This window comes from Amycolatopsis acidicola, assembly GCF_007713735.2.
Taxonomy (GTDB): Bacteria; Actinomycetota; Actinomycetes; order Mycobacteriales; family Pseudonocardiaceae; genus Amycolatopsis_E; species Amycolatopsis_E acidicola.
On record NZ_VMNW02000008.1, the window covers coordinates 1 to 115,343 of the forward strand.

The following is a 115,343-nucleotide window of genomic DNA, read 5'->3' on the forward strand; positions in this document are numbered from 1 at the left end:
CCCCTGCCTACCGGCCCACCCCGCACACAGCACGTCTTGCAGACCTTCTGAACCAGGTGGGCAGTGCCTGATCTTCGGCGTAGTCTGGTGTGGACGTGATGGGCTTGCGCAAGCTGAGCCCTGGTGGTCACGAGTACCTCACCAACACGGTCGCGTGCGGGGATCGCGACCGGCGGCTCGAACCCGGCGAGCTGTTGAGTGACTACTACCTCTCCCGTGGTTACCCGGCAGGCCAATGGTTCGGCGCCGGAGCGGAAGCCTTGGGGCTCTCCGGCGCAGTCACTCCTGCACAAATGAATGCCTTGTACGGCGAAGGCCGGCATCCGAACGCGGACGCCATCGAAGCGGAAATGATCGCCGACGGCGCGACCGCGCTCGAGGCGCTGAACGCGACCAAGCTCGGTCGGCGGTTCCCGCGGTATTCGGCGCTGGATCATATGCGCAGCACGGTTTCCCAAGCCTACAAGGACTACAACCGCGAACGTGGGCGCCCGGTCGGCGCACCGATATCCGCCACCGTGCGCGCGCAGTTACGGCGGGCAGTGCAGGTCCGGGCCTTCACCGACGCGCACAAAGGCAAGCCGCCCGGCGACAACGCGGAGTTGCAGAACTGGTTGGCTTCCCAGAAAAGCAGCCTCAAGTCGGCGGTGTCCGGGTTCGAGATGGTGTTCGCACCGGACAAGTCCGTGTCGATCGCGTGGGCGTTCGCGAAGCCGGACGAGCGCGAGCTGATCGCGGGTCTGGTTCGGCAGGCGGCGCGTGACGCGCTCGGGTACCTGGAGCGCAACGCGGCCTTCACCCGGCGAGGGAACATGGGTGAAGCGCAGGTCGACATCAACGGGATCACCGCCGCGCTGTTCGAGCACTGGGATTCGCGGGCGTCGGACCCGCATCTGCACATCCACGCGCTGGTTTCGTCCAAAGCGCAGCGCAGCGATGACGGCCAGTGGACCGCGCTCGACGGCCGCACCATCATGGCGGCCACGGTCACGGCCAGCGAGTACTTCGACAACCGGCTGCGCGATTTGTTCCGCCAGCACGGCGCTTCCTGGGTGCAGCGCGGCGCCCAGGGCGTCGATCTGACACGGCCGATCTGGCAGCTGGCGGGTGTCGATGTCGGGCTTGTCCGGCTCTTCTCGAAGCGTCATCGACAGTTCGAAGCCGCACGCGCGGCCAGGATCGTGGCATTTCGCAAGGAAAACCAGAAAGAGCCCACGCCGAAGGACATCTTCGCCATCGACCGGCTCGCGCAGTACGACAGTCGTCCAGGCAAGCAGCCTCCGAAGACACTGCAGGAACACGTACACGCCTGGCGCGACGCCGCCGCGCAACTTGTTGCACCGGAGGCGCTCGCCGCGATGAGCCGCCGCTTGTTTGCCGGGAGACAGCCGTACGACGAGGTCGATATTGCCTCTCTGGCCCGGGACACGCGCACCACGGTCTCGGAGAACTACGCGCACTTCTCATGGTGGAACCTTGCGGCAGAAGCACATCGTCAGTCAGCCGGCCTTTCCGTCCCCGTGGACAAACGTGAGCAGTTGATCGACGACATCGTGAGCGCTGTTCTCAGCGATCCCAGCACGCTCGCGCTGACCGGGCCGGCCATCGTCGAGGCACGGCGGTCGTTGCGGCGCCGAGACGGGGAGTCGGTCTTCGTCGAACGACGGTCGACCCGCTACACCACGACGGAAACGCTTGCGCATGAAGGTGATCTCGTCGCGTTGGCGCGACGGCGCGGCGGGCACCGGCTCCGCACGAGCACCGTGGACACGGCACTCGAGGGTCGGAAGCTCAACGCGGGACAGGAGCGCATGGTTCGCGAGTTCGCCCAGTCCGGCCGTCGCCTGCAGCTCGCGTTGGCCCCGGCCGGTGCGGGCAAGACGAGTGCGATGAAGGTCCTCGCGACTGCGTGGCGCCGCACGGGCCACCGCGTGTATGCGTTCGGTCCGTCGGCTCGCGCGGCCCAGGAACTGGGGTTGGCGATCGGCGCGAGGCCGCACACGCTGCATCAGTTGACCACGACGTTGCGCCTGGGTTTCGCCGACCGCGCGTTCCCGGTCGAGGCGGGTGATCTGATCATCATCGACGAAGCGGCGATGGCCGGAACCCACACGCTCCACGCCGTTGTGCGCTACGCCATCAACAAAGGCGCCGAGGTGCGGCTGATCGGGGACGACGCGCAGCTGGCCGCCGTTGAGGCAGGTGGCGCGATTCGGCTTATCGCCCACGATGTCGGCGCAGTGCGGTTCCGGGAAATCGTGCGATTCCACGGCCCTGATCGCGCCGCACAGGCCGCGGCGTCGCTGAAGATCCGAGTCGGCGACAAGACCGGACTGAAGTACTACGTCGACAATGACCGCGTTTCCGACGGCTCGTTGGAAACGATGCGCGACAGGGCTCACGCCTGCTGGCGGTCCGATCTCGATGCCGGGGTGCAGTCGCTGCTCATCGTGCCGACGAACGAAGACACCGTCGCCCTGAACGTCGAAGCCCGTCGGCTGCGCATCAGCCGCGGCCAGCTCGAACGCGGCAGGCAGGTCGAGCTCCACGACGCGACCACCGCCAGCGTCGGCGATTGGGTGGTCACCCGCCGCAACCAGCGCCTCCTGTCGCTGTTCGGCGGCCGGGATTTCGTCAAGAACGGCGACGTGTGGACCGTGAAATCAGTACACGGCAACGGAAAACTCACGGTCGAACATCGCCGCCACAAGGGCACCGTGACGCTGCCAGCTGGTTACGTACGGGCACACGTCGAACTCGCCTACGCCGCCACCGTCAACCGGGTGCAGGGCATGACCTCGACCGGGACCGCGCATCTGCTCGTGCCGCCGACCATGACCCGGGAACAGCTCTACCCCGGCGTGACCCGCGCGATGCGCCAGAACTTCATGTACGTGATCACGCACCACCACGTGATCGACCAGCATCAGGAGACACCCGAACCGTCCACCCCGGAGGCCGTCCTCACCGGCGTTCTCAACCACTCGGGCGCGGAGGTCTCGGCGACCGAAACCCTGCGCGACGCCCTCGCCGAAAGCGAATCGCTCGGCACACTGGTCAAGCAGTACAACTACACGGCGACCTACCGCGACGAGGAGCGTTACCTCGCCATCCTCGAGCGCAACGCTCCCAGCACACTCGACTGCGACGGTGAGGCCGCGCTGCTGCAGACCTTGCGCAACGGGCACGACCTCGGTTGGGAAGCAGAGCACCTCATCACCACTGCCCTTGGCCGCAGCGGTGTCGATGGAATGAAGGATCCCGCGGCGGCGCTGCAATCCCGGATCGCGAAGCACCTCGAACGACACGATCCCCCGCCCCGGAAAACGTCCGCGACGCCCCACGACATCGCGCGGTGGCGCGGCATCTTCGACACGATCGCCCCGCACGCCGCCGTCGAAGACCCTGGGTGGGACCGGGTGTGGCGGCGCGCGGCCGGAGCACTCGCCGCGGGCTACAACGTCGACGCCGCATTAACCGTGGTCGCGCACCAGCTCGACGCACGTGTTCGAGGGCCCGACCCGATGACCGACGACCGGTTCGCCGACCTGGCACTGCAGGCCGAGCTCGACCGGCGGAGCGAACTCGGCGAAGCTCATCGGCCGGCGGTGCCGTGGCTGGCCCGGCCCGACTTCACCACCGTTCGCTACTACCCGGGCCACGGCCAGTTCCTGCACGACACGAACACCGCAATCGATCACCGAGTAGACGAGCTCCGCGCCGCGGCAGTCCGCGAGACACCCGGATGGATCACCTCTCTCGGCGCCCGCCCCGACAGCCCCATCATCGCCGCGGAATGGGACGACCTCGTCGGGCTGGTCGCCGGCTACCGCGAGACCTTCAACATCACCAGCGACGATCCCACCGCCCCACTCGGCGAGGAACCCGAAAGCCACGGCGCCCGGGCACACGCGTGGCGCATCCTCACCGAGCGCTGGCAGCAATACGGGTGGACCCCAGCAACAACAGAAGCCGGTCCGCCCGAGCCCGAAGACCACGACCTTGACGAGTCCTTCGACGAGTTCGAACCGATCGACGAGCGACACGTCCTGGAACCCCTGAACGTCCTGGTCACCCGCTACGACCACCTCGCCCGCGACGGGGATGAAGACCGCTTCCTCGACGTCCTCGCCCGCTACGTCCCCGGGGCGATCAACGCCGGCGCCGAACCAGCCGCCCTCGCCGCACTGAGCCGGGCACAGGATGACGGCTGGCAAGCCGCGCGCCTGGTCCGCAAACTCGCCGACGACACCGGCTTCAGCTGGGCAAACGACCCGGCCGCCGTCCTCGCGAACCAGATCACCAACTACACGAACCACCGCCGTCCCCCAGCCCGGATCGCCGAACCTCCCGAAGCCGACGTCGTTCGCTGGCGCACGATCGTCAGCCAACACCTCCCAGACTCATCCGTCGGCGACGATCAGTGGAACATCGTCTGGCGACACGCCGCCGGTGGATCAACAGTCGGCCTCGACGTGGACACGGCGCTGGCAACCGCAGTGCGCAACGTCGCCCATGAGACCGGCGGCGCCGACGACGGCGATCAACGCCGCGTCGGCGAAGCACTCGTCGCCGAACTGAACCGCCAGCACCGAAATGGCGCGGGCCTCCAACCAGTCCTGCCCTGGCAAGCCGTACCTGACTTCGCCCGCCCCGGCGACTACCGCGGCAGCCTCGAACGCCTCGACGCGCTCAACGCCGAGATCGCCGCCCGCGCCGACCAGCTGGCTCACGAAACCGTTCGCCAGCAACCACGATGGCTTTCCGTGCTCGGAGAACGACCGACGGATCCCGCCGACGCCGCACGTTGGGACGAGCTCGTCCGGCTAGCCGCCGCGTACCGCGAAACCTTCGGGGTGACAACGAACAGCGACACCGCTCCACTCGGCACCCGCCCAGCAGCAAACGGACTGAAAGCGAAGGCGTGGAACAACCTGACCGACGAATGGAGGAACCTGATGACAACGCCCGACCGCGAAGCCGCCGAATCCGACGCCATGGCGACTGGCGAGTCGCGACGTGACACTCGTGACGCGCTGGTCGACGAGTTCCAGCAGGGCGTCGACACTGAGGCCAAGCAACTGCGTGAGGACGACGACGGCGCTGAGCGCGAACAAGAAGACTTGCGACGCGCCAACAACGAAGCTTCAGGATTCGGCTACTGAGCACACGGTGCCGTGGTTTCGACGCGAGTCAAAGATGCTGGCTGCGACAGAACGGCAACCATCCCAAATTTCCCGCAAGTCTGCTAAGTCTGAATTACTCAGAGCTTGGGCGCACCGCAGCTGGCGTCACTCGAACGGTGGTGTAGACCTAATGCCCGGCAGGTCTTTAATTCTTCTTCGTGCGCTAGCGCACTTCTGGGGATGAAACTGGGGCAAACAGACTTGTTCGCACGGTGCCTGTTTTGCGCTGCACTCATTCCCGACCTGAAGGAACGCAGTGGAAAGTGGGGTTTTCCGAACATGCGAAGATTTGGGCGAAGATGTCTTGTCGTGGGTGTCCTGACCGTACTTGCGTCATCGGGCTTCGCCATGACAGCTACGGCCGCACCCGCAATTCCCGCAGCCGTTGGTCAGCGTTGCTCGACAGTGACCGTCGACGGCAAAGCTCATCAGCGCTGCACCACGATCAAGTCGACAGGAACCAAGACCGTGCAGAACGCGCGTGCGGCGACAACGGCTCGCGCGAACGCACTCGCAACCACAAACGGGCCACGCACATTGGACGTTTCACCCTTGTGCGCACAGGGATACTACGATCCGGATCGCTTCACGTCCTGCAGCCAGGAAGGCTGGGTGATCACCGAAACCGAGACGGTTGACGGGGTCACGGAGCCGGTCGGCACACTGCCACTCACCATCGACGCATCGGCCCAATTCGGTACCGACGACACGGCGAACTGGACGCTGTCCGTGAGTATCACGGTCGGCGAGGGCCAAGGCACACTCCTCGGAGGCACAGGCGGCTCGATGAGCACCGCCTGCGGGCGGACACCGACCGTGTGCGAGACCAGCACTGGCAGCGAGGGACAACCGATCACACTCGCTTCGAACACGACGCACACCGCCGAATGGGACCAATACGACAACGGGCCCGCCGTCACAACGGCTAACACCGTGGATACCCTGAATGGCTATCTTGGCGTCATTCTCGACCTCGACGAGGGACTGGCGAACCCAGTGGAAATCAACGACGCGGCCAACAACACGCTTTACGGTCGCTGCGACAGCGTGAACCCCGGCCTGGACTGCGTCGACCAGTACGCCCCCATCGCGGTCGCGTTCGACGCCACGTCCAATGCCCAGATCGGCCCGGTGGCCGACCACGTCTACACCGCACAGGCCACCCTGCCGAGTCACTGGGGTAACCCGAATTACGCCGGCAGTGCGCTCACTCGCACGACCGACCAGACGGTGATCGACGCCAACCGCGCCGCGGCGTGCGCGGGTGTGGCGCCGTCGTGCGACGAATACCCCATGGCGACCACATATCAGGGCGCGTCCCGATCGGCGCCGGGCGACTGGTCGGCAGTCACCGTGCCGGATTCGGCGAATGACTCTCAAGGGGGCGTGATGAGCCAGTTCACCCGATTCGACCGCGTTGTCGACGGCGACCCGTATTACGTACTTGCCGTCCGCAGCGATGGATCGCAATCATGGTGACATGACCGCTACCACCATCGAATACGGCGACGACGTGGTGCTGGAAGTTCGGGTTTCGAACCGCCAGTACCACGTCGAAGCCAACGGCGACCGCGAAGATCCCTGGCCCTATCCAGCCGACGCCCTCACTACCGGCGAGGAGAATTGGTTCGGCGTGCTGTGCGGCACTGCACAGGGTCCCGTCAACCTCCGTGTCCAGTTGTTGCGGGAGAAGCCGGCCGACCAGCTCGACGAGCGCTGGGAAATGGTCGGCGAGCGGAGCATCAGCGTCGACGGGAAACACCTGCAGATCATCGAAATCGCCGCACCCGCACCGTTCCACACCCTGAAGACTGGCGCGGGCGAGTACCGCGCACGGATCAGCGTCGCCCATCGCTGGGAGGCTCGTCAGGCAGGAAACGTCACGAAGCCTCTGGAGGAACACTTTCTCCAGATCTGGCCCGCTGATGACCTGTCCGATCCGGTCGTGCTCCGCGGGCCGGACACCTACGCGATCAACTATCAGTGACCTCGGGAGCCGGCTCGAAACGAGACCGCCTCCCCAGCGCGCCAACCGCTTTGTGCCCATCAGCAAGACAATGTGCGTGCACCCACTCCGTGACGAGCCGCTCGGCGAAAGCGGGACGCCAGCGATCGTGCCAATACTGGGCATCGCGCACCGACGCGCCCTTTCCGACATGCGCTGCGCGCCAGGTGTAGGTGAGTGTGGCGAGTTCGGCGACCAGGCCTGGATGTTCGAGCCAGCAGTCCGGAATCGCGACGGCGCGGCTGCCCGGTTGGCCGACGTAGGTTTCGTTGTAGTACTGAACGAAGCACGCGATCGTGACAAGAGGTGTTTCACCGTGACGCCCGTTGTCCTCGGCCGCCGGAGGTGCGGAGTACGGCAGCCATCGCGCCCAACGCGGGTTGTCCTCCTGCTCGTCTTCCAGAGCAGCGATCTGTCGACGCAACCTATCGATCTGTGCCTGCTGAACCTGAGTCCGATCCCACAGGTCTTCGACCATCGCATCCAACTCGGCTCGCGAGCGGCGACGTCGATCTTCTGCCGGAGGCATGATCTCCTCATCAGTCATCCCGACCACCCTGGCGTCGCACCTGGGAGAAGCCGTCGGGCGTGATGGCAACATCGCCACGCCGGATGGCCGCGACATCGGCTCGTAACTGGTGCCAGTCGTCGCGTTTTTCGACGTCGACCGTGCGGCCGAGGATGGGCAGCAGGTTGCCATGGAGGATGAGGACGCGGCCGCGGTCGAGGGTTCGGATGTCGCCGGGACGGTAGGTGGGCACGGTTTCGGTTCCCACGGCGGATCGGCCAGGGCCGAGTATTCCGTCGCTGTGGTGTTGGTAGGTGCGGCGGCGGTGCTGGCCGCACAGGGTCGAGAGCCATTCCAGGGTCTTGTCGTCCTTCAGCCCTGGGAAGACGGTCAGGGTGAGGGTGTTGTCGATCAGCTGCAGGCGGCCCGGTTCTCCGTAGAGTTCGTCGAGCTGGGATCGCGACTGGGCGGACCAGTGGATGAGAACGCCTCGTCCCGCGGAGTCGGCGATCAGTGCTGGTAGCCGTGGAACGGGTGTTGCCGCGTAGAGCTCGTCAAGAATCGCGGTGATCGGCGGTTCCATGCGGCGCCGTGGTTGCTTCAGCGCCGTGTCTTGCGCGGTGGTCAGGATTTGCTCGGCCAGCGCCGTCAGCACCGGGCGTGCTTGGGGTGCTTGGTGTTCGCCCGCGATGACGAACAGGGATCCCTGGTGTGTAAGGAAGTCGTCAATGTCGAGCTCGTCGCCGGGATCAGGCGTCGCGAAGTGCCGGATGGCCGGGTTCATGAACGGTTCGATCGCGCGGCGGACGGACATCCAGACCGCGTCGCTGGTTTCGGCCACCATCCCGATCTCGGAGCGCAGGTTGTGCGCGAGCTCCGGGTGGCTGGGACGCAACAGTTCCACGGGCTCCTGGTCCGGCGGTTTGGTGACCGCCCACGCCACCAGGTCCGTGACCTTCCGCTGGTGCATGGCCGCGGCCAGCAGGTAGGCCTGCAGGACGATCGCGGCGCGCCCGCGGAAGACTTTGTCGTTGCCGCCGATGTCCTCGAGTCCGAGCGCGGAGGCTTCGATCAGGGTTTCGGCCCGGCGCAGCGCGACGGCGGGGTCGTGGCAGCCGGTGACCGGGGACCAACGGGCTTTGGCGGGCCACTCGACGGTGCCGGTCGCGTCGATCAACCAGACCGGTCCGGCGTCGGCGCGGCGTGTGCGCGCGAGCAGTCCCCATTCGGCCAGGTCGTCTTTGGTGGTTGAGGCCAGGAGCGCGCCGGGCGCGGCCAGGACCTTGTGCACGAGGTCGGTTCGGGACTTTCCCGAGCGGGTCGGGGCGATGGTGCCGGTCGGTGTCTCCAGCGAGGTGACCAGGCGTTGCCGGTTGGGGCCTCGATGCAGGGGCGCCGCGATGTCGCTGAGCGGAGCGCGCCGCCGCTGTGCGGGTGGGAGATCACCTCGTGTCCACCGGGCTGTTTTCCGTGCCGCGGCGGGCGTCAAGGTTCGGCGCAGGTCCCGACCTGAGGCGTGTCCTGGCTCGGCGGGTCGAAGCCTCCGCCACGCTGGAACCGCAACGGCCGAGATAACGCCTGCGGCGCCGAAAAACTGGAGCCCAAACACCAGCCAGAAGGCCTCGGTATCACCGGACAGCCCTGTTCGCCATGGTTCGGGCAGGCCCGCCGCGGGGTCGTCCGCATGGCGGACGATCGCTGCCGCGGCGGGCAGCCAGTGTTCGAACGGCGGCCAGGCCCAGGCGCCGCCGTGTGTTCCCGTCGCGATCACCGCAGCGGCGACAAGTGCTACTGCGACGAGGAAGAGCGTCAGCAGGCTGGCGCACAACAGCGCCATGAGCGCCACATCGCGATCCAGTCCCAGGCGGTCGGTACGTTGGCGCGGCATGACGGCCTATTCCCTCCCATGATCAAGCACGCGGGTCTCCGGATCCTTGGGAGGCGCCGACTCTGCGGATCGCGACGATGTCGTTCGCCCACGCGGTCAACGGTTCGAGGATGACGCCGGTGGAGCTGTCGGAGGCGTCGATGATCAGGTCATGACCGAGGTACAGGCCGACGTGTCGGGGGTTTTGTGGTGTGCCAAGGGAACCGGGGATGAACAGCAGGTCGCCTGGCTGCAGCTGGTTCAGGTCGGGCACCGCGTTTCCCGCGTGAACCTGTGCCAGCGTTCCTGCGGGGATGCCGACGCCGGCTGCGGCCCAGGCGGCGAGCACCAGTCCGGAGCAGTCGTAGCTGTCGGGGCCTTTGGCGCCCCACACGTACGGCTTTCCTTGTTGTGCCAGGGCGAAGGAGACCGCGGCGGCCTGCTGCGGGTCGGTGGGAAGGGTGTAGTCCGGCGGAAGCCCGGGGGTTTTCTGCGTCGGGTCGCGGGGGATGTCGGAGCCGCCCATGTCCCCGCATCCTGTTGTGGCGTGCTCGACCGATGCGGCGAGGGTTGCGGTGTCCCCGCCGTTGGTGGGCGGGGGTGGGTTGTCGGGTCCGGTCCAGAACTTGCTCACGATGTCGGCGGCCGCGGTCTCGCGTGGTGCGTAGCGGCCGGGGTATCCGCTGCGCTGCACGGCTTGCTCGGCCTGGCCGGGCGGTAACCGGTCCCAGCCATCGACGGTGAGGAGCCGGTCGAGGAACGCGTTCGTGGCGTAGACGGGGTTGAGGATCTGGGCTGGCGTGCCCCAGCCTTGGGAGGGGCGTTGCTGGAATACGCCGAGCGAGTCCCGGTCGCCGTGGTCGAGGTTGCGGAGCCCGGATTCGACCAGCCCGGTCGTGACGGCCAGGACTGCGGCACGTCGGGGAAGGTGTCGCTGTTGGACGACGTCGACGACCGTGCGGGCGATGTCCATCGCGTCGGCGTCGAGGGTTTGCTGGTCGACGATCACGCTCCCGCCTCCGGGGCCACCGGTGGCACAGTCGCTCAGCTCGACGATCGAGGTCGAGGTGGCCGCGACAACGGCGATCCCGACTGCCGTGATGGGTATGGCGATCATCGCGACGGCCGCCGCTGCCACGGCGGCGAGCGGTCCGGTGCTGGCTGCGGTGGGATCCATCAGAAACCGCCCGCGGGATCGTGCTCCGTCGGCGGGGTGGGGCGGAGTTGCGCGTTGGTGTCAAAGAGTTTTCTCTCGATCGTGCTTCTGACCGTCTGGACCTTGTAGCCGGTGCGGTTCTCCACTTTCCACAGCGCGCGGCCTTGTCTCTCGTTGGCCCAGCCCGTCGTGGCTTCCTGTTCCTTTTCCGACAGCGCGAGGATGTCCGCGAGTTGATCCGCGACACGCGTGGACTGTCCAAACAGGATTCGTGTGGAACACAGGGACAGCAGGTCTTTCGCGATGGACACCTCCTGGGACCCGACGGCCCCGACGGAGAGGAAGTCCGACGGCTTGTGACTGACCAGGACCTGGATCTTTCGCTCGGCTCGGGACAAGCGCAGCTCGCCGTCCACGGCCTGTACCGCCCGCAGCCCCAGGCGCATCTGCCGCCAGAGCTCATCGCGGACCACGATCCGGATGTCGCCGTCCTCCTGCAGATCCGTCATCAGCGAGGACCAGGATCCGAGACAGGTCAACGCCACCGCGATGGCCTGGTCGCCGCGGGTGCGGAGCCGGGAGAGGTCCAGGCTCTGCACGGGCGCGTCCCAGTCCAGGGTGAAATTGGTCGGTGCGTCGAACAGTCCCGCGAGCGGTCCGGAGATCAGGTTCGTCAGCGCGTCGGTGATGGAGCGCAGATGATCCAGGAAGTGTCGGCGGTCGGCGAACCGGGTCTGTGTCCACAGTGCGGGGTCGGGGTCGGCGAGTTCGCGTTGCACGTCGGGGATCGTGATCGGCCGCAGCCGGGTATATCCGTCCGCGACGCCGATCAACTGCCGTAGGACGGTGGAGAGGACGGCTTCGTCGGTGACAGTGGCGGTGTAGCCCTGTGCCTCGGCGAGCGCGACGAGGAGCTGGACCCAGCGGCCCAGGACGCCGTCGAGTTCGTCTCGCTGACGGTCGACCGTCCACGAATCCCACCGGCTCTCCAACGGCCCGAGGTCGAGGGCGTTGAGCCGGGCCCGGCTACCACGTCCGAGCATGATCGGGGTGACGCCCAGCGCGCGCAGCAGCGGAGTGTATTCGCCTTTGACGTCGCCGGAGATGAGGCTGCGGACGCCGAACACCATCATGCGCAACAGGAACGCGACGATGGTGCTGCTCTTGCCTTTGCCGGGTTCGCCGAAGCACACGATGTTCGGATTGGTGCACATCGAGCGCAGGACCCACTCGACGGGATGGCAGTAGAAGGCGCCACCGGAGTGTGCGTCGTAGCCGATCCGCGCCCCCACCGCGGGAATCGGGCTTGCCGCCAACAGCGGGAACAAGCCACCGATCTCGTGCGTGCTCGCCTGGTACACGGTCAGGGGCGCGGGGACCGGGCACCAGCCGTGTCCGACTTTCGCGTGCCCGCGACGAGGTGCGACCTGCCGGTTGATTCGCCGGGGTTGTTCCGGCGCTGGTGCCGGTGTGACCTGTCGCGGCGGGCGCGGGATTCCGAACGTGTGCAGGAGGTCGGCGGCCGAACGTTCGCCGTCGGCGATCTCGCGGTTCACGGCCGGCCTCCGCGCAGGCGCGGGAGCCCGACGCCGACCGGTAGGACCGCGGCGACGAAGCTGGAGTCCTGGGCCAGTTCCATCCGCAGGAGCTGGAATCGCCCGGCGATGTCGTTTTCCATCCGGGCCGCGCTGTCTTCGACGTTCCACGACGCGGGCACCGTGACGGCGGTGGCGACGGCGAACCGGACGATGCCATGCCCGGCCGCGACCGCCCGTTCCTGAGCGCGCGCTCCGCTGGCTTCCCGGGAGTCGGCCGCGCTGTGGTTGAACCCCTTGGAGGACTTCCAATCGCGCACCACACCAGTACGAAACCGGTTGCCGCGCACCGCGCTTCGCGCACGCCGGTGAGACAAGGTTTCGTAGTGGATCGCCACACTGCGCCGCTCGCCCACGGTCCGCACGGCGAGTAGTCCGCCGAGTGATCCGAACACGGTGCCGGATTCGGGCATCAGCACCGAATACGACACGGTCGAGAACCCGTCGTGGTGATACGCGCGACGCGACGGCGCGGGTGTGCGGGTCGGGCCCGCGGTCGCCCACCGGGTTTCCCCTGCGTTGCCGGTGGGGGCGGCGGGATTGAAGCCGGTATGGATCGCCGCCGCGAGTTCCCCGCCGGAGAGCCACTGCACGGTCTTGGCGCCGAGCGCTTTCAGTTTGTCCTCGAGCCCGTCGAGCACGCGATAGAGCACGACGGCACGCCCCTGGACTCCGCCGCCCGCCGCGGTCGCGGGCCTGCGCAGCCCGTCCTCGGTGCCGGACAAGGTCACGAATACTTCGTGGCGGACCGACACGGTCCCGACGATGTGGTCGAGTTCAGCTGTCGCCTCGCGCGCCAGGTGGGGCGCGTCGGCGCTGTCGTGGCGGGCGCGCCATTCCGCGTACTCGGCGCCGTCGTCGGGGACGGTCCGCACGAGCAGCGTCAGCCGGTCGATCACGTCCCTGTTTCCGATGGCCAGCAACAGGTTTCCCAGCCGCTCGGCGAGGCGCTCGCATTCGGCGGCCGACAGCATTCCAACGCCACTGTGGGTCAGACGAGCCGTGGCGCCCCAACGTCCCTCACTGGTGTCGTGGATCAGGCATACGCGCCCGGCATCACGCAGTGGCGGGCCGTCCGGGAAGCGCAGGCGAGCCAGCACGCCGGGAAGATCGGGCTCGGCCGGATCGACGGGATGTCCCGCCGCGCCCCTCGATTGCCAGTGCGACCACCCGAAGACCGAGCCCACCTGGAACAGCAGCGCGTGCCCCAGCCACCGAAACGCGGGCCTGCCCCGCACCGGGATGGTCACCAACCCCGCAACCGGACCGCACACCATCAGCAACAGCAACGCGCCAAGCAGGTCGTTGCCCGCCAGGGCCAAGATCACCGGAATGGCCAGGGCGACACAGGCCATTGCCTGGGCAGGGGTCAGGCCGGCGATCCAGCCTGCGTGCTCACGCCGGGACAGTCCTGAATAGACGCGGTTGGCGTTCACTCCACGACCTCCGGACCTTCGCCGCCCTCGGTGCCGTCGGTTCCCGGCTCCTCTGGAGGTTCTGGAGGCGCACCGCCCTCGGGTAGCGGCGGCTGGCTCCCCTCGCCTTCGCTGGGCTGCGGCGCAGCCTCGGTGTCGTCCGCGGGGTCCCCAGGTTCTGGGTCCGGGTCTTCCTGTTCGCCGTGCCCGTTGTCGGGTCGCGCTGGTGACTCGTCGCCTGTGTCGTCCGCTCCGCCGACGTCGAACCCGCCGTCGTCCCAGTCGTCGTCGCCGTCCTCGTCGTAGGCGTCCGATCCTGCGGTGTCGAATCGATCGGTGTTGGCGGTTTCCTGACCATCGTCGAAGGCATCGTCGCCGCCGGTCGCCGTCTTCCAGCCCGCGCTGGCGGCCTTACCCGACGGGCTGTCCTTGCCGTAGGAATCCGCGCCGGCGCTCTGCAACGTGTCGCGGAAGGTCGCGCCCGCGTCGCTGTTCGGGTCGACGAAGGCGAAGAGCTTGAACAACACGAACGGCACGATCAGCGACACCAGGAGCACCGCGACGCCCACAAGCAGACCCGAGGTTCCTTGGGCGCCGCCTTCGATCGCGACTCCCAGCACGATCGTGAACGCCAGCACGGGCTTCATCGCGATCGCGGCGAGGAGCCAGCGCACGCACGTCCAGAACCAGGACGCCGAGACCCGCGCCAGCAGGCCGGCCGCAGTCACGGGAACCGTAGCGACGAGGATGTAGATCGCCGCTTCGCGGAACAACATCTCGATGACGTAGCCGATCCCGGCCGGGACCAGCCCGAAAATACTGGCCAGCCCGAGAACGACGGCTTTCACGCTGTCGGAGAGCGCGTCGGTCAGCCCGGTCATGTTCAGCGCGTCCTCGAAACGGTGCGCGTGCAGTCCGTAATCCAGGATCGCGTCCGTGAGCGCGTCGGCCGAGGCGAGGAAGGCGCTCGTCATGCCGACCGTCACCGAGAGCGCGACACCGTACTGGAACGGCCCCGAGACCAGGCGGGCGAAGCCACGACCGCCGCGCAGCACCGTGACGATCATGTTCCAGAAGAACAGCCCGAGTGCCAGCACCCCGCTGATCCACAGCACCAGCGGCCACAGAACGGATACCGGTCCCTCGGTGGTGGACACGGTGAAGACCGAGAACTGGTCCGCGAGGTGGAACGCGGTGCGCAAGATCCAGAGCCCGGCGTCCCAGATCCCCAGCATGATGCCCTCGAACACCCCGGTCGCCTGTGCTTTGACCTCCTCGCCGGCGAGGTCACCGAGCTGACCGAACAGCTTGAGCCAGTCCCCGGGGTTCATCGGCCGCCGTCCACGGTCAGGGCGCGATAACCCGCCTTGACGGAGTCAAGGCTCCCCGGCCACGCCGCCGGCGCGTACGCCGCGCGAACACCGTGGCTGATCTTCCAGCCGCTTCCGGTCCAGCGCATGGCCTGGCAGTCACCGACTCCCAGCGTGGTGGAGCGTGTCTGGAACTCGAACGTCAGCTGTCCCAGGGTGCACACGACGGCGAAGTGGTTGTCCTCCACGGAGCCCTTGATCAGCCCGTGGGTGACGTCGTAGTCGACCCTCAGCCCGGCCTCGGCGCTCCCTGCGGAAAGTCCGGCACTGCGCCGAAAATTCGTGAGCAGCGTGTGGAGTCCGCTGTCCTCGGACGAGGGTGCGCCGGGCTCGGCGAGCCGCGCGTACGCGCGGTCGTACGTCGACGGGTCACCGCCTTCGACCGCTGTCTCGTTGAGCGCTTTGAGCTGCCCGAGCGCCCCTTCCGGGGTGTCCGGGAATCCCGTCGGAATCCAGGATCCGACCACAGTGGACGATCCCGGAACGGTGATCGCGGGCCCAGGCTCCTGTGGTGCGAGCCGGGTGGGCAGGGCTGCCTGCACGGGCAACGGCACCATCGCACGAGTCGCGAGTTCCGTCTCAGCCTGATCGTTCGCGGGTACGCGCGGTGCGGTCACGGGAAGCGGTGGCGGAGGTGTGACCGCGCGCGTGGTCCCGCGGTGCGCGATCACTAGTGCGGTGAGGCCCGCTGCGACGGAGGCGGCGATGACGGCAGCGATCACGATCCGGGAACGCAGACGGCGCCGCGCAAGGGTGATCTCCGAGGATGTGAACATGCGCTCACCCGCCGGCGAACGAGCTGATGAGCGTCCAGCCGATGCCGTAGAGGATCGCGCCACCGATCGCGCACAGCATCATGACGATGCCGACTTTCCCCGCACGATGATGATCGACCCACCGGCCTCCGACCCACACGATCAGACCGACGAAAAAGCCCAGCATCAGCGAAACTCCGGCGCCCCACTTCGCGTTGTCGAGCACCCCGAGGATGCGTTCAGAACCGGGTGGCGGTTCAGGATGTGGATTCGGGATCTGGGCGAGCCAGATCCCCAGGGCGTGCGCGAGCACCGCGGCCTCCCGTGAACCGCCCGGCGCGAAGCACCGGGCGGATGTCCTGGGAGGGCGTGTCGTACTGGGAGGGCTGGCTTAGGTCGTGATCAGCCGGACCGGGTAGATGCGCTGCGCCGGCGGTCCACCGGAATTCCCCAGCGGCGCAACATTGTCGCCAGCGGCGCGCGCACCGGTGCCGGCGTCACCGCTGCAGTGACCCCGGTCCGCGCGAGCTGCCGATGCCGGGGCAGGAATACCGAGCCGGGCAACAGAACCGACATCCGTCGCCCGGCCTGAGCGGCGACCGCCGACGGCCACCGCCGGGCACCCGTGACCACGAGCTGCGTCGGCGGTGTCACCAACCCAGAGCGGACCCACGGCTCGAGACGGGCAAGAACCTGCTCGCCGTGGACCACGCCGGGAAAGGTCGGGCGCACGACCAGCACCGGCCGCGGAGACGGACTCCCGGTCCGCAACCACGCCCCCGCACCGATCAGAGGATGGGCCGCCACACGCCACACGTCATGCCCGATGTCGACCACGGTCGCATCAACGCGCCAGTTCGCCGGACGCCAGAACTCCGGCGGCGGCACCATCCCCGGAACCAGCACCGGCGAACTCGACTCGACCCGAGACACCACGCTCCCCCGACGTGCCGAGAATCGGATAGCCACCGTGGGATGCGGCCCCGCGACGAGCGGACCGTCGTCCCGCGTCGCCCGATTCAAACCCGAACGCGACCGATCCGCCGTATCCACCAAAAGGCCTGAACGGGCACCGACCGCCAGCGCATCAGCCAGCGCCGCGGCAACCACGCTCGCACCGGCACCCGGGGACGCCGCCAGAACGGGTATCACACGGCCGAACTCACTCCAGTCGAACGGCGCCTCGGACACCAGCCCTTCGTAGTACTGCGCCATCGCGTCGACTCCCGACGCGAGACTGGCAACAACACGGGCCCCGACCTCTGACACCCGACGCGAGTCGTCCCCAAGTTGTCCACAGTCTTGGGCCGCCGTCGACATGGCCGCGTCCACGATCGCATCGCGATCGCTCGCGGCCAGCCCTCGATTCGCCGCAATCGCTTGCGCGGCCAGGGCATTCGCTAGATTCGCGGCAGCGTGGCCGGTTGCCCCACTCCGGCGATCGGATCGGAACAGCATGGTGGGCAACCTCCCCTCGCGCGGAATCCGCTCGCCCTTGGCAGCGCGGCGGTGCCGACCTCGGATTTGTGCGGTGGCCGACAATCAAAGTAGACTTGAACAACAACCAGGGTAGGCAAACACCCGAGAAAGTCAACTGAAGTAGTCAGTCGCCGCACAGGTGTGTTGGCATCGTCGAGCCGGAAAGGGGCACCGACGTGGCACCGCAGGGCAGCACGTCCGCCGCCGACACGCAGACCGCGGAGTTCGACTCGCCGATCCCTCGCCGGACGCGCGAACAGCAGCGAGCGTTAACTTCCAAGCTCCTGACCCTGGACACGCTGGCCGGGCGAATCCAGTACCTGCTCGAACACGAGTCGTTCTACTACATGCTCCGCGACGAACCCGTCACCGATCCCGCACTCATCGACTCGAACCCGCGCGGCCTCAAGCGCAAGACAGCCCGGGTCCCCTTCATCGCCCACTGGATCGAAGGACGCACCGGACACCGCGTATCGAAGCAGGCCCTCTACAAGATCCGAGACGGCGACACCCTGCAAGTCCGATCGATGATCAGCAACACCCTTGAGGAATTCTGGCGCCTGGAACACCTCCTCCTCGACCTCACCGTGCCGGCCAGCCGCTTCACCGACCTCACCGACGAACAAGACCTCGACGAACTCGAACAGCGAACATACGACCTCATGAGCAAGGTCGGCCTCACCGGCGTCCGCGCCCGCGAAGTCAAGGCATCCCTCAGCCACTCCGGCATCGAAAACCGGTACGCCTTCGTCCAGATCCTCGAGGCTATCGCCAGGGATCAGGGGACGGGCGGCGTCACGGATTAGGGCCCCGCCTCCGGCACACCATCGATGCCTCGATCACGAAGGCGCGGACATGAAAGCCCGCGACACCACCAGACCGGATGACCAGCGGCCCGGCGACGCCTCTCGCGGTCCAGCCTGAGTGGACACTCACCGACGTCGGATCTTTCGATCCGACACCTTTTCCGACATTCTACAACAAATGGATGTCACATTTTGGCAATTCCCGCCGACAACTTCGACATCCGAGGCACTCTTCACCATTTCAGCATGCGGCGCGCGCGATGCCGCGTCGATTGCGAAGCCCAGCGCGCATTTGTTAATCGCCTCAATTCCTCAATATAGAGCCCCACTCCGATTTGTTCCACCCAACCGAGAGCGAGCTTCGCCCAGTAATCACTCTCCATCAAGAACGCCACTTTCGGCAACTGTCGAACAGGAAGTCTGTCATAAAAATAATTCTCATCCCGATTCAAACTGTTAGCCCGGTCGCGCAGCCGACTTCTGACAATCGCAAAATCTACCTCAAGCAGCGGGAGCAGAAATATCGGATTACCTGGCGAAACCTCACGTTCCGCGCTTTGGAACGTGCCAACGTAGACAGACTCGTTGTCTAACAGTCCGACATATTTGTGCTCGTCGACAGGGATGATCGGTTCCCAGTCACCAGGCTTCGTGGGCGATGTCAATGCCATACCTTCCCATGAAGTCTGTGAACTGCCGCCGAAGGTCGGGGGTCCATCGGTCGCCGTAGTGGCCACTATACTCGTTCGTGTTCACCCGCCCGTCACTCCCTCGAGAGAACATGCCACCTAGGACGCGCGTTTCGTCCGCACCAATACTTCTCGCCAACCTCTGATGTGGGCTCCCGTCTATATCAAGGTAGGACAGGGGGCCGCCAACCGCAAAGATATTACGAACAGGATCGAAAACATATTCGATCATGTTTTTTCCGGACGGGGCATAATTCTGGAATGCCTTCACCGACTTGACCCGGCCGCTGACCTCGATGACGCCGGGAACCGGCCCACTACCGTTGAGTTCTCCACATGTCCAGACTTGGCTAGTCCGACTTCCGTCCGATCGAGTCAGGCCACCTTCCGCACAGGCACTTTCAAGCTGGCCGCTTGCTGACGGCAACGCGCCGGGCTGGGAGATCTCGGTGAGCCGTTCGGGGTCGTACGGAACATCTCCACCATTAACCACAGTCGAGTCGAGCACACCGAGATCGATCAACGGCGCACTAAAGGACGAATTGAATGCGTCAACTATAGCCTGCGAAATCGTGGGAGTTGATACCGGCCGTGCATGAGGAGTGAGAGCGTCGCGCATTACTCTCAATTGCCGCAACTGCTCAGGACTTAGCTGATTTTCTTTCGGTTTCGTCGGCGCCGAGGAACGGTTCGAACAGTTTGTGCGGCATCTTGCGGGCGAAGTGGAGCGCTCGGCCTCAATGTACGGACCACCGAGCGGCGATATATATCCACCGGGGAGGCCGATCCGACCATTGAGACTCTTTGGTGACTTATAGTAAGAGCCGACGCTGTTGCCGCCCAGGAGCGACTCGAGGATGGACCCCGCGGCGCGGCGCGCGGCCGATCTCAGGGCCTGTTGGAGCGCAACTGCAAGCGCGTCTTCGCCAGCAATTTCGAGGATTGGAATAACGATAATTGGAGCGATAAATCGACCGCTCGGGTCGGTGTTGGTCAGCGGATCGCCGGCGGCGTAGGTGTAGCGGTTGTTGTTGTTCTGGTCGCGGGGGTCGATGCCGATGGTGTCGCGGCTGGTGAATCCGCCGGTGTCGGGGTCGTACCAGCGGGAACCCATGTTGACGGTGCCGGCACCACTGTCGGTGTATTGGTGCTGGTAGCCGAGAGCGGTTTGGGTTCCGCTGGTGGCAGTGGTGTCGCCAAGAGGGTCGTAGGTGCGGGATCCGGTGACGGCGGCGGTGTAGGGGTTGGCGAGGGTGGTGAGGTCGGTGTGGACGTTGGTGATGGCGAGGGATCCGGCGCCGGGTTGGCCGGTGCCGAGGAGTTCGCCGCCGGGTGTGTAGGTGTAGTCGGCGGCGCCGTCGCTGGTGATGGTCTGGCCGGTGCCGCCGTAGGTGAGAGCCGAGTTGCCGGTGGTGATGAGCCGGTCGAGGGCGTCGTAGGTGTTGGTGGTGGCGCCGTCGCTCGTGAGTTCGTCGTAGGCGTTGAACGCGAGGTTGGTGGCGGCGCCGTTGGTGGTGCGGGTGGCTAGAGTGCCGCGGGCTGTGTAGCTGTAGTTGGTGGCGCCCTTGCTGGTGAGTTGGTTGCGTTCGTTGTAGGTGGCGGTGTCCGGGCCGTCGCGGGTCAGGTTCCCGGCGCCGTCCCAGCCGTAGTCGGTGGTGGTGTTGCCGCTTGTCCAGGAGGCCAGGCGGCCGGCTTGGTCGTAGCCGTAGGTGTTGGCGCCCGCGCCCGCGACGCCGGTGGTGGTCTGGGAGATCAGGTGGTTTTCGGTGTCGTAGCCGTAGGTGGCCGAGGCGGTGGTGGTGCCGGTGGGGCTTTTGAGCGTGTCGCTGGTGAGGCGGCTGAGGGCGTCGTAGCCGAGGCTGCGGGTGGCGTTGCCGGCGCCGTAGCCGATGGTGGTGACGTTGTCGGCGTCGTCGTAGCCGTAGGTGGCGGTGATGCCGGTCAGCGGGTCCGCGGCGGTGGCCAGGCGTCCGGCGGTGTCGTAGCCGTAGGCGGTGGTCCCGGCTGTGGTGTTGGCGCTGGCGAGTCGGTTGTCGTAGTCGTAGGTCGCGCTGCTGTTTCCGGACGGGCCAGTAGCGCTGGTGAGATTTCCGCGGTCGTCGTACGTGTAGGTGTTGGTGCCGCCGGGTGCGGAGGTGCTGGTGAGGTGGCCGACGGCGTCGTAGCCGAAGACGCGGTCCGGGGTCGCGACGGACGCGCCGGTGCCGGTCTGCTTGGTGACGTTGCCGAGGGCGTCGTAGGCGGTCGTGATGGTGACGCCGCCAGGCTTGGTCAGGGTGGCGGTTTCGCCGTCGCGGTCGTAGGTGGTGGTATAGGTGCGATCGGCGGCGTTCGGGGTTTGTGCGGTTGCCGGTTCGATCGTGGATTCGGGCAGGTTCCACGCGTTGCTGGTGTAGACGGTGGTGTGGTTGTTGCCGTCGGTGAAGCGGGTGATGTTGCCGGCGGCGTCGTAGCCGTAGCTGGTGGTGATGGACTCGGTGGCCGAGACCGGGCGGGTTTGCGCGGTCAGGCGGTTCGCCGCGTCGAAGACACTCGTTGTCGTGGCGTGCAGCGCATCGGTGGTACTCGTTTGGTTTCCGGCGCCGTCGTAACCGGCTGCCGCGGTTCGCAGCACTGTTCCGTGCGAGTCCACATCGGACTGACTGGTCGCGCGGCCGGCTTGGTCGTAGCCGGTGTTGGTCGTGGTGCCGAGCGGGTCGGTGACCGCGGTGACGGCGTCGAGCGCGTTGTAGCGCGTGGTGGTCGTCTTGCCCGCGGCGTTGGTGGTGCTGAGCTGGTTGCCGTGGTCGTCGTAGGTGGCTTGGGTGGTGACACCGGTGGGCGTGGTGGTGGAGACGAGGTTGCCGAGGGTGTCGTAGGTGTTGTGGGTGGTGAGGTTCCGCGTCGGTGCGGGGACGCGTTCGACGACGGTGGAGGTGATCTGGTTGCCGAGCTGGTCGTAGGTGGCGAACGTCTGCGCCGCGCTGGGGTCGCTTGTGGACAGTGCTTCGCCGAGGGGGTCGTAGGTGGCGATCCACGTTCCGCCTGCCTGTCCGAGGAGGGCGGGTGGGTCGGTCTTACGGCGGAGGTTGCCGAGTTGGTCGTAGCCGTAGGTGGTGGTGTTGCCGCGTCCGTCGGTGGTGGAGGTGACGCGGCCGGCGAGGTCGTAGCCGGTGACGCGCGTGGCGACGGTCGGCGTCGTCGAACCCGGCGCGGTGTAGGTGGGCAGCGTGATCGTGGTGGCGCGACCGGCGGGGTCGTAATCGGTGTGCGTGACGTTGTTGTTGGGGTCGCGGACGTCGACTGCTTCGCCGAAGGTGTTGTAGCCGGTGGTGGTGGCCGGAGCGACCGTCGTGGCTTGCTGTCCGTTGGTTTCGGCGGCGACCGGCGGCTGCGTCGTGGTGACGGTCTGGCCGAGGGCGTCGTAGGTGTAGCTGGTGGTGAATGCCGCGGGGTCGGAGCCCGCGAGGTTGCCACGCGGGTCCACTGTAGATAGTGGCATTCCCCGTGGGTCGCGCGTGGTGGTGCTCAGCAGCGTGTCGCTGTCGCTGGTGTGGACGGCGGTGGAGATTTCGTTGCCGAGGTCGTCGTAGGCGGTTTCGATGTCGGCGGCGGTCGTGCCGTCGGCGTTGTGGACGGTGACGCGGGTGGCGTTGTCCAGGTCGTCGACGGTCGTATTGGCCGAACGCAGCACGGTGTCACCGTCGCGGTCGGTGCTGCTGATCGCGCGGTCGCCGTTGTCGTAGCCGGTTGTGGTGCTGTAGCGGCCGTCGCCGGTGGTGGTGGTCTCGGCCTTGCCGGTACCGCTGTAGGTGTAGCTGGTCAGGGGCAGGTCGCGGTTCTGGCCGGTAGCCGGGTCGTGGTAGCCGAGCAGGGTGGTGCCGGCGAGGAGGTTGTCGTCGTAATAGGTGTAGGCGGTGGTTCGGCCCATCGCGTCGGTAACCGATGCCAGCCGCCCGGCGGGGTCGTAGGCGCGGGATTCGAGGACGACGTCGCGGGCCGCGCCGCCGTCGCCGGTGAAGCCCTTGATGGTGGTGGTGGCCAGCTGGTGGCGCGCGTCGGTGTAGGTCGCGGTGGTCTCGTTGCCGACCTGGTCGACGGTGCGGGTAACGGCCCCGAAGGCGTCGTAGTCGGTGGTGACGACTCCGCCGGCGGGGTCGGTGGTGGTGTGGACGCGGGCGTGATCGTCGTAGGTATAGCTGGTGGTGCGCGCGGGATCGTTGCCCTGCAGATCGTCCACTGTGGACGAGTCGAGGGTTCCGTCGGGGTTGTAGACCCACGTGGTGCGCCGCTCATGCGCGACGCCGGTGACGGCGTTGGTGGTCGCGGGATCGAGCTGCCCGGTCTGGCGGGAGTTCCCGTCGTAGCTGAAGACCGTGACATCCTCGTCGTCACGATCGGTAGCGGAAACCTTCGTGACGATCTTGCGGCCGATGCCGTCGTATCCGTAGGTGAGCAGCAGGCCGTTGGTGTCGACGCTCTGGGCGAGGTCTCCCGCGGAGTTGTAGCCGTACCAGGTGGTGCCGCCTTCGGGGTTGGTAGTGGAGGCGAGCAGGCCGGCGGGTTCGACACCGCCACCAACGGCATCTCCGGTGCCGTCGGTGTAGGTGTTGCCGGTCCAGCGTTGCGCGCCCCAGGTGGCGCCGGGTGTGCCGACGGATTCGATGTCACCGGTGGCGGTGTAGTTGTAGGTGGTGAGGAAGCGGTCGTCGGTGGCCGATTCCGAGCGGGCGTCGCGGTCTTCGGTGACCTTGTCGTTTCGTGGGTCGAGCGGGTCACTGGCATTGAGGTAATAGCTGCGGTACTGGGTGTAACAGCCGTTCTGCCCGTCGCGGCAGGTCGTGCGGGACAGGGCGTTGCCGCGGCTGTCGTTGGCCAGCACCGTGGTGTGACCGTTTTCGTCGGTGATCCGGTTGACGTAGCCGCCGGTGTCATAGCCCAGGACACGAGTCCCGCCGTTCGGGGCGGTGCTCGAGACGAGCCGTCCGCCGCGGGTGGGGTCGTAGCTGTAGGTCGTGGTCTGGCTGGCGGGGTCGGTCACGTGGACGCCGTAGGCGGCGACCTTGGCGGAGTAGTGGTTGGCGACGCTGGCCGAGTCCAGTGGCCGGTGGTAGATCGCCACCTCGCCGATCGAGCCGCTGAAGTAGCCCCAGCTGTTGCTGGGCTTGGCGGGCCAGGCGAGCGAGGTGACCGAGCCCGCGCCGACGAAGTCGTAGCGGTCTATGGTCTCGATCTGTCCGCTGACAGTGCCGACCAGATTGCCGTCGAGGTACATCGACTGGGTGTCGCCCTCGCCGGACAGGGCCACATGGTGCCAGGCGCCGTCGTTGACGACGGCGGGCGTGACGATGCCGTTGGCGTTCCCGTTCCAGAAGTGCCCGTAGAGCTTGCCGTCAGTGCCGACGTAAAGCACCGGCATCGCGCCGCCCGGGCTGCTGGTGCTGCCGGGCAGATCGTTCCCGGTGGCGTAGAGGACTCCGCCAGTGGTGGCGCTGGTCTGGAACCACATCTCGACCGACACCCGGGTCCGGCCCCGGACTTGCCGCTCGGCCAGGTTCACATACGAACTGCTGCCGTTGAACCCGGCCGCGGCCGCGCCACGCAGCGCCGGGGCCGCAGCGAGGGACACGTTGTTGTATGTGCCGGAGGGCGCATCGTTGACGGCCCACTGGGACGCGTCCGGATCTTCCAGGCCCCACAAGGCATGCGGGCCCGAGGTCTTCACCGCGGCCAGGTACGCGGCACGGGTGTCGGGCGCGTAGTGCGCCGTCACCTCAGCCGCGGACAGGCTCTGCGAGTACAGCGCGACCTGGCTGATCGAGCCGGCGAGGTAGCCCCAGGTGCCAGCTGGCTTGGCCGGCCACGGCTGGTCGTTCACGGCACCGACGCCGACGAACGCGTACGGGTCGGCATTGCTGATGGTGCCTGTGGCGGTGCCGACGGTTCCGCCGTCGAGGTACAGGGTTTGGGTGTCGTTGTTGCCGGTGAGCACGACGTGGTGCCAGGCGCCGTCGTTGACCGGGGAGGCGGTGACGATGCCGTTGGCGTTGCCGTTCCAGAAATGCCCGTACAGTTTGCCGTCGGTGCCGACGTAGAGCACCGGCATCGCGCCACTGGGGTTCGCGTCGCCCGGCAGGTTGTTGCCCGTCGCGAACAGCACGCCACCCGTAGTGGTCTGGGTTTGGAACCACATCTCGACCGACGCCTGGCGGTTGCCGTTGAGCTCGTCGTCCGGCAGCCGGACGTAACTGGTGGTGCCGTCGAACCACTGGCTGTGGCCATCGTCGTACGGGCCGGGCGCGGTGCCGCCCGTGCCACGGACATAGCTCGCCCGCGCGAGCTGGGCTTGTCCGTCCGCGCTCGTGCCGCTGGCTTCGTTCAGGCGGTAGTAGGCGTCGGGGGTCGAATCAGTAACGCTTGTGGCGTAACGGAAACCGTCTCCTTCGACCGCGGGGGCGGTGTAGGAGTAGGTGCCGCCGTCAGCGTCGGTGTACTGGGCGACTCGGTCGGTCGTGGCGTTGTAGCTCACGGTCGCCGCGGTGGTTCCGCCGGGCCGGGTGATCGTCTTCAGGGCGTCGCTCTGGGCACGGGCGGCGTAGTGCTCGGCGACCGTGGTGGGGCCCATCGGCTGGTGGTAGAGCGACACCTCGGCGACCGAACCCGTGAAGTAGCCCCAGTTGTTGGTGGGGCGGGCCGGCCACGCGCGGGTCGAGACGGCGCCCGCGCCAACGAAGTCGTAAGGGTCGATGTTGGCGAGCGTCCCGGACAACGTGCCGACCGACGCGCCATCGAGGTAGAGGGTCTGGGTGTTGAGCGCACCGGAAAGCACGACGTGGTGCCACGCGCCGTCGGTCACGGTGCCGGCCGTGGTGATCCCATCGACCTGCCCGTTCCACAGGTGGCCGTGGAGCTTCCCGTCCGTGCCGACGTACAGCACCGGCATCGAGCCACCGGGATTCGCCGCACCAGGAAGGTCGTTGCCGGTGGAAAACAGCACACCGCCGGCGGTCGAGGTGGTCTGGAACCACAGTTCGATGGCGATGTAGTTCGAGTTGCGGACAAGGTTGTCGGGCATCCGCACGACACTCGAGGCTCCGTTGAACCCCGCGGCAGTGGTCGGGCTGCCAGCCAGCGGGCCGGGCTGACCGTAGGCGAGATTGGTGGCGGTACCGTCGGCGGTGCCCCAGAAACCGGGCACTTCGCTGACCGACTTAGTGCCCGACGCTTCGCTCAAGCGCCAGTACGCGCGCGGGTTCGCATCCAGGGTGACGCTGCGGTAGTGCGAACCGGTGTCGTATTCATAGGTCGTGCACGCCTGTTCGGCGTCACACGCCTCGGCGAGCTTGTCGCCGTCGTAGGTGTAGCTCCACGTGAGTTCCGGATCGGGATGGGTGGTGACGGCGGTGACATGGTTGCCGGTCCAGGTGAACGTCAATGACCGGCCTGAGGTGGTATCCGTTGCCGTCACGAGCTTTCCGCCCGTGTCGTAGCTCAGGCTCTGGGCGCGCCCGACGGCGTCGGTGACCGTGTTCAGTCTTCCGGTCGCGTTGAAGGCGTACCGGGTGCCGTCTTTCAACCGCAAGGTCCAGCCGCCGCCGGAGACCGCCAGGAGCGTGGCGAACTGGCCTGGGGGCGCGGCGAAACTGCCGTCGGGGTTGCGGCCGTAGCGGGACTGGCGTCCGTCGGCCGAGGTGATCACCACGTTGCCCGAGCCATCGTTGTCGGGCACCAGACGGGTGTCCCACACCGTCGACCAGCCCTCGCCGAAAGCGTTGTTACGCCGGGGATCGAGGCTGTTGTACGAACGCACGACCGACAAGGCCGGGCCCGCCGCGGCTATCACGGCGTCCGTCACCGGAGTGGTGTAGTTACCCACCCCCGGGTCGACTCCGCCACCATCCACAGAGGACAGATGGCTGGTGATCGCCGGCTGCGGCACACGGGTCGACAGGTACGAACCGACGCTCCACGGGCTCGGTGCGTTGTGGTCGCCCACAGAGCCGTACCACACGTAGTCCTTGCCCCACTGCATCCAGCCCGCGGGCACCGACCACACCGGTGAGTCGATGAAGTTCGTGTCCTGGCAGTTCGCCGAGTTCGTGACCTCGCAGATGCGGAAGTGGTAGTCCAGGCCCGTGCCCGGATAGGTGTCGAGATCGTGACCGGTCAACGCCAGCGTCGGGGTCAGTGTCGTGGATACGAAGTTGCTCGGTGGGGACATCGAGTCAATGACCGGCACCTGATTGGGTATCTGCATGGTGACGCCCACCGACATCGGCACGTTCTCCCACGAGAACCTGCCGTAGCCGACGTTGTCCATGTCCCAGCGGATGGTGTAACTGCCTGGTGGCAACGCCTTCACCGTCGCGTTGACAGTCACCGTCGCGCCGGGTGGCACGTCATAAGGCATCGGGGTCCAGGCGGTGTAGCTGTCGGGCAGTTCGTTGCCGTTGCCGTCCCAGATCCGGTAGCCCAGCTTGTAGTTGTTGCCCGGCCCCCAGGTGTCCCGGCCACCGTTGGTGACAGTGACGGCCATCTTCCCATCCGTGGAGGAGGTGACGATCGGGTTCATGGCGCCGACGCTGTAGGTAGCCCAGTACGCCGTGAAAGTCACTTCCAGATACGGCGGGTTCGCCGACGCCGCGGAGGCGAACTTCTTCCACGCGTAGGAGTCGGTGTCCGAAGCCCGCACGGTGATGCCGTTGTTCGGCTGACCGTGCGTCCAGCCCTGGACCATGGCCCGGCCGGCCTCGCCCAGATCCGTCCACGTCCAGCGAGAACCGCACGAAGCGTCATGGCCGAACGAGAAATTGCCACGCGCGACCTCACCGCCGTAGCCCGGGCCCGGATAGGTTTTGTTACCCCCGACGGACCAGCCCTGCGTCACCGGGGAAACGATGATCTCGCGGGCATCGCAGCTGTAGGAGTAGGTCTCGTACATCCACAACTTGGCACCCAGGACGTACTCGCCCGCCAGGTCCGCCGAAACCGAGTCGAATTTCAGATAGGCCGCGGCTACGTTTCCGCCACCGTTGTAGGTACCGACGCTCAGGTTCGGGTCACCGGAGTAGTCGGCGTTGTACGGCGACATCACATACGTCGTGCCGTTGGTGTTCTTCTGCACCGTCGGGTCGATCTTGACGGGGAACACCCGCGCCGGATCCGCCAGCCACGCCGGATCCGCGCTCACGCGCAGCACAGGATTCGCCGCATCGCCCACCAGCGCGTAACGGACTGCAGTGGACCGGGCTCCCTCACCAGAAAGCGGGTCGATCGCCGAATCTTCCATGAACCCAGGCGGGATCGAGCTCTGCACCACGCCGGCGCTGTCCTTGAGCTCGACGGCACCCTGGCCCGTCAGGCTCGCGGTCAACCCGTCGAGATGAAGTGGGAACTCCCACACCGTGGGCGAGTCCTTCGACTTCAAGGTGATGGTTTCCTTCGCCCCCAACGGGGTGGCCTGCAACTCCAGGTCCGCACCCGGACGCGCCTCCGGGTACGTCACCGCGTCGCCGGAGACCTGGCCGTTCACCGCAGCCGCGCCGGACATCCCGAACTCGACCGACGTGTCGCCGTCCAGTTGAACCGAGGCGACATCGTCGGCATTCGCCTTGGTAGCGAAGCGTTTCGTGTCCGAGTCCGCGCGGGTGCGCCACGTCCCGCCATCGGCGGTGAGCGTCGAGTCGATCGGCTGCCACGAACCGTCCGGCGCCTGGTAGAACCGGCGGGTCTGGTACTTGCGCAGCGTGCGCGTGCCGTCAGTGTTGACGAACACCTGCTTGTCCGCCGACCGCTGGCTCACATCCTCGGTACTCGTCGCCGGGTCGAACCCATCCGGTTTGCCGGCCTGCTCCGGCGCCCCGACCTCCACCGAGGTGCGGTCCATACCAGACTCGGCCAAGCCCTCGGCTGGGTGTCGTGTGTCCGACGCCAGACCGGACGCCGGTGGTGCGTTGTGGCCGTCGGTCGCCGTCGTGTCCGTCGCTGTGGCCGACGCGTCATGCGACCGGCCGTCGGCGGTCCCCCACTCCTGCTGAGGAATGCCACCCAGCGCGGCTGCCGAGGCGCCCAACGACGGCCACACGGCCAAGCCGCCAGCTGTGAGCGCGACCACCAACACAAACAACAGGCACCGACGCAACCACACGACCCCAGCGCGCACCCTGACCAACCCTTTCCAGGCCAGCACGACCTACCCACCTAGTGGGAGGCCAACAAAAAGAGGGAAACAGCGAACCCACACTCGAAGAAGCCCACGGCCCCCGCCCCAGACACCTCTTCGAACGCCTTGAAACATATACCTCGCAAATCTCGCCATCTGATCATCCGGTAACCAAACCGTGACCCGTCGCCAAACCGGTCAGGCAAGTGGATTCATGGCACCGCAACACCAAAATGCCAGCTCGCGAAGCTTTAACACGCGCCGGTAACGGGATCACGCCTTCACGCCCTGCGACAGAAACCACATTCACGAGGACAGACAGAAACCGACACGGTGAGCACTGCCAATAGGCCATTCGGGCGCATTCTCGGCGATCAGGCGACGACGTGGTTGTTTCTTTCCAACTTGCCCATGAAGCCTGCGACAAGGTGACGTCGACCCTCTCGGACAATCGACACTCTGACACGGAGATTTCCCGAAGGATTAAGCAAAATAAATCGACGTCCACTCACGGGACCGCGCCGAGGCCGTTGTTTTCTCAGAATGACCGATCTGGCGACAAGTCATCCGCTGAGGCGTCAAACAGAAGGAAGGCGACACGACAGCCACGTTGTGCGGTCGAGCGACTACCCATCGCTCCAAGACGTCCCGATCACGAGAATCTGACCACTCTGGTTGACTTTTCGGAGTGGCGGCCCTAGGTTCGGCTCACGACGGTCGATCTAGTTGCCCAGCCTCGGAAGTCCTAATCGGAGGGAGCATGATGAGCCGCTACGCACCGGTTCACCATGACTCCCCGTGCCCACCGCACAACCGCGGACCTCCTGCGATAGCAACCACTTTGCCCTCAGGATGAATGTCCACTCAGCACAGACGTCTCGCACTTCACGAGCCCAGCACGCTTTCGCGCGTCTGCTCGTCTCCTCCCATTGCGCGACTTCATCCGGCGCGGAATTCCCGATCTCGCGCCTGATCATTTTTCGCTGCATACAAGAGGAAACGAGGTATTTCCATGCTCTCGAGAGCTTGGTGGAGCACGGCCGCGGCCGGCTTGGCCGTCGCCGCGGGGTTCGCGGTACCGCCTGCGGCTGCACAGACCGACCTGGATTCCGGCGGCCGCGCGGTCGTCGACGGAAGCGTTCCGGGGTGGGCGACCACGCAGGCCCGAACAGGCTCGGTCGATGAGAACAGTGTCCGGCAGGTTCAGGTCGCTCTTCCGCTTCGAGACCAGGCCGGGGCGGCGAAGCTGGCGGCCGCGGTTTCGACGCCGGGTAGCGCGCAACAGGGGCAGTTCCTGACACAGCAACAGTTCCTGGACCGTTTCGGTCCCACCGAGGACACCGTCAAGACCGTCCAGGACTGGCTGTCGCAACAGGGGATCACGGTCGACCAGGTCAGTGCCAACCGGCATTTCGTGACCGCACACGCAACATCCGGGGTCCTGGAGCACGCCTTCGACACGCAGCTCTCCACCTATCGCCAGGACATCGGCGGTCAGGTCGCGAATCTCGTGGCTCCGTCATCGCCGATCAGCGTCCCCGCCAGCATTCGGAACGCGATCACCGCCGTGCTGGGGCTCGATGACAGCGACAAGACACTTCGTCCCCAGCACACGACCGCTGCGGCGGCGACCACGCAGCATTGTGCTCGGTGGTGGGGCGAGCAGAACAACACCGACGTCCCGCAGCGTTACCCCGATGGCGCCCAGTCGAATTCGCTGTGCGGGTACACCGGTGCGTCGGTGCGCGGCATGTACGGCCTCGGCGCCGGTAACACCGGCTCGGGCACGACCGTCGGCATCGTGGGCGCGTACGATTCGTCCACTTTGGAGTCCGACATCGACCGGGCGGCACCGCAGCTCGGGGTGCCGGGCCTGTCGCCGGGCCAGTACAGCAAAGTGTTGCCTGACGGCGGGTTCACCGATGAGCAGGAGTGCGGCGTCGACGGCTGGCGTGGCGAGCAGACCCTCGACGTTCAGGCGGTGCACACCACCGCGCCGTCGGCGAAGTTGCGGTACTACGCGGCGAAAACCTGCATCGGCGGGCTCTACGACTCCTTCAACCAGGCGGTGCAGGAGAACGCCGTCGATGTGATCAGCGCGTCGTGGGGTGACGCCGACGGTGAGCGCGGGTTGCCTGAGACGACGAAGGATCAGTTCAACTCGATGGCCTTGCAGGCCGCGATTCAGGGCCAGTCGGTGACGGTGTCCACCGGCGACTCGGGCAACAACTCCGGCACCGCGGGCTCGCCGACCGCGAGTTTCCCGGCCACCAGCCCGTATGTGACCGCGGTCGGCGGCACGACGGTCGGCCTCGGCCAGGATGGCTCGACGAAGGTCCTGACCGGTTGGGAGAACTCGGGCAACACGCTCTCAGGCGATAGCTGGGTTCCGCAGTCCGACGCTGACGGGCCGTTCGCCGGTGGCGCCGGCGGTGGCGCGTCGGCCCTCTACGACGAGCCGGACTGGCAGCAGGGGAAAGTGCCGGACGCGGTGGCGCAGAGCCACCGGGCAACGCCGGACATTTCGGCGCTGGCGGACTCGTACACCGGCTTCTTGGTGGGCCGCACGGATTCCACGGGCACCTTCGGGATCGGCTCCTACGGCGGGACCTCGCTCGCCGCTCCCTTGATCGCGGGTCTCGCCGCCGACGCCCAGCAGGCTCGCGCCGATACGGGGCGCGGGGGTTTGCTCAACCCTGCCCTGTACGCGATGCAGGGTTCGCCGTCGATCACGGACGTCACGCCGCAGCACGCCGGCGTGTGGACGCCGTCCATGCATGCCCTTCCAGGGACCGCAGTCCCGAGTGAAGAGGGCAGCTATCTGATCGACTTCGACGCCTCGCCGCAAAACCTGTCCAGCGGCCCGGGGTGGGATCCGGTCACCGGCCTCGGCACTCCGTCGTCGACGTTCGTCACGGGTCTGGCTCAGTAGCGGCTTCGTCGTTGGGACATGGCATCCGACATGTCCCAACGACAAGCCCCTCACCCTCGCGGGAGCGGCACGATGCGCACCATCTCTAGGTCCACCACAGTGGTCGCGACGATCACGGCACTCGTTGCCCTGGTCGGGGTTGTGCTGTGGGCCAGGCACAGCAACGAAACCCCCGGCGGTGGTGCCGAAGTGGCGATCACACAGGGGTCGGTCCTGCCGCCGCGGCCGGTGCCGGACCTCGCCGGATTGCCGATGGCCACCACGTTCGCCACGCTCGAGGGCGCGCCACCGGACCTGGCCCGGGACCAGCCGCTGTCCGGCCAGGTGGTGCATCCCCGGCGGACGGTGGCGATCTACGCCGGCCCCGGCGGTGATCCGCTTGCCGCTCTGCCCACCGAACAGGTCGGTGGTTCGCCGACCTGGCTTCCGGTCATCGCCGAGGAACCGGGGTGGGTGCAGGTGCTGTTGCCGTCCCGGCCGAACGGTTCGACGGGCTGGCTGTCCACACAGGACAACAGCCTTATCCCGACGCAGAGTCCTTTTCGGATCATCGTGAAACGCGATGCGTTCCAGCTGTCGCTGTATCGCGACGACAGCCTGGTCGGGACGTGGGTGGTCGGCGTCGGCAAGGCAGGGGCGCAGACACCCGCGGGGCGGACGTTCATCCTGGCCGCGATCACCGACGCCAAACAGCGGTTCAGCCCGGTGATTCTGCCGCTCGGGACTCATTCGTCGAGTCTGGAAACCTACGGCGGCGGGCCGGGCACCACGGGCATTCACGGGTGGCCCACCGACACCGTGTTCGGCAATCCCTCCAGCGAGGGCTGTGTGCGAGTACCGGCCGACGCGCTGCGGATCCTCAGCGGCGAAGTCCCGCTCGGCACTCCCGTGCTCATCAGTTGATCTCACTCCGAAGGAGAAGCCCCAGCCATGACAACAACTTCCGCGTCACCACTCGGCCCTCGTCTCGCGCTCGCCGGCCTGAGCGCCGGCGCACTCATCGCGGCCGGCGTCGCCTCGTGCACGGTGACCCCGGCGCACGCCGACGCCACGGTGTCGACCGCGTACGGCATTTCCGTGTCCGGTTCGGAAACGCTGAGCCCGCAACCCAGCGTCTCCAGCGAAGGCTCGGTCAAGACCGGTGGCGGCTCTGTCTCGACCAAGAGCGGCGCGGTCACCGCGAGCGGCATCACGATCCGGGCCGGCGCCGGCCTGTCCGAAGCCACCGTGGCCAGCGTCCGCGTCGGCGGCACCACCGTCGGACCGTTCACCGCGACGTGCCGCGACGGCGTGACCACCGTCAAGGCGGCGCGCACCAGCAACGGCACCATGACTGTCACTCCAGGCTCCGCGGGCACCGGCAAGGCCACCGCGGCAACGATCACCGTGAACACCGGTAGTTCCCAGTCCGCGCCCAGCACGACGTCGTCCGGGCGGGCGCGGGAAGCGTTGACCATCACCGTCGCCTCGGTCTCCTGTGGCTCAGGTGGAGCGCCGACCGAGCCGCCCAGCGCCACACCGACCAGGCCCGGTCATCCCACGACGCCGTCCAGGCCCGGCGCTACGAACCCCGCCCGGCCGAGCACGCCGTCCGGCCGGGGTGCCCACCCGTCCCTGCCTGTCGCGCCGTCGCCGCAGGCCAAGCCCGGTCATCTCCCGGTGACCGGCTGACACCACCCAACTGGCGAGCCGTGGTCCGTCCTTTACCGCTCCGAAGGGCGGGCCACGGCCAAGCCCCAGACCTCGCGCCGGCCCGCGTTCCTCCCCCGCCGCCGAGCGCGCGCATCAACCAGCAAAAGGGGAGATCATGAACAACAAAGTCCTGCCACACCCCACGGCCACCCGCCGCGACCCTGCACCGCAGCGGGCGTTGCACTTCGTCGGCTCTCTGCCGCCCAGCCTCACCCACAGCGAGCAGGCGACGATGCAGTGGTTCCTCGACCACGCCGACGGGCACGAACTGCTCACGCTGCCGTGCGACCGCGACTCCAACTGGATCATCGACTGGTTCGAGAGCCTCTCGACCAACCCGGCCCTGCGGACCGTGCGCGAAGGCACCACGGCCAGCTACGAGACACTTCCGGCCTACGCCGTCGCCGACGGGCACCGGCTCGTACCCGAGGACATCACGCTCAACCGCATCGAGGAAATCGCTCCCGCGATGGACGCGCGAGCACACCTGGACAGCGCCTCTGAGCTGCCGCCGCAGCAGGTCTCGATTCCCAATGCGCTCGACCTCGCCTACTTCTGTTTCGGCGCACCACGCCGGGTCCTGCCCCATCTGCCGGTGTTCCGGGACGCTCTCATCCGCGACGTCACCGCCATCCACACCCGCTGGCCGGACGAGGTCGTGTTCCAGCTCGAAACCCCCGCCGTGCTCATCATGTTCGACCGCACCCCGCGCCAGCTCTGGCACGTCCTCGCCGTGAGCCTCGCCCGCCAGGTCGAGGCGATGATCCTCGCAGCACCGAGCGACGTCCGCTGGATCATCCATCTCTGCTACGGCGATCTCGGGCACAAACCGCTCGTCAAGACCGTCGACCTGATCCCCGCCGTGCTGTTCCTCAACGCCCTGGATCGGCGGCTCCTGAAGTCCGATCGCGCGATGCCCCGAATTCACCTGCCGATGTGCTCCGGCACGACCGGCCCCTCAACCGACCGGCGGTTCCATCGCCCGCTGGCACACCTGCGCAGGTCGATCCAGGTCATCGCCGGTGTCGTCGAGGAAACCCAGCCCGAGGACTCACGCCGGGCACTCGAACTCGTCGAGACCGCGCTCGACAGGCCCGCACTGGGCGTCGCAGCGGCCTGCGGGCACGGGCGTCGCTCGCCTGAAGCCGCCGCAGCGAACACGAGTCTCGCCCGTTCCCTCGCACGCCGGGACCTGTGATCGACATGGCCGACCTCGACCACGCCGTGCACCGACAAGCCTTCGGCGCCAACACCACGCTGCACGAAGCCGGAGACAGCGAGACCGCGATCATCGCCCACCCGGACGTCCCCACCGAGAGACTGTCCGCGGGTCGGCTGCACCTGCCCGGCGGGAAAACGACGACCCCGCAACGGCACCCCGGCAGCGAAATCATCCTCGCCACGATCAGCGGGTACGCGGCGGTGCTCTCCGGCGAGCCGGCAACCCTCGCCTTCCCGAAACCCGGCGACATGACCTACGTCCCGCCCGGCGTCGGCTACCGCATCGTCAACCTCAGCCGCAACGCCTCGCTGCTGGTCTTGACGATCCACACGGACCCCGGCTTCTTCGACGACCGGGACTTCCTGCCGGCCTTGGGTGATCACTCCTCGGCGCTGATCGAACAGCTCCGAGACGAGCACGTGCGCCGCATCATCGGCCGCCGCGCCAGCGGCGTCAGACGGCCTCGCTGACCATCACCGGAGTCCACATGCAACACATCATCCTCGCGGTCACCCGCGATTTGCTTCATTCACAACAGATCCGTTGCCCCCGCACGCCGTCCATGGACGAGATCGCCGCGTGCGCGGGCATCAAACTCCATCACCTGCGCAGCTACTACACATCGCCCGACGCCGCACGCCAGGCCTCCCTCAACCTCAGGAGCCACGATGCGCTGGACTGATGTGCACATCCGCGGAGTCGGCGCGGCGCTCGGCGACATCGTCGCGCTCACCGACCTCCCCGCGTCCGACCCCGGCGGCACCCGCCAACGCGCGATCTCCCTCGCCCGCGGCCGCACGAGCATGGACCTCGCCGTGCAGGCAGCCCGCAACGCGCTCGACAGCGTCACCATGACCACCGACGGGCCGCTCCCGGTCCTCGGCTTGCACTTCCACTCCGCGATCTGGCGCGGCTCCCGAGGGATCGACTTCTGGTCCTGCGCCGCCTACGTCCGCTCCCGCCTCGGCGTCCCCGCCGGGCCAGGAATCTCGACCGAGATCAACGCCATGAGCAACTCCCTCGTCGGCGCACTCGACCTGTCCTCCCGCATCCTCTCCGGCAGCCCCGAAACAGCCACCATCATCCTCACCGGCGGCGAAACCTTCGGAGCACCCGCCTTCGACCACCTCACCGCCGACCACGGAATCGCCTACGGCGACGGAGGATCCGCACTCATCCTCGGCCACAGCCCCGGCCTCGCCCGCGTCCTGGCCACCACCTCGTGGACGGACCCGACACTCGAAGAACTCCACCGCGGACACGCACGCTTCGTTCCCGCCGGCGCAACCGAACTCGGCATCGAAAGCGTCCGCCTGCGCAAGCAGCAATACCTGGCCGCAGTCGGCGCCGCATCGGTCACACAGCGGAGCACAGCCGGCATCACCCAAGTAATGCGCCAGGTGCTCGCCGACGTCGACCTCCCGATCAGCGCGCTGGACTGGGTGCTCCTGCCCCACTACGGCCGCCGCATGCTCCACAATCAATGCCTCGCCCCGCTCGACCTGCCGGTCGAACGCACTCTTCAGGCGGCCGGAGACCAGTGGGGCCACATCGGCCCGAACGACCAGCTCATCGGACTCACCCACCTGTTCGCTCAACAGGCCGTCGAACCCGGCGACCTCGTCGCACTCGTGGGAATCGGGATCGGAATGACCTGGACCGCAGCCATCCTCCAGATCGAGACAGTCCCCGCAGCCATGCGAAAACACACCCTGCCGCTGCGCTGGCCGTGGCGACCGTGATGCGACATGAACGACCTCTCCGAGCTCGACAGAGCCCTGTACACGGCACCGTTCGTCCTTATTGGACGAGACAACCGTCGCGTCACCACCGCCCACACGCACACCGAAGCATCACTACTGCTCGACCAGACCGACGCCGTCAGCATCGTCGGTACGTTGCGCGCCAACGCTATCGGCGTCGACATCGACCCGGCCGACACCGGCGCAGAACCCCGCTTCGGCCGCGCGGCCAGCGATGACCTCGTCACGTGGCTCGACGCCCACGGCCTTCCCTGGTGTCGCCGACGTTCCGGCCGCCCCGGGCACTACCACGTCATCGGCCTCATTCCGCCGCAGCTAGCCAGCGAGTTCCGGTCGCTGGTCAGCATCACCGCCCAGCACCACGGCGTTTCCGCCACCGCAAGAAAAACTCTTCGGCTGCTCGATGCGCCGCATCGTCACGGCCTGCGCGGACGCGTCCTCGACGGCACCCTGACGCCACAAGACCTGCCAGCATCCGATCCCGTGCAGGCCAGGAGGTTCCGCTACCCGCGCCGCCGACAAAACCGCGCGGCACCAACTCCACACCAGGCCAGCCGGTCCGAGCGCGAGTTCGGCGACGCGCTGGCTTGCGCACGGGCAGGCTGGACGGCAGACGAGACCTGGAGCATGGTCAACCTCCGTGGCACCAAAGCTCGCGAAATCGGCCCGTACTCCTGGCGCAGATGGTTCTGGGCTCCGGCAACAACAATCGTCGCAGCCGAAGACCACCTCACCGAAGACGAGGCGTGGAAGCGATTCCAGGACGCGTCACCGCCGCAGGCCGAGTTCCTAGGTCGCGATCGCTGGCGCAACGAACGATGGGACGTAGCCCTCGCGGAAGCAGACCGCGAAAGACCACGACGCCGACGGATCCATCACCCGCCACACCCCACCGCCCCTCGCACAAACGGGAAACCGCACGCTGTCCACGAAATGCTCCTGACCCACGCCCGGACCCTCATCACTCAGAATCCGAGGCTTCCCAACAACATCCGACCGACGACGCTGCTGGCCGCGTTGGAAGCGCTTGCGGACGCTATCGCGACCAACGACGGATCGATCTCTGTCCGCGCCTGGGCAGAACAGGCTTGTCTGGACCCGAAGAGCGTGCGCCGAGCACGCGACGCCGCGGTACAGCTCGGACTCATCCGACGCCAACACGCGTATCGCCAGGGGCGTCACGACTGCGATGCCTGGACGATCACCGAGGAACTTGTCACCGGCACACTGAGTTCGGACCATCGTTCCCCCACTTCGTACACCCCCGCACAGGGCTCAGCGGATCGTGCTCGTCTCGAACGCCAACATCGACGTGACCGGATCCGTTGGAATGCAAGGAAAAAATCTCAACACCACACATCATCCTCAGGCCTCCTCATCAGCGAGGCGAACGATCTCGTCGGTCACCGGCGCATGCCACGCCCGCGAAACACCTGCCAGCCACGCTATTTCCCGCACTTCGTCGACCACGATCTCCTGGCGCTCCGGCTCCGGAGCGATCTCCTCGACCGCGACCGGCCGCCGACCTCTGCAGTAATCGTCCAGAGCCACACGCATCTCCGCAGCTGCCGCAATACGCTCCCTCCTCCACGGCAGCACGCGATGCCGGCGACTGGTCGCGACCGCGAACGCCCTGACACTCGACCGGATGTAGGGCCTCACCGTCAAGAACACATCGCAGATCTCCACCATCTGGCGATACAGCGCGGGCTCATCGTCGCTCGATGGCGGGGAAGTAACGTCCGAGGTCCTGAGTACCCCGGCAAGACGAGCAATGTCCACAGCCTGCCGACGCCGATGCACGCTCCGAACCCACCGGGCCAATGCGAGCACGATTGACCATGAAATGGCAACCAGGCCAAGTAATTCGAGCACTGCTTCCACAGGCAACTGGGCCATCCCTGAGATGTACGCGTCGAACACCGGCAACGCCGTCACACTCCCATATTCCTTGGTGTCAGCTACAAACGGGCACAACGCGAGGTACCGGATCCCACCCACGACCGAGCCTCATCCATCTGGTTCGACGGTGTGTTCGGCGTACCTGTGCCGCCAGCTGGTAGGCGAGCGACTCGGCCTCATGTTCTTCCTGCCGACCGGTGCAGCCTTGCCCGTATCCACGCTGCTGTTCGTGCCCGAGGAGCAGGTGCCCCAGTAGGTGAAAGGTGATGTGCCGAACGTGCATGTCGGGAGTGCCGCGTGCCACGAACAGCCGATCGCACTCGGCCGTCGACACCAGCAGCCCGTTCGGCAAAGCCGGCGACGCGTTCATCCGCCAGAGCGTCACCGGCACCCCGCGTTGGTCACCCAGTTCCGCGAGGAATGAGGTCAGCTCGAACGGCCTCCTGATCGGCAACGAGCCCACGAGTTCCTCGCACCGGGAGACGAAGTCTGCCCTGCCACGCGGCATGCCCGTCACCTCAACCCGGCGTCGCCGGGAATGAGATTCACGGCCTGGTCAGCGGGGCCGACGATGCGACCAGACGATAGCCGTGCACCGAGCCGAAACCGCATCTGCGGGAGTGGCCGCTGCCCGTTCGGACTGCGCCCTCCCGCCTCGCGCTGCGCCACACTCCGGCGGGACGCCTCCTCATTGACGATGTGACCAAACAAAACTTGTCCTCGCTCCCCATGCACGGCAAGTCAAACCCATCTGCAGTACGACTATGTCGCACACCACCACGTCAGGTAGCGCGTTTCCCGCGATTTTCCGAATTTGCTCCCCGTCTGGGGTACGCAGAACTGCGTATCTCTCCACCGAACGAACACGTAGGGTCGATTCACAGATGATGCACAACACTCTTTTCTTCGTCGGCTGAGTGCACGAGATGTGTCGACAGGCCTCCGCCGCGTCACCACGGGAGCCCCTCTCTCAAGCCTGCTACCGAAACGGAAATCGCAGGTGAAGTGGCCACTCTGGAATGCTCCGCCATCCGAAGTACGTAGAACTTCCCGAACACCTACGTAGGCGTTCGGGCCGGAGTACGTGAATTTCTCCATAGCGCACCAACGAAAGAACGCTGATGCTCATCAGTACCGATATCCGGCCCACGAATGGGGCGGGCGGAGTCGCCTGGGGAGGCCACCGGAGATGAATCCGGAAAACGTGACAGTATTCAGCGAGCACTACTGGGACAACGAAACTACAGTTTTATCCGCATTACGCGAGCAGGCAGCGGTGCATCAAGCTCGCCTCGCGGACGGTATCCGAGTGTGGGTGATCGTGCGCTACGCCGACGCCCAGGCCGCCCTGACGGATCAGCGGTTGAGCAAGGACGCCGGTCGACTCGGCGCCGTCATGCGACAACAGCGCGCCGCGCTCGGCGGCGAGACGGCGTTGAGCACGATGTTCAACCCGCACATGCTGTTCGCCGACGATCCCGCACACGCGCGGTTGCGATCGCTGGTGGCCAGCCAGTTCACCCGGCGCCGGGTCGAGACACTGAGGCCACGTGTGGAGCGGATCAGCAACGAGCTGCTCGACGCCTTACCGGCCGGTCGGCCCGTCGACTTGCTCGAGCACTACGCATTCCCGCTGCCGCTGACGGTGATCTGCGAGCTGTTGGGGGTGCCCGCTACCGACCGCCGACCGTTTCGCGGCTGGACCGCGGCGCTGATGAAAGACGACCCGGACGTGACCGTGCCCGCGTCACGGGCCATGGAACGCTACTTCACTGATCTGATCCGGGCCAAGCGCCAGAATCCAGGCGATGACCTGCTTTCGGCTCTTGCCGCCAGCGACGGCAACGGCGATCAGCTCACCTTTGCGGAGTTGATCGGGACCGTGTTCCTGCTGTTCGTCGCCGGTCACGAAACCTCCACGAACATGATCGGCAACCTGGCTCGTGCTCTGCTGCAAACCCCCGGACAGTGGTGCCGCCTAACGAGCGATCCGGACCTGATCCCGGCTGCCGTCGAAGAACTTCTGCGATACGACTCCCCGGTGGGCTTTGCGACGCACCGCGTGACGACGGAGCCGGTGATCTACGGCGGCGTGGAGATCCCGGCCGGGGAGATCGTCATGGTCTCCCTGCTGTCAGCGAACCGGGATCCTGACCAGTTCAGCCGACCCGACCAACTAAATATGACCAGGGATGCACGCAGCCATCTGAGTTTTGGCCACGGCATCCACTACTGCCTGGGCGCTCCGCTGGGACGGCTGGAAGCAGAGGTGAGCTTGAGCCATCTCACCTCCCGGTTCCCGCGCGCACGGCTCGTCACCGAGTTCGGCGCGCCCCGCCGGCAGCAGAGCGCGATCATGAACGGCCACCGGGCACTCTGGGTTCAGCTCTCCGAGTCCTGACCCGCCGACGGCAGCCCGGCATGCCAGGCCGCGACCTCGATTCGGTTGGAGAAACCGAGCTTGGGCATGATGTTCTGCAGATGGGTTTCGACCGTGCGATAGGAGATCCCCAGCTCGGCGGCGATCTGCCGGCTCGTCATGCCTTTCGCCACGTGTGCGGCGACGTCGAATTCCCGCGGCGTCAACCCGCCGGGCGGCACGAATTTCCTCGCCTGCTCCCGATCGGGAGCCAAGGGCCCCAGGGCGAGGTCGAAAACCTGGTCATAACGCAAGGCCCGCCCCACCGAGACTTTCACGTCGTACTCCACCGCACCCAGCTCGCGCTCACCGGCCAGTTTGTATCGCTGCTCAAGCTGCAAATAAGGCAGCAGTTGGTACACCGTCACCTTGGTGATTCGCTGCCGCTCGTCCGCGCCACCGAACAACTGCGCCGCGAGGTCGTGATTGTCCAAAACGGCGGCAATCACGGCGGCCAACCATAGCCCCCAGGCCGGCCCCCAGGTATCACCCATTTCCCGTTGCATCCGCAGCGAACGCTGGACGAGCCGGGCCGCGTCCACCGCGTCGCCATGCACGAGTTCGACCAACGCCGAGTCCCACAGTGCCCACGAAACCGCCCACCGTGCACCGCGTGCTTCAGCCTCAGCCAGCAGCCGCGCGCACGGCCCCAGGGCCGCCGTCCGATCTCCGACGAAACCGGCCGCCATGCTCTGAAACATCAACGCCATGTTGGCGTCACCCCGGCATCCGGCCGCAAGGAACAACTCTTCCGCACGGCCGAACATGGCCACCGCTGACCGCGCAACGGACCGGGCCGAATTGGCGAGCCACCGCTCCGCAGCCTGCGCGAGAATTAACGATCCGCTCTCCTCGGCAATACCCAGCGCTCGCGCGACCGATTCCGCGCGCCGCAATGCCGGGCGCGCGTCGTCGATGTCCCCCTGGATCAAACTGAGGTACGCCAGCAGACTCAGGCCCGCGACCTCGAGTTCGGTGTGCGCCTCAGGCTGCTCATCCAGGGCGTAGTTCAGCCACCTGCGCGCTTCGTTGATCTTGCCGTTGAAGATCTGGAACCGGCTGCGCACGGCGTTGATTGCCAACTCCAGCGCCCGAGGAGCCTGCCCGGGATCGCCGAGCAGGAAGTCCATCGCGGCACGGAAGTTGGGGCTCTCGCTGTCGAGGCACGCCATCCAGACGGTCTCGTCCGGGCCGTACCAGGTATCCGCGGCACGCTGCAGAAGTCCGGCGAAATAGTCGGCGTGGGCCTGCTCCAGCTCGCTCAGGTCGTCGTCGGACAAGTGCTGGACGCCGTACTCACGAAGGCTCTCCAGCATGCGGTACCGCGTGCGCCCGTGGTGCGTCTCGGTGGTGAGAACCGAATGACGCACGAGGTTCGCCAGCAGACGCAGGATCTTGCTTTGCTCCAAGCCGAACCGGGTACACACGGCCTCAGCGGCACTGAGGTCGAACCCTCTGACGAACACCCAGCTCAGTGCCCACAACCGGCGCTCATCCTGTGGCAGCAGGCCGAAGGACCAGTCCATGGTGGCCTGCAGACTGTGGTGATGACGTTGCTCGAACTCCGGCCCGTCGACAAGCAGACTGAGCCGATCTCCCGCCGCGAGCCGGGAGTGACCACCACTGCTGGCCCTTGCACCGTTCGACGACCAGGCCGCCGCGGGCCGCCCCTGCCTGGTGATGTGCTCGACGATCTCCTGAATCGTGGTCGCATCCAGACGCCCGGCAGCCAGCTCGATCGACAGCGGAATACCTTCGAGCAACTCGCATACCGTGCACGCCGCGTGCGCGTCCTGCGGAGGCAGCGCGCCGGTCTCGGACAAGGCCCGTTCCCACTCTCCGTTCACTGCCCGGCCACGATCCGACAACAGCGCCATCGCCTCGTCGGTCGTCAGCGGGGGCACTTCCAGCGGGCGCTCGCCCTCGATCCGAAGCTTGACCCGGCTGGTGACCAGAACACGAAGCTTCTCCGACGTGAGCAGCAGGACCCTGAGCAGCTCCTGCACCGGCCGAAGCAAATGCTCACAATTGTCCAGAACGAGCAGAATTTCCTTGTCCCGCAAGTGTTGTATCAACCGGGCCTCGCCCGGTTCCCGGGAGTTGTCAAGGATGCCCAACGCTGCGGTCAGCTGCCCGGCCAGCGCATCGGCCTCGGTGACCGCGGTCAGGTCCACCAGGCACACACCCGACTCGAAGGCCCGGCCGACATCGGCAGCCAGCCTGGTCGCGATCCGGGTCTTCCCCACACCCCCGACCCCATACAGCGTCACCAGCCTCGCGGCTTGGATCAACCTGGCACCGTCCGCCAACAGCGACTCACGGCCGACGAACACGTTCAGCTCGGCAGCGACGAGCGCCTGCCGATCCGCGAACTCCACAACACCCTCTCCCCCAGTCGACACTGGCACCAAGGCACGAGTCGGAATCGCGGAGCTCCGTCAGCGGCGCTCACGACCCGTGGCTTGGCAGCTACCATTCAGTCGATCTCGTGGGATGCTAACGCCCCTGCGGCGCCCGGCGAACCAAAACGGCATACATTCTTACGCTACGGGAAATGGATCACTCGCCTGGAGCAAAACGTCTCGCCCGCTCAAGCAGACCTTTCGGCCGACATGCGAACAAACCGGACACCGAGATCTCGGCCGCCACCACAGACCGCCTGACGCTGTATGACGTCAACGCCAACCATTGTCAAGATCGATCCCGGAGCATCTTCGCCCGCTACCCTTGCGTCGCGCGCGGCCGGCCCGCCCATTCGCAGCCGCTGACGCGGAGCGAACTCGCGTCAGCCTCGACCGCGGCCGCTGGGACGTCCTTGCCATCTTGTTCAAGCGGCATCCCCAGGTACCGACTGAACGGCTTACCGAGGCGATCGGAAACACGCCTCACACTTCGACATGCGTGTAAATGTTGGCCAAGCTTGACATCCATGCGCAGCCATCTACTGTGGAGCGCGTCGGCCGGTTTCTTTTCCTCGGCCACAACGGATCTGTAGCGTCGGCCTGCACCGACGCGCACCTCCCCAGGCGATCCAGCGCACGGCATCCCTTGGGAGGACAGCATGTTCAGCACCCTCGCCTACTCAGGCATATGCACATGATCGGCCCAGCCTGTATCGCGTTGAGCTTGCTCGCTCCGGTGACGCCTATACCTTCCCTCGCACCCACCGGAACAGCCGTTGCCGCGACAACGTGCCAGCACAAAGGCGACGACGCGTACATCACCGGCTATGGCGTTCGCATGCGCCAGCTGCCGAACACCAACGCGCCCGTTTTCGCACTGCTCCAATGTGGACAGAGTGTCACTCCTCGCTGCCTCAGTCCTGCGCCCCCGCCGGACTGGTGGCACCAGAAACTCGACATCGCCGAACCGAGCTGGTGGAAGGTCACCGCGATGACGTCAGACAGCGTCCGGCTCACCGGCTACGTCAGCGCCGACTACGTGACCGGATCCGACCACGAACCGCTTTGCACGCCACCAGAAGAATAACTGCACACCGCAGCCCAGAGTTCGCCCTCCTCAAAGAGAAACAGCTTGAGGAGAACCATGTCATTGACCAAACCCAAAAAGGCAGCGCTCACCACAGTCGTTGCTGCGTCAGCGATCCTCGGCGCGGCAACCCCCGCATTCGCGACGACGACATCGCACACGGAGACCGAGGGCACCCACACCGCGGCGTGCGCGCTGCGGCCAGGGCAAGCCTACGTCGCCGGCGGCAATGTCCGGCTCCGCAGCGGTCCTGGAACCAACTTCTCGATCCTGGGCAGCTACAACTACGGCCAGCAGGTCAGCCTGATCTGCTGGGCAACTCCGTACGAGTACCCCGGCTGGTGGAAACTGCGGATCATCGACGGCCCCACCGGCTACATGCGAGCCGACTACGTCGGCAACGCCACCAGCCCAGGAGTCTGCCGCTGAACCAGGCGAGCCGCAAAAACCTTACCAATTAAGGGAAATTCGCAGCGTGCGCAACGACGCCAGCAGGCCCCGCAGGCTGCTCACCCCGAGAATTACCGCGGCAGGAGCCAGCCATCACCTTGGCCGGCTCCTGCCACACAACCAGTCACCACCCCGACCTCCCCGTCACGACTGCGCCCTGCGCCGGGAGGTCCTCGTGCAAGACAACCGCCCGAACTGGCGACGCGCTGCCGCTTGCCGCGGACGTGTCGATCTGGACTTCATCGAGCCATCACCGGACGAGGCCGTGGAGTGCCGAACTCTGTGCTCATCGTGTTCCGTGCGTGAACCATGCCTTCGAGAAGCCCTGCGGAACCGCGAACCTTGGGGCATCTGGGGCGGCGCGGACGCGATCGACCGCGAGCTCGTCGCGATGAGCGAAGGCCTGCCCGCGCCCCGCATCCTGCCCCCGCACGGAACCAACACCCGCTACGCCAAACACCGCTGCCCCTGCGACGCCTGCCGCCAAGCCCACCGAATCCACGAACGACGGAGAAGGCGGCGTCAGGAAGGACGAACGTAGTCGCTCACTGTCGGCCGGATCACGGCGCCTTGCTGTTTCCGGTAGTTACCCGGTACGCACCGCCGTCACCGAGGTAGAACCTTTCTTCGGGCACCCGCGGGCCCCTTCGCTGAACACTCACCCAACTGCTGTCCCATTCCCGACGATGGAACCATCCCGTTCGCGAGGGGAGCCCGGCCCTATCGGCGCTCATGGCGATCAGCTGTCCGAACCATCCCCGCCTGATAGGAGCGGAATGAACCTGGCTGACGTCGACGACGCCGCGTCGTTGCTGCGCTTCGCGCTCGTGCCGAAGCAACGGCCGACTCCGGACAGCCCGTACCGGTCCTTGCTGGACCGTTATCGGACAGACGCCGAGTTCGCCGAGATAGTCACACGGATCGCCGGCGGACTGGGACTGCGGGTACACCTGCCCACGCAGCTCGGCCTGCTGCTCACCGGGACACAGGATGGTCCGTTCGCCCTGACACTCGACAACAGTGGGCTACCGCGACGGACCGGACCGAAGCAGCTCCAGGACCGGTACTGTTTCGGCCTCGTCCTCGTCGGCCTTGCGGCCTACGCCTACCCCAACGGAGAAGCGCTGATCGACTCCGGCAGCCCGAGCGTGCGGATCACGGAACTGCAGCGATTCATCACCCGGCACGCGAAAGACGCCGCCGAAGAAGTCGATGATGCCGGGGATGCCCAGAGCCGTCAGCTCGGCGCGGCGGCCAAGCTCTGGTGCGACCTTCCGGATGTCTCGGCGAAGGACAGCGGACGCGACCGAGACAACCGACGCTATTGCGTCCAAGCCCTGCTGCGTTATCTCACCGAAAATGGCCGGGCCGACGCGAGGCGGCGCTGGACGACGACCGCGGGGCCGCGTACCAGCTCAACGACCGGTTCCGGATCGGCCTCGCCGAAGTCACGCAGAACGCCGTGTTCGCGGTGCTCGCTCAGGCGCGCCGAACCGGCGAGGAGGTGTCGTAGGATGTATCGGCTTCGACGGTTCTCCCTCGATTCGATCGGTGTGCCCGACAACCGGTTCTCCGACCTTCTCGTCGACCTGACCGACGCGGAAGGAGCCCCCGCTGACAGCATCGTGTGGCTGCGCAACGGCGCCGGCAAAACGACCATGCTCTCGCTGCTGCTGGCGCTGATCCTGCCCGATCGCCGTGACTTTCTGGCCACTCGCACGAAAAAAAGCGCACGCTCGAGGATCTGGTCCAGAGCGGCGACACCGCACACGTGGTCGCGGAGTGGGTCGATTCCGACGATCGCGTCCTGCTGACCGGCGCGATCTATGAGTGGGACGGGCGGGTGCGCCCCCGCGACTACAACGGGGCCAGCAAGGACAACCTGAAGCGCACGTGGTGGTGTGTGCATCCGGAAGCGGCGATCGAGGGATCCACCCTTGACGATCTGCCCTTCACCTTCCGAACGGCCGGGCAGTACGACCGCGACGGCTTCAAGAAACACCTCAACGGGCTGGCCGCGCAAGGCGTCAATGCTGTCGTGACCGGTCCGACGATCACCGAGTGGCATCAGGCCCTTCGCGAGCGGCGCTTCGACCCCGACCTGTTCCGCTACTTCACCGAGGTGAACGCGACCGAAGGCGGTATCGACGCACTCTTCGACGGGATCGACTCTCCAGGCGCGTTCGTCCGCTACCTCTTGCGATTCGTCAGCGACCGGAGCCGGACCGCGCCGGTGCGCGACCTGCTTTCCGAAACCGAGGTGGAGATCGCGAAGCGGCCCGGTTATCTCGCCGAGCGCGACTTCTGTGTCCAGGCCAGGCCGAAAGTGCTCGAGTTGGGTGACGCGCACCGAAAAGTCAGCGACGCGACGACTACCCGCGAGGCAATGCGACGACGGATCGCCGGCTACAAGAAGGCGCTTCTGGACAAGGCCGACGAGGCAGCCGCAGTCCGGCGGCTGGCACAGGAGCGGCGGACTTTTCTCGACGAGCACTTCAGGGAGAAGCGCAGCGAGGCGGATACGGCGCGCCGAAGACGCGACGAGTATCACCGGTTGGCCGCGCTGTTTCGGCTCGAGACCGCGAAGAAGAACGTGGCGGCCGCGACGGCTCGAGCCGAGGAGCTGGCGCTCGATGTGAACGGCTGGGAGGCATTAGGTGCAAAGGCCGTACTCGACGAAGCGAAGGCCACGCTGTCGGCGCGCAAGCAGGCCCTTGCCGCAGCAGCTGAGGAAGCCCGGCCACTACTGGAGCTGATCGGGAAGGCTCAGGCGGAATGGGCGGGTTCGCTCGAAGGCGCCATCGACCACGCTGAGCGCCGACTCGCCACGCTCGACGCGGAAGTCGAAAAAGCGCGGGAAAGAAAGAAGGCGGCGGAGTACACACGCCGGAAGGCCCACGAGCGATATGTCGAGCTGTCCGGTGAAGCGCAGGCATTGACCGGGCAGATCAGCCGATTCCAGACGGCACGCGCCCAGGCGACGGAAGACGGAACACTGGGATCAGCCGAACGGATCGAAGAGGCGCTGGAAAGGTGCCGCGGCCGGTTGCGCAGCTGCGCCGCGGCGCTGGAACGATTGTCGAGTGAACGCATCGCGCTCGATGAGGCCTTGACCGAGGCCGACCGCGACTGCACCACAGCACGGGAACTGAGCACGAAAGCCATTGGCGCGAGGGACAAGCTGCGCTCGGAGCTGACCGCGCTCGAATCGCGTGCGGCGAGTCTTGGGGATGACGCCCGGCTACGTCAGCTGTTCCAAGCGGATTCGGTCGATCTGACCGAATCCGCTGCGGAGGCGATCACGCTCTTGTCCGGGTCGGTTGCCACCGTGGAAACGGACGTTCTGGGCACTCGCCTGGCGCTCGTTCAGGACGAGAACGCCGTGGACGGGCTGAAGGCGGACCAGCTGCTGCCGCCACGGCCCGCGGTCGTCAATGTGCTGACAGCGCTGCATGATGCGGGTATCACGGGGTTCTCCGGATGGAGCTATCTGGCGGCGCACATTCCTATCGGCGAGCGGCAGGCAAAGATCGCCGAGATGCCCGAAGTGCTGGAGGGCGTCGTCGTCTACGGCGATCCGGCCGAAGCAGCGGCACGGATCGAGGCGGAGGTGGACGATGCAGTAGTCATGGCGTCGGCGAATGCCTTCCCATCGGCGCGCGCACCCCGCGTCGTGCTCGGCCCCGCGGCGGCTCGGTACGACGCGGATGCCGCGTCCGCCGAGCTCATCCGGCGAACGCGACGCCTGGAAGCCGGCCGCGCGCGGCTCGCCGACCTCACAACGGAACGCGACAACGCGGCCGGGAAGGTTGCCGCCATCCGCGCGCTGGTAGCGGACTTTCCGGAGGACGGAATTTTCGGGCTCCGGATCCGTGTGCGCACGGCCGAGACAGTCGCCGGCACAGCCACGGCGGACGAGGCCGCGGCGCTGGGCCGTCGTGAAGACTTGACCGGACGGCGAAACGCGATCGTCGACGAACACGCGCGAGAACAGGCGGCCCTCCCTGAACTACGGATCGCATCGGGGCGGCTTCAGCAACTGGCGCGTGAGGAGCAGGAAGTCGTCAACCCGGCCAACGCCAGGCTGGAAGCTATTCCGGCTCTCCAGGAGGTGGAGCGGGAGGCCGGCGAGACGGCCTCGGCGGTGTATGAAGCGGCCGACGAACAGATCGAATACCTGCGAGACGAGGTCCGCGGCTTGCAGGGAAGCAAGCGAACCTGGTCCGCGACCCGCGCGACGCTGTCCGAGGAGCCGATTCGGACCGGCAAGAACCTCGAGACGACCGAGGCCGTGGTGGAGGAGCTCAAGGGTTTGCTGCGCCAGCAGTTCCCGGAGGCGGAGCTGCGCCGCGCCGAAACGGAAGCCGAGGCGGCCGTGAAAGCCGCCGCGAGCCGGTGGGAGCGCCACTCCGGACCGGTGCGAAGCCGCGCGGAAGAGCTCGCTGATACCGCGGCGGCGGGAAACAATGACCTGCGGCAGGAGGCTCTCGAGCGGGCACGGGCCGAGCAGCACACGACCAGCCGTCGGCTGGGTGCCGCCGATTCCGAGCTGCGCGAGGCCGAATCGGAGCTTCGCGCAGCGAGTCCACGGGGCCGGATGCGGCACGCCGAACTCAAGGCCGAGCCGGCGGATCGCGCGGAAGCGCTGCGGCAGGCCGTGGAAGCGGACGAGCAGGCCACCGTGCTCCAGACGGAGGCGGGGCAGCTGGAGCGAGAACGGGACGACGCGGGCCGTGCGGCCGACGACGCGGGACGGCGGATCGGGGTACTGAACGATCAGGCCGATCTGTTCCGCGCGATCGAGCCCGCCGACGCGGCTACCGGCGTCGTGCCCGACAGCGACGACGAGGTCCGGAGCAAGGTGAAAGGTCTCGCCCAGGAGTTCGAGGCCCAGGAGAACGAATACACCGGTCTGCTGGGAATCCGGTCGCAGCAAGCAGAACGGCTGCGGAGCTGGGCGGCGGAGGACCGGTTCGCCGCGGTCGCGGAGGACGAGAACGGCCAGGCGGTACGGCGGCTCAGGGAGTTGTTCCGCAGCGAGCAGCTGTACGAGCGCGTCGCCGTGCGGGCTGACGAGCTCGCCGGTGACCTGGATGTCCGGCAACAGGCCATCACCCGGCAATTGCTCCAGGTCGAAGAACACAAACGGAACGTGGTGTCGCGGCTGGGCGACCTCGTCGAGGACGCATTGCGGCTTCTCGGCCGGGCATCTGTTCTGTCGGAGCTACCCGAGGGCGTCGGACCGTGGGCCGGTTTCCGGTTCCTGTCGGTCGACGCCCGGCAGCGACCGACACCCGAGCAGATATCCTTGCGCATCGGCGATCTTGTGGACCGCATGGTAAACAGCAGGAAAGTCGAGGCCGATCCCACCGAGCTGCTCTGGCGCGCCACCGAGGCTTCGGTGAGCGAAGGGTTCCGCGCCTCGGTCCTCAAGCCGGCACCGGACCAGCCGACCGGGCGCACTCCGGTGGAAGACATGCGGAAGTGGTCCGGCGGGGAGAATCTCACGGCCTCGCTCGTGCTGTTCTGCGTCATGGCGCGGCTGCGCACGGAGCAACGGACGGGGCTGCGCTCGGGCTCGGCAGGCGGTCTGGTGCCGCTCGACAACCCACTGGGCAAGGCCAACTACCTGCCTTTCCTTGATCTGCAGCGACGAGTCGCCCGGGCGAACGGCGTGCAGCTGGTCTTCCTCACGGGCATCGGCGACCTCGGCGCGGTAACCGCGTTCCCCCGTATCGCCGCGATGCACAAGAGGCCGTCGGCGACCCGGCCAGGACGGGCCTACGTCTCGAACGACCTCGACAACTCCTCCACCGGCAGCACTCAGTCGGTCGATGTCGTCGCTTCGGTGCGTCGTGAGCCCTGAACACACGGAACCAGAACTGGCCGCGGCGATCGCCGAGGCGGTTCGTGAGCACGGCCCCCGGCGGCTACCCCTGGAGTCCGTGCTCAAGGCGGCTGCCGCAGTCGATCACACGGCCGCGGTATCGGTGCACTGGCGCCGGCGGGTACTCTCGGCCCTCACCTCGCTCGCCGAGGCGAAGATGATCACCCTCCCCCGGACCCGCATCGACCGCAGCGCCGAGCCGCCGCTGCCCGCTTATGTCACGCGACGGGAAACCCTGCCGCAGCAAGGGAAATCGCGGCGGCCGATCATCTGGCACGCCGATCTCGGCTGGGCGGCGCTCGGCGACGAACGCGGCGAGTGGACCACTACAGAACGCACCTGCCTGGAGCTGGTGAACGCGTGGCTTCCTCGCCGGCGCGGCGTGGTCGTCCCGATCCGGGAGCGGTCCCTGGACATCACCGGCGATGACAAGCAGCTGGAATCCTGGCTCTTCGGCACGCTGTTCCGGCCCGGGAGGTTGACGCTGGAACTGCTCGAGTGCGAACCGTGCTGGCCGCCGGTAGAGCGACGGATCTTCGGTGACGGCCCGTGGCTGGTGGTCGAGAACTACACGACCTATGTCTCCCTTGGGCGTCGTGCCTCCGAGCTCTCCTTCGGCGGGCAGCTCATCTGGGGCGCCGGCAATCAGGTCGGTACTCGGCTGCGGACGCTCGCCGCGAACGGCGAGCGTCCGCTCAGATGCTGGTACTTCGGCGACGTCGATGCCGGAGGCTTCCGCATCGCCCGGTCCGCCTGGCAGTGCGTGGCCGAGCTGGCCTCGGTGGACCTGCGCCCGGCCGCCGGTCTGTATCGCCTGGCGCTCGAGCACGGCAAGAGACGGCTCGTCCGGCGCGCGCCCCGGATGAGCGCCGACACCGCCGCCTGGGCCGGGGCGTGGCTCGGCCAACGGCTCGGCGAATCATGCCTGGACGTCGTCCGGTCAGGTGGCCGCATCGTGCAGGAGAACGTGGGTACCGAGGTGCTCGCGACCACAACCTCGCGGACTGGTTCGACGAGGACTGAGGCGGACGGGCTACGTGGAAATCGCGAGCGACGCAGTGCTCAGATCCACGGCGCGAGCACCGGCGATGAAGAGTGCGACACCGGCAGCGACCACGGTGATCAGCGCAAACAAGTCGTAAGGACCAGAACGCGACGACATGCGAAGATCTCCTGCATCGGCTGGGAAATGGCCGCGGCAAGCTCGGCGGCGACTGCCCAGAGTTCTCCCGAGCCGGTATGCGTTTCCGCTGCGGCTTCCTCGGGCGTGAACAGCGTCGTCTTCAACGAGCCATCTGCGCCTCCCGGTGGGCACGATGCGCCGGTTCTGGGCGGGAATGCGGCGGGGTTCCTCGGACTTGCTGAGCTCAGATCCGCGTCCACCGACTCACGAGCACCGCCACAAGCCCCGTGTATGCCACGAGCACAGCGGGCAGCAGGAACTCCACCACGAGCACTGGCGTGCTGATCGCCGTCTCTCCCGCCGCGACACCCAGCGTAAGCCAGCCCAGGCAGGCCAGAAGGAGGCCGAAGTTCCCGAGTACCAGCAGATTCCGGCGAATCCTCGTTGCCACCCCGATATCGAGCCATCCCGGCGAGACCCTGCTGCGCAGAGCGATCACATTCACTCCGAAAAGGACGGTGACGATCGCCAGCGCGCCGTGCGTGCCGATTGTCATCCCCAGCAGGGGCGCTTGAGGGACCCAGGTCACGGCTATGTTCCCGGCACTCGCCGCGAGCACCAACGCCAGTACCCACGAACCCAGACCGAGCGGCACTGCCGCGGACCTGATGCGCGTCGCGCGACCAGGGTCGATGGCACGACGGCCGCCCCCTCCCGAGCGCACGATCAGTACTTCGGAAGTACCCGGCGCAGCACGACCGACGCCATGACCGCGCAAACCAGCGTGACCGCCACCGCGACAAAGAGGACAGTCGATGCGCTGGCGGACAACGATGTTTCGTCCGGGACACGGGTGATTTTGACGAACAACAGGACACCGGCCACGTCGAGGACGATCACGCACAAAGCCATGGCGAGCGTGCCCCGGCGGATCCCGGCGAAGAACTCCAGATCCCGCGCCGGGGTGGTCGGCGTACGCGATCCGGCGAACACCGCGAGAACCCCGGAAAGCAGTAAGGCGAACCCGCCACCGGCGACGGCGATCAGGACGAAGTAGTACATCGGGTGGACGCCGCCCGGCGCTGCGAACCCGAGCGAGATCATCGCGATGATCACCACGAACGCGGCGACAGTCGAAACCGCGGCGATCCGGCGCGAGGCGGAGGAAATCGCCGTCACGACATCACGTGCCAGTCGGACTTGTCTTGCATCGCCCCGATGTTCGACTTGGCCCACTGGTCCCCCAGGTCGTGCACCTTCTGTGCGATGGTGTTCTGCTCGGTGGAGATCGTGTTCATCAGGGACTGAAGCGAAACGATCGCCGTGGTGACGAGCCCGATCGACACGCCCGCCGCGCCGGCGATCGCCGCGATCGCGGCCGGGATACCCACCACGGTGCATGCGGTGGCGATCGCGGCGACGGCGCCGACGACGAACACGCCTCCGGCGACTGCCATCGCCGTCCAGAACGTATCGATGCCGTTGCCCAGGTTGTCGAGCGAGCTACGCAGCTGGTTCGCCAGGTCCTTCACCGAGTTCAGGCCGCTGACCTGCGCGGGCACCGTCGCCTTGTACGCTTCGGCGCCGCGTCCCTGCCAGTCCAGGTTGGTCTGCAGCTTGTCGAGACCGATCTCGCCGGAGATGTCGCCGACGACATTGCCGACCTTGTTCACCCAGTCCTCGGCGACCTGGTGCAGCCGGTCCGGGCTGCCTGGCTGGTCGATCAACTGGTTGACCCGGTCCCAGAACTCCTTGCACTTGTCCCGGAGCGCGTTCATCCCGTCCTGGATCGGCTTGATGAGGTCCGACAGGAAGCCGGGCACCCAGCCGAGCACATCGTTGACCTTGTCGAAGAACTCGTCGATCTTCTGCTGGAGCTCGTGGAACTTATCGTTGGCCTGCTGGATCGCGGGGCTCGTCACGCCGGCTTCCTTCGTCAGTTCCCGGCAGCACGCTGGATGCGCTGCAGGTGATCGGCTTCGGTCTGGTCGTAGAGGTCCGCGGCATGACGCAGCGCGCCCGCGAGGTCGTGAAAGTTCTGCGCCGCCTGCCGCATCATGTTTTCCAGCGCGCTCTGCGCACTGGCGTAGGTCTTGTCGATTCCTTTGTCCACGCCATAAATCGACACGTCGTACGGGGTCAGCCCGAGCGAGCCGATCGCCTGTTCCGGCGCCTCCAAGTCCTTCCCCGCGCCGTCCCAGGTGTCGGCGTCGGACCGCAACGCGGAGACGGCCGCCTTGATGTCGACCATGAATTCAGGACTCCCTCGTCGTGTCGGTCGGTACCGGCATCCCCAGTCGCCGCATCAGGCGCTGCGGGTCTCCCGCCAATGTCATCAGTTCGGAGATCGCGCTACCGGTCGGTCCCGCGGCCAAGCCGCCCGGGGTACTCGAGTCGTGCAGACCGCGCAGCACCTCGACGAGTTCGGTCTCGACCTCGCTCACGCGAGCCTGCGCCGCCCAGGTGCTGTCGATATCGAGTGTGAGCACTTGGCCGGCTCGCGCCGAACCCTGCACGTGCCCACCCGAGCTGCGGACCTGAACCGGCTGGTCCACGACCGCCGAAAGCCGCTCGGTGAACTGGTCCAGCTCCGCGGAGACCGAGTCAAGCAGGCGTTGCACGTCCTGATTGGTCAACGGCGACTCGTCGACCGTGGGCTGAGGCGCGGCCACAGGCAGCGCCGAGGCCGTCTGCTCGACGCTCTGCGCCAGCGCGCGCATCGTCGCGGCGTTCGCGGCCGAGAGCACGCTGGTGTGGAGCGCCCGAGGATCGACCGACTGACGCCAGCTCGGCGACAACCGCACGGCCGCGACCCTCGCCTCGCGCGTCACCATCACTTCGACGACGATCGGCATCCTGCGCGCTCAGCGTCCCGTCAGCCGGTTCGGGGACAGCAGGCTCGGCGCGTCGCTTCTCGTATTCCCAGTCCTCGGCTTCTTCGAAGCCCCATCTCCGATCGTCCACCGGGCGGACTCTACTGACGCGTCCTTCCGGGCGCACGAACTCGGCCACAACCGCCAACTGTTCGCCTGATCGGGTGAAGGTCGCCCCTCGGTGGCCTGTTGCCCGTCCCCCACTAAATCGAGCAGATCGTGGCCCAGGACAACGAAAAACGACCCGCGGACGGGCCTCACCCGCACCGAAGCAGCGTCGACTCCAGCGACCGTGGCCTTGCCGATGCCACCCGCGGCTCCGCTGACGATCGCGACGCTGCTTGTCGGCACCTTACGAAGAAGCCACGTCGGTGGGTGGTTCATCGGGCTTCGCTTCTCCTTAGCACGCCCGGCTCCGTCAAACTCATTCCCCCCGAGCCGGAGCGAAACTGGAGCGGCGTGCCTTCCACAGGTCCACCATCCACATCCCAACCGACTGGAACAGACCAATCCCGAGCACTGGTTTCTCCATTTTCGCAGGTCAGACCCCTTGTTGGGCGACTCTGGGGGATCTTGCTATGAGGGGAAATTTGACTGAACAGGGTCTGCCACAGCCCGGAGACGACACGGGGCGTTCCTACGTCGAGGAGTGGGACCGCGCTCTGCCGGCGGCCAACCGCCCGCACACCACCCGCTACAACTACGAACTCGCCGTCACCCAGCTCGCGGACTTCCTGGGCAGCGACAGCCTGGACGGGTTCCTGCAGGACCACGGCCAGAAAGCCCGCCCCGACGACTCCGACGCCGCCGAGGACCCGACCGACGTCGAACGCCGGCACGTGGAGTGGTTCATCGCCTGGATGATCGCGACCCGCTCCGCCGCCACCGCAGCGCATGTGCCAGCCCTCCACCCCGGGCAATACCGTTAGGTTAGGCGTTCGTGGTGCGAGGTTCGGGGCGTGACACGCGTGGTGTGCCCGTCCGCGCACACGGGCGGCACACACCGTTCGACCTGCGACGCTCGACGTGCCCACTGCACGCTCGTTGTCTTGGCGCGTCTGCTGATTTCGGCTCGATCGACTCTCCACAAGGTGAACAGCTACCCGCACTGAGGTGGACGGCGACCCGGGCCACGCAAGAGCGCGACGACATGGCCGTAGTCGCGGAAGGCGGCGTTCTCGCCTCGATGGGCGTTCAGCGCCAAGGCGTGGGAACGGGACAGCGCAGTCACTGTCGTGGTTGGATGCCCCGAGCATGCGCACACGACAGGAAAGTCAGCCCAAGGACCCGCTCGATCAGCTGCTGCTGATCGCGCAGCGCCGCGACCAGCCTGCCGACGAGGTCGACGATTCGCCGGCGGCCGACCTCCTGACAACTGGGAGTGCGACGTTAGCTTCCGTCGTTCACCGAGGGGAAGAAGGCGACGTGGGTGAGGAAGTCTCGAAGGAGGATGCGCCACAGGTACCACTCGTGTCCGCCGTGGGTGAAGTCCGGCGTGACGGCCGCGCCGATGGAGGTAAGCGTGTTGATCATCTGCGGTGAGTAGGGGTGCAGGAACTCCTCCCAGCCTGAACCGACGAACACGCCGCGGACGCGTTGGATGGCGGCGACCTGCTGTGCTGTCAGCGCGGACGCCGTCGGGACGGCGAAGCTCGGGCCGCGGCTGAAGGATCCGTAGTAGGCGAACTCGTCGGTGTGGTTGAACAGCAAGGAGTTCGCGATCCCCGATCCCTGCGAGAGGCCGGCCATCGCGCGGTCGGACGGCGACGTCGAGACATGGTAATGCGACTCAATGTAGGGGACGACCGTGCTGATCAGGTTCTGATCGTACGGTTCCTGATTGTAGGTGCCATCGGTGTTCGTGCCGGGGAGCTGAGTGCCGTCGGGCATGACGACGACCATTGGTTGGATCTGGCCCGTCGCGATGAGGTTGTCGAGGATGTTCGCGGCGTCGCCGGAAGTGCTCCAGGCCAGTTCATTGTCACCGGCGCCGTGAGCCAGATACAGCGTTGGGTAAGACTGGGCGCGGCGTGAGTCGTAGCCAGGCGGCGTGTAGACGGCAAGGTTGTTCATACCATCCGGGGACAGCGACACCGGCGATCGGTAGGAGACATCGGCCAGTGTGCCGTGCGCGACGGGTTGAGCGGCTTCCCACGAATAGTCGATCGTGCCGAACCTTGGATCGGAGGGAACAGAGACCTGGCTCTGTTTCCCGGTCGAGCCGATCGTCCTGTCGCCCACCTGGTTCCACGGCGGATTGCTCGGGTCGGACCCTGCGGTGCACCCGGACTGCGTGGTACCGGCACAGTCGACGTAGAACTGGTAGTTGAACACACCGGACGGCAAGACCGTTGTGTACGACCAAATTCCGTCGCGCCCCTTGGTCATGTCGATGACCGGCCAGTTCGCACCGTTGTTGTTCGGGCTCTGGATCGGGAAGTCCCCCGGCTTCCACTGTGACGGGAGCAGGCCGGGCGTGACGATCGTGTTCGTCGTCGTGCTCGACTGGGCTTCGGTGCGAGGATCGGCGAAATACCACTCCCCCTTGAGCTGAACCCGTGTCGCGTTCGGATCCTTGAAGCGGAACGTCACCTGATAGCCGGTCGGCGCTGTACCCGTGTGCACCACCTCCGGCGCCAGCGACACCCCGCCGGGGTTCGCGGCGGCCGCGGCCGATGCCGTCACCCCGAGGACAGCACTGACGACGGCGAACATCGCCAGGCCCAATCGGGCCCTGCCAGGCTTTCTGAATCGCATGTTCGACAACCTCGATTCTCCGGTGTTCCACTTTGAACTGCGGGAAAATCCTTGCCAGGCAACCGTTCGCACGGCTGCCCCGAGCCTGAGATCCAGGCCGCTCGTAGTCTTTTAGGTAACCACACGGAAGTAGACCGTCGCAAGACCTTCCGCCCGGAGAGCGGCTTTTCCGAAATCCCAGCAGCTTGCTATTAGTCCATTAAGGACAGACATTCACTTGCGGCCGAAGTGACCGAATGAGCTTCAGCCCAGGAAACACAGAACCCGTTGTCCCATCGACCATCAATTGGTCTCGACCCGGCGTTCTGCGTTGAGCGAAATCAGCGTCCGACGCACCTGGCTCAGGTGCTCGCGCATGAGCTTTTCCGCTTTTTCGGCATCCTTGGCACAGATGGCCTCGACAATCGCCAGGTGCTGTTCGAGGCCACTGACCGGGCGCCCCGGGGACAGGGCCATGCGGAACTGCTCTCGAACCATCGGGGCGTTGAGCTGTTTAAGCAGTTTCAATGCCGTCGCGTGGTGGGAGATTTCGCCGAGCCGCCGGTGCAGCTCGTCGGCGAGCTGAGCGTACGTTCCCACGTCCAGGTCTTCCAGGACCGCCTTCCGCATCTTCTCCGCCAGCTCGCGCAGGCCATGAGCGGCGTCTTCGGTGATCCGTTCCGCCGCTCGGGCAGCGACCAAACCCTCGACCACTTCCCGCAGATCCGTGATCTCGATCGCCTCTTCGAGGCTGATGGCGCGGACCCGCGCACCGCGGTTCTGCTGGATCTCGACGAGCCCTTCCCCCGCCAGCTGGAGAAGCGCGTTGTGCACGACGAAGCGGCTGATCGAGTACTCCTGCGCCAGTTCACCCTCGATCAGACGTTGTTTGGGCGCGTACTCCCCGGTGAAAATGGCTTGACGAATGGCGTCCGTCAGGTCGGTGGTAGCGTCGCTCACTCGCTCTCAACCTTTCAACGGCTCACGCAACGAACCGACAGTAGCTGCCACAGGCGACCCGATTGCTAGCAGGAAGCCTGGTCAAATTGCCAGCGATACTATAGCAGTGCGTGTCCGCTGCGAGCATGGTCTGTCACGTCGCACCTCTCCTATCCGGCGGTGAACGGCGACCGGCTCACATGAAGTTGCGGGTGTGAAGCGCGGAAAGCTCGGCCGCTTCGTCGTCAGGGAATCCGATGGCCGCCAGGCGCCGACGACGCCCGTTGTCCATCTGCCGCTGAAGGTGCTGGACGGCGTCCCAGCCTCGTCTGATGGCCGCAGGTTCCCAGGACCCGGCGGCCATCAGCACGAGCGCGTCGTAGACATTCTGGTTGAGTCCGGACGTTTCTTTCAGAGCGTCGTGGCGGCGTTCGACGGCGCCACGAAGCCGACCGAGGAAGGCGCGGTCGCTGCGCACGATGTGTGCCGTGTGCGCGACGCCGAAGGCGACGTGCCGAGCTTCGTCGCGGGCGGCGAGCCGGCTGACCGACGCGGTGATCGGGTCGGGCGCGTAGTCATGCAGGAACTTCAGCAGGTCGACGAAAGTGCCTTCGCCGAGAACCGACAGCAGAAACGAAGCGAGCGTGAAGTCGGCTTCGTTCATCAAGGTCTGCAAGGACGCCCGCCCCTCGACGCCGGAGCGACCCATCTGGTCCCGGTTGAGCAGCGCGCGCCGCGTGAAGATTTCCACGTGGCGCGCCTCGTCGGCGACCTGTGAGGCGAGGAGCTGCATCACTTCGCGATAGTGCGGGTGGAGGGACGCCAGCATCTTGGCCGGGATCATCAACGCGGCCTGCTCGTTCTCCACCAGGTAGGTCATGATCTGCACGACCGCGTCCTCGATGTCGGCGGGGACATCGTTGCCGGGCCGCCAGTCCACCACGGTGTCGGGATTCCATTGGGACGCAGCGGCGCGGGCGTACAGGGCCGGCGCGATGTCAGCCCACACCAGATCTTTGTCGACCCAGGTCACGTCGAGTTCAGGGCCCCCCTGTTCGACGAGCGCACCGCGGGCGGCAAGGCCCCAGCGGCGATCGGCGTTCAGGCCGGACAGTCTCGCGGAGCCGGCTCGTTCGGCGCCCATCCACCGCTCATCCACGGCCGAGCCCTTGCGGATCAGCAGCTCGGGCGGGCCGTCGGCACCGATCGGCACCCCGCCGGACGAGTCTTCGGTGGCCACCAGCTGGTGGCCCTGGCTACGGCACCAGGCCGCCAGGTGCAGTTCCAATGCGGGATGGCGGCCACGGACGATGAGTGTCTCGCCCGCCCGCATGGCAGTGAGCTGTCGATCCAGCAGGATGTGGCCACCCGAGTCGATGCCCAGGTCCTCAAGGTCGATAGCCGGCCGCATGGATCCGCCCGTCCCTATCGTAGAAACCCGTTTCGTCGACGGCCTTTTCCAAAGCGGCGAAGTGGTCGGTGCGCCCGGGAAGCCAGCGGGTGAGCCCTTCCAGGTCGAGCAGGCCCCTCAGCCGGGGGTCGGAATACGCCATCGCCAGGAAGGCGCCGGACACCGCGTCGGCCGCCGCGGGATCACCCTGCGGCGCGCCTGCCATGATGCAGTGGTCGTACGGTTGGGTGCTGGTCAGCACCGTCAGCGCGTCACCGGGAACCGTTCCCTCCCGGCTGAACAGCAGCAGGTTGCTGTCACTCATACAGGCCGCGTCCACCTTGCCTTCGCGCAAGGCGATCGCCGCGTCTCGTTCACCACCGATGTGGTCGCCGTGCAAGCCGACCCCGACGTCGAATCGGAGCACGTGGACATCCGATCCGGCATCGGTGCCGGGCTGCAGTCCTGCCGCGCGAAGCAAGGACAACGGCAACAAGGTCGCCTGCGGCGAGTCAACCGCGCCGACCGCGACGCGGCGGCCGCGCAGGTCGCCAACGGAACCGATTCCACTGCCGGAACGGATCACCACGGCCGACCTCAGATCCCGGTCGGTGTCGCGCATGAACAACGGCCGGACTGTTCCACCACCGGCCGCCGCCAGACGCCGGGACCGCACCCAGGCCAACGGCGAACACCAGGCCAGGTCGATCCGCCCGGCCACCAGATCCTCGGATTGGCGTTCGTAGTTCGAGTAGAGGACGTAGTCGGTCTCCAGACCTTCGGCCCGAAGATGCTGGCGGAAACCCTCCCAGATCGTGACGACCTTCGGGTCGTAGGCCACCGCGCCGATCAGCACCGCGCGGGTCACGCCGGCCCGCCCAGCAACGGAAGACCGGTCAGCGCACGGCCGATGAAGTCGTGCAAGGCGTCAGTGGTCGGCGCCATCACCCGGGCCGCCCGGGAATCCCGGAAACGACGTTCGATGGCCAGCTCCTTGCGGAACGCGGCCCCACCGCACGCCGTCATCGCCAGATCCGCGGTCGCGGCAGCCGCTTCATCCGTGGCTGCCTTGGCCTCCAGCACCAGCAACACGGCCTCAGGCCGCCCGCCGTCCAGTGCGCCGATAGCGGTTTCGAGCAGTGCGCGGGTCCGATCGGTCTCGATCTGCATGCGGGCCAGCCGTGCTCGAGAGGGCAGCTGCTGGGCAAGGGACTGGTCCAGATGCTGCAGCCTGGTGCCGGTCAGATGCGTGGTGGTGGCCGTGGTCAGTGCCTCCATCAGTCCCAGGCCCGCCGACGCGTTCAAGATCAGGAACCACGGCAGCGCCGCTTGCAGTGCCAGGTCCAGGCCGGCTCCATCAGCGCCGAGCAGCTCATGCCGCGGAATCCGGACGTCCTCGGCGGTGACCGGCCGGGAATCGTTGCCCCGCAGTCCCAGTCCGTCGAATCCACCGGCCACGGCAAGGCCCGGGGTGTCCCGGCGGACGAGCCACAACGACATCGGCCCATCGGCGGCCAGTGGACGCGAAGACCACACATAACTGGTCGCGTACCCCGCCGAGGTCACCCAGCTCTTCCGCGCGTTCAACACGATCGCGTCTCCGTCTGGCTGATCCGCCGCCGGAGTCGCCGTGCTGACCGGTGCCCAGAAATGACTACGCGACCCTGACTCCGAGAACGCCAGCGTCGTCAGGTGCTCGCCCTTGCCGATTTCCCTCAAGGCCTGCTCATGCCCCACGTGGATCAGCAGGGCGGTGGCCGCGTAGTGCATCGTCACCACCATCGCCGTCGACCCGCATACACCGGCGATACGGCGCACGAGCCGCGCGACGTCGGCGGCTCCGCCACCCGACCCGCCGAACTCCACCGGAACGGTCAAAGCCAGCAAGCCTGCGGCGGCAAGGGCGTCGATACCACGCTGGGGGAAGGTCCCGTCGAGATCCAACTTCGCCGCATCCGGCGCGATGATCTCGTCGATGATCGGTTCGAGTTCGTCCAGCGCGTTCATAGTCCTCTTCTCTGAGTCCGTGGGGTTGGACCGAATCGGCAAGCTCCAGGGCGCTCGTGCGCACGTCCCCGGCTCTCGCCGCTCGGCAGGTACCGAGGGGCTCGGTCCAGGTCCATGCCCGAGGGCTCAGTGCGCCAGTCCGACTACCGCCTCAACGATTGCGAGCAATAATGCCAGCAGTATTGCCGGCAGGCAAGTTCGCGACACCCCGATCGAGGTCTCTTGCAGGACTGTCATCCAGATTGCTAGAAATACATACGGTAATCTTGCTTGTGATTGAGCGGGCTCCGCGACAGGAAGGGCGCTGACATGGCTGACTCCGGTGAGGACCTCAACAATGCTCTGGCCGGTATGGCCCAGGGGCTCGAAGCCGACGGCTACACACTCGACGCTTCGTGGGTCGGCGATTCTTCTGTCCGGCTGCAGGTGGGCGCGACCGCCGACGCCTGTGAAGACTGCTTGGTCCCGCAGCACGTCATGAGCCGCATGGCCGCGTCACTGCTGGGCCAGGCCGGCGTGTCGGTCGAGGAGACCCAGATCGAGGTGGTCTACCCCGACGGCAGCCTTGCCGGCTGACCGGACCTTGAGATCGCGGAGGTCTCCAGCACCAAGTCCACGGCTTGCCGCGGCATCCCCAGGGTGTACGAACGAGCTGGAAACAGCGACCTTCGACCAGATCCGCTACCAGCGTGACGGTTCGCTGATGCCCGGCGGTTCGAGGGCTACCCAGGAGACGAGCATGAGTCGCACGATCCCGACGGCACCGATTCGCATGACGCAGTACGCCCATGGCGGTGGCTGCGCATGCAAGATCCCGCCAGGCGAGCTGGAACAAGCCGTCGCCGGGCTCGTCGGTGCGAACTTCGGAGAACGCGAACTACTCGTCGGTCTCGACGACGGTGACGACGCCGCCGCGGTTCGCCTCGAAGGAGACGCGGCGATAATCGCCACGACCGACTTCTTCACTCCCGTCGTCGACGATCCCTACGACTGGGGCCGGATCGCCGCGGCGAACGCACTCTCCGATGTGTACGCGATGGGCGGACGGCCCTTGCTCGCGGTGAATCTCGTCGGCTGGCCGCGCGAGACGTTGCCACTGGAACTGCTCACCGAGGTGTTGCGGGGCGGCGCCGACATCGCCCGTGAGGCCGCGTGCCCGCTCGCGGGCGGGCACAGCATCGACGACCCGGAACCCAAATACGGACTGGCCGTCACCGGACTCGGCAGTGCGGATCAGTTGCTTCGCCTGGACGCCGGCCGACCGGGTACTCCGTTGTCGCTGACGAAACCGCTCGGCGTCGGTGTGCTCAACACCCGGCACAAGGCGACGGGGCAGCGGTTCGCACAGGCCATCGCCACGATGACAACTCTCAACGCCGACGCCGCCGAGCAGGCATTGCTCGCGGGTTGCAGGTGCGCGACGGACGTGACCGGGTTCGGCCTGCTCGGGCATCTCTACAAAATGGCTCGAGCGAGCGGGGTCACCGCGTGTCTCGATCCGAAGGCGGTGCCCTACCTCGACGATGCCCGCAAAGCCGCCCTCGACGGCTACGTCAGCGGCGGTACCCGACGCAACCTCGACTGGGTAGCCCCGCATACCCGCTGGGGTTCCCGCGTGGATGAAGTCGAGATGTTGCTACTCGCCGACGCTCAGACCTCTGGCGGATTGCTGGTGGCCGGAGAGATACCGGGCGCTCCGGTGATCGGGGAACTGATCGAGGCCACGGACACGCCGCTGGTTGTGGGTTGATGGCGCGCACCGACCTGCGGCGGGCGGTCCCCCGCACTGACGTGGTGCTCGCCGATCCGCGGCTGGCCGAGGCGCACACCCGCTTCGGCCGCGAGGTGCTCAAGCGGGCGGTACACGCCGCCCAACAGGAGGTCCGCAGCGGCGCGCTCGTTCCCGAAGGGGTCGTCGAGGCGGTGCTCGCCACGCTGGGCCGGAGGCCCAGTTCACTACGACCGGTACTCAACGCGACCGGCGTCGTCCTGCACACCAACCTCGGCCGCGCACCGTTGTCCGCGGCGGCGACCGAAGCGATCACCCTGGCGGCCGGGTACACCGACGTCGAGTACGACGTGCACACCGGCGCCCGCGCGCGGCGTGGCGCGGCCGCGACCACGGCGCTGCGCAATGCTGTACCGGCCGCGCAGGACGCACTCGTAGTCAACAATGGCGCCGCCGCGCTGGTGCTCGCGGCCACGGCGCTCGCAGCGGGGCGGAAGATCATTGTCAGCCGGGGAGAGCTCGTCGAGATCGGTGATGGGTTTCGTATTCCTGAGCTGATCGCCAGCACCGGAGCGCGGCTGCACGAGGTCGGGACCACGAACCGCACGAACATCGCCGACTACGCCGCCGCGCTCGGGCCGGACACCGGGTTCATCCTCAAAGTCCATCCCTCGAACTTCGCCGTCCGCGGGTTCACCTCCGCGGTTTCGGTGCGCGAACTCGCCGGCCTCGGCGTTCCAGTCGTCGCCGACATCGGGTCGGGGTTGTTGCGGCCGGAACCGTCGCTGCCGACCGAACCCGATGCCCAGTCATGGCTGGCCGAGGGCGCGACCGTGGTCACCGCGAGTGGCGACAAGCTGCTCGGCGGCCCACAGGCCGGGCTGGTGCTGGGTGAAGGCGAAACCGTTCACCAGTTGCGGAAACACCCGCTTGCGCGGGCCCTTCGCGTCGACAAGCTCACCCTGGCTGCCTTCGAGGCGACGCTCACTTCCGCTGAACCCACGCCGGTCACCCGCGCCCTGCACGCCGACGCGGACACACTGCGCGCGCGGGCCGACCGGATCGCCAGGGAGCTGGCTCAGCACGGGGTCTGTGCCGAAGTCGTCGCGTCGGATGGCGTGGTCGGCGGCGGCGGCGCGCCCGAGGAGCGGTTGCCCGGCTGGGCAGTAGCTCTCCCCCAGGCATATGCCGAACTTCTGCGGGTGGGTGAGCCGTGCGTCGTCGGCCGGGTCGAGGACGGGCGCTGCTTGCTTGATCCCCGCTGCATACCCGACAGCGACGACGAACGGTTGATACTCGCGGTGCGAGCTTGCGCGTGATCGCACCGCGAGGAACACGATGACGACCTCAGCTGCGGCCGAGAAGCCGAAATAGCTCAAAAGCGCCCGCCGTCCGACCGGTGGTCGGACGGCGGGCACTCTACTGCACTAGGGGCGTCAGTTCGAATGATCCGTGTTCATGCGGATCTCGCGGGTCACCGCCTGGTGCCTGGGCCCACCCCAGGACGGCATCCAGCTGGAGTGCAGGCCTGCCCCGCCGACAACCGTGATCAGGAAGTTCGACGGGTCTTTCACCACTGGAATCGGCGTCTTGCCGTCCCATTCCCCATGCTGCGCCGGGGTGGTGCGGCGTCGTTCGATGTGCTCGGCCGACAACCGGTCGACCGGCACCCGAGCGTGCTCGAAGAGATAAGCGCGGATCTCATCCCTGCCGACCTTCTCCCGCCCCAGGATCGCGGCGTGCTCCGGGCCGAGCGCGATGAACAGGTCCGACCCGGTCGTGAACCGGAAGTTCGACGAGCCGGCGGAGGTGATGCTGTTGGCCAGGATCTTCAGGAAGCTCTCGGCCTTGGTCGCGTCCTGGCCATTGATGTCGTGCGGCCCTTCGAGACCGAGCACCGTGACGGTGCTGGCGTCCTCGGCGAACCCGCGCTCGACGTGGAACGGTTCCCACGGACTCTGTTCCTGATTCTCCGCGAAACAATAGGTGTACTTGGCCGGTGTGCCCTGGGTTGCCTTGTCGACCTCCCCCGGCTTGGCGCCACCGAGGTTGCGCAGGATCAACCGGATCGCCCGGCCGATCGTGGCGTTCGCGCGCCACCCCGGACCGAGGGCGCCCGAACCGGAATTGATGTCGAGCTTCTGGGAGACCGGGCCCGATACGAAGGTGACGATGCCGCAAGGGTGAGTTGTCGCCTGCACACCGAAGAGGTCGAACCCGCCGGTGGTCATCGCCTCGACCGCGGCGATGACCACCGGCAGGTACTCGGGTCGGCAGCCGGCCATCACCGCGTTGATCGCAATCGCCTCGACCGTGGCCGGGCCGTTCCGCGGCGGGATCTTCTCCGCGATCAGAGTGTCGGGCGCCAGCCCGTTCGCTTCGATCATGCGCGCGACCCGCTCCGGGGTCGGTGGCACGATCGGGAGCCCGTCGGTGTTACCGCGCTGGTAGAGGAACTCCTCGATGTCCTCGAGTTCGCCCTCGACCGTGAGCCGTTCCGATGCCGGCACTCCGGTCCCGGGACTCATGATCATCAACTCCTATTCCTGGCCGGTGATCAGCTTGACGAGCGTGGCGACTGCCGCCTCGGCCTTGGCCCTGACCTGGTCCTCCGGCAGCCCGGCACCGAGCGGATGCGGAACCGCGCAGATCTGGATCTCCGGCAGCCCGAGAGCCGTCGCCTCGATCTTGGCCAGCCCGTTGAACGAGGTCGTTGTCACGATCAGTGACGGGATCCCCTGCTTTTCGAGGGTGACTGCGTCATGGAGACTCCACGACGTGCAGCTGCCTCAATCACCGAGTCCGGTCACCGCGAAATCGGTGGCGGTCTTGATCTTCTTGATGATCTCCGGCGCGACGCCGACGGTCCGGCCCGGCTTGCGGAACCGCTGAACCTCGGCCACCCCGTGGTCGCGCAGGAGCAGCTCTTCGACCCTGTCGCAGAAGATGTCGAAGTTCGGCTTGGTGTTGTCGACGAAGGCGATTCGCAGTCCCTCCATGCTGGCAGGGCGCGGGTTGAAGAAGCTTTCGCTCGCGGCGGGCATCGTGACCGGATCAAGGATGACCGTACGTGGACGTGGTGCCATGTGTTCCTCCGTTTCCTGAGTGGACAAGGTTCAGTCTGCCGTCGACTTCTCGACGAGCAACTGGTGGGAATAGTTGTGTCGGCGGGAAATGAGGTTGATCGCGATCGCCCCCACCAGGGCCGGGACCGCGAGGACCACGATCGTCAGCTTGAAGGGCGCTCCCCCGCCGGACAGCCCGCCCAGAACAATCGGCCCGACGATGCCGCCGACACGGCCGAGCGCGAAGTTGTAGGCGGTTGCCGTCGAGCGCGTCGAGGGACGGTAGTACGAGGGCGAGTACGAATTGAGCAGGTTTTGCACGCTGTTGAACGCGCCGCCGGCCAGTCCCGCGAACACCAGCAGGAACACGTAGTTGTGCGTGAAACCCAGCAGCGCGATCGAAGCACCGGCGAGCAGGAACAGCACGGCGAGCACAGGGCGTGCGTCGAATCGGTCGGCGAGCCGGCCACCGATGATGCTGACCGGCACCGCCGTCAGCGCCGCAGGCAGCAGCAGGGCGATGCTGGCGGTGTCGGTATGCCCTTGATTGACCATCAACTTCGGCAGCCAGAAGCTGAAGCCGTTGTTCACATAGGTGCTGCACATGTAGCACAGCAGGAACAGCAAGGTGGGAACAGCCCGGTTGTCGCGGAAAACCTCGATCAGCGGCACCTTGGCGGCGGGCACGTCCGCGGTCAGAACGGCGTCGTCGGACAGTCGCGCGTCAGGCTGGGCGCGCCGCATGAAGTGACGCAGCCGCTCCTTCTGGCCGCTCCGGATCAGGTACCCGGTGGCCTCGGGGAGGAAGCGGTGATACAGCGGATAAAGGACGACAAGGCAGGCCGCGCCACCGAAGATCGCCCGCCAGCCGACGTGCGGCATGACCAGGATCCCGACGAGCGCTCCGGACGCTGTTCCCAGCGACACGCCGGTCGCGACGGTCGTGCCGATCAGGGTCAAGCGGCGACGGTGCGGAATGTATTCACTGATCAGCGCCAGGACGTTGATCAAAATACCGCCGTTGACGATGCCGAAGAGCAGTCGCGCGGACGCGAACGACACGGATCCGCTGCTGATCGCGGCGAGTGCCATCGACCCATAAGAGATGATCGTGCACGAGAGGATGATGCGCTTGCGCCCCACGCGATCGGCGAGGGGACCGAAGATCAGCGCGCCGATCAGGGTGCCGAACGCGGCCGCCGAACCGAGCGCCCCGGCTTCCCACTCACTCAGATGCAGGGCCTTGCTCAAGGTCGGTAAAGCCGCGCCATACACATAAAGGTCGTACCCCTCGGTGATCGCGAGCAACGCGCAGGCGACCAACATCTGAATCTGGAAAGCATTGACCCGCCCTTCGCCGAGCCACTTGTTCGCATTGACGGTCAACTGTTGCTGTGGGGCGATCTCACTCACCTGCGCAACTCCTTCGTGTCGACTTTGACCGGAGGCAACTCAGAAACACTAGCAGGATTGCTCTCAATATCGCTAGTAAAGTTGTGACCAGTTTGAATCGTCATGTCCTAGCGGGCTGGTGAGGCTCGAGACCGCACCTCGTTGCGGGCGCGTTGACAATTGACGGCGAAGCAAAGTGGGCAGCCGCGGGGCCTCGCTGCGGAAACGGCTACCGGCCGCTCGTCCGGGCGCGCCGGACCATCTCCCGATGGGTGGTGTCCACCCGGCGGGTCCAGCCGCGGCCGTCGAGGTGCTCCAGCAGCGGGACCGCCACCCGGCGAGTCGTCTGGAGAGCCTGACGCGCCTGGCTCATGGTGAACGGCTGGTCGAGCGCCGCCAGCCGACGGGCTGCCAACGCCGGCGCCGACGGCAACAAGACGACCCCGTCGAGCCGGATCAGCCGTCCGGCGCGTTCAGCGGCGGCCAGCTCCCGGGACCCCAGGCCGAGGGTGCGCAATTCCTGGGCTTCGGGGGCATCGAACGGCTCCGCGGACAGCCGGGCTTCAACCGCGGCGACCGCTGCCGTTATCGGTCCGAGCTCGTCGCGGCTGCCGGGCAGAAGCACCTGCCCGCCATGTCGCTCGAGGCCGGCGCAGTCGATCACAGCGTCCAGCAGCACGCTGGAAGGGAGTGCCAGCAGGCCGGCAGCGGCACCCCGGGACAACCCGCCGGACAACGGATCCCGCGCATGCAATTCGGTCAGCTCCGACCGCAAGCGATCTCGCCAGGTCAAAAGGGTCGCCTCAGCCACCAGCCAGTCGCCGACAGCGCGTACTCCGGCCGGCAGGGAGCTGGCCGGAAGACCGAGCAGCTCGAGCTCACGCAGTCGGACGGCACCGCGGCGCGCGACTTCCGCGGCGAGATCACCCTCGACACCCCGCCGCGCCAGTGTGATCCCACGGCGAATGCCGTCGCCACGCCGGCTCAACTCGGGCGGGTCCACATCGAGCACGAACGCTCCGCCGAAGACCCGGCGACCGCCCGGATCACGAAGGACCAGCCGATCCCCGAGCATGAGCGGCAACGCTCGATCGAAGAACAGCCGGGCATGATCCTCGTCGAATCCTCGTACCCGTGCCGACATCGCGGCCGTACCGACGTGCACGGTGAGCTGACGCGGGGCGTCACCGAAGGAAGTCCCGCTGACTCTCCGGACGTCGACCGTGTCGGTGATCCACCATGCGCCGGGGGTTATCAGCGCGTCACCGCGATGGACCGAATCCGCGGCCGCCCCCCGGAGGTTGACCGCGGCCCGGGTGACGGGCTCCAGCGTCTCCGCGGACTCCCCCCGGCTGTGCAACCCACGGACTTGTACCTGCCGTACCGTGTTCGCACCCACCAGGCTCAGCTGATCGCCTCGGCTGAGACAGCCGGCCGGGAGTGTTCCGGTGACGACGGTGCCCGCGCCGGAAATCGTGAACGATCGGTCCACCCAGAGCCGCACCCGGTCGTCTGCCGGCGGCGGGGGCATCGCGGCCAGAACGGTGTCCAATGTGGACCGCAGTTCATCCAGCCCGGTGCCGTCGAAAGCCGAGACCGAAACCAAGGGCGCGTCGGCCAGGCCCGTGCCGGCGAGCTCCGACCGGACCTGCCGGACAACGTCGTCCAGCGGCTGCCGTGCTCGATCCGCCCGGCTGAGCACGATCACGCCGTGCCGGATCCCGAGCGCCGCCACCGCATCGCGATGATCGTCGCTCTGCGGCCGCCAGCCCTCGTCGGCGGCGACCACGAAGCACACCACCGGTGCCGGGCCGAGTCCCGCAAGCATGTTGCCCAGGAATCGCTCGTGACCGGGCACGTCGACGAACGCGACTCGCCGGCCGGACGGCAGGGCAGTCCAGACGAACCCGAGATCGATGGTCAGGCCCCGCCGGTGTTCCTCGGCCCAGCGATCGGGATCCATTCCGGTGAGTGTGCGGACCAGCGTGCTTTTGCCATGGTCCACATGGCCGGCCGTGGCGACGACATGGTCCATCACCGCAGAATCCATCCTGGCTCATCGATAACGGCGGCCGCGTCTCCCATGGTGTCGCCCACGGAAGCCGGCCGGGTGCTGTCCACACTGTTCTGGAGTGACAGCGCGGCGTCGGTCACGACGATTCCTCCGAATACAGGAGGTGTGTCTTGGCGGAGGCGGACGGGAATCGAACCCGCCAGGCCGAGATACTCGGCCTCACCGGTTTTGAAGACCGAGGGGACCACCAGGAACCCTAACGCCTCCCTGCCTGACCAACTTAGCATACCGGCTCGGGACGACCGCTCCGCGGAGAGCGATCACCTTTGGCAGCACAGGAATTCCGTGCGCCAAGCCGCTGCCGGTCGGTCACGCTTTTCTCGCCCTCCGTCAGAGGTACTCTTCGATGGCGCCAAGTAACACGGACTTGGGTTGGGCCCCCTTGAACGCCTTCACCACTTCACCCCCGACATACACCTGAATGGTCGGCAGACCGAGCACATTGTTGTCGGCCGGCGTCCGGGGATTGGCGTTCGTGTCCAACTTGAAGAATGCGACTTTGTCGCCATACGCCTCGGCGAGTTCATCGATGATCGGGCCGAGCTGTTTGCACGGGCCGCACCAGTCGGCCCAGTAGTCGACCAGCACGGGTTTGTCGGACTTGAGGACTTTCTCGTCGAAGTCGGCGTCGGTGACGTCGCTGGCTGCGCCCATTCCTACTCCTTAGTGTTCCGTTGCCGCTACCCGGGATCAGTCTGTCCAGATTGGACAGTCCGGATCACCTGGCGGCCGCCGGCTCGGACATTGTCGCCCGATCGGCCTGGTCCGCGAGGTAGCGTTCCGCGTCCAGGGCGGCCGAGCAGCCACTGCCGGCCGCGGTGATCGCCTGCCGGTACGTGTGGTCGACCAGGTCGCCGCAGGCGAACACTCCGGGCAGGTTGGTGCGAGTGGTTCGCTCTCGGGTGAGGACATACCCCCCGGCGTCGAGGTCGATCTGCCCTTTCAGCAGCTCGGATCGCGGATCGTGGCCGACCGCGATGAACAGCCCCGAGACATCGAGGTCACGCGTCTGACCGGTCCGGGCGTCCCGAAGCGTGATCGACTCCACGGAGTCGGCCCCGTTGATCTTCTCCACCTCACAGCCCAACGCGAAATCGATCTTGGAGTCCGCCCGCGCGCGGTCGGCCATGATCTTGCTGGCGCGCAGTTCCTCGCGACGATGGACGACGGTCACCGACCTGCCGAAACGAGCGAGAAAGGTGGCCTCCTCCGTCGCCGAGTCACCACCGCCGATGACAGCGATGTCCTTGTCCTTGAAGAAGAATCCGTCACAGGTGGCACACCAGGAGACACCGTGGCCGGATAGCCGCTCCTCATCCGGTAGACCGAGCTTACGGTAGGCCGAGCCCATGGCCAGGATCACCGCCTTGGCCCGGTGGACGGCGCCCCCGGAGTCGGTGACGGTCTTGACCTCACCGGTCAGTTCCATCGTGACGATATCGTCGGCGACCAGCTCGGCGCCGAAGCGCTCGGCCTGAGCACGCATCTGCTGCATCAGTCGTGGGCCCAGCACCCCGTCGGTGAAACCGGGAAAGTTCTCCACCTCGGTCGTGTTGATCAGCGCGCCGCCGGCGGCGATCGAGCCTTCGAAGAGCAGCGGCTCCAGCTCCGCGCGCGCCGCGTAGATAGCGGCCGTATAGCCGGCAGGCCCACTGCCGACGATGATCACATCGCGCATCCGGTTGCCCATCAAACCTTCTCTCTCGAGCGCGGCCCGCGCGCGGCGAGCAGACCGTCTGAATTCGTCGTCTTGTCCGAACGACCGCTATCGAACGGCCCCCACCGCGATATGGTCTTCGAGTTCGTCGGGCTGGATGCCGAGCAGGCCACCGAGGATTTCGTCGTTGTCCTCACCGAGTTGTGGCGCAGGCCGGGTGATCCTGGCCGGCGTACGCGAGAACAGCCACGGCGGGGCGATCGTCCGGCGTCGGCCGAGTCGAACGTGATCCACCTCGGTGATCGCTCCGCGGTGCAGGAGCTGCGGGTCGTTGAACACCTGCTCCGCGGTGAACGACGGCATCGCCGCGATGCCCGCCGCCTGGAGCTTTTCGGTGAGGTCGGAAGCGCGCCGCGTCCGTGTCCACGCCGCGATGCGCTCGTCGAGCTCTTCCTCGCGGGCCAGCCTTCCGGCTGAGGTCGCCAGGTCAGGATCGGTGGCCCACGACGGGCTGCCGAGTATGCCGACGAAGGCCGCCCAGTGGTCGTCGTCCTGGACCGCGATGCTGACCCATTCGTCGTCGCCGGCCGTGCGGTAAACGTTGTGCGGAGCCATTTGCGCGTCGTGGTTGCCGGTACGGGATGGCGACCGGCGGTTCATGGTCCAGTCCATCATCTGGTCCCCGATGAGCTGGTTGAGCGCTTCCGAGGAGGACAGGTCGATGTACTGGCCCGCACCGGTGCGCTGCCGGATGAGCAGCGCGGCGAGAATGGCGAAGGCGCCGGTCGTGCCTGCCCTCGAATCGCCGCTGCTGGTGAGCTGGTTCGGTGTACCGTCCGCGTAACCCGTCAGGTTCGCTTGGCCCGAGAAACAGGTGAAGCAGGGAGCGTAAGCGGTGTAGGACCGGAACGGTCCCGTCGCGCCGAAGCCCGAGAGCGACAGCATGATGATGTCGGGTTTCACCGCGCGAAGCGTTTCGTAGCCCAGGCCGAGCCGGTCCATGACGCCCGGGCGCATGTTCTCCATCACGACATCGCATTTGGCGACGATCCGCTCCGCCAGCTCCACGCCACGCTCCTGCTTGAGGTTGAGCGTGACGCTACGTTTGTTGAGGTTGATTTCGAAGAAGTTCGACGACGCTTCGGGATCCTTGCTCGCGCCGGCGCCGTGCAGCACTCGCTGCTCGTCGATCTTCGACCCGCTTTCGATCTTGATGACCTCCGCGCCGAGTTCCGCCAGCAGCATCGTCGAATACGGCCCGGCGAGCACATGTCCGAAATCGGCTACACGAACACCGGCGAGTGGGCCCTGCTTTTCGTTCATCGAGTCTTCCATTTCGTCATCGCACGCTGGCTGTCGCCGGCTGGTCCTCGTAGTCGACATCGCGCCGCGAGTCGTCGAGAACTTCGTCGTTGTGCTGACCGAGAAGCGGCGCCCCGGTCGTCGGGCGCCACTCGACCCCGGAGAACCGGTACGGCCAGCCCGGGTATTCGAGAACGCCGGTGACGGGGTGGGCTATCGGCAGGAAGTACTGTCGCGCGCGAGTCTGCTCTGAGGCGTGGAACGTTTCCGCGGTCTGTGCCGGCGCACAGGCGCTCTTTTCGTTCTGTACCAGGTGAAAAACCTCGTCCGAGGTCAGCGTGGCCGCCCATTCGGCGAGGCGTTCGCGGAGCTCCGGATAGTGCTCGGACCGGCTCGCTTGCGTGGCGAATCGTTCCTCGCGCGCCCACTCGGGGCGCCCCATCGCCCTGAACAGCCCCTGCCACTGGTGTTCCGACGACAGGATGAGGATGACGTAGATCCCGTCCTTGCACCGGACGAGCGATTCGAGGAGCCGCCCCATCCCAGTCCGGTTCGGACTCACGCCGCTGTCGAGATAGCGGCGCAGCTGGGACCTCTCGAGGTGCGCCATCGCGTGCTGCTTCGAGATGTCGATGTGCTGCCCCGAACCACCACCACCGTCGCGCCAGAACAGTGCGGAAAGGACCGCGATCGCCGCGGCGCTGCCGGCGTCGTACTCGCCGAGATAGCCGGGCCCCCGGACCGGCTCGCGGTCCAGGTTCTCCGACATCATCGGCAGCATGTATCCCTGGCCGCTCGAGTGGTAGGTGGTCAGGTGCGTCGACGCGCGGTCGCGGTACGGGCCGTCTTGCCCGAAGGGCGTGATCGAAACCATGACGAGCCCCGGATTCACCGCCGAGAGGTCGTCGTAGCCGAGGCCGAGCTCCGAGAGCTCGCCGGGCGCACGGTCCTCGATGAGGACGTCGGCGTCAGCGATGAGCCGAAGAAACCGGGTCCTGCCCGTTGCGTCGGCGAGGTCGAGGGTGACTCCGCGCTTGTTGGTGTTGAGGTACAGGAACAGGCCGGACTTCTCCTGGTCGGGGTCATCGCCGAGGAACGGCCCGCGGCGGCGCGCGGGATCACCCTCGGGGCGCTCGACCTTGATGACCTCGGCATCGAAATCCGCGAGGAGCTTCCCGCAGTACGGTCCCGAGACCATCTCGGCCAGCTCGACCACCTTCAGTCCGCTGAAGGGCCCGTTCATCGCGCACCCTCGTTCCGGTAAGCCGAACGCGAGGGAAGCGCGACTGTCGCCTCGCACGTCTGGTGCACCTCGCCATCCTGCGTCGTGCAGGAGCACTCGATGTCAACGAGATGGCGGCCGTCTTCTTCGTACTTGCGCGTGACCGAGCCCGTCACTGTCGTGGTGTCGCCCATCCAAGACGGCCGACGCGTCCGGTTGCTCTGGAACACAAGGAATCCGTCATCGCCCATCCAGTTCTGGATCGCCTTCTGCATGAGCGACTCGAACTGGCCGTGGTGGCCGTAGGCGCCGCTCCGCAGACCCGTGACACGGGCAGCGGCATCGACGAGGTGTGCCTCGGCACGCCAGCGTGGCGCGTTCGTTTCCGGATCGACCCAGCCATGGTCCGCGACGTGCCCCCGGAGCATGTCCCAGTTGACGTTGAACGCGGACTGCTGTCCCATCGCCGCCATCCACACGTGGACGTCGAGTGTCGTCAAGGGGCCGGCTACCACGGGGAAGAGCTCGTCGCCGGCGGAGACCTCTTCCCAGTATCGGGGCGTCGACCCGCGACGGTTCTTCTCCTCGTCCTCATACGCCTGGTGGATCGCGTCCAGCTCGTCCTCCGTGTACCGGTGCCGCGGCCTCTCGGTGAACGCACTTTCCGTCTTCTGCCTCGACTCCGCGACGATCTGCATCCGCGTCCGGTCGCGGACGGCGACAGTCTCGTTGCGCTGGTTGAGATACGTTGTCCGGTAGGTCGCCTGGAACAACCGGTACGGCACCTCGCGACGCGGCTTCTTCTCGGTCACCCCCATGTCCGTACCGAAAACATGGAACTTGTCACCAGGACGTACCGTGCCGAACCAGCGCCATGAACTGCCGCCGGCAAGGCTCCTGCCGAACCCGGGGGCGACGGTCCCCTGCCCCGCCCCGGCCTCGCCGATGCAGATGAGGATCCCGTTGGGTGCGATCACGCCACCGTGCTTGGTGAACTTCGCGTACTCGTCCCAGCGGTAGAGCGGGTTCTTGTCACCGATGCCGTCACAGAAGTGGCGGATGAGGTCCTTCGTGACCTCTTCGTTGAAAAGCGCGTAGTGCGAGTTCGGCCCCCGCTTCGAGGGAGGGGCATACGGGCTGCGCAGGTTCCCGACCTGTTCCGGGAACGCAAGATCACCGACGAGCGCGTTGCGCTCCGCCGCCCACTTGTCCACCGCGTTGTTGAACTCGTCGCTCAGCAGGTCGTTCCGGAAGCCATTGTCTGCCACTGACTTCTACTCCTCCCTCGAGACCGGGACGTCCGCCGCGTCGGCGGCGCCGCCGGCATACAGCCGGTGCGAGGCGCAAGCGATCTGCCACCTCCAGCCGGATTGCTAGAGATAATGCTAGCAGTTTAACCTAGGCTGGAAGCAAGCCTGAGATCCGAACAGGCCGCCCGCCGAGCAGGAGGTTGCAGGTGAATGCCGAGGTCACAGCGGCCAAAGCCGCGTTGGGGCGACAGCGATGCGGAGTCACCGCGTCCGGAAGGCGGGTACCGACATGAGTTTCCTAAGTCAACTCTGGCGTTTTGTTGATCTTGGGTTGGTGGATGAGGGGTTCGTAGCAGGTTTTGTCGCGCCAGCAGGCCCAGATGATGCGGAGCTAGGCGCGGGTGAGGATGCGGATGGCGTGGGGGTGGCGTTTGCCTCGGGCTCGGGCCTGGTTGTAGATCGTGGCGGCCCAGTCGTTGCCGTGGCGGCTGTTGTCGGCCCAGGTGGTGAGTGCTTGTCGGGCGCGGCGGTTGACCGCGTGGCGGAAGGTGACTGCGCGGTGTTTGCCGGATTCTTTGGTGACGGGGGCGGCGCCGGTTTCGGCGGTGAGCTGGGCGAAGCTGGTGGCGCGTTCGAGCATGGGGCCGATCTCTCCGATGATCTGGGCGAGGTTGATGGTGCCGATGCGGGGCAGTCCGGCGATCAGGGCCGCGTAGGGGTGGGTGGTGGTCGCGTTGGCGATGGTGGTGTCCAGTTCGCGGATGATGGCGCGGATGGCTCGCACCGTCCGGACCTGGATGGTGACGAGCTGGGTCACGATCTGGGGACTCAGCCGGGACGCGGCGTGTGGGGCGGCGCGCAGGCGCTCGATCAGCACGCTGCCGGGTCGTCTGCCGGAGTAGCCGTGTTGTGTGCAGAACGCTTCCAGCCGGGCGGGGGTCAGGCGTGCCGCGGCCTGCGGGGTGGGGTATTGGTCCAGAAAGGACAGTGCGATGTCGCTGTCCAGGCTGGCGAAAACTGCTTTGCCGCCGGGCCAGTGTTCGTCCAGCAGGGCGGCGAGCTGGTTGACTGCGGTGATTCGAGCCTCGACGTGGTCGGAGCGTTGACGGGTCAGCGCCTGCAATTCCAGCGTTTCGGCCATGGTGGGTGTCAGGGTGCGCAGCTGGTGGCCGTCGGTGCGCAGGTAGTCGGCGAGTTTGAACGAGTCCCCGGGATCGGTTTTGGCCCGGGCGGCACCCCAGCGAGGCCGGATGGCGTTGAATGCGTTGGGGTGTATGGGAATTACCGGATGCCCGGCGGCCAGCATCCGGTCGACGACCAGGCCCCGGGTGGTCTCGATCGCGACCGGCAGATCGGCAGGGTCGCCGTGGCGGCGCAACCGGGCCAGCGTGGTGGTCATCCCGGTCTCGGTGTGGGCCAGGGCCCATCGGTCGGTTCTTGTTCCGGCCTGGTCGATGACGGTCACGTCATGCGAGCCGGTGGCCCAGTCCCATCCCGCGAACACGCGCGCGGTACTCCTTCGTCACTGGTGAAGGACCCGCTCGATCACGGGGACGCCCGCCGGAAGCTCACTAATCGGCCCTTGACCAGGTCAGGGCATGTTCCTAAGGCCGGTAAGGCGACCCCGGCCCGGCAGAGCTGGCAAGACTCATGCTGGCCGTCGAACGGCTCGCAACGATGGCCATGCACCCACCGGGACCGAGGGATCACAACCCTACTCGACCGGGCTGCAGAAAGGATGGTGCCCTAGTGAGCACAGAGCGGCGGCCGGCCCGCGAGATCGTGCTCGTCGGGAACTTCGACCCGAGGAAGCAGCCCCCGAAACCCGGGTTCACGACGTTCATGCTCGACAATGCGTCCGGGAAGCTCGACCGGATCGCCGAGCACGCTCAGGGGATCAGCGTTGGTTACACCGCGGTCGACCACCGCCGCGGCCTCGTCTACTGCACGGACGAAGCCGACACGCTTCCTGGCTCCTACAGCGGCGGCGGTGGCCAGGTACTGGGTTATCAAGTCTCCGACGACGGACTCGAGCTCACCGAAGTCACCCGATCCCCGAGTTTCGGTTGCCTGCCAAGCGGAATCGCGCTCAACTCCGACGCGACGCGGGCGGTCACGACCCACCACACGAACCGCACGCCCTCCACACACGTCAAACAAACCGCCGACGGGTACGTGCTCGACACCGTCTGGGATGATCCGACGACGGTCCTGTTCCCGCTCGACGGCCTGGGCCGGGTCGGCCCGCCACTCGATGTGTTCACCCATCGCGACCGGCCGGGCCCTCTCGACAAGCAGACTCATCCCCAGTTGCATTCAGTGACCGCGTCTCCGTCGGGATCGTTCTTCGTCGTCTGCGACAAGGGCAGCGACCTGGTCGAGACGTTCCGCGTGCGGGACGACCGCCTGGAGCAGGTCGCGCGCCATCCGTCCGCCCCCGGGAGCTCGCCGCGTTATTCGGCATTCCACCCGACGCTGCCGTATTTCTGGGTGAATCACGAACGAAGGCTCATCGTCGAAGCCTTCCGGTACGACGAGTCCGGAGGCATTGTCTCGGCCGGCGTATTCGACACGGCGCCCGATGGCGTCAGCGAGCTGCCCGGTTCGGTTCAGGCTGACCTCCGCGTGCATCCCAACGGCAAATCCGTCTACACACTGCTCCGTCTGGTCGACGCGCTGACCGTGTTCACAGTGGACGATTCCACCGGCGCGCTGCGGATCATTCAGGAAATCCACTTGCCGGATCGTGGTCCACGCGCTTGCGCCATCAGCCCCGACGGCAGACATCTTCTCCTCGCGACCACAGATCCCGGAGCAGTCACGGTCTGGAAGATCAGCGACGACGGGCGCCTCGCGGACACCGGCACACGAGTGGAGGTGGCCGCCGCCGGCAGCGTCACGTTCGCCCCTCGTCGATGACCGAGTCGGCCGAAGAACACAGCTTCCACAAAGGAGATATTCATGCTTGAGATTTCCAGCAGCGGCATCCGTTACGAAGCCGGCACGATCGGCGTCATCACGTTGGACCGGCCCGGTAAGCGAAACGCCATCGACGATGCCATGCGCGCCGGTCTCCGCGACGCGATCGAAAACGCCGCGGCGAGCAGCGACCTTCGTGCGCTTGTCCTCACTGGTTCCGGTGTGGCGTTCTGCGCGGGCGGCGATGTTCGCGGGATGGAGAAGCGCCTCGAAGAAGGAGATCGCGCACCCGAATTGGGGTGGCGTCGGCAGCGGAGCCTGCACTGGACACTGGAACTGTTTCACGATCTCCCGGTCCCGACCATCGCCGCCGTCAATGGCGCGGCGATGGGACTCGGACTCGATCTCGCGCTCACCTGTGATTTCATCGTTGCCGCGAAGAGCGCGACGTTCGCCGAATCGTTCGTGCACCGGGGCCTCGTCCCGGACGGCGGCAGCATGTACCACCTGCCGCGGCGCGTCGGACTCGCTAAGGCCAAGGACTTGGTGTTCAGCGGCCGGCGCGTGGACGCGGAGGAAGCGCTGGCGATCGGTCTCGTCGACCGGCTCGCCGAGGACGGATCGGCCCTCGAGGACGCACTCGCGTGGGCCGCCGAGTTCGCAGCCCGTCCGGCGACGGCAATCGGAGTGGCGAAGGAGATCCTGAACGTGACGTTCGAATCGGGGCTGGAGGAGGTCGATCGCCTCGGCGCCCAGGCTCAGGCGATCTGCTATTCGACGCCGGACCACCGGGAGTCCGTCCGCGCCTTCCTCGCTTCGCGGCGCTCGCGCTGAGAAGGGTGCAGATGGCCTACGTCGACGCCAAGGAAACCAGTCCCGAGCGCATTTTCACGGCTCCGTTTTTCTATCTCATGATCGCGAACGGGCTGCTGCGGTTCCGCACGTTCATGCTCGTGTCGCTGGTGCCGCTTTATGTCATCCAACGCGGGTTCGGGGCAACCGAAGCAGGGCTCACGACAACGCTCTACATGATTGCGGCGGTCCTAACGCGACCGTGGGCGGGCCGAAGTGTGGAGACCCGAGGACGATGGGCCGTGATGACCGCCGGCGCGGTCATTTTCTGCGTCGCCACGGGCCTGTACGTCTTACCACTGCCGGTCTGGCTGGTTCTGGCCGCGCGAGCAATCCAGGGCTGGGGCTTCAGTTTCAACGGCACCGCGGCGATGACACTCGCGACCGACATCATCCCCGAAGCACGGATGTCGCAGGGAATCGGATATCTCGGCATCGAGCAGACCGTCGCTCAGGTATTCGCCCCCGCAGTCGCACTGTGGCTCCAGACCGAATTCGGTTACACGGTGGCGTTCGGCGGAGTCTTCGGCATCGCCGTGCTCGACATCGTCGTCCGATTCCCGCTCGCGGCAACGGCGAAGAAGGTCGACGCGGACCGCCGACGCGCCGCCGCCGAGGAACATTCGGCATCGCCCGCGTCCGGCGATCACGCTGCGGCCGCGAAGCACCCATCGCGCTCCCGGCTCATCGACCGGCTGATCGAACGCGGGGCCTGGAAGCCCTCGCTGGTGATGTTCTTCGTCGCGCTGGGAACCGTCAGCGTGAACACCTTCCTCGCGGCCTGGGCGATCGAGCGCGGCATTGCCAATCCGGGGGTGTTCTTCACCGCAAGCGGAATCATGGCCGCGGTGTCGCGGATCGGCGTCAGCCGCGTCGGGGAACGCTTCGGCCAATTGTGGGTGATCGGGCCCGGAATCATGTGCGAGATAGTCGCCATGGCGCTCATCGCGTGGACGCCGAACCTCCCCGTGCTCCTCCTCGGCGGTGCATTTTTCGGCCTGGGACTCGGCCTGGTCACCCCCGGGCTCAACGCGCTGGCCGTGCTTGCCGCGAACAAACAATCGCGTGGCATGGCGAACTCGACGTTCTTCATGAGTCTCGACCTCGCGAACGCCATCGGTGCGGTGTTGCTCGGATTCGCCGCGGACTTCGGCGGGCTTCGTTCCTCATTCGAGGCCGCCGCCGCACTGATGGCGGTCGCGCTCGCCTTGCTGCTCGTCCTCAGCAAACTCGGCGTGATCAGCTCCAGGCCCGAACCGGCAGGAGCAGGTTCCCGGCTTCAACGCTGAGCACGTCCCACTCGATCCGCGCTGAGGAAACATTTGTGAGAGAACAAGTTTCGCACCGTGGCGGCAAGGACCGCGACCTGTCACACCGCGACAAGACTCGCCAGGGCTGCGCTGGCCCGCTCGGCGTCGCCGCCGGCGATGGCCTCGATCATTTCCTCGTACCGGAGCGCCGTAGCTTCGAGCGCACTCCCTCGCAGCAGCGCCTTTCGTTCAGTGTGAGCGATCCGCACCCGCAGCCGGCCGACGATCTCCCCTGCGACATTCTGCGCGGATACCCGCAGCACAAGGTCGTCGAACTCCCCTACCGCCCGTTCGAACTCCGTCAGGTTGCGAGACGTGACCGCCTGGCGCAGAGCTACGCCAATTCGGTGGAAGCGTTCAACATCGGCTTCGCCGGCCATCCTCGCCGCTTTGGCCACGCACATCGCCTGCAGCGCCAGGCAAGCTTCAGCGGTTTGCGTCGCCTCCTCCTCCGTGATCGCGCGTACGCGCACGCCACTGTGCGGGATCTGTTCGAGCAGCCCTTCGTGGACGAGTTTCATCAACGCGCCTCGCACCATCCCACGGCTCGCACCGAGCTTCTCGCCAAGGTCGGCCTCGACCAAGCGTTGCCCGGGAAGCAATTCACCCGTCGCGATCCCCCGACGGACGGCCTCAACCACATGCGCCTGCGCGTGCACCGTTCAGCGCTCCGCCCAGGCCCGGCGCACATCGAGCCACCTGATCGACCTGTATCGCGCGACGACACCGCGAACCGGTCCTGCCGACCGGATAAGGCTCCCGCCCGGAAACACCTCTACCAACCAGTGGGCGATCCGACTCATGGCCTGCCGCAATCGAGTCATCTTTTCGCCCACTGGATCACCAACCTTGAAAGTTTGTTTACTGGCAAGCAGATTGTAATCAGCTCCGGCAATTTCTCCAAGTCCTTTGTGCACCATCCTCTTTATCAGAGCCAGTTTTTCCGAGCACTGAAAACTCGGCAGAGACCGGGTAAGCCTCGCCGAAAATCCCATCGGAAGGCGATGATCGCTGCCCACACCGGCTGCCGGGCATCGCTCGATACCGAACCACACCAGACGGAAAGGCCCCTTTTATGACGTCAAGAGCCGATCACCGAACAGTGCCCGGAGTTCGAACCGGCATCGTGGGTGGGTGCGCACTGACCGTGCTCTTCGCCGCAGGCCTGCTATGGGCGAAATGGCTCCCCTATGCCGTCAAGGCGATCACGATGGCCAGTACACACACATGGTCAGGTGGCGCGATCTTCGCGAAGGCCGGCGCGCCGGGGGCCAGCCCCTCACTGTCTGGCGCATGGCGATTCAGTACCGCCTACTTCGAGTCGGTCTGGCCTGCCGCGGTGGTCGGGCTGGCGCTCGCCGCCGGTGTCGACGCCTTGATGCCGAAGGCGTGGCTGTTGTCCGCACTGAACCGCCGAACACGGCTCGGACAGACCATCGCCGGAGGCGTGGCGTCCTTACCCAGCCTCATGTGCACCTGCTGCACCGCGCCGGTCGCCGTCGGGCTGCGTCGACGCGGCGCGGGCGTAGCGGCCAGTCTCGCCTACTGGGTGGGCAATCCGGTGCTGAACCCGGCTGTGCTCGTTTTCCTCTTCCTGGTGGCGCCCTGGCAGTTCGGGGTGACCCGGCTGGTAGTCGGGGTTTTGCTCGTCGTCGGCGCCAGTGCCCTGGTGGCGCGGCTCGCCCGCCCTTCGGCATCCACGGAAACTACGACCGGAATTCCCTGGGAGACAACAGAACCATCGCGGGCGAGGGACCTGCCGCGACGATACCTGCGATCGCTCGGCCGGTTCGCGCTGATCTTCGTTCCGGAGTACGTCGTAGTCGTTTTCCTCGTCGGCGCGCTGAGCGGCTGGCTCTCCGACTTCTCCGGCCTGGCCGCGACACTCGGCGTGGCGACAATCCTCGTCTGCGCCGCGCTCGGCACGCTCCTGGTGATCCCGACCGGCGGCGAGATCCCCGTGGTGCTCGCACTGACGGCAACCGCACCCTCGATCGGAAGTGCGGGCGCCTTGCTGATCGCCCTGCCCGCGCTGAGCCTGCCGTCAATGATAATCGTCGGCCGCGCCCTGTCGTGGCGAGTAACCGTCGCAATGGCCGGGGCCGTAGCACTCGCAAGCGTATTCTCGGCCGTACTGCTCGTCCTGTTGTGGTGATCTGAGGCCGCCGGAAAGCGCGCCCTCCCGTCTGCCCCGATCAGCGAACAGTTCGGCGGACAGCGCGTTGTCGCGTGCAACCCGCCGCGCCCTGCCATCACGTCCTCGATGCTGTCGGTGTGCCGCTGGCGATCATCGTTTACCTGCGGGCCTGGGGGTTTTCGTTTTCTGGCGCAGTCTCTCATAGGGTGTTTGGCCGTCGAGGCCGCCGTGGGGCGGTCGAAGTTGTAGTAGTCCTGCCGCTCCTTGAGACGGGCGTTGAAGATGTCGATGTCGTCGATGACGATCCCGTCGAGCAGAAGGTAGAACTCTTCCGCGTCGATGCGGTGACTGCGCTCGACCTTGCCGTTCAGCCGCGGGGTGGCGGGCTAGATGTAGATGTGGTTGATGCCCTTGTCGAGCACGTGCCAGTGGAACGCCGACTGGAACTCCGCGCCGTTGTCGGTCTGGATCGTCTCGACTGCGAACGGCAGCTGGGACAGCACGTAGTCGAGGAACTGGACGGCCGTTTTCTGGTTGTTGTCCGGGTAGACGTTCAGCACCCGCAGGCGGGTGCAGTCGTCGAACGCGGTGTACTGGCAGAACTTCCCGCGCCGGCCGACAGGCGTGGCTCCGGGCTTGTGCTTGCCTGAGCCAGGCAGCGGTTCGACGAACTTGACATCGATCTGCACGTGGTGGCCCGGCCGTTGCTTCTCGTAGCGTTTCCAGCGGCGGTCGTGCCGCTTGTAGCGCTGTGAGGCCGGTAGCCGGCTCATGTCGAGGCGGTCGAGGATGTGCCACACACCGGACTTGCTGATCGTGACGTCGTGATACCGCTTGAGGTACACCTCGATCACCTCGGCGCGGGTCGCATTCGGGATGGTCCGCGGCCGCTTCGACCGGTCGCGCGGCCCATCGGTGCCTTCGGCCCGGTAGCGACGCAGCCAGTTGTAGTACGTCTGCCGCGTGATCCCAAAGTAGCGGCAGGTCATGTCCGCGTTCCCAGCGACTTCCTCGACGTGGCACAGGACCGCCAAGCGCCAACGCACCTGGCGGTCCAGCTGGGGCTCACTCGCCCAGACTCCCTCGTGATCAAGAGGCGAGGGGGTCAAGCGTCTCCGTCAGTTTATATTGACAGATGCACGACAGACGGCCGAATCTCGGTATCCGGGCACGGATGCGGACGAAGTCCTTCACCTCACATCTTTTCGCCGCGCCACCCCCGCGACCCGTCATAGTAATAGTAACCTTGGCCACTGGCGCCGTGAGCGGGAAGCAGCAAACCGAACGATTTTCAGTAGCGCTTCTTCGCCCCGGGCGGCACTTGCGAAACCACAAACCTCGTCACGCCGGTCGCGAAGAGAGCGCCAGCCTTCTGGAGCGAGGCTCTCACCCGGTGGCAGGCTCCTTCTGGGGCGCCGCTTGCGCCGATGGCCCCTCCACAGCCGCCGGCGATACACCACGCCGCGTCTGCCAACCCGCCGCCGCGGCGACGAAGAAGGGCGCGAAGATCGAGGTCAGGATCGTCGGTGCGGCGATCTGAGCCGGGCGAGCGCATCCATCGACCGGTAAGCCTGGTCGGCCAACGCCACCGCGGCGGGCGCGGCGACGGCGTTGCCCGTGGTCGTGGTCTCAGCCGCGCCGGCGATCACATTGCGCTGCTCCTTATACCGGCGCCGTAGGACGTGGATGCCCCGTAGGAACAGCATCACGCCCACCCGGGAGGGCGACCGTGAGCAGCCCCAACAGCACGCCGGGTACTCCAGCCTGTCTGAGTGCCGCGAGATCGAAGCCTCTCCCCATGCAGAATGCCATGAGGGAATCAACAATTCTTCTCCGCAAAGGCCACCACTGACTTCGCGGAGAACCAGCACCACAGGCAGAGAACAGCCTGCAGCGAACCGATGTCGGAACGGAACTTGTCTTTGAAAATGAGTACGTGCGCGTCTGGGAGCTCGTCCTCGCAGTTCCAAATTGTGGGCGCCGACGGGATCCCGGAACATCCGATCCCCAATGTCGGCGACCAGGAGCACCGCCAGATCATCGTCGAACTCCTGGGGAAAGTCTCGCAGTGACGAGACCGTGCCGTCCACCAACAACAGCCGTATGCGGTACACCGACGCGGCCGACGAGGAGAGGAAGTAGTCGGCAGCGCACCACGCGATCCCACCAGGGGATGACGACGGGACGGCATGGCCCGTCGATCCGTCACCACCTTCGAAAGGGACCTTCGCCCCGGTGCGTGCTCGGGTATAGCGGCCGCTGCGAGCTGCAAGGCTAGGCTGGGGGCGGATAAGACCAGCTCAGGAGCGCAGCTGTTGCCGTCGCAGACTCGGCCCGCGTCCTGACCGACGGCCGGGAGAGTCGTGGAAGTTCGGCAGCTGCAGTACGTTTTGGCCCTGGCGGAGGAATGCCACTTTCAGCGTGCGGCCAGTCGGTTGTCGGTTTCGCAGCCTTCGCTGAGCCAGCACATCCAGCGCGTCGAACGCGAGGTGGGGGTGGAACTGTTCGTGCGTTCCACCCGGAGCGTGTCCCTCACGCCGGCCGGCGAGGTCCTGGTCGCTCGCGCCCGTGAGATTCTCGCCGGCCTGGACGATGCGATCGAGGCGACGAGGGAACGCGGAGAAGGTGTCACCGGCCGGCTGTCGATCGGAATCGCCGGTTCGGCCACGTACTCGCTGGTTCCGCGGCTCGTGCGGGGTTTTCGGCACGAGCATCCGCGGCTCGTGATCCACCTGAGTCCGGAGATGATGACGAGTCAGCAGGTTCCCGCTCTTGTGGATGGCCGGCTGGACATCGGGTTCCTCCGTCCTCCGGTCGCTGTCGACGGCTGGTCGGTCGAGGTCGTCGACAGCGAGCCGATGGTCGCGCTGCTCCCGGCGGGACATCCCGGAGCGGCCGCGTCGAGCGTTCGGCTCACCGACCTCCAGCGGGATCCGTTCATCACGTTTTCCAGCCGATCGGACTCCCGCGCGAACCAAGTGGTCTTCTCCGCCTGCAGGAAGGCGGGTTTCGACCCGCGGATCGGTCAGGAGGTCGGCATGGTGGCCGCGGTCGTCGGCCTGGTCTCGGCCGGTATCGGTGTTGCCGTCGTGCCGCACTCCATCCAGTGCGTCAAGGTTGATGGGGCGGTCTACCGGCCCATCGACGACGGGCCGTCGTTGGACCTGGCGATGTGCTGGCGGGAGGAGATGTCCCCCGCTGTCGCTCGATTCGTGCGCTATGTACAGAAGTCGATCGCCGCGCCGCTGGCCGACCAAGTCCGGCGTGCGATCGAAACGCACGACGCACGACGACTGAGTTCGAGTTCCGGGCATTCGAGGTGATGCGGGCCCGGCGCGCGGCGACTTCCGTGCGCCGGGGCCGCCAGATCATTCGGTCGCCAGCTGTGGCGTTGCTCGCTTCCGGTCGTACCATCGCTCCTCGGCTTCGACCGACACGCCCCGTTTGGCTTGCTGACGGGAGACGAACGCGACGACGAAGGGGATGAGTAGCGCCGTCACGACTGTCGAGGTTGCCACCTGAGCGGTCGCCACTGCTTCGACTCCCTGGTATGCGGGATCGATCAGTGCGATGGCGGCGGGAACCGCGACGGCGTTACCCGCTGTCGTCCCTTCGGCGGCGCCGGCGACGACGTTCCGGCATTCGCGTGGCCGGCGGCGAATGAGGTGGATTGCCCGCAGGACCAGCATGGCTGCCCCGCCGCACATCGTGATGGTCATCAGGGCGAGCAGAATTCCCGACAGGCCCGCCCGGCCCAGGGTGGTGAGGTTGATACCACTGCCGACGCCGAACGCCATGAACGGGATGAGCAGCAGCCCACCCGGGCTGAGGAATTCGCGTGCCTTCGGGCTGAAGTTGCCCAGGATGAACCCGATGACGAACGGGATCAGCAGGCCAAGGAACGTCTTGAAGGGGAATGCGGCCAACCCGGAGATGCCGAGCGCGAGAAGCGTGATGAACGGACCGTCGTTCAAGGCGATGATACCGGCGGCGCCCCGGTCGGTCGTGTTACCGAATTGTTTCATCAATGCTGCGTACAGTGCCGTGTTCGAGTTCGTCATCGCAGCGATGATGGCCAGCGGCACAAGGCCGAACAGTGTGCCACCGGGAAGAATGTAGGCCACCGCCAGTCCGACGGTTACGCCAGCGGCGGTTTTGCCGAGCAGGGTTGCCACGCCCTTTTCCACCGCGGGCCCCGTGGTCCGAGGGTTCAGTTCCGCGCCCATGCACAGGAAGAAGAGCCCGATGAGCGTGCTGGTCCCGGTGTGGAACAGGGCCGTGGTGAACCCGCCGATGTTCAGCAAGCCGGGCAGGAAGGTGCTGACCAGCGCGCCCAGCAGCAACGGGCCGATGTTGATCAGTCCGGGAATCCGGCCGCAGACACGACCGACTCGTTGTAGTCCGTTTTTCATGATCGCTGTTCCTTCATAAAATCGCGCCGACCTTCGGTCTTGAAATCGCGCTGTTACTTATCCGCAACGAAGACGAAGGGGCGCGATTCGGGGACTTGTCATGATAATGCTTGGCCGCCGTCAGGACGTATGGCCGGCTGGAGGGGGTGCGGGGCAGTCGATTGCTGCAGATCTTCATTAATCGGACGAGTCTTTTGAAGATTTGCTGAACTGTAGGTGGATGACGCGAGGAGATCCAGAGAGACTTTTGTTCTATTGAGATCCAGCAGCAATTGATTGCACTGCTCAATAGGTATGAAATACCCTTGTCGGCTCACGGCAGGGCTGGGTAGTGTGGCCGTGGCGACAGAAACATAACGCGCCTTCCGCTTGATGCGAAGCGCGATATTTCCACCGCACTCACCGGATTCATTTCCGGATCGAAGTAACGGGAGGTAAGCGGTCCATGGAACTGACTGACGTCGGCACCAGGGTGCTGTACGAGGACGAGCAGGTGCGGGTCTGGGAGATGGTGCTGGCCCCCGGCGAGGCCGTGCACTGGCACAAGCACTGGCACGACTACGCCTACGTGTACGTCACCGGGGACAACGTGCTGGAGACAACGCTGACCCCGGAGGGCGAGCCGTTCCTCGCCAGTTTCGAGCGGCACCACTCGCAGTCGCAGGTCGTCGGCGCGGAGGGCATCCCGATCCACCGCATCCGCAATGTCGGAGACCACCCGCACCGCCAGATCATCATCGAGACGCTGGGGCCGTCACTGTCCCAGGAGACGCTGCCGGCGGTCAACAACGGGCGCATGCAGCTGCTCGACGCCGACAGCACCGCGGGCGCCGCGAAGTGACAGCGCACGACTGCTCCGGATCGATTGTGGGTGAACAGCAGTGAGTCCTACCCGTCCTGAGTTGAAAGGCACCTTCGGGATGGTGGCCTCGACGCACTGGCTGGCGAGCAGCGCCGGTTACGGCGTTCTCGCCGCGGGCGGGAACGCGTTCGACGCCGCGGTCACCTCGGGATTCGTCCTCCAGATCGTCGAACCGCATCTCAACGGGCCCGGCGGGGAGGTCCCCATCCTCTTCATGAAGCCCGGCGGGCGTGCCCAGGTCCTCTGTGGCCAAGGCGTGGCTCCGGCAGCGGCGACGGTGGAGGCGTTCGACGGGTACGAGCGGGTTCCCGGTCTCGGTGTCCGGTCCGCGTGCGTCCCTGGCGCCTTCGACGCCTGGATGCGGCTTCTGCTCGACCACGGCCGTCTGTCGCTGCGCCAGGTGCTCGAACCCGCGATCGACTGTGCGCACAATGGTTTCCCCATCGTGCCGAAGATCGCGAGCACGATCGAATCGGTGGAGCAGCGCTTCCGGCAGGAGTGGCTCAGCTCGGCGGAGGTGTGGCTCCCCAAGACCGGGGCAGGTCAGCTGCACCGGTGCCCGCAGATCGCCGAAACCTACCGTCGTCTCCGGGGAGAGGCCGAGGCGTGCTCGAGTGACCGCGACGGACAGATCGAACATGCCCGTCGCATCTGGTCTCAGGGCTTCGTCGCGGAGCACATCGATCAGTTCCTGCGCACTGAGGTTCCCGACGGGTCCGGCGGCGTCTCCACGGGTCTGCTGACCGGTCAGGACATGGCCGGGTGGTCCGCGGAGTACGAGGACACGGCATCGGTCGAGTACGGCGGATACACCGTCCACAAACCCGGCGCCTGGAGCCAGGGTCCGGTTTTCCTGCAGCAGCTCCAATTGGCCAAGCACACCGGGCTCGCGGAGCTGACGGACTCGAATTCCGCGGAGTTCGTCCACCTGATCACGGAAGCGGCCAAACTCGCGTTCGCCGACCGTGAAGCCTGGTATGCCGACCCTCGGTTCGCCGATGTCCCGCTGGACGAACTGTTGTCCGATCGCTACGCGAAGGAACGCGCGGCGCTGATCACCGACGTCGCCTCACTCGATCTTCGCCCCGGAACCGTCTCCGGGCGCACGCCCTATCTGCCGCCGCAGGCCACCGTGCCCGTGGGTACGGTCCCGGTCGAACGCGGCAACGGCGAACCGACCGTGAGCCGGGGCGGCGAGCCGCGTGGCGACACCTGCCACGTCGATGTCGTGGACCGTGAGGGCAACATGGTGGCTGCCACGCCCAGCGGTGCGTGGCTGAGCAGTTCGCCGGTCGTGCCGGGTCTCGGGTTCCCGATCGGGACCCGGGCGCAGATGTTCTGGCTCGACCCGCGTTCGCCCAACTGCATCGCGCCCGGCAAGCGACCGCGGACCACCCTCAGCCCCGGTCTCATCTCGCGGGGCGCCGAGCCGGTGCTCGCCTTCGGGACCCCCGGAGGCGACCAGCAGGACCAGTGGACGTTCTCGTTCCTGCAGCGCTGGCTCCATCACGACATCGACCTCCAAGAGGCCATCGACGCGCCGAACTTCCACAACAACTCGTTCCCCAGCTCCTTCTATCCCCGGGAGATAGCGCCCGGGCAGCTGGTCGTCGAGTCCCGGTTCGGTGCCGAAGTGGTGCGAGCGCTGGAGAACCGGGGACATCGCGTCGTGCGCTCGGAACCGTGGTCACTCGGCCGTATCTCCGCCGTTGCCCGGGACGCCGAGTCGGGTCTGTTGTCCGCCGCGGCGAACCCCCGGGGGCGACAGGGGTACGCAGTGGGCCGGTGAGTGTCTCTTGTGGACGGTGACCTGAGAGTGCCCGTCCGTACCGCCGGGCGAGGGAAAACCGGGATCGACTGTCCAAATGAGCATTCGTGCCGGGACCGAACACGAGTTCTTCCGGCCCGGCGGTTGACGCCAATCGCCAATTCTCGGGTAACGAAGGCAGGAGGTGGATCGCTTGAAACCCGGACCGGCTCCCGTCGAACGGCAGTCGTTGGAGAGCCGGGCGATGATGGCGCTTCGTTCCTTCATCACGTCAGGTGACGTTGAGCCCGGCGCCCGGCTGACCGAGATCGACCTGTCCGAGCGACTCGGGGTCGGGCGAGCGACGCTGCGCACCGTGCTGGCTCGGCTGGCCGACGAGGGGCTCGTGGTCAAAAAGCCATACGCCGGATGGCATGTCATCGAGCTCGACGAGCAAGCGGTCTGGGAAATCTGGACCTTGCGTGGCAGTTTCGAAAGCCTCGCCGGCCGGCTGGTCGTCGAGCACGGCGACGCGGCTGCCCTCGACCGGATTGCCGCGGCGCACCGGACGCTCGTGGACGCCTGCACGGAGGGCGACCTGAACGAGATCAGCCGGCGTGACTTCGAATTCCACCGGGCGGTGCTGGTGGGCTCGCGCAACCAGCGCTTGATCCGGCACTACGACGTCGTCGCCCATCAGGTCCGGATGTACATCCGGGTCAGCAACTCCGAGGTCGCTGCCGATCCGGACGACATCGTCGAACAGCACAGGGCGCTCGCGGCCGCTTTCGCGGCTCGCGACGCCGACCGCGTGTTCGCGGAGGCATGGAAGCACAACGAATCGGAGGGTGGACGGTTGCTTGCGCGACGAACCGCACTGAGGGAGAACGCCGGATGAGCTCACCCACGACGGGAAAGACCGCCACGGGACCGGGTAGCTCCGATGTCCTGCGCCAACTCGGGCTCGCGGGCGGCGGTGGGCTGTCCGATGAGCACGTCGCGATGTCGCCTCGCGAGGCGGCCGGCCTGGCACAGGACTTGTGGCGTCTCGATGTCGTCGACGCCGATCGGTTCGCGACGGAGAAAGACGACACATTTCGTCTCTCCTGCCGGAGCGGCCGCTCGGTCGTGGTGAAGGTGTCCCACCCGGGCGAGCACGCCGAACAGGTCGACTTCGAGACCGCGCTGCTGCACCACGTAAGCCAAGGGCCGAGCCCTGTGCCTGTGCCCGAACTGCTGCCGAGCCGCCACGACACGTTGCTGGAAACCGTGGTGGATTCCGCGGGCCAGCGCCGGATCGCCCGGGTCATGACCTGCCTCGACGGCACTCCCCTGGATTCGGTCGGTTCCGACGCGAAGCAGCGGGAACAGGTGGGCGAGATGTTGGCACACCTGCGGCACGCGACAGCGAACTTCTCGCATCCGCAGGCCAGTCGGCTGTATGCGTGGAACGTCGAGATTCTCCCGTACCTCGAACCACTTTTGGGTGCCGTTGCCGACCCGGGCCACCGCGCCCGGCTGGCTTCGGGCCTGGAGCGGTTCGACGAGGTCGTGACGCCGAAGCTCGGTGGTTTGCGCCGCCAGGTGCTGCACAACGACTTCAGTACGTCGAACCTGCTCGTCGAACCCGCCGATCCGGCTTTCGTCACCGGTGTGCTGGATTTCGGGGACGCGGTCGAAACCGCCATCGCGGTCGATGTCTCGACGGCGATGCTCAACCAGCTTCCCCGTGACTGCGGGCAGAACATGCCGAGCGACATTTTCGCCGCCGGCCGCGACGTGTTGCGCGGATACCTGCGTCACGCGGAACTCACCGACGAAGAACTGGCCGTCATCCCGCACCTGGTGATGGGCCGAGTCGTCGCGCGCGCTCTCATCACCTCGTACCGAGCCCGCCAGGTCCCGGGCAACACCGCCTACATTCTCAGGAACACCGAACAGGGCTGGGGTCAGTTGGAGTGGTTCCTCCGGCGGAGCCCGGACGAGATCGCGGCCACCTTGACGACGACCGCGACAGCAGATACGGAGCAAACCCGGTGACATCCTCGATCTCGCGTGGCGCCGGCCGGCCGCGTTCCCGCGGCAAAATGAACAACGCGTTCAACCCCGAAGCAGCCGCATCCCTTCCGCCCGCCGAGCAGCGAATGATCGCGCGCCGCGAGCGGCTGCTCGGCCCGGCGTACCGCTTGTTCTACGACAAACCCTTGCACATCGTCCGCGGCCGCGGGTGCCGGCTCTGGGACGCCGACGGCAACGAGATCCTGGACGCCTACAACAACGTCGTCTCGGTCGGTCATGCCCATCCTCGAGTGGTCGAGGCAGTCCACGAGCAGATGCAGACGCTGTGCACGCACACGAGGTACCTGCACGCGGGCGCACTGGACTACGCCGAACAACTACTCGACACCATGGGCGGCCGTGCCGGCGACGGACACGCCATGTTCACCTGCACCGGGTCGGAGGCGAACGACCTGGCGTTGCGCATCGCCCGCCACCACACCGGCCGACGCGGCGTGATCGTGACCTCCGAGGCCTACCACGGGAACTCCGCGGCAACCGCCGAGTTTTCGCCGTCGCTGGGCGACAACTCGCCCCTGGGCACCTGGGTCCGGCGGGTTCCCACCCCGGACTCGTACCGCGTGCCGCGGGCCGAGCTCACCGCGTGGTTCAGCGAGCACGTGCGCCGGCAGATTCGCGAACTCGAGCGGCACGGCGAAGGACTGGCCGCGTTGGTCGTCGACTCGATGTTCACCTCCGACGGGATCTACGTCGACCCCACCGAGCTGCTCGCTCCGGTCGCCGAAATCGTGCGCGAGGCCGGCGGGCTCTTCGTCGCCGACGAGGTGCAATGCGGCTTCGCCCGCAGCGGTGAGCACACGTGGGGTTTCCAGCGGCACGGAATCGACCCCGACATCGTGACGCTCGGCAAGCCGATGGGCAACGGATACCCGGTCGCCGGCATCGCCGTCGCCTCGGAGGTGGTGGAGAGGTTCGGCCACGACATGCGTTACTTCAACACCTTCGGTGGAAACACCGTGGCCGTCGCGGCCGCCCAGGCGACGCTCGACGTGATCCGCGACGAGGGCCTGGCCGAGAACGCGAACCGCACCGGAGCGGTGCTGCGCGAGGGCATCGAAGACCTGTCGAAGCGTTTCGAACAAATCGGCGATGTGCGCGGAGCGGGCCTCTACATCGGAGTCGAGATCGTGTCCGACCGTGCGGCGCGGACCGCGGACGGCGGTGAAGCGGCACGCATCGTCAACGGTCTGCGGGAGCACGGGGTGTTGATCTCGGCCACCGGCGCCCCCGGCAATGTCCTCAAAATCCGGCCCCCGCTCGTCTTCTCCGCCGCGGACGCCGACCGGCTACTCAGCGCGCTGGGCGACGTCCTGGCTGCCTGACGAAAGTCGTTGCCAGGGCGGGACATCTCGTGCTGGCATTCACCCCGCACCTCTGTAACGCAAGGAGTTTTCGATGGCCAGCACTCAGAAACCGATCGGTGTCGCGCTGATCGGATGCGGCCGGGTTTCCGATGCTCATCTGGGCGCGATCACCTCGCAACCCGAAAAGGGCAGGCTGGTCGCGGTGGTCGACCGGAATCCCGAGCTGGCGCGAGCCGCGGCTGAGCGCTTCGGCGCCGAGCACGCCTGTGCCAGCATCGACCAGGCGATGAAGATCCCCGAGGTCGAAGCCGCCATCATCTGCCTGCCGAACCATCTCCACGGGGAGGCGTCGATCCAGTGCCTCAACGCGGGCCGTCACGTGCTGGTGGAAAAGCCGATGGCCGACGACTACGCCACCACCGTCGCCATGGGCGAAGCGGCGGAGGCCGCCGGCAAGGTGCTCGCCGTCGGTCAGTCGCGCCGGCACGGCTCCGCCATTCGCTACGTACAGGACCACCTGGAGTCCTTCGGTGAGCTGCGCGCCATCCAGGCGTCGTTCTGCATGTACTGGGACGGCCCGCAGGCTCCTTGGTGGGCGGAGCGCACAGCTAAGGACGGACTGGTGCTCTCCCTGCTGGGCTCGCACACCATCGACTTCGTGCAGATGATGCTCGGCAAGCACCCGCTGCGCGTGCACGCCGAGGCCACCCGCCTGCGCGACTGCTGGAGCGCCGAAGACGAGGCGATGATCCTCATCCGCTACCCGCAGAACAAGATGGCGACAGTGCACCTGTCGTACAACCAGCAGCCGTTCTTCGAGCGTTACCACCTCCTGTTCGACACGTCGATCGTCGAGGTGCGCGACGTCAACATGGTGCTGGTCAACAACGAGGTGGTCCACGCGCCCGCGGAGGAAGCCACGCTGCTGGTCACGAACGAGCTGTTCAAGAACCAGTTCGCCGAGTTCGCCGCGGCATGTCACGGGCTTCCGAACCGCAGTGCCCTGCACCCGCACGGTATCGCGCTCATGCGCGTCATCGATGCCGCGCTGGAGTCGTCCCTGGCCAACCAGACCGTAGCCATGCGGTGGTGACAACAGCGCAATCCCTCCTGAGCGCCTCCGGCGCAGGCTGGAAACAGCTCCCACGCTCTCACGACGTCCGCACTGGTGCGCCGAGCTGAACCCATCGATCCGTAACATCCCGGAACGTCGAGGTGACAGGGGCACCAAGCGCGCCCACCGAGCGGCTCCCGAGCTCGGCGCGCGGAAATCAGGTTCCACGCCGGAACACCGCCTGCCACAGGCTCCAACACCCCACGAAACCGAAGCCCGGCAGAAAGTCGACTATGACCGTTGACACCACCGGTAACCCGTAGCATATTACCGTTAACCCTGTACTCAAGAACATGGGAGCGGCCATGAGTGGACACTCACCAGACGACGATGACCGCCACCTCGCCGCGCTCGGCTACAAGCAGGAACTGGTCCGCAACCTGGGAAGCTTTTCGACTTTCGCCACGGGCTTCGCGTTCATCTCGATCCTGACCGGCATGTTCCTGCTGTTCGGGTTCGTCTACTCCAGCGGTGGCCCGGCCTCGATCTGGGCGTGGGTCGTCGCGGTGATCGGGCAGGTTCTGTTCGCGCTGTCGTTCGCGGAGCTCGCGGCCAAGTATCCGCTGGCGGGTTCGGTGTACAGCTGGACGAAACACATCACCCGCGGGACCAGCGCCTCGTGGCTCGCGGGCATCTCGATGATCCTTGCCCTGATCGTGTCCTCGGCGACCGTCGCGCTGACCATGCAGACGATCCTGCCGGCGATCTCACCGGTCTTCTGGATCTACGGTGACGGGAGCGGTCCCCATGACGCCACCATCAACGGCGTCATCCTGGGCTCGATCATGCTGGTGCTGACCACGATCGTCAGCCTGCTCGGCTCGAAAGTCCGGTCCCTCGTCAACAACATCGGCGTCTCCGTGGAACTGATCGCCAGTATCGTGCTGATCGTCGGGCTCGCGATCAACGCGAAGCATGGTCCGTCGGTCGTCTTCGAGACCAACGGGACAGGTCTGAACCAACCCGGCGGCTATGTTGGCGCGTTGCTGCTGTGCCTTCTGCTTGGACTGACCGTCATGTGGGGGTTCGACACGGCCGGTTCGCTGGGCGAGGAGACGATCAACCCACGACAGACCAGCCCGCGCGCCATCATCCGCGCGTTGGTGGCCTCCGGGGTGTTCGGCGCCTTGCTGATTTTGGCCGCCGTGATGTCCATTCCGAAGCTCGACGACCAGCGGATCGCCGACGATGGACTGTCCTATGTGGTCAAAGCTTCCCTCGGTACGGGGCTGGGCAACATCATGCTGGTGTGCGCGGCCATCGCGGTCTTCGTCTGCGGTCTGGCCAACCAGACCGGCGCCGTGAACATGATGTTCGCGATGGCCAGGGACAACGCGCTTCCGGGGTCGTCGCGGCTGGCCAAGGTCGCCGAGCGCGCGAAGACGCCGGTGCTGCCCCCGCTGATCGTGTTGGTGGTGGGCGTCGCGATCCTGGTCTACAACATCGGGCAGCCCGCGATCTTCCTGACTGTTTCGAGCACGACCGTGGTCTTCGCGTTGATCTCGTACTTCCTCATCACCGCCTCCTTTTCCCTAGCCCGGGTCCGCGGCGACTGGGAACAACCCGACACGCGGTACTTCCGGCTGGGGAAATGGGGCCTGGTGGTCAGTGTGGTCGCCACCATCTGGGCGGCGGGCATGATCGTGAACATCGCGTGGCCGCGCCAGGTTCTTTACAACCCCGACGAGCCCTTCCACTGGTACTTGCAGTGGGGCGGTGTGCTCATTCCGGCTGTCGCGCTGACACTCGCGTTTCTCGTGTACTGGTTCACGCAACGGAAGAAGATCGGGATCCTGCCCGAGCACTCGTCCGGCTTCGCCTCCCAGCAGTCCGCGCCCAGGGCAGAACTGGAGACCCGTTGATGCCACCGGGCGCCAGGACAGACGCTGCGGTCATGACCGTCACCGGCCCGGTGCCGGCGAGCCAGCTCGGCGCGACGCTCCCCCATGAGCACCTGTTCATCGATCTGAGCTGCTACCTGATCGACCCGGGCGACGCCGGCGCCGCGGCCGCTCTGGAGCTTCCGGTTCGGTTGGACACGCTGGACGACGTGCGCCGTTCTCCCTACGCCAACCGGGAGAACTGCGTGCTCGACGACCTCGAACTCGCCGTCGCCGAGGCCGGCCAGTTCCGTGCTCTCGGCGGCACGACCATTGTGGACGTCACGCCCGCGGAGATCGGTCGCGATCCGCTCGGGCTGCGCGCTGTCAGCCAGCGCACCGGACTGCGCATCGTGACCAGTTGCGGGCACTACATCGACGCCGCGCACACCGGAACGCTCCGGGCCGCGGCGGAAGACACGATCGCCGAACGGTTCGTCCGGGAAATCCGGGACGGCATCGGCGATACGGGCATCCGGCCCGGGATCATCGGAGAGATCGGCACCGGTGATCCGATCACCGGCTCGGAGTTGAAGATCCTGCGCGCGGCCGCCACGGCACATCGGGAAACGGGCCTGCCCATCACCGTGCACGTCCATCCACCCGCCCGGCGCGGCCACGAGGTCCTCGACGTCCTGGAAAGCGCGGGCGCCGACCTCACGCGCGTGGTGCTCGGGCATTGCGACGCGTCACTGGTGCACCCCGATATCACCTTCGAGGAAGGGGTCGCCTATCACCGCTCGCTGGCGGAGCGCGGCTGTTTCGTCGAGTACGACCTCTGCGGGAACGCCGGGCATTTCAGCACCGACACCCATTCCTGGTGGCTGCCCTCGGACCGCGAACGAGTTCAGGCGATCTCGTCGCTGGCCGAATCCGGTTTCCTGGGCTCCGTGTTGTTGTCCCAGGACGTCGGTCACAAGCACTACCTCCGCCAGTACGGCGGCTGGGGCTACGGGCACATCTTGCGTACGTTCCCCGGCCACCTCCGGGACGCCGGCTTCACCGATGCCGACATCGTCCGGATCACGGTCGACAACCCGCGGCGCATGCTTGCCGGCGATTAGATTCTTTTCACCGCAACAGGAAAACGGGGCTGTGGCACAATTCCTTGCCACAGCCCCGTTTTCTGCCTTCTCAAAGTTCCAGCAGCTCCCGGAAATACTCGTTGGTGAACGCGCCCCGCGGATCGAACCGGGCGCGAACACGGCGGAAGTCGTCCCAGCGCGGGTACGCCGCCGCGACGTCTTCGGCCCGGTAGGCGTTCCACTTCCCCCAATGCGGGCGGGCACCGAGTGACTTCATGAGTGAGTCCACTGCGGTGAAGAAGGGCACGTAGTCGGTGCCGATGACCCCCGATACCGAGACAGACGCGGTGTCGCGGCCGTACTGTGCGGACAGCCAGGCACTGTCTTGCTTCTGCCAGCGGATCTGGATCGGTGAGTCCACCTCCGGGTAATGGCTCAGCATCAGTTCCCGCAGCGCGAGGAAGGCCTCGCGATCACGGGCGGCATCGACCATGTACTCCATCTCGTGGAAGGTCGGGTCCGTCGCCGTGTCCGGGTACACCAGGTATGCGCGCCCGACACGCCCTTCCTTCAGGTGCCGCACGTCGTAGGAGTCCTCGATCTCGACCTCGTCGAGCAGCTTCACCCACCCGTAGTCCGCGGGGACGGGCTCGAAGCCGTAAAGGGCGTGCGCGCGGTCGTTGGGCATCCACCAGAACGAGAAGTGGCGATGACTCGCCTTGAGTTCGTCCCACTTTTCGAGCAGATCACGGAAGTGCATGGCGGTGTTGCGTTCCCGCAGGAAATACCGGGGCAGCAGCTGCACCTCTACCTGAGTGATGACGCCGAGGAGACCCAGCGACACCTGCGCTGCCGGATGTGCGTCGTCCCCGGCGGCGATCTCGACGAGCTCCCCTTGCCCGTCGACCAGCTGGGTCCTGGTGATGGTGGCGGAGAGGTTCGTGAGCCCGGCCCCGGAGCCCTTGGTGCCGGTGCTGGTCGCTCCGGTGATGGTCTGGAGGTCGATGTCGCCTTGGTTGGCCAGGGAAAGCCCGGCCTCCCACAGCGGCGCGCCCAGTGCGGACAGCCTCGTGCCGGCGAGGATCGTCGCCCGGCCGGTGTCACGGTCGACGGAAGTGACGCCGGTCAGGCGGGTGGGATCCACCAGCATCCCGTCAGTCGGCACGATCGGCATGATCGAGTGTCCGGATCCGGCGGCGCGCACCGTCCTGCCCTCCCGGAGGGCGGCGGCCACCACAGCCGCGACCTCGTCGGGAGTACTCGGGGTAACGATCTCGTGCGGCTGGCAGGACTGGTTGAGTCCCCAGTTCCGCCAGGTGGCTGCAGCGGTCATCGAAACCTGCCTTCGTCGTCCGTCGGAGCTCAGTGGTGGCTGGTGAGCACGTGCTTGAGCCGGGTGAACTCGGCGGCGCCGAGCGCTCCGTTCTCGATACCGAACCCGGATTCGCCGAACCCGTTGACCGCACAATCCGGACCGAACATCAGGTGTTCGTTGACCCAGACCATGCCCGCCTTGAGGTCACGGGCGAACCGGGTGGCGCGGCCGGAGTCCGAGGACCACACCGAGGCGGAGAGGCCATAGACGGTGCCATTGGCCATCGCGAGCGCTTCCTCTTCACCGGAGAAGGTCTGGACGGTCAGGATCGGCGAGAACACCTCGTTTTGGATGATCTCGTCATCCTGCGCGAGCCCGGTGACCACTGTCGGCTCCAGGTAGAAGCCAGGGCGAGCGACCCGGCTGCCCCCGGTCAGCACCTTCGCATGCGAGGGCAGCCGGTTGAGGAAGCCCACTGCCCGGCCCAGCTGCTTTTCGGAGATGAGGGGCCCGAGGGTCGTCGTTTCGGCGAACGTGTCCCCCAGCCTGACCTCCGCCATCTCGCTCAGCAACGCGGCCACGAACTCCTCGGCCGCAGTGTCTTCCACCAGGATCCGGCTCGAGGCCATGCACTCCTGGCCGGAGTTGAACAACCCGGCGTCCCTGAGCAGAGCCGCCGCTCGCGGCAGGTCCGCGTCGGCGAACACGACCGCGGGCGCGTTGCCGCCCAGCTCCATGACCGCCTTACGCAGCCCCTGCGCCGCGGAGACGGCCACGGCGCGGCCACCCGCCACGGAGCCGGTGAAGCTGACCATCCCGACTTTCGGGTTGGCGGTGAGCGCGGCACCTGTGCCCGGCCCGTCGCCCATGACCACGTTGAGCACGCCGGGCGGCAGCACCTCGTTCGCCAGCTCGACCAACCGCACGGTACTCAGCGGTGTCAGCTCGGACGGTTTGATCACCATGGTGTTGCCGACGGCGAGCGCCGGGATGACCTTGGCGATCGCTTGCAGCAGTGGGTAGTTCCACGGCGTGATCGCGCCGACGACACCGATCGGCTCGCGGCGAAAGGCCGATGTGGCGCCGTCGAGGTACTCGGCGGCGCTCGGTGCGGTCAGGTTGCGGCCGGCGGTCGCGCCGAGGCGCACCCCGTCGACACAGTCGGCGAACTCGTCGCGAAACGCCGCGATCGGCTTGCCCGCGTTCGCGACCTCGATCTCCAGGAACTCGTCGGTGTGCCGTTCCAGCAGGTCCGCGAGCTTCGCCAGCAGCTTGTGCCGGGCTGCCGGGGTCTGCCGGGACCAGGTGCCGAAGGCGTCTGCCGCCGCGTCGACCGCGGCAGCGACGTCGCTGGACGAGGAGTCGCCCACCCGCAGGATCTCCTGCCCGGTGGCGGGATTGACCACGGCCCGGTCCCCGGCCCCGGAGGGCTCGGCGGGCTTCCCGCCGATGATGTTGAGGAATGTCTGCTTCATCGAAATCGTCCTCGTCGCCGCGAGTGGTCAGGACACCGAAAACACGGACTCGAGCCCCGTGGTCTGGACCTTGATACCGAGCCCCGGTCCGGCGGGGGCGGAACCGCGACCGTTGTGGGAGCGCGGCTGGTAGCCCGCGACGTGCCCATCGGTCCAGTCGTTCATGAAGGAAGCGTTCTGGAAGTTCTCCGGCCGGGTGCTGGCGGCGAGGTGGCTCACCGCCGCGCTGACGATGTCACCGCCCCAGGCGTCTTCCATCGAGACCATCATGCCGAGCTCCTGCATCAGATCACGCATGCGCGCCGCCTGGGTGAGCCCGCCGACCCGGCTGATCTTGATGTTGATCGACACGGCGCCCGCGTCGAACTTCGCCCTGAACACGTGTGTGAGGTTCAGGATGGATTCATCGAGCACGAGCGGCAGGCTCGAGTGCCGCATGGCGAAGACGCAGTCGTCGGTCTCCCGGCAGGGCTGCTCGATGAAGACCGGGAGATCGGCCATCAGCCGGGTCGCGATCTGGGCGGAACGCAGGTTCCACCCGCCGTTGGAGTCCGCCACCACGAGGGTGTCCGCCGACGCCGCATCGACCACGGCGCGCGTGCGCGCGGCGTCGTCGCGCGGGTCGTTGCCGACCTTGAGCTGGAAGCGCTTGATGCCGGCCTCCTCACGGGCCACCACGAACGCGGCCATCTCCTCCGGCGAGGCGAGCGGAACGGCCTCGTAGAGCGGGAAATCCTCCTGCAGGACACCGCCCAGCAGCTTCGAGACCGGTTGCCCGCACGCCTGGCCGAGCAGGTCCCAGCAGGCGACGTCGATGGCGGCCTTGGCGTAGCCGCCGCCCAGCAGCACCCGGTCGAGGGTGCGGCGAACCGCGGCGAGATTGGTGGGGTCCTGCCCGATCAGCGACGGGGCCAGCGTGTGCAGCGCCGCCCGGACCTCTGCCCAGTGCGTCGGCAGGTAGGTGTCGCCGAGCGGGGTGATCTCACCCCAGCCTTCGAGTCCCTCGTCGGTGCGCAACCGCACCAGGGTGCCGATCTGGTGGGTCGCGGCCCGGTCACCCGACATCACGTATTCGCCGTGGGCGTAGCGCAGGTTGTAACCGAAACAGTCGATCGCGACGATCTTCATGGGGTTCAATCCCGTCTCTCGTGGTGTGCCTACCAGCGGGGGCTGCCGCCGGCCAGGCTCACCGTCTGGGTCTTGGTGTAGAAACCGAACGCGGCCTTGCCCTGCTCGCGAGGTCCGAAGCTGGAGTCCTTGTCCCCGCCGAACGGCATCCAGAAATCCACGCCGGTGGTGGCGGCGTTGATGCGCACCATCCCGGCTTCCAGCCGGGATGCGACCCGCAGCAGGGCTTCGACATCACGGCCGTGCACGGAGCCGACCAGGCCGTACTTGACGTCGTTCGCCGCGGCGATCGCCTCATCGACGGTGTCGACCTCGACGATCGTCGCCAGCGGGCCGAAGACCTCGTCGCGCAGGAGCCGGTGCTCTCGCGGCAGTTTGCGGGCCACGGTGACCGGGACGTAGTAGCCCTCGTCGCTTCCCTTGGGGGAGCTGGTGATCACGGCACCGGCTTCCTCAGCCTCACGCACGGCGCCGAGGAACTCCGCCTGCGCCGCCTCGTTGATCACCGGGCCCACGGCCGTCCCGCCGGTGACGGGATCCGCCGGATTCGCGGCGGCGACGGCCTTTTCGAGCGCGGCCACATGCTGTGAACTGTCGCCGACGATGATCACGCGGCGGGTCGCCGTGCATTTCTGACCGGCGTAACCGGCGATGGCGCCCAGCAATACCGAAGCGGTCTCGTCCGGGTCGGCGTCCGGCAGCACGATGGCCGGGTTCTGACCGCCCATCTCGGCCTGCACCGGAACACCGGCAGCCGTGGCACGGGCGACGACACTCTGCCCGACCGCGGTCGACCCGGTGAAGGACACGACGTCGGCGGCGTCGATGAGGCTCTCCGCGACCGGACGGCCGCCGAAAACGAGGGAGAACACCGACTTCGGCAGGTGTCCGCCCAGTAGCTCGCGCAGGGCGTCGGCCACGCCGATCGCGTCGCCGGAGGGCTTCAGCACGACGCTGTTCCCCGCGGCGAGGGCCGGCGCGGCCTTCCACAGCAGGATCGCCAGCGGGAAGTTCCACGGCGTGATCAACCCGGCCACGCCGAGCGGCCGGCGGCGGGTGAACGACAGCGCTCCCGCGGGCGCTTCGTAAGTCTCGCCGGCCGGGTCGAACACCTGCTGGCTGTAGTAGCGCAGAATCGACACTCCCCGCGCGACCTCTCCAGTCGCTTCGCCCAGAGGCTTGCCTACCTCGCGAGCGATCAGAGTCGCGAACTCTTCGGCACGACGGCTGAGCTCGTCAGCGGCCGCGCAGAGCGCCGCGGAGCGGCCCGCGGTACCCAGCGCGAACCAGTCGGCCTGCGCCTGGCGCGCCTCGGCCACGGCGCCGGCCACAGCGGACGGCTCGCTCGCCGGCACGCTGAAGACCACGTCGTCCGGTTTCTGCGGACTCCGGCTGACAACCTGCGACGTGCTCATACACCCATCTCCACGGTTACTCGTCCAGCTTCGGCGTTCCCAGCCCGGGCCGCACCCGGCCCGGTCAATGCGTCACGCACCAGCGGTACCTCACTTAGTAGTCGATTACCGGTTACGTATTAGATCGTGCCGAGGTGATGAGGTCAAGACAAGGCGCCCTGAAACACTCGCGACTTCGATACCCCACCTCCGGCAACGCGCGTCGCACGGTCAGGTCAACGTGTGACGGCGCGAAATCGCCACGAGCTCCGCGGCCGAGACCGGTCCTTTTTCCCCTTCGATCCGGCTCACCAGGGCCAGGAACACCTCGGCTGTCGTCAGTGCGTCGCCCAAAGCGTGATGCGGGGTGTGCGGATACAAACCGAGATCGCCCGCCATCGCTTCGATGTCGGGCTCGTAGCCAGTCCCCGAGGGCGCGACACCAATGGCGCGGGCGAGCGCCGCGGTGTCGATGGTCGGCGCCATGTACCTCCCCGAGCCACCGAGCGCGCGTCCGATGAACGCACGCTCAACCCAGGCCGCATGCGCGACAAGGACCCGCCCGCCCAGTTCGGCCCGCAGCCCGGGCGCGACCTCCCGCAGCGACGGCGCTGAAGCCAGGTCCTGGTCACGCATCCCGTGCACACTCATGGCTCCCACGGTCACCTTCCGCGGTGGCCGGACCCGCGAGTAGCGCGCGCTGCCGCAGTGGATCCGTCCCTTTCGGATGATGACCGTGCCGAAGGAGACCACTTCGTCGCGGCGCAGATCCAGGCCCGTGGTTTCGAGGTCCACCACGCAATAGGCCGCGTCCCGCCACGGCACGGCGAGGTGTGTGTGCGGCGCGCTGCGCCGCCAGGGCAGGAACCTCACCGCCGGACCCGGGTCATCCAGGAGTTCTCGACCGCGCTCTGCACGGCGGCGATCGCGCGGAAGGTTTCGCGGAGGTGGCGGCGCGTGAGGATGTCGAGTTCGCGGGGAGCGAGGTAGGTCGTGGGCGCGGTCCGGGTCGAGATCGCCTCGATTTCGCGTTTGAGCAGCAGCTCGTAAACCTGTTCGAAGGCGGCCTCCAGGGTGTCGGTCTCGTCCCTGGTGAGCAGCCCTTCCTGATGGCCACGGGTGAGACGGTCGAGCGTGCTGCCGCGTGAATCGCCTGTCACCGCGGCGATCCAGCGACCGATCGACGCGACGGGAAGCAGCCCGCCGCGCTTGAGGTCGAGCTGGCCGCGGTGTTGTCCACTGTGGTCGACCACGAAGTCCCGGACGAACCCCGTCGGCGGTTTGACCGCGGTCGACTCCTTCAAGAAGGCGTGCAAGAATTCGACAGCACGCGGATGGCGGACGAGCGCGTCGGTGACGGTCTTGCCCAGCACCACTTCGGTCAGCGGACGGCTGTCCATGACGATCGAGGAGAGCAGCAGCGCCTGGGGCGCGGCCGGATCACTCAACCACCCCGTGACGGCACGTGACCATTCCCCGTCCGACCGGCAGAACAACGGATTCACCGCGTTGGCCCCGTTGACGCACCGGCGCAGCCCGCACGACTCCATGTCCCCCAGCAGCGCCTCCGCCCGCCGGATGATGTCCTCACGCGGTTGATCCGAGCCGACGTCACGCCAGACGATCGCAGTGTCCACATCGGACGCCGGTAGCGGTTCGCGGCGTGCCATCGAGCCGAGCACGATCCACGATGGCGCAGGCACGCCGTCACCCGGTGCGTGCAGTTCGATCAGCTTGCGCAGCAGCGCGTCGACGACCGCCGCGAGCAGGTTTCCGATGTGCAGGGCGGGGAGGCCGTTGGCGGCGAGCTCGACCAGCGTGGGCTTGAGCAGCTGACCGGCCTCGCGTAGCCGCGCCACTGTGGTCGCCTGCTCGATCTGCGAGCGGATCAGCAGCGGGGTCCTGATCTCGGCCGCCGCGAAGTCGACCGTGCGCAGGACGCCGACCGCGCTGCCCCGGCCGTCCACGACGACCAGGTGATGCACACCCTTGTCGATCATGCGCGAGAACGCGGCGGCCTGGGAGAACTCCTCGCTGATCGTGACGGCCGGGAAGGACATGATCTGTTCGACCGGCGCCTGCGGAGAGATCTCCCCGGTCGCGACCTTCTCGCGAAAGTCGCGATCGGTGGCGATTCCGAGGCGGCCCGCGCGCCGTAACAGTGCGCACGAGTGCCCGGCCTCGCCGATGCGCCGCGCCGTGTCCGCCACGGTGTCGCCGTGACGCGCCCACACCACGGGACGCATCAGGGCCGTCGCCGAGGACACCGTGCGGTCGAGGACGTTGCCGCGGGTGAGGCGTTCCCGGCTGATCATCGCGCCGAAATGGGCGAATCTCAGCCTGCCCGGGTCTTTCACCACGGCGCGCGGATCGGGCAACCGCAGGCACAAGGTGTCCTCGACCGCGACGACCGACAATGCGGGCGGCAATCCGGTGAGCACCGAGATGTGCCCGAAGGTGTCGCCGGGGCCGAGCTGGTCGATGACGCGGCCGCGATCGATGACTTCGACGGCGCCGGTGCGCACGACCAGCAAGTGGTCCAGCGCAGGCTCATCGGCCTGGACGATCACCGCGCCCGCGGCGAAGTACTCGACCTCGATCCGGCGCGCGAGCGCCCGCAGATCCTCAGCGTCCAGCGCGTCATAAGGTGGCTGGCTGCCCAGGAAGTCGGTGTACTCCTTCATCCCGCGTCCTTTCACGACTCCCGGGGACGACTACGGTGCCGGCGTCAGCAGACCGGAATCGGTCTCGCGGACCGCCTGTGCGATGCGACGTCGCACCGCGGGCGCCAGGGACTTGACCGGTTTCCGCACCGGCCCCGCGTGGAGCCCGATCTCCTCGCACGCCGCCTTCACCCCGGCGGTGTAGGACACGCTGCCGACGGCTTCGAACAGGGGCCCCAGCCGCGTCATGACTGCCGCGACCTCGTCGTGGTCCCCGCTTCGCGCGGCCTTGCCGATCCGCGCGAGGCCGGGAGCGGCGAAATTGCCCGCACCGAGAATGAAGTCGGCGATCCCCAGTCCGGCCGCCGCCGGCGCCAGATTCTCCTGCCCGCAGACGGTGACGATGTCACCACTGGCGGCGAATGCTTCCAATTCCTCGGGTACACCCGAGGAATCCTTGACCTGCGTCACCGCCGGTACAGCCGCGCGCAGCCGCCGAATGAACTCGGCAGTGTAGGAAACCCCTGACGCGTCAGGGTAGTTGTACGCCAGCAGCGGCAATCCGGGCGCGGCGGCGGAGACATCGCGGTGATAGGTGATCAGGTCGTCGTCATCGAGCGGGCCATAATACGGCGGCGCGACCAGCAAGGCGTCCACCTCATAACTCGCGGCATGGCGTGCCAGCGCCGTGGCTACGGCAGTCGAGGTGTGTCCTACTTGGACGGTCACTTTCGTCCTGCCGCGCGCGACCCTCGCCACAACCTCGAGCGCGTACATCCGCTCGACCTCGGTCAGGGACGGGAATTCACCGGTACTCCCGCACACCACGACGCCGTCGACACCGGCCGCCACCTGAGCTTCGACCAATCGCTCCAACGCGGCGCGATCGGGCCGCCCATCCTCGTCAAACGGGGTGACGAGAGCCGTGAAGACCCCACGCGGCCCCACGGCTCCCGTCCCCCGGGCCTCGACGACGGTCACTACGCGGCGGCGGGCACGGCGGTCAGCGCCAGTTCCACGTCCTTGATCACCTGCGCGCGGTCCTCAGCGCTCAGCGGCGACCGCGGCGGACGGCAGGGACCCGCATACCGGCCCACGACCTCCTGCGACACCTTGATGGCCTGCACGAAGTTGTGCTTGGTGTCCCAGGTGAGCGCTGCCTGCAGCTTCGCGTAGAGCTCCCGCACCTCGGCGAGCTTGCCCTCGCGGGCCAGCGACCACAACGCGGCGCACGCCTGCGGGATCGAGTTGGAGAAACCGCCGATCCAGCCGACGGCACCCATCAGGGCCGCCTCGACCACCACGTCATCGGCCCCAGCCAGCACGTCCAGCCGCGGCGCCGTGCGCTGGATGGCGGTGATGCGGCGGATATCGCCGGAAAACTCCTTGACCGCCACCACTTCTTCGATCTCCGCGAGACGCGCGAACAGGTCCGCGGTGATGTCGATCCGGGTGTCGTAAGGGTTGTTGTAGGCAACGATCGGCAGACCCGCGCGCGCGACCTCGCGGTAGTGGTCGACCACCTCGTCGTCGTTGGCACGGTAGGAGTTCGGCGGCAGGGCGAGCACAGCGTGAGCCCCGGCCTCACGAGCGTCCTCGGCCCAGCGCAGCGATTCGGCGGAACCGTAAGCACCCACACCGGCGATGACGCTGAAGCCTTCGGGTGCCGCTTCGAGTACGGCCCGCAGAACCTGCTTGCGCTCATCCACCGTGAGGACCTGGTACTCGCCCAGCGAGCCGTTCGGGCACGCGCCATCGACGCCGTTCGCGGCCAGGAAAGCGATGTGTTCCTGCAGACGGTCGAAGTTGATCGAGAGATCGTCGTTCAGCGGGAGCGTGTTCGCCACGACGATGCCATGCCAGGGGCGCATGAGAGTCCTTTCCAACAGCGGTACGTAACCGGTAATATACTACATACAACTACCTGTGTATACCGGGAACTTGGTGATTTTCGAGCGCTCCACGCTCACCGAGGCGCGCTGAGCGGCAAAAGAGCCAGGACGCCACGTCCTGGCCCGGAATCGCAGCGGTCAGCCGAGCTGCCCGGCATTCCCGGGCGGCGGAGTGCCGAGAACGTCAGTCCCCCTCGGGCTTGTTCCATTCCCCGCGGATGTGGCTGAGATGCTGGCGCATCAGTTCCTCCGCTCGCCCGGCATCACCGGCGACCACGGCGTCGAGAATGGGCCGGTGTTCCTCCGCCGATTTGACCAGCCGGCCTTGCTGGCTCAGGACACCGAGCCCTTTCTGCGGCGTCTTGTCGCGCAAGTTCTCGACGATGCTCGTCAAATGGTCGTTTCCCAGCATCGCCAGCAGACCCAGGTGGAACTGCCGATCGGCGTCGATGTACAGCACGAGGTCCTCGTCCCGGGCGCCGCGCACGATGTCATCGGCCAGCGCGCCGAACTCGCCGGCCCTGGCGGCGACCTTGCCCGTCCGGGCCAGTTGCCCCATCGCCGGGACCTCCAGCATGACCCGCACCTGGTAAATGTCGGCCAGGTCCTTGTCGCTGATCGGGACGACCCGGTAGCCGCGGTTGCGGACCGGCTCCATGAGGCCCTGCTGGACCAGCGTGAGCATCGCCTCGCGGACAGGGCTGTTCGAGACGCCCAGCGTCGCGGCAAGACCGGCGGCCGAGTAGATCTCGCCCGGCTTGATCTCGCCCGCGATCAGCCCTTTGCGGATCACCACGAGCGCCTGCTCGCGCAGGCTCTCGTGGCGCTGCAGATGACTGCCTGACTGAACGGTCATGAACACTCCTCCCCACTGGACGCCGCATGCCTCCGTGGCTTTTAGTCAAATGTTACCGGTAAACCATGGCACGCCGGGCCAAGGCCGGTCGTCCCGGTCGAGGGAAACCAGGACGACCAGCGAGAACCGTCAGTGGTCGAGTGAGAACCAGGTCGTCTTGAGTTCCGTGTACTGCTCGAATGCCTCGAGCCCCTTGTCGTGCCCGCCGAACCCGGAGGTCTTGAACCCGCCGAACGGCGTGGTGATGTCACCTTCGCCGTAGCAGTTCACGGTAACCGTGCCGGCGTCCACGAGCCCGGACACACGGTGCGCCCTGCCCAGGTCGTGAGTGAACACCGACGCCGCGAGTCCGTATTCGGTGCCGTTGGCGAGCTCGACAGCCTGCTCCTCGGTGTCGAAGGTCAGCACCGAGACCACAGGCCCGAAAATCTCCTCGCGAGCCACGGCCATGTCCGGCCTGACGTTGTCGAGCACGGTCGGCTCGACGAACCAGCCGCCCGTCTCCTCGAGGATCCGGTTGCCGCCGTAGGCGACCGTCGCCCCCTCCGCGCGGGCACCGTCGATGTAGCGCAGGATGCGCTCCAGCGCACTGGGCTCGATCACCGGCCCCAGCTTGGTGTCGCGGTCAGCCGGGCTGCCGACCTTCCATTCCGCCAGCTTGTCGACGACGGCGGCCACGAGCCGGTCATGCGCCGGCGCTTCGACGAGAATGCGCGAGCCCGCGGTGCAGTTTTGGCCGGTGTTCCAGAAGGCCGCGCCTACAAGCTCCTCGGCGACGTAGTCGACGTCACGCTCCACCGCGTCCGCGAACACGATCTGCGGGCTCTTACCACCGCATTCCAGGCCTACCGCCTTGAGATTGCTGTCGGCGGCGTAGCGGAGGAACTCCCGCCCGACCGCCGTAGAGCCGGTGAACGCGACGACGTCGACATCCGGGTGCAGTCCCAGCGCCTTGCCCGCGACCTCACCCCGGCCCGGCAGCACACTCAGCACCCCCGCGGGGACACCGGCCTCGAGCGCCAGTTCGGCGATGCGCAAGGTGGAAAGCGGCGCCTGCTCCGGCGGCTTGATGATCACCGAGTTGCCGGCGGCCAGCGCGGGTCCGAGCTTCCACGACAGGGTCGCGGCCGGGAAGTTCCACGGCAGGACCGCGGCCACCACACCCCGCGGCTGCCGGGTGATCAACGCGAGGCTGTCGGACCCGGTCGGCGATACCTTGCCGAAAACCTTGTCAAGGCTTTCGGCATACCAGCGCAAGGTCGCGACCACATCAGGCAGGTCGAGGGTCTCGCAGTCGGTGATGGGCTTGCCCGCGTTGACCGAATCGAGGTAGGCGAGCTGGTGGAGGTTCTGCTCGACCAGATCCGCGAACCGCAGCATCACCGACTTGCGCTCGGCGGGCGCGAGGCCGGACCAGGCGCCCTCGGCGAAGGCGCGGCGGGCCGCGGCGACCGCGCGGTCGACGTCTTCCGGACCCGCCGCCGCGACATGAGCGAGGACCTCCCCGGTGGCCGGGTTGTAGGTCTCCAACGTCTCACCGGACGCGGCATCGACGAACTTGCCGTCGATGAGCGCCTGGGTCGGCGTCGTGATCGTGGCCTGCGACATCTCGCACCCTTCGTAGTCGGTTACACTTTACACATTACCGATGACTAATCTAGCAGATCAGATCTCAGTGCGGTTCCTGCTGGGCATCCTGCTTTTCGGGCACCGCCGCGTAGGCAACGGTGCGCAGGCTCCGGGTCTCGCGAGCCAGCACGATCGCGGTGATGGTCACGAGCCCGAGCATCCCGATGTAGACGTAAACGAGCGACAGCGAATCGCCACCGGCACCGAAGAGTGCCGTGGCGATGAACGGGGCGAGACCACCCGCGAACACCGCGCCGACGTTGGAACTGATCGCGGTCCCGCTGAACCGGAACTCGGTCGGGAACAGTTCGGCGAACCACGACGGCTCCACCGAGAGCATGGGAGCCATCCCGAACGCGTAGGCGGCCATGAAGGCCAGCCAGATCGGCCCTGTCTGCCCGGATCCGACAAGCAGGAAGAACGGGACGTAGAACGCCAGCATGAAGCAGGCACCGCCGGCGAACACCTTTTTCCTGCCCACCAGGTCGGACACGTATCCCCACAAGGGAATCATCGGGATCGCCACCGCCGAAGCGAGGAACACCCCCAGAGTCGTCACCGTCGAGGACGCATGGCCGGTTGTCTCCGCGTAGGTGACGGCGAACGCCGTAATGAGATAGGCGGACGCGTTCTCCAGGATGCGGAGACCGACGACGGTCGCGACACTCCTCCACTGCGACCGCAGCGACTCGCGGAGCGACGGCGGTCGAGTCCCCTCCCCCTGGACAGCCTGGAACGCGGGCGTCTCCTCCACCGCGCGGCGGATGATCAGGCTTCCCACAACAGCGAGCACGCTGACCAGGAAAGGGATCCGCCAGCCCCACGAAGAGAAGCTCGCGTCGGACATCGTCGCCGACATCAGGGTGAACAGGCCCGCCGCGGGCAACGTTCCGATGTACTCCCCGGAGTTGATCATGCTGGAGAAGAAGCCGCGCCGGTGCTCGGGCGCGTATTCCAGGACGAGCACCGCGGACCCGCTCCACTCACCGCCGACCCCGATGCCCTGAACGACGCGCAGCAGGACCAGGAGGATCGGCGAGATGACGCCGACCTGGTCGTAGGTCGGAAGCAGGCCGATCGCGACGGTGCCCAGCCCCATCACCAGAATCGTGATCACGAGGGTCGGCGACCTGCCGATCCGGTCCCCGAGCCTGCCGAACACGAGCCCACCCACCGGGCGGGCGACGAAACCGACCGCGAAGGTGCCGAACGACGCGAGCAGCCCGACGAAATCGGACGCGCCCGGGAAGAACACGTGGGGGAACACGAGGGCGGCGGCGAGCCCGTAGAGATAGAAGTCGTACCACTCCAGCGCCTGACCACTGATACTCGCGATCAGTGCCCGCTTGAACGGCCGGGCGGGCCGGGTTGCAGTCATCGTCAGCCAATCCGTTGTCAGGAGCGCGGCCGGTCCGCGGACCGGTGGTGGACGAGGAGGAAGACGGGTTCCGCGTGCCACCCATGCCAAGAGCCTCGCCGCCGGGCACCCAGCGGATGCGCGACCACCGGGCACCCGACCGCAGGGGTCGAAACATCCGAGCCATCAGTAAAATGTGACCGATAACCGGTCACTATAGCCAAGAGAAGCCGGGACGCCAAGACTTCACTTGCCCCCGGCGCATCCTGGCATCCGCATTCGCCCGCGGTCCTCGCGCGCGTGACCAACCCGGCACACCTGCCACTCCTTGACAGTGATAGATGACACGTAGAGTATTACCGTTCACGTAACCGATGACGTGGGGAGCGCCCGTGGATCCTCGACCCGGCGGCCGAGAGGCGACCCACCCTTCCCTGCGCCCGGCGTCCTGTCCGCGCCCACGAAGTCCTGGGCTGCCGATTCCTTTCGGCCGCACGGGCGGGGAACGCCGTAACACGTCTGTCATGAAATCGAATGGATCGGGCACTCGTTTTAACCTGACGGCGCTTGCAAATTCTCCCCATGCGCTTGAGGCTGTCTTCACGGCAACGCCTGATCGACGATCGAGTAGTCTTCCGCAAATCGCGTCACTGACCGAAACGCACGCGGATGACGCTGATCGCGGTAATTCCAGGATGATCCGACGATCACCGGACGAGGAGGAGATTTCGGTGACGCCCCCGACCTCGAACCTTCGTACCAACTGGGTGCATCGCGCGCTCTCGGGTTACAACTAGCCTTCCGGCACCTCTTGGGCGCCCTCATGGCGTTCTGCGCACCTGCTTGACTCCCGCTGCACCGGGCCACATTGATGATGTCCGCCCGAGGGTTCGCCTGCAGCGATGAGACAGCGGCGCTTCGCGGCCATTCAGGGTTGTCTTCAATTCATCACGAGCACGACATTCCGCGCGTTCGGAAATCCAAGGGCCGTGCCGACGCGCGGACATTTTCCGTGCACGATTCTCCCCGTTCATGGATTCATCGTTCTCGTGACCGACCATCTCACCCCTCGATAGGAGCCGACATGACGACGTACCCGCCGGATTCCGACCGGAAAACGCTCCACCGCGCCATCGCGGCTGCCGCGATCGGCAACTTCGTGACCTGGTTCGACTTCGCCACGTACGGCTTCCTCGCGCTCATCATCAGCGAGGTTTTCTTTCCCGCGGGCAACCCGGCTCTGAGCCTGCTGTCGACCTTCGCCATCTTCGGCGTGGCCTTCTTGATGGAGCCGGTCGGTGCGTTCGTTTTCGGCCGGCTCGGAGACACCATGGGCCGCAAGACGATCCTCGCCACGGTCATCATCATGATGTCCGCGGCGACCTTCATCGTCGGGCTGCTGCCCGGCTACGCCCAGATCGGCGTGACCGCGCCGATCCTGCTGTTGATCGTCCGCTTGTTACAGGGGTTCGCCGCCGGAGGTGAACCCGGCGGGGCGGCGACGTTCCTCGTGGAGTCCGCTCAGCCGGAGCGGCGTGCCCGCACCGTGAGCGTCTGGCACTGTTCGAGCTATCTGTCCAATGTGGGCGCGTCGCTGCTGATTCTCGGACTCTACGCGGTCCTTTCGGACGAGCAGATGCACGCGTGGGGCTGGCGGGTGCCCTTCCTGATCGCGGCTCCGATCGGAGTCATCGGGCTGATCATCCGCCTGAAGCTGAGTGATACCCCCGAATTCGAGAAGATGAAGTCCGAGGGTTCGCTGAGCGAGTCCCCGCTGCGCGAGGTCCTCACGGTCAACCGCCGCCAGGTCCTGCAGGTGATCGGCTGCTCGGCGTTCCAGTACGCCGCGTTCTACTTCGTGTTCATCTACATGGAGACCTACCTCAAGTCGGAGCTGGCCTTCTCCAGCACCGCGGCGTCGATGTCGACCGTCGCCTGCCTGGTCATCGCGTCCATCTCGATCTTCGGCTTCGCCCGGATCTGCGATCGGGTGGGGCGAAAACCGATTCTGCGCTGGGCGATGATCATCTGCATCGTGCTCACGTTCCCGGTGTTCCTCCTGATCAACAGTGGCAGCGTGCCGCTGGCGATCGTCGGGCACGTCGCGCTCGGGGTGCCGCTGGCGATGTTCATGTCCGCGTCCGGTTCGGCCATGGTCGAGATCTTCCCGGCACGGGTGCGATACACCGGGTTCTCGGTCGGCTTCAACGTCGCCGGCGCGTTGTTCGGCGGCACGGTCGCCTACGCCGCGACTCTGCTGATCTCGTTGACCGGATCATCGTTGTCGCCTTCCGCGATCATCATCGCGACGGCGCTGATCGCGTTGGTCGCTGTCGCGACGATGAAGGAGACCGCCGGGCCTCGCCGCGAGGTGGGGGAGGGCCAACACCGGGAACCCGCCGCCGCGCCCGCCGGCGACACGCAGTGAGTCTCCCCCGCCCTGGTCGTTGAAGGAACTACTCATCATGCTGCTTGGCTACTCCAGCGCCCTGAGCGCGACGGCGGGCGAAACATTGACATTCCACGTCAGCACCCGCGACGGTGTCCCTTTTACGGCGAACCTGGTCCGGTTCGACGGTGTCGAACAGTCCACGATCCCGCACCGCGCCGTGGAAACCGCGGTCCCCAGCGCGGCCGACGGCACTTATGTCGGCCACACGCGACAGTCCACCATCGGCTCCGCCATGACCGCGTACCTGGACACGGCCCGGTCCCACCGGAGCTTCGCCGCCGGATTGTGGTTCAGGCGCACCATAGCGTCCGAAGCCGCGTCAGTCCTGTGGACCGCCGGCCCCGGGCACGGGCGCACCGGGGGCGGTTTCACCATTTCGCTGGACGCTGAAGGTTTTCTGCGGAGCGAGCTTACCGGTGGGGCGGGCGAACCGTTGGTGCTGCCCACAGCCGTATCACAGAACACGTGGACCTGGGTGCGGCTCGCGGCCGACCCCCGCCACGGTCGAGTCTCCTTGTATGCCAAGGAGATTGACCCGGACCGCGAACTCGGTACGGCCGAGGTCGCCCTCGCTTCGGATTGGGCGCTGGTGCCCGGCGAGTTCACTGTGGCGGGTGATGCGTCCCGGAGCCCCGGTTCGATGTTCACCGGCAAGATCGAAGATCCCCGGCTGTACGGGACGCTCGCCGATCTCGAAGCAGGCGACCCCGCCAACGCTATCGTCGCCTGGCAGATGGGCCGGGACTTCGCGACCTCCCAGGTATTCGACGCCGGCCCTCAGGGCTGCCACGGCGTGCTGCACAACCGTCCCACGCGCGCGGTAACCGGTCATGGCTGGACTCCTGGTTCTGTCCGCTACAGCGACGCTCCCGCGGAGTGGAACGCCATCCACTTCCACGCCGACGACGTCGACGACCAGCAGTGGCCGGCCGACTTCTCGTTCACCATCCCGGAGGAACTGTCCTCCGGCTGCTACGCGTTCCGGCTCCGTCAAGGCCGATCCGTCGATCACCTGCCGTTCTTCATTGCTCCGCGAGGAAGAACCGGATCCAGGGTCCTGTTCGTCGCACCCACGAACACCTATCTCGCCTACGCCAACGAACATCTCTGGGAGGGCGAACGCGGCGAAAGCCACGCCCGCATGATGGACTTCCCGATCCGGCTCGACGACGCCGAGCGCACCCTGCGCGACCATCCTGAGTTCGGCCGATCCGTCTACGACAGCCACGCCGACGGCAGCGGGGTCGTCTACGCCAGTGTGCGCCGTCCCCTGCTCAACGTCCGGCCCGACCATCACAACTGGCTGGTCGGCGGCCGACGGCACTTCGGCGCCGACTTGTTCATCCTGGGCTGGCTCCGGCGGACCGGCATCGCGTTCGACGTGGTCACCGACAACGAGGTGCACCGCCAGGGCCGCGAACTGCTCGGACGCTACGACGTCGTGGTCACCGGCAGCCACCCCGAATACGTCACCGCCGAGCACTATGCCGCCGTGATCGACTATCTCGACGGCGGCGGGAACCTCATGTACCTCGGCGCCAACGGGTTCTACTGGGTCACCAGCTACCTCGACGAGGAACACAGCGGTATCGAGATCCGGCGAGGCTACGCGGCCACCCGCGACTGGTCCTCCCACCCCGCCGAGCTCCACCACAGCTCGACCGGACAACTCGGTGGCGCCTGGCGCCACCGCGGCATCGACACCAATCCCCTGCTGGGCATCGGCATGACCGGATGCGGCTTCGCCACAGGTTCGGGCTACACCCGCACCGACGACAGCTACGCACCGGATCTCGAATGGATATTCGACGGCGTCACATCGCGGATCCTGGGCAAGCACGGCCTCGTCCTGCGAGCCGCTGCCGGCGATGAGCTCGACGGCACGGACTTCCAGCGCGGCACGCCGGCGAGGACCCGCGTCCTCGCGACATCCGCGCACAGCGAACTGTACTACCCCGCCATCGAAACCCAGACCGAGATCGGGCCCCGGCTCGACGGCCGGTCCAACCCCCGTGTCCGGGCCGACATGGTGTACGTCTGTCCACAGGGGACTC

General features: G+C 66.7%; 85 protein-coding genes and 1 tRNA gene (1 of these 86 running past the window's edge). 37 read left to right on the plus strand and 49 right to left on the minus strand.

Going from position 1 to position 115,343, the window contains the following annotated elements; translation table 11 throughout:
* Positions 1-98: 98 nt before the first annotated feature.
* From mobF to FPZ12_RS07970, 3 genes are all read left to right on the plus strand, one after another.
* Positions 99-5,165, plus strand: coding sequence for a MobF family relaxase (gene mobF, locus FPZ12_RS07960; protein WP_243769741.1), 5,067 nt, complete (start codon positions 99-101; stop codon positions 5,163-5,165).
* Between the two features lie 426 nt (positions 5,166-5,591).
* Positions 5,592-6,665 carry a NucA/NucB deoxyribonuclease domain-containing protein gene (locus FPZ12_RS07965; protein WP_166462634.1) on the plus strand — a complete coding sequence of 358 codons (1,074 nt, stop codon included), beginning with the start codon at positions 5,592-5,594 and terminating at the stop codon, positions 6,663-6,665.
* Between the two features lies 1 nt (position 6,666).
* Positions 6,667-7,173, plus strand: coding sequence for a hypothetical protein (locus FPZ12_RS07970; RefSeq protein ID WP_144757713.1), 507 nt, complete (start codon positions 6,667-6,669; stop codon positions 7,171-7,173).
* Here the strand turns inward: FPZ12_RS07970 and FPZ12_RS07975 are convergent.
* From FPZ12_RS07975 to FPZ12_RS08015, 9 genes are all read right to left on the minus strand, one after another.
* Positions 7,160-7,738, minus strand: a complete 579-nt coding sequence (locus FPZ12_RS07975) for a hypothetical protein (protein ID WP_144757712.1) — start codon at positions 7,736-7,738, stop codon at positions 7,160-7,162. The two genes, FPZ12_RS07970 and FPZ12_RS07975, sit on opposite strands and share 14 nt — an antisense overlap.
* Positions 7,731-9,587, minus strand: a complete 1,857-nt coding sequence (locus FPZ12_RS07980) for a type IV secretory system conjugative DNA transfer family protein (protein WP_144757711.1) — start codon at positions 9,585-9,587, stop codon at positions 7,731-7,733. Before FPZ12_RS07980 ends, FPZ12_RS07975 begins: the two co-directional genes overlap by 8 nt.
* A gap of 22 nt (positions 9,588-9,609) precedes the next feature.
* Positions 9,610-10,743 (minus strand): C40 family peptidase, encoded by a 1,134-nt coding sequence (locus tag FPZ12_RS07985; RefSeq protein ID WP_208025790.1) that lies wholly within the window; start codon positions 10,741-10,743, stop codon positions 9,610-9,612.
* The gene (locus FPZ12_RS07990; RefSeq protein WP_243769726.1) at positions 10,743-12,278 is read right to left on the minus strand and encodes an ATP-binding protein; all 1,536 of its coding nucleotides are present in this window, start codon (positions 12,276-12,278) and stop codon (positions 10,743-10,745) included. The genes FPZ12_RS07985 and FPZ12_RS07990 overlap by 1 nt, the downstream gene beginning before the upstream one ends.
* On the minus strand, positions 12,275-13,753 hold the full coding sequence (locus FPZ12_RS07995; RefSeq protein ID WP_144757710.1) for an SCO6880 family protein: 1,479 nt from the start codon (positions 13,751-13,753) through the stop codon (positions 12,275-12,277). The genes FPZ12_RS07990 and FPZ12_RS07995 overlap by 4 nt, the downstream gene beginning before the upstream one ends.
* On the minus strand, positions 13,750-15,063 hold the full coding sequence (locus FPZ12_RS08000) for a hypothetical protein (RefSeq protein ID WP_144757709.1): 1,314 nt from the start codon (positions 15,061-15,063) through the stop codon (positions 13,750-13,752). Before FPZ12_RS08000 ends, FPZ12_RS07995 begins: the two co-directional genes overlap by 4 nt.
* Complete coding sequence (locus FPZ12_RS08005) at positions 15,060-15,659, minus strand: hypothetical protein (protein ID WP_144757708.1); 600 nt, start codon at positions 15,657-15,659, stop codon at positions 15,060-15,062. Before FPZ12_RS08005 ends, FPZ12_RS08000 begins: the two co-directional genes overlap by 4 nt.
* Positions 15,660-15,882: 223 nt before the next feature.
* Complete coding sequence (locus FPZ12_RS08010; protein WP_144757707.1) at positions 15,883-16,170, minus strand: hypothetical protein; 288 nt, start codon at positions 16,168-16,170, stop codon at positions 15,883-15,885.
* Positions 16,171-16,259: 89 nt separating this feature from the next.
* Positions 16,260-17,072 carry a hypothetical protein gene (locus FPZ12_RS08015; protein WP_243769727.1) on the minus strand — a complete coding sequence of 271 codons (813 nt, stop codon included), beginning with the start codon at positions 17,070-17,072 and terminating at the stop codon, positions 16,260-16,262.
* Positions 17,073-17,512: 440 nt separating this feature from the next.
* Here FPZ12_RS08015 and FPZ12_RS08020 point away from each other — a divergent pair, with 440 nt between their 5' ends.
* On the plus strand, positions 17,513-18,142 hold the full coding sequence (locus FPZ12_RS08020) for a hypothetical protein (protein ID WP_144757706.1): 630 nt from the start codon (positions 17,513-17,515) through the stop codon (positions 18,140-18,142).
* A 233-nt stretch (positions 18,143-18,375) separates the two neighbouring features.
* Here FPZ12_RS08020 and FPZ12_RS08025 read toward each other — a convergent pair whose 3' ends face one another.
* Both FPZ12_RS08025 and FPZ12_RS08030 read right to left on the minus strand, forming a co-directional pair.
* Positions 18,376-18,807, minus strand: a complete 432-nt coding sequence (locus tag FPZ12_RS08025; RefSeq protein WP_144757705.1) for a hypothetical protein — start codon at positions 18,805-18,807, stop codon at positions 18,376-18,378.
* On the minus strand, positions 18,782-28,696 hold the full coding sequence (locus tag FPZ12_RS08030) for a LamG-like jellyroll fold domain-containing protein (RefSeq protein WP_150980223.1): 9,915 nt from the start codon (positions 28,694-28,696) through the stop codon (positions 18,782-18,784). The genes FPZ12_RS08025 and FPZ12_RS08030 overlap by 26 nt, the downstream gene beginning before the upstream one ends.
* 1,288 nt (positions 28,697-29,984) lie before the next feature.
* On the opposite strand from FPZ12_RS08030, the gene FPZ12_RS08035 reads away from it, so the two are divergent.
* From FPZ12_RS08035 to FPZ12_RS08065, 7 genes are all read left to right on the plus strand, one after another.
* Positions 29,985-31,904: a S53 family peptidase gene (locus FPZ12_RS08035; protein ID WP_144748996.1), complete on the plus strand. Its 1,920-nt coding sequence runs from the start codon at positions 29,985-29,987 to the stop codon at positions 31,902-31,904.
* 72 nt (positions 31,905-31,976) lie between these two features.
* Complete coding sequence (locus FPZ12_RS08040; RefSeq protein WP_144748995.1) at positions 31,977-32,807, plus strand: L,D-transpeptidase; 831 nt, start codon at positions 31,977-31,979, stop codon at positions 32,805-32,807.
* 27 nt (positions 32,808-32,834) lie between these two features.
* Positions 32,835-33,575 carry a hypothetical protein gene (locus FPZ12_RS08045; RefSeq protein WP_144748994.1) on the plus strand — a complete coding sequence of 247 codons (741 nt, stop codon included), beginning with the start codon at positions 32,835-32,837 and terminating at the stop codon, positions 33,573-33,575.
* 136 nt (positions 33,576-33,711) lie between these two features.
* On the plus strand, positions 33,712-34,794 hold the full coding sequence (locus FPZ12_RS08050; protein ID WP_144748993.1) for a hypothetical protein: 1,083 nt from the start codon (positions 33,712-33,714) through the stop codon (positions 34,792-34,794).
* The gene (locus FPZ12_RS08055) at positions 34,791-35,288 is read left to right on the plus strand and encodes a cupin domain-containing protein (RefSeq protein WP_144748992.1); all 498 of its coding nucleotides are present in this window, start codon (positions 34,791-34,793) and stop codon (positions 35,286-35,288) included. Before FPZ12_RS08050 ends, FPZ12_RS08055 begins: the two co-directional genes overlap by 4 nt.
* Before the next feature lie 17 nt (positions 35,289-35,305).
* On the plus strand, positions 35,306-35,500 hold the full coding sequence (locus FPZ12_RS08060) for a hypothetical protein (RefSeq protein WP_144748991.1): 195 nt from the start codon (positions 35,306-35,308) through the stop codon (positions 35,498-35,500).
* Positions 35,487-36,560: a 3-oxoacyl-[acyl-carrier-protein] synthase III C-terminal domain-containing protein gene (locus FPZ12_RS08065; protein WP_144748990.1), complete on the plus strand. Its 1,074-nt coding sequence runs from the start codon at positions 35,487-35,489 to the stop codon at positions 36,558-36,560. The genes FPZ12_RS08060 and FPZ12_RS08065 overlap by 14 nt, the downstream gene beginning before the upstream one ends.
* 114 nt (positions 36,561-36,674) lie before the next feature.
* On the opposite strand, the gene FPZ12_RS47050 is transcribed toward FPZ12_RS08065, so the two are convergent.
* Both FPZ12_RS47050 and FPZ12_RS47055 read right to left on the minus strand, forming a co-directional pair.
* A complete protein-coding gene (locus FPZ12_RS47050) occupies positions 36,675-36,824 on the minus strand; it encodes a hypothetical protein (protein ID WP_424923577.1) in 150 nt (49 codons plus the stop codon).
* Positions 36,825-37,946: 1,122 nt separating this feature from the next.
* Entirely contained in the window at positions 37,947-38,480 is a 534-nt protein-coding gene (locus FPZ12_RS47055) for a DUF6545 domain-containing protein (protein ID WP_424923579.1), read from the minus strand.
* Between the two features lie 1,192 nt (positions 38,481-39,672).
* Here FPZ12_RS47055 and FPZ12_RS08075 point away from each other — a divergent pair.
* On the plus strand, positions 39,673-40,884 hold the full coding sequence (locus tag FPZ12_RS08075; protein ID WP_144748988.1) for a cytochrome P450 family protein: 1,212 nt from the start codon (positions 39,673-39,675) through the stop codon (positions 40,882-40,884).
* Here FPZ12_RS08075 and FPZ12_RS08080 read toward each other — a convergent pair.
* Positions 40,866-43,280: a helix-turn-helix transcriptional regulator gene (locus FPZ12_RS08080; RefSeq protein WP_144748987.1), complete on the minus strand. Its 2,415-nt coding sequence runs from the start codon at positions 43,278-43,280 to the stop codon at positions 40,866-40,868. The genes FPZ12_RS08075 and FPZ12_RS08080 overlap by 19 nt on opposite strands.
* Before the next feature lie 1,174 nt (positions 43,281-44,454).
* Between FPZ12_RS08080 and FPZ12_RS08085 the strand changes: the two genes are divergently transcribed.
* The 5 genes from FPZ12_RS08085 (at position 44,455) to FPZ12_RS08105 (ending at position 52,196) form a co-directional block, all read left to right on the plus strand.
* Entirely contained in the window at positions 44,455-44,820 is a 366-nt protein-coding gene (locus FPZ12_RS08085; protein ID WP_166462635.1) for an SH3 domain-containing protein, read from the plus strand.
* A 196-nt stretch (positions 44,821-45,016) separates the two neighbouring features.
* Positions 45,017-45,382 (plus strand): WhiB family transcriptional regulator, encoded by a 366-nt coding sequence (locus FPZ12_RS47060; protein WP_166462636.1) that lies wholly within the window; start codon positions 45,017-45,019, stop codon positions 45,380-45,382.
* A gap of 235 nt (positions 45,383-45,617) precedes the next feature.
* Positions 45,618-46,655 carry a hypothetical protein gene (locus tag FPZ12_RS08095; RefSeq protein ID WP_144748985.1) on the plus strand — a complete coding sequence of 346 codons (1,038 nt, stop codon included), beginning with the start codon at positions 45,618-45,620 and terminating at the stop codon, positions 46,653-46,655.
* A complete protein-coding gene (locus FPZ12_RS08100) occupies positions 46,613-50,707 on the plus strand; it encodes a coiled-coil domain-containing protein (RefSeq protein WP_144748984.1) in 4,095 nt (1,364 codons plus the stop codon). The genes FPZ12_RS08095 and FPZ12_RS08100 overlap by 43 nt, the downstream gene beginning before the upstream one ends.
* A gap of 79 nt (positions 50,708-50,786) precedes the next feature.
* On the plus strand, positions 50,787-52,196 hold the full coding sequence (locus tag FPZ12_RS08105; protein ID WP_166462637.1) for a Wadjet anti-phage system protein JetD domain-containing protein: 1,410 nt from the start codon (positions 50,787-50,789) through the stop codon (positions 52,194-52,196).
* 381 nt (positions 52,197-52,577) lie between these two features.
* Here the strand turns inward: FPZ12_RS08105 and FPZ12_RS08115 are convergent, their stop codons facing one another.
* Genes FPZ12_RS08115 through FPZ12_RS08130 form a run of 4 tightly spaced genes read right to left on the minus strand, consistent with a single transcriptional unit; the run spans position 52,578 to position 54,706 of the window.
* On the minus strand, positions 52,578-53,030 hold the full coding sequence (locus FPZ12_RS08115; protein WP_243769728.1) for a hypothetical protein: 453 nt from the start codon (positions 53,028-53,030) through the stop codon (positions 52,578-52,580).
* Positions 53,027-53,773, minus strand: coding sequence for a hypothetical protein (locus FPZ12_RS08120; RefSeq protein WP_144748982.1), 747 nt, complete (start codon positions 53,771-53,773; stop codon positions 53,027-53,029). Before FPZ12_RS08120 ends, FPZ12_RS08115 begins: the two co-directional genes overlap by 4 nt.
* Positions 53,774-53,787: 14 nt before the next feature.
* Positions 53,788-54,102 carry a hypothetical protein gene (locus FPZ12_RS08125; protein ID WP_144748981.1) on the minus strand — a complete coding sequence of 105 codons (315 nt, stop codon included), beginning with the start codon at positions 54,100-54,102 and terminating at the stop codon, positions 53,788-53,790.
* Between the two features lie 4 nt (positions 54,103-54,106).
* On the minus strand, positions 54,107-54,706 hold the full coding sequence (locus tag FPZ12_RS08130) for a hypothetical protein (RefSeq protein ID WP_243769729.1): 600 nt from the start codon (positions 54,704-54,706) through the stop codon (positions 54,107-54,109).
* Positions 54,707-55,314: 608 nt separating this feature from the next.
* Here FPZ12_RS08130 and FPZ12_RS08135 point away from each other — a divergent pair.
* Positions 55,315-55,653 carry a phage integrase N-terminal SAM-like domain-containing protein gene (locus FPZ12_RS08135; protein ID WP_144748980.1) on the plus strand — a complete coding sequence of 113 codons (339 nt, stop codon included), beginning with the start codon at positions 55,315-55,317 and terminating at the stop codon, positions 55,651-55,653.
* Between the two features lie 460 nt (positions 55,654-56,113).
* On the opposite strand, the gene FPZ12_RS08140 is transcribed toward FPZ12_RS08135, so the two are convergent.
* The 5 genes from FPZ12_RS08140 to FPZ12_RS08160 form a co-directional block, all read right to left on the minus strand.
* Entirely contained in the window at positions 56,114-57,481 is a 1,368-nt protein-coding gene (locus FPZ12_RS08140; protein ID WP_144748979.1) for an alpha/beta hydrolase-fold protein, read from the minus strand.
* Between the two features lie 282 nt (positions 57,482-57,763).
* On the minus strand, positions 57,764-58,420 hold the full coding sequence (locus FPZ12_RS08145; protein WP_208025791.1) for a GntR family transcriptional regulator: 657 nt from the start codon (positions 58,418-58,420) through the stop codon (positions 57,764-57,766).
* A gap of 175 nt (positions 58,421-58,595) precedes the next feature.
* Positions 58,596-59,810 carry a ferritin-like domain-containing protein gene (locus FPZ12_RS08150; protein ID WP_144748978.1) on the minus strand — a complete coding sequence of 405 codons (1,215 nt, stop codon included), beginning with the start codon at positions 59,808-59,810 and terminating at the stop codon, positions 58,596-58,598.
* A complete protein-coding gene (locus FPZ12_RS08155) occupies positions 59,788-60,657 on the minus strand; it encodes a phosphate/phosphite/phosphonate ABC transporter substrate-binding protein (RefSeq protein ID WP_208025792.1) in 870 nt (289 codons plus the stop codon). The genes FPZ12_RS08150 and FPZ12_RS08155 overlap by 23 nt, the downstream gene beginning before the upstream one ends.
* Entirely contained in the window at positions 60,654-61,796 is a 1,143-nt protein-coding gene (locus tag FPZ12_RS08160) for an acyl-CoA dehydrogenase family protein (RefSeq protein ID WP_144748977.1), read from the minus strand. The genes FPZ12_RS08155 and FPZ12_RS08160 overlap by 4 nt, the downstream gene beginning before the upstream one ends.
* Positions 61,797-62,105: 309 nt before the next feature.
* Here FPZ12_RS08160 and FPZ12_RS08165 point away from each other — a divergent pair, with 309 nt between their 5' ends.
* From FPZ12_RS08165 to selA, 3 genes are all read left to right on the plus strand, one after another.
* On the plus strand, positions 62,106-62,372 hold the full coding sequence (locus FPZ12_RS08165) for a hypothetical protein (RefSeq protein WP_144748976.1): 267 nt from the start codon (positions 62,106-62,108) through the stop codon (positions 62,370-62,372).
* Between the two features lie 163 nt (positions 62,373-62,535).
* A complete protein-coding gene (gene selD / locus FPZ12_RS08170; RefSeq protein WP_166462639.1) occupies positions 62,536-63,546 on the plus strand; it encodes a selenide, water dikinase SelD in 1,011 nt (336 codons plus the stop codon).
* Positions 63,546-64,844, plus strand: a complete 1,299-nt coding sequence (gene selA / locus FPZ12_RS08175; protein ID WP_144748975.1) for an L-seryl-tRNA(Sec) selenium transferase — start codon at positions 63,546-63,548, stop codon at positions 64,842-64,844. Before selD ends, selA begins: the two co-directional genes overlap by 1 nt.
* A 117-nt stretch (positions 64,845-64,961) precedes the next feature.
* Here selA and FPZ12_RS08180 read toward each other — a convergent pair whose 3' ends face one another.
* The 11 genes from FPZ12_RS08180 to FPZ12_RS08235 all read right to left on the minus strand — a co-directional run bounded on the left by FPZ12_RS08180 (position 64,962) and on the right by FPZ12_RS08235 (position 76,991).
* Complete coding sequence (locus tag FPZ12_RS08180) at positions 64,962-66,053, minus strand: hypothetical protein (RefSeq protein ID WP_144748974.1); 1,092 nt, start codon at positions 66,051-66,053, stop codon at positions 64,962-64,964.
* A 12-nt stretch (positions 66,054-66,065) separates the two neighbouring features.
* On the minus strand, positions 66,066-66,611 hold the full coding sequence (locus FPZ12_RS46835; RefSeq protein WP_273701385.1) for a UGSC family (seleno)protein: 546 nt from the start codon (positions 66,609-66,611) through the stop codon (positions 66,066-66,068).
* Between the two features lie 30 nt (positions 66,612-66,641).
* Positions 66,642-68,003, minus strand: coding sequence for an MFS transporter (locus FPZ12_RS08195; protein WP_144748971.1), 1,362 nt, complete (start codon positions 68,001-68,003; stop codon positions 66,642-66,644).
* Positions 68,004-68,211: 208 nt separating this feature from the next.
* Complete coding sequence (gene selB / locus FPZ12_RS08200) at positions 68,212-70,032, minus strand: selenocysteine-specific translation elongation factor (protein WP_243769730.1); 1,821 nt, start codon at positions 70,030-70,032, stop codon at positions 68,212-68,214.
* A gap of 135 nt (positions 70,033-70,167) precedes the next feature.
* Positions 70,168-70,263: transfer RNA gene (locus FPZ12_RS08205), tRNA-Sec, on the minus strand.
* A gap of 123 nt (positions 70,264-70,386) precedes the next feature.
* Positions 70,387-70,710, minus strand: coding sequence for a thioredoxin (trxA, locus tag FPZ12_RS08210; RefSeq protein ID WP_144748970.1), 324 nt, complete (start codon positions 70,708-70,710; stop codon positions 70,387-70,389).
* A 64-nt stretch (positions 70,711-70,774) separates the two neighbouring features.
* Entirely contained in the window at positions 70,775-71,749 is a 975-nt protein-coding gene (trxB, locus tag FPZ12_RS08215; protein ID WP_481726099.1) for a thioredoxin-disulfide reductase, read from the minus strand.
* Positions 71,750-71,821: 72 nt separating this feature from the next.
* Positions 71,822-73,036 (minus strand): CaiB/BaiF CoA transferase family protein, encoded by a 1,215-nt coding sequence (locus FPZ12_RS08220; protein WP_166462640.1) that lies wholly within the window; start codon positions 73,034-73,036, stop codon positions 71,822-71,824.
* Positions 73,037-73,052: 16 nt separating this feature from the next.
* Positions 73,053-74,258: a CaiB/BaiF CoA transferase family protein gene (locus FPZ12_RS08225; RefSeq protein WP_144748968.1), complete on the minus strand. Its 1,206-nt coding sequence runs from the start codon at positions 74,256-74,258 to the stop codon at positions 73,053-73,055.
* Positions 74,255-75,505, minus strand: coding sequence for a MaoC family dehydratase (locus tag FPZ12_RS08230; RefSeq protein WP_144748967.1), 1,251 nt, complete (start codon positions 75,503-75,505; stop codon positions 74,255-74,257). Before FPZ12_RS08230 ends, FPZ12_RS08225 begins: the two co-directional genes overlap by 4 nt.
* Positions 75,506-75,878: 373 nt before the next feature.
* Positions 75,879-76,991 carry an IS110 family transposase gene (locus FPZ12_RS08235; RefSeq protein ID WP_243769731.1) on the minus strand — a complete coding sequence of 371 codons (1,113 nt, stop codon included), beginning with the start codon at positions 76,989-76,991 and terminating at the stop codon, positions 75,879-75,881.
* A 179-nt stretch (positions 76,992-77,170) separates the two neighbouring features.
* On the opposite strand from FPZ12_RS08235, the gene FPZ12_RS08240 reads away from it, so the two are divergent.
* Genes FPZ12_RS08240 through FPZ12_RS08250 form a run of 3 tightly spaced genes read left to right on the plus strand, consistent with a single transcriptional unit; the run spans position 77,171 to position 80,547 of the window.
* Positions 77,171-78,406: a lactonase family protein gene (locus tag FPZ12_RS08240; RefSeq protein ID WP_279537778.1), complete on the plus strand. Its 1,236-nt coding sequence runs from the start codon at positions 77,171-77,173 to the stop codon at positions 78,404-78,406.
* Between the two features lie 42 nt (positions 78,407-78,448).
* Positions 78,449-79,240 (plus strand): enoyl-CoA hydratase/isomerase family protein, encoded by a 792-nt coding sequence (locus tag FPZ12_RS08245; protein WP_144748522.1) that lies wholly within the window; start codon positions 78,449-78,451, stop codon positions 79,238-79,240.
* Positions 79,241-79,251: 11 nt separating this feature from the next.
* Positions 79,252-80,547 (plus strand): MFS transporter, encoded by a 1,296-nt coding sequence (locus tag FPZ12_RS08250; RefSeq protein WP_144748521.1) that lies wholly within the window; start codon positions 79,252-79,254, stop codon positions 80,545-80,547.
* An 80-nt stretch (positions 80,548-80,627) separates the two neighbouring features.
* Here the strand turns inward: FPZ12_RS08250 and FPZ12_RS08255 are convergent, their stop codons facing one another.
* Positions 80,628-81,170, minus strand: a complete 543-nt coding sequence (locus FPZ12_RS08255; RefSeq protein ID WP_424923580.1) for a GntR family transcriptional regulator — start codon at positions 81,168-81,170, stop codon at positions 80,628-80,630.
* On the opposite strand from FPZ12_RS08255, the gene FPZ12_RS46315 reads away from it, so the two are divergent.
* Both FPZ12_RS46315 and FPZ12_RS08260 read left to right on the plus strand, forming a co-directional pair.
* The gene (locus FPZ12_RS46315; protein ID WP_243769733.1) at positions 81,075-81,647 is read left to right on the plus strand and encodes a hypothetical protein; all 573 of its coding nucleotides are present in this window, start codon (positions 81,075-81,077) and stop codon (positions 81,645-81,647) included. The genes FPZ12_RS08255 and FPZ12_RS46315 overlap by 96 nt on opposite strands.
* A 68-nt stretch (positions 81,648-81,715) precedes the next feature.
* Complete coding sequence (locus FPZ12_RS08260) at positions 81,716-82,723, plus strand: permease (RefSeq protein WP_166462642.1); 1,008 nt, start codon at positions 81,716-81,718, stop codon at positions 82,721-82,723.
* Between the two features lie 368 nt (positions 82,724-83,091).
* Here FPZ12_RS08260 and FPZ12_RS08265 read toward each other — a convergent pair whose 3' ends face one another.
* Positions 83,092-83,751 (minus strand): helix-turn-helix domain-containing protein, encoded by a 660-nt coding sequence (locus FPZ12_RS08265; protein WP_279537776.1) that lies wholly within the window; start codon positions 83,749-83,751, stop codon positions 83,092-83,094.
* Between the two features lie 468 nt (positions 83,752-84,219).
* A complete protein-coding gene (locus tag FPZ12_RS08270; RefSeq protein ID WP_144748518.1) occupies positions 84,220-84,411 on the minus strand; it encodes a 2-keto-3-deoxygluconate permease in 192 nt (63 codons plus the stop codon).
* A gap of 657 nt (positions 84,412-85,068) precedes the next feature.
* On the opposite strand from FPZ12_RS08270, the gene FPZ12_RS08275 reads away from it, so the two are divergent.
* Entirely contained in the window at positions 85,069-86,028 is a 960-nt protein-coding gene (locus tag FPZ12_RS08275) for a LysR family transcriptional regulator (RefSeq protein ID WP_144748517.1), read from the plus strand.
* Positions 86,029-86,073: 45 nt separating this feature from the next.
* On the opposite strand, the gene FPZ12_RS08280 is transcribed toward FPZ12_RS08275, so the two are convergent.
* Positions 86,074-87,117: a 2-keto-3-deoxygluconate permease gene (locus FPZ12_RS08280; RefSeq protein WP_144748516.1), complete on the minus strand. Its 1,044-nt coding sequence runs from the start codon at positions 87,115-87,117 to the stop codon at positions 86,074-86,076.
* A gap of 445 nt (positions 87,118-87,562) precedes the next feature.
* On the opposite strand from FPZ12_RS08280, the gene FPZ12_RS08285 reads away from it, so the two are divergent.
* The 8 genes from FPZ12_RS08285 to FPZ12_RS08320 all read left to right on the plus strand — a co-directional run bounded on the left by FPZ12_RS08285 (position 87,563) and on the right by FPZ12_RS08320 (position 97,167).
* Positions 87,563-87,958 carry a cupin domain-containing protein gene (locus FPZ12_RS08285; RefSeq protein WP_144748515.1) on the plus strand — a complete coding sequence of 132 codons (396 nt, stop codon included), beginning with the start codon at positions 87,563-87,565 and terminating at the stop codon, positions 87,956-87,958.
* 40 nt (positions 87,959-87,998) lie between these two features.
* Positions 87,999-89,768 (plus strand): gamma-glutamyltransferase family protein, encoded by a 1,770-nt coding sequence (locus tag FPZ12_RS08290; protein ID WP_208025795.1) that lies wholly within the window; start codon positions 87,999-88,001, stop codon positions 89,766-89,768.
* Between the two features lie 208 nt (positions 89,769-89,976).
* The gene (locus FPZ12_RS08295) at positions 89,977-90,624 is read left to right on the plus strand and encodes a GntR family transcriptional regulator (protein WP_144748514.1); all 648 of its coding nucleotides are present in this window, start codon (positions 89,977-89,979) and stop codon (positions 90,622-90,624) included.
* Positions 90,621-91,766, plus strand: coding sequence for a phosphotransferase (locus tag FPZ12_RS08300; RefSeq protein WP_208025796.1), 1,146 nt, complete (start codon positions 90,621-90,623; stop codon positions 91,764-91,766). Before FPZ12_RS08295 ends, FPZ12_RS08300 begins: the two co-directional genes overlap by 4 nt.
* A complete protein-coding gene (locus tag FPZ12_RS08305; protein ID WP_243769735.1) occupies positions 91,763-93,127 on the plus strand; it encodes an aspartate aminotransferase family protein in 1,365 nt (454 codons plus the stop codon). The genes FPZ12_RS08300 and FPZ12_RS08305 overlap by 4 nt, the downstream gene beginning before the upstream one ends.
* A 73-nt stretch (positions 93,128-93,200) precedes the next feature.
* Positions 93,201-94,202, plus strand: a complete 1,002-nt coding sequence (locus FPZ12_RS08310; RefSeq protein ID WP_144748513.1) for a Gfo/Idh/MocA family protein — start codon at positions 93,201-93,203, stop codon at positions 94,200-94,202.
* 326 nt (positions 94,203-94,528) lie between these two features.
* A complete protein-coding gene (locus FPZ12_RS08315; protein WP_144748512.1) occupies positions 94,529-96,085 on the plus strand; it encodes an APC family permease in 1,557 nt (518 codons plus the stop codon).
* Positions 96,086-96,117: 32 nt separating this feature from the next.
* Positions 96,118-97,167, plus strand: a complete 1,050-nt coding sequence (locus FPZ12_RS08320; protein ID WP_166462643.1) for a phosphotriesterase family protein — start codon at positions 96,118-96,120, stop codon at positions 97,165-97,167.
* Positions 97,168-97,237: 70 nt separating this feature from the next.
* Here the strand turns inward: FPZ12_RS08320 and FPZ12_RS08325 are convergent, their stop codons facing one another.
* The 11 genes from FPZ12_RS08325 to FPZ12_RS08375 all read right to left on the minus strand — a co-directional run bounded on the left by FPZ12_RS08325 (position 97,238) and on the right by FPZ12_RS08375 (position 110,858).
* Positions 97,238-98,461 carry a D-arabinono-1,4-lactone oxidase gene (locus FPZ12_RS08325; protein WP_144748510.1) on the minus strand — a complete coding sequence of 408 codons (1,224 nt, stop codon included), beginning with the start codon at positions 98,459-98,461 and terminating at the stop codon, positions 97,238-97,240.
* Positions 98,462-98,490: 29 nt separating this feature from the next.
* Positions 98,491-99,918, minus strand: coding sequence for an aldehyde dehydrogenase family protein (locus tag FPZ12_RS08330; protein WP_144748509.1), 1,428 nt, complete (start codon positions 99,916-99,918; stop codon positions 98,491-98,493).
* 27 nt (positions 99,919-99,945) lie between these two features.
* Entirely contained in the window at positions 99,946-101,046 is a 1,101-nt protein-coding gene (locus FPZ12_RS08335; protein ID WP_144748508.1) for a mandelate racemase/muconate lactonizing enzyme family protein, read from the minus strand.
* A 29-nt stretch (positions 101,047-101,075) separates the two neighbouring features.
* Positions 101,076-102,461 carry an aldehyde dehydrogenase family protein gene (locus FPZ12_RS08340; RefSeq protein WP_144748507.1) on the minus strand — a complete coding sequence of 462 codons (1,386 nt, stop codon included), beginning with the start codon at positions 102,459-102,461 and terminating at the stop codon, positions 101,076-101,078.
* Between the two features lie 210 nt (positions 102,462-102,671).
* Entirely contained in the window at positions 102,672-103,313 is a 642-nt protein-coding gene (locus tag FPZ12_RS08345) for a 3'-5' exonuclease (protein WP_208025797.1), read from the minus strand.
* Entirely contained in the window at positions 103,310-105,124 is a 1,815-nt protein-coding gene (locus tag FPZ12_RS08350) for a putative nucleotidyltransferase substrate binding domain-containing protein (RefSeq protein ID WP_144748506.1), read from the minus strand. Before FPZ12_RS08350 ends, FPZ12_RS08345 begins: the two co-directional genes overlap by 4 nt.
* A gap of 30 nt (positions 105,125-105,154) precedes the next feature.
* Entirely contained in the window at positions 105,155-106,084 is a 930-nt protein-coding gene (locus tag FPZ12_RS08355) for a dihydrodipicolinate synthase family protein (RefSeq protein ID WP_144748505.1), read from the minus strand.
* Entirely contained in the window at positions 106,084-106,974 is an 891-nt protein-coding gene (locus FPZ12_RS08360) for a dihydrodipicolinate synthase family protein (protein ID WP_144748504.1), read from the minus strand. Before FPZ12_RS08360 ends, FPZ12_RS08355 begins: the two co-directional genes overlap by 1 nt.
* A 205-nt stretch (positions 106,975-107,179) precedes the next feature.
* On the minus strand, positions 107,180-107,851 hold the full coding sequence (locus tag FPZ12_RS08365) for a GntR family transcriptional regulator (RefSeq protein ID WP_144748503.1): 672 nt from the start codon (positions 107,849-107,851) through the stop codon (positions 107,180-107,182).
* Positions 107,852-107,980: 129 nt separating this feature from the next.
* On the minus strand, positions 107,981-109,459 hold the full coding sequence (locus FPZ12_RS08370; protein ID WP_144748502.1) for an aldehyde dehydrogenase: 1,479 nt from the start codon (positions 109,457-109,459) through the stop codon (positions 107,981-107,983).
* A gap of 64 nt (positions 109,460-109,523) precedes the next feature.
* Positions 109,524-110,858, minus strand: a complete 1,335-nt coding sequence (locus FPZ12_RS08375) for an MFS transporter (protein WP_144748501.1) — start codon at positions 110,856-110,858, stop codon at positions 109,524-109,526.
* A 1,063-nt stretch (positions 110,859-111,921) separates the two neighbouring features.
* Between FPZ12_RS08375 and FPZ12_RS08380 the strand changes: the two genes are divergently transcribed.
* Both FPZ12_RS08380 and FPZ12_RS08385 read left to right on the plus strand, forming a co-directional pair.
* Positions 111,922-113,265 (plus strand): MFS transporter, encoded by a 1,344-nt coding sequence (locus FPZ12_RS08380; RefSeq protein WP_150980224.1) that lies wholly within the window; start codon positions 111,922-111,924, stop codon positions 113,263-113,265.
* Between the two features lie 256 nt (positions 113,266-113,521).
* On the plus strand, positions 113,522-115,343 hold the 5' portion of the coding sequence (locus tag FPZ12_RS08385) for a N,N-dimethylformamidase beta subunit family domain-containing protein (RefSeq protein ID WP_144748499.1). 206 nt of this gene lie beyond the right edge of the window; 1,822 of the gene's 2,028 nt are visible here — the first part of the coding sequence; it begins with the start codon at positions 113,522-113,524; its stop codon lies off the right edge, out of view.

What these genes read in the sequence shown, in the direction of transcription:
- FPZ12_RS47055 (WP_424923579.1), bottom strand. Translation starts at nt 38,480, where the DNA reads ATGGCCCAGTTGCCTGTGGAAGCAGTGCTCGAATTACTTGGCCTGGTT.
- trxA (WP_144748970.1), bottom strand. Translation starts at nt 70,710, where the DNA reads ATGGGCGCAGCCAGCGACGTCACCGACGCCGACTTCGACGAGAAAGTC.
- FPZ12_RS08000 (WP_144757709.1), bottom strand. Translation starts at nt 15,063, where the DNA reads ATGAACCCCGGGGACTGGCTCAAGCTGTTCGGTCAGCTCGGTGACCTC.
- FPZ12_RS07980 (WP_144757711.1), bottom strand. Translation starts at nt 9,587, where the DNA reads ATGCCGCGCCAACGTACCGACCGCCTGGGACTGGATCGCGATGTGGCG.
- FPZ12_RS08165 (WP_144748976.1), top strand. Translation starts at nt 62,106, where the DNA reads ATGGCTGACTCCGGTGAGGACCTCAACAATGCTCTGGCCGGTATGGCC.
- FPZ12_RS07975 (WP_144757712.1), bottom strand. Translation starts at nt 7,738, where the DNA reads ATGACTGATGAGGAGATCATGCCTCCGGCAGAAGATCGACGTCGCCGC.
- selB (WP_243769730.1), bottom strand. Translation starts at nt 70,032, where the DNA reads ATGGATTCTGCGGTGATGGACCATGTCGTCGCCACGGCCGGCCATGTG.
- FPZ12_RS08040 (WP_144748995.1), top strand. Translation starts at nt 31,977, where the DNA reads ATGCGCACCATCTCTAGGTCCACCACAGTGGTCGCGACGATCACGGCA.
- FPZ12_RS08250 (WP_144748521.1), top strand. Translation starts at nt 79,252, where the DNA reads ATGGCCTACGTCGACGCCAAGGAAACCAGTCCCGAGCGCATTTTCACG.
- FPZ12_RS08095 (WP_144748985.1), top strand. Translation starts at nt 45,618, where the DNA reads ATGAACCTGGCTGACGTCGACGACGCCGCGTCGTTGCTGCGCTTCGCG.
- FPZ12_RS08270 (WP_144748518.1), bottom strand. Translation starts at nt 84,411, where the DNA reads ATGCTGTTCCTACGGGGCATCCACGTCCTACGGCGCCGGTATAAGGAG.
- FPZ12_RS08370 (WP_144748502.1), bottom strand. Translation starts at nt 109,459, where the DNA reads ATGTCGCAGGCCACGATCACGACGCCGACCCAGGCGCTCATCGACGGC.
- mobF (WP_243769741.1), top strand. Translation starts at nt 99, where the DNA reads ATGGGCTTGCGCAAGCTGAGCCCTGGTGGTCACGAGTACCTCACCAAC.
- FPZ12_RS08015 (WP_243769727.1), bottom strand. Translation starts at nt 17,072, where the DNA reads ATGGCGCAGTACTACGAAGGGCTGGTGTCCGAGGCGCCGTTCGACTGG.
- FPZ12_RS07985 (WP_208025790.1), bottom strand. Translation starts at nt 10,743, where the DNA reads ATGGATCCCACCGCAGCCAGCACCGGACCGCTCGCCGCCGTGGCAGCG.
- FPZ12_RS08310 (WP_144748513.1), top strand. Translation starts at nt 93,201, where the DNA reads ATGGCCAGCACTCAGAAACCGATCGGTGTCGCGCTGATCGGATGCGGC.
- FPZ12_RS08050 (WP_144748993.1), top strand. Translation starts at nt 33,712, where the DNA reads ATGAACAACAAAGTCCTGCCACACCCCACGGCCACCCGCCGCGACCCT.
- FPZ12_RS08315 (WP_144748512.1), top strand. Translation starts at nt 94,529, where the DNA reads ATGAGTGGACACTCACCAGACGACGATGACCGCCACCTCGCCGCGCTC.
- FPZ12_RS08130 (WP_243769729.1), bottom strand. Translation starts at nt 54,706, where the DNA reads ATGCCGATCGTCGTCGAAGTGATGGTGACGCGCGAGGCGAGGGTCGCG.
- FPZ12_RS08245 (WP_144748522.1), top strand. Translation starts at nt 78,449, where the DNA reads ATGCTTGAGATTTCCAGCAGCGGCATCCGTTACGAAGCCGGCACGATC.
- FPZ12_RS08325 (WP_144748510.1), bottom strand. Translation starts at nt 98,461, where the DNA reads ATGACCGCTGCAGCCACCTGGCGGAACTGGGGACTCAACCAGTCCTGC.
- FPZ12_RS08150 (WP_144748978.1), bottom strand. Translation starts at nt 59,810, where the DNA reads ATGCGGCCGGCTATCGACCTTGAGGACCTGGGCATCGACTCGGGTGGC.
- FPZ12_RS08350 (WP_144748506.1), bottom strand. Translation starts at nt 105,124, where the DNA reads ATGAAGGAGTACACCGACTTCCTGGGCAGCCAGCCACCTTATGACGCG.
- FPZ12_RS08030 (WP_150980223.1), bottom strand. Translation starts at nt 28,696, where the DNA reads ATGGACCGCACCTCGGTGGAGGTCGGGGCGCCGGAGCAGGCCGGCAAA.
- FPZ12_RS08285 (WP_144748515.1), top strand. Translation starts at nt 87,563, where the DNA reads ATGGAACTGACTGACGTCGGCACCAGGGTGCTGTACGAGGACGAGCAG.
- FPZ12_RS08380 (WP_150980224.1), top strand. Translation starts at nt 111,922, where the DNA reads ATGACGACGTACCCGCCGGATTCCGACCGGAAAACGCTCCACCGCGCC.
- FPZ12_RS08360 (WP_144748504.1), bottom strand. Translation starts at nt 106,974, where the DNA reads ATGCGCCCCTGGCATGGCATCGTCGTGGCGAACACGCTCCCGCTGAAC.
- FPZ12_RS07970 (WP_144757713.1), top strand. Translation starts at nt 6,667, where the DNA reads ATGACCGCTACCACCATCGAATACGGCGACGACGTGGTGCTGGAAGTT.
- FPZ12_RS08075 (WP_144748988.1), top strand. Translation starts at nt 39,673, where the DNA reads ATGAATCCGGAAAACGTGACAGTATTCAGCGAGCACTACTGGGACAAC.
- FPZ12_RS08240 (WP_279537778.1), top strand. Translation starts at nt 77,171, where the DNA reads ATGCACCCACCGGGACCGAGGGATCACAACCCTACTCGACCGGGCTGC.
- selA (WP_144748975.1), top strand. Translation starts at nt 63,546, where the DNA reads ATGGCGCGCACCGACCTGCGGCGGGCGGTCCCCCGCACTGACGTGGTG.
- FPZ12_RS08320 (WP_166462643.1), top strand. Translation starts at nt 96,118, where the DNA reads ATGACCGTCACCGGCCCGGTGCCGGCGAGCCAGCTCGGCGCGACGCTC.
- FPZ12_RS08365 (WP_144748503.1), bottom strand. Translation starts at nt 107,851, where the DNA reads ATGACCGTTCAGTCAGGCAGTCATCTGCAGCGCCACGAGAGCCTGCGC.
- FPZ12_RS08280 (WP_144748516.1), bottom strand. Translation starts at nt 87,117, where the DNA reads ATGAAAAACGGACTACAACGAGTCGGTCGTGTCTGCGGCCGGATTCCC.
- FPZ12_RS08220 (WP_166462640.1), bottom strand. Translation starts at nt 73,036, where the DNA reads ATGAACGAAAAGCAGGGCCCACTCGCCGGTGTTCGTGTAGCCGATTTC.
- FPZ12_RS08330 (WP_144748509.1), bottom strand. Translation starts at nt 99,918, where the DNA reads ATGAAGCAGACATTCCTCAACATCATCGGCGGGAAGCCCGCCGAGCCC.
- FPZ12_RS08300 (WP_208025796.1), top strand. Translation starts at nt 90,621, where the DNA reads ATGAGCTCACCCACGACGGGAAAGACCGCCACGGGACCGGGTAGCTCC.
- FPZ12_RS08225 (WP_144748968.1), bottom strand. Translation starts at nt 74,258, where the DNA reads ATGAACGGGCCCTTCAGCGGACTGAAGGTGGTCGAGCTGGCCGAGATG.
- FPZ12_RS08035 (WP_144748996.1), top strand. Translation starts at nt 29,985, where the DNA reads ATGCTCTCGAGAGCTTGGTGGAGCACGGCCGCGGCCGGCTTGGCCGTC.
- FPZ12_RS08125 (WP_144748981.1), bottom strand. Translation starts at nt 54,102, where the DNA reads ATGGTCGACATCAAGGCGGCCGTCTCCGCGTTGCGGTCCGACGCCGAC.
- FPZ12_RS08045 (WP_144748994.1), top strand. Translation starts at nt 32,835, where the DNA reads ATGACAACAACTTCCGCGTCACCACTCGGCCCTCGTCTCGCGCTCGCC.
- FPZ12_RS08180 (WP_144748974.1), bottom strand. Translation starts at nt 66,053, where the DNA reads ATGAGTCCCGGGACCGGAGTGCCGGCATCGGAACGGCTCACGGTCGAG.
- FPZ12_RS08005 (WP_144757708.1), bottom strand. Translation starts at nt 15,659, where the DNA reads ATGGTGCCGTTGCCCGTGCAGGCAGCCCTGCCCACCCGGCTCGCACCA.
- FPZ12_RS08065 (WP_144748990.1), top strand. Translation starts at nt 35,487, where the DNA reads ATGCGCTGGACTGATGTGCACATCCGCGGAGTCGGCGCGGCGCTCGGC.
- FPZ12_RS08375 (WP_144748501.1), bottom strand. Translation starts at nt 110,858, where the DNA reads ATGACTGCAACCCGGCCCGCCCGGCCGTTCAAGCGGGCACTGATCGCG.
- FPZ12_RS08160 (WP_144748977.1), bottom strand. Translation starts at nt 61,796, where the DNA reads ATGAACGCGCTGGACGAACTCGAACCGATCATCGACGAGATCATCGCG.
- FPZ12_RS08340 (WP_144748507.1), bottom strand. Translation starts at nt 102,461, where the DNA reads ATGAGCACGTCGCAGGTTGTCAGCCGGAGTCCGCAGAAACCGGACGAC.
- selD (WP_166462639.1), top strand. Translation starts at nt 62,536, where the DNA reads ATGAGTCGCACGATCCCGACGGCACCGATTCGCATGACGCAGTACGCC.
- FPZ12_RS08060 (WP_144748991.1), top strand. Translation starts at nt 35,306, where the DNA reads ATGCAACACATCATCCTCGCGGTCACCCGCGATTTGCTTCATTCACAA.
- FPZ12_RS08140 (WP_144748979.1), bottom strand. Translation starts at nt 57,481, where the DNA reads ATGCGATTCAGAAAGCCTGGCAGGGCCCGATTGGGCCTGGCGATGTTC.
- FPZ12_RS08335 (WP_144748508.1), bottom strand. Translation starts at nt 101,046, where the DNA reads ATGAAGATCGTCGCGATCGACTGTTTCGGTTACAACCTGCGCTACGCC.